This is a genomic window from Vibrio sp. 1180_3, from assembly GCF_029478545.1.
Lineage (GTDB): Bacteria > Pseudomonadota > Gammaproteobacteria > Enterobacterales > Vibrionaceae > Vibrio > Vibrio aestuarianus.
Genome location: NZ_SJFM01000001.1, coordinates 1 through 115,343, shown reverse-complemented (window position 1 = coordinate 115,343; position 115,343 = coordinate 1). Strand labels below are relative to the sequence as shown.

Annotated in this window: 110 protein-coding genes and 3 tRNA genes (1 of these 113 running past the window's edge); 86 read left to right on the top strand and 27 right to left on the bottom strand. The window is 42.6% G+C overall.

Translation table 11 applies throughout. The annotated features are described in order from the left end of the window. The 12 genes from EYW48_RS00565 to EYW48_RS00510 form a co-directional block, all read left to right on the top strand. On the top strand, window positions 1-98 hold the end of the coding sequence (locus EYW48_RS00565; protein ID WP_168786571.1) for a Na(+)-translocating NADH-quinone reductase subunit A. The gene continues 1,243 nt to the left of window position 1, outside the view; 98 of the gene's 1,341 nt are visible here — the last part of the coding sequence; its start codon lies off the left edge, out of view; its stop codon occupies window positions 96-98. A 5-nt stretch (window positions 99-103) separates the two neighbouring features. Next, window positions 104-1,348 (top strand): NADH:ubiquinone reductase (Na(+)-transporting) subunit B, encoded by a 1,245-nt coding sequence (locus EYW48_RS00560; protein ID WP_171979462.1) that lies wholly within the window; start codon window positions 104-106, stop codon window positions 1,346-1,348. After that, on the top strand, window positions 1,338-2,105 hold the full coding sequence (locus EYW48_RS00555; protein ID WP_053310890.1) for a Na(+)-translocating NADH-quinone reductase subunit C: 768 nt from the start codon (window positions 1,338-1,340) through the stop codon (window positions 2,103-2,105). The genes EYW48_RS00560 and EYW48_RS00555 overlap by 11 nt, the downstream gene beginning before the upstream one ends. Then, window positions 2,105-2,737, top strand: a complete 633-nt coding sequence (locus EYW48_RS00550; RefSeq protein WP_053310891.1) for an NADH:ubiquinone reductase (Na(+)-transporting) subunit D — start codon at window positions 2,105-2,107, stop codon at window positions 2,735-2,737. Before EYW48_RS00555 ends, EYW48_RS00550 begins: the two co-directional genes overlap by 1 nt. Before the next feature lie 7 nt (window positions 2,738-2,744). After that, window positions 2,745-3,341: an NADH:ubiquinone reductase (Na(+)-transporting) subunit E gene (gene nqrE / locus EYW48_RS00545; RefSeq protein ID WP_053310892.1), complete on the top strand. Its 597-nt coding sequence runs from the start codon at window positions 2,745-2,747 to the stop codon at window positions 3,339-3,341. Window positions 3,342-3,374: 33 nt separating this feature from the next. Beyond that, window positions 3,375-4,598: an NADH:ubiquinone reductase (Na(+)-transporting) subunit F gene (gene nqrF, locus EYW48_RS00540; protein ID WP_053310893.1), complete on the top strand. Its 1,224-nt coding sequence runs from the start codon at window positions 3,375-3,377 to the stop codon at window positions 4,596-4,598. A 192-nt stretch (window positions 4,599-4,790) separates the two neighbouring features. Then, window positions 4,791-5,801, top strand: a complete 1,011-nt coding sequence (locus tag EYW48_RS00535; RefSeq protein WP_277431742.1) for an FAD:protein FMN transferase — start codon at window positions 4,791-4,793, stop codon at window positions 5,799-5,801. Window positions 5,802-5,804: 3 nt separating this feature from the next. Continuing rightward, complete coding sequence (gene nqrM / locus EYW48_RS00530; RefSeq protein WP_053310895.1) at window positions 5,805-6,038, top strand: (Na+)-NQR maturation NqrM; 234 nt, start codon at window positions 5,805-5,807, stop codon at window positions 6,036-6,038. 129 nt (window positions 6,039-6,167) lie between these two features. Then, on the top strand, window positions 6,168-7,232 hold the full coding sequence (gene dinB, locus EYW48_RS00525; RefSeq protein ID WP_053310896.1) for a DNA polymerase IV: 1,065 nt from the start codon (window positions 6,168-6,170) through the stop codon (window positions 7,230-7,232). Window positions 7,233-7,388: 156 nt separating this feature from the next. Continuing rightward, the gene (locus EYW48_RS00520; RefSeq protein WP_261917437.1) at window positions 7,389-8,132 is read left to right on the top strand and encodes a YggN family protein; all 744 of its coding nucleotides are present in this window, start codon (window positions 7,389-7,391) and stop codon (window positions 8,130-8,132) included. Window positions 8,133-8,283: 151 nt separating this feature from the next. Next, window positions 8,284-9,744 (top strand): diguanylate cyclase, encoded by a 1,461-nt coding sequence (locus tag EYW48_RS00515; RefSeq protein WP_277431790.1) that lies wholly within the window; start codon window positions 8,284-8,286, stop codon window positions 9,742-9,744. A 126-nt stretch (window positions 9,745-9,870) separates the two neighbouring features. Then, window positions 9,871-11,226, top strand: a complete 1,356-nt coding sequence (locus tag EYW48_RS00510) for a sodium-dependent transporter (protein WP_171979459.1) — start codon at window positions 9,871-9,873, stop codon at window positions 11,224-11,226. A gap of 61 nt (window positions 11,227-11,287) precedes the next feature. Here EYW48_RS00510 and EYW48_RS00505 read toward each other — a convergent pair whose 3' ends face one another. The 4 genes from EYW48_RS00505 to EYW48_RS00490 form a co-directional block, all read right to left on the bottom strand. Continuing rightward, complete coding sequence (locus tag EYW48_RS00505) at window positions 11,288-12,385, bottom strand: succinylglutamate desuccinylase/aspartoacylase family protein (protein WP_172532027.1); 1,098 nt, start codon at window positions 12,383-12,385, stop codon at window positions 11,288-11,290. Next, window positions 12,345-13,250, bottom strand: a complete 906-nt coding sequence (rimK, locus tag EYW48_RS00500) for a 30S ribosomal protein S6--L-glutamate ligase (protein ID WP_053310899.1) — start codon at window positions 13,248-13,250, stop codon at window positions 12,345-12,347. The genes EYW48_RS00505 and rimK overlap by 41 nt, the downstream gene beginning before the upstream one ends. Continuing rightward, window positions 13,250-13,690 carry an ATP-dependent zinc protease gene (locus EYW48_RS00495; protein ID WP_277431741.1) on the bottom strand — a complete coding sequence of 147 codons (441 nt, stop codon included), beginning with the start codon at window positions 13,688-13,690 and terminating at the stop codon, window positions 13,250-13,252. The genes rimK and EYW48_RS00495 overlap by 1 nt, the downstream gene beginning before the upstream one ends. Window positions 13,691-13,935: 245 nt before the next feature. Next, window positions 13,936-15,408 carry an aminoacyl-histidine dipeptidase gene (locus EYW48_RS00490; RefSeq protein WP_171979457.1) on the bottom strand — a complete coding sequence of 491 codons (1,473 nt, stop codon included), beginning with the start codon at window positions 15,406-15,408 and terminating at the stop codon, window positions 13,936-13,938. Between the two features lie 891 nt (window positions 15,409-16,299). On the opposite strand from EYW48_RS00490, the gene EYW48_RS00485 reads away from it, so the two are divergent. From EYW48_RS00485 to pgpA, 14 genes are all read left to right on the top strand, one after another. Continuing rightward, window positions 16,300-17,592, top strand: coding sequence for an NCS2 family permease (locus EYW48_RS00485; RefSeq protein WP_053310902.1), 1,293 nt, complete (start codon window positions 16,300-16,302; stop codon window positions 17,590-17,592). A 52-nt stretch (window positions 17,593-17,644) separates the two neighbouring features. Then, window positions 17,645-18,109: an oxytetracycline resistance phosphoribosyltransferase domain-containing protein Tet(34) gene (tet(34), locus tag EYW48_RS00480; RefSeq protein ID WP_053310903.1), complete on the top strand. Its 465-nt coding sequence runs from the start codon at window positions 17,645-17,647 to the stop codon at window positions 18,107-18,109. A gap of 86 nt (window positions 18,110-18,195) precedes the next feature. Beyond that, complete coding sequence (gene frsA / locus EYW48_RS00475; RefSeq protein WP_261915204.1) at window positions 18,196-19,443, top strand: esterase FrsA; 1,248 nt, start codon at window positions 18,196-18,198, stop codon at window positions 19,441-19,443. A 100-nt stretch (window positions 19,444-19,543) separates the two neighbouring features. Beyond that, the gene (gene crl / locus EYW48_RS00470; RefSeq protein ID WP_176312827.1) at window positions 19,544-19,933 is read left to right on the top strand and encodes a sigma factor-binding protein Crl; all 390 of its coding nucleotides are present in this window, start codon (window positions 19,544-19,546) and stop codon (window positions 19,931-19,933) included. A gap of 122 nt (window positions 19,934-20,055) precedes the next feature. After that, on the top strand, window positions 20,056-21,195 hold the full coding sequence (gene proB / locus EYW48_RS00465; protein WP_176312828.1) for a glutamate 5-kinase: 1,140 nt from the start codon (window positions 20,056-20,058) through the stop codon (window positions 21,193-21,195). Window positions 21,196-21,210: 15 nt separating this feature from the next. Then, complete coding sequence (locus EYW48_RS00460; RefSeq protein ID WP_053310907.1) at window positions 21,211-22,461, top strand: glutamate-5-semialdehyde dehydrogenase; 1,251 nt, start codon at window positions 21,211-21,213, stop codon at window positions 22,459-22,461. A gap of 125 nt (window positions 22,462-22,586) precedes the next feature. Continuing rightward, complete coding sequence (nrdR, locus tag EYW48_RS00455) at window positions 22,587-23,036, top strand: transcriptional regulator NrdR (RefSeq protein WP_053310908.1); 450 nt, start codon at window positions 22,587-22,589, stop codon at window positions 23,034-23,036. Between the two features lie 5 nt (window positions 23,037-23,041). Beyond that, on the top strand, window positions 23,042-24,136 hold the full coding sequence (gene ribD / locus EYW48_RS00450) for a bifunctional diaminohydroxyphosphoribosylaminopyrimidine deaminase/5-amino-6-(5-phosphoribosylamino)uracil reductase RibD (protein WP_176312829.1): 1,095 nt from the start codon (window positions 23,042-23,044) through the stop codon (window positions 24,134-24,136). Between the two features lies 1 nt (window position 24,137). Beyond that, window positions 24,138-24,794 carry a riboflavin synthase gene (locus EYW48_RS00445; RefSeq protein WP_171979453.1) on the top strand — a complete coding sequence of 219 codons (657 nt, stop codon included), beginning with the start codon at window positions 24,138-24,140 and terminating at the stop codon, window positions 24,792-24,794. A gap of 67 nt (window positions 24,795-24,861) precedes the next feature. Continuing rightward, window positions 24,862-25,971: a bifunctional 3,4-dihydroxy-2-butanone-4-phosphate synthase/GTP cyclohydrolase II gene (gene ribBA, locus EYW48_RS00440; RefSeq protein ID WP_053310911.1), complete on the top strand. Its 1,110-nt coding sequence runs from the start codon at window positions 24,862-24,864 to the stop codon at window positions 25,969-25,971. 203 nt (window positions 25,972-26,174) lie between these two features. Next, window positions 26,175-26,645, top strand: a complete 471-nt coding sequence (gene ribE, locus EYW48_RS00435; protein WP_005440184.1) for a 6,7-dimethyl-8-ribityllumazine synthase — start codon at window positions 26,175-26,177, stop codon at window positions 26,643-26,645. Then, a complete protein-coding gene (nusB, locus tag EYW48_RS00430) occupies window positions 26,645-27,112 on the top strand; it encodes a transcription antitermination factor NusB (protein ID WP_053310912.1) in 468 nt (155 codons plus the stop codon). Before ribE ends, nusB begins: the two co-directional genes overlap by 1 nt. Before the next feature lie 246 nt (window positions 27,113-27,358). Then, complete coding sequence (gene thiL / locus EYW48_RS00425) at window positions 27,359-28,333, top strand: thiamine-phosphate kinase (RefSeq protein ID WP_171979452.1); 975 nt, start codon at window positions 27,359-27,361, stop codon at window positions 28,331-28,333. Beyond that, complete coding sequence (gene pgpA / locus EYW48_RS00420; protein WP_168521297.1) at window positions 28,330-28,833, top strand: phosphatidylglycerophosphatase A; 504 nt, start codon at window positions 28,330-28,332, stop codon at window positions 28,831-28,833. The genes thiL and pgpA overlap by 4 nt, the downstream gene beginning before the upstream one ends. Before the next feature lie 45 nt (window positions 28,834-28,878). Here pgpA and EYW48_RS00415 read toward each other — a convergent pair whose 3' ends face one another. The 3 genes from EYW48_RS00415 to map form a co-directional block, all read right to left on the bottom strand. After that, the gene (locus EYW48_RS00415; RefSeq protein ID WP_176312830.1) at window positions 28,879-29,262 is read right to left on the bottom strand and encodes a DUF3461 family protein; all 384 of its coding nucleotides are present in this window, start codon (window positions 29,260-29,262) and stop codon (window positions 28,879-28,881) included. Window positions 29,263-29,390: 128 nt separating this feature from the next. Then, window positions 29,391-32,015, bottom strand: a complete 2,625-nt coding sequence (gene glnD, locus EYW48_RS00410; protein ID WP_261917447.1) for a bifunctional uridylyltransferase/uridylyl-removing protein GlnD — start codon at window positions 32,013-32,015, stop codon at window positions 29,391-29,393. 104 nt (window positions 32,016-32,119) lie between these two features. Next, window positions 32,120-32,962 (bottom strand): type I methionyl aminopeptidase, encoded by an 843-nt coding sequence (gene map / locus EYW48_RS00405; RefSeq protein WP_053310917.1) that lies wholly within the window; start codon window positions 32,960-32,962, stop codon window positions 32,120-32,122. 379 nt (window positions 32,963-33,341) lie between these two features. On the opposite strand from map, the gene rpsB reads away from it, so the two are divergent. From rpsB to EYW48_RS00250, 31 genes are all read left to right on the top strand, one after another. After that, the gene (gene rpsB, locus EYW48_RS00400; protein WP_053310918.1) at window positions 33,342-34,073 is read left to right on the top strand and encodes a 30S ribosomal protein S2; all 732 of its coding nucleotides are present in this window, start codon (window positions 33,342-33,344) and stop codon (window positions 34,071-34,073) included. Window positions 34,074-34,203: 130 nt separating this feature from the next. Then, window positions 34,204-35,049 (top strand): translation elongation factor Ts, encoded by an 846-nt coding sequence (gene tsf, locus EYW48_RS00395; RefSeq protein WP_171979448.1) that lies wholly within the window; start codon window positions 34,204-34,206, stop codon window positions 35,047-35,049. A 151-nt stretch (window positions 35,050-35,200) separates the two neighbouring features. Then, on the top strand, window positions 35,201-35,932 hold the full coding sequence (pyrH, locus tag EYW48_RS00390; RefSeq protein WP_053310920.1) for a UMP kinase: 732 nt from the start codon (window positions 35,201-35,203) through the stop codon (window positions 35,930-35,932). Between the two features lie 33 nt (window positions 35,933-35,965). Continuing rightward, window positions 35,966-36,523 carry a ribosome recycling factor gene (gene frr, locus EYW48_RS00385; protein ID WP_053310921.1) on the top strand — a complete coding sequence of 186 codons (558 nt, stop codon included), beginning with the start codon at window positions 35,966-35,968 and terminating at the stop codon, window positions 36,521-36,523. 91 nt (window positions 36,524-36,614) lie between these two features. Beyond that, window positions 36,615-37,370, top strand: coding sequence for an isoprenyl transferase (locus EYW48_RS00380; protein WP_176246221.1), 756 nt, complete (start codon window positions 36,615-36,617; stop codon window positions 37,368-37,370). Window positions 37,371-37,383: 13 nt separating this feature from the next. Beyond that, on the top strand, window positions 37,384-38,226 hold the full coding sequence (locus EYW48_RS00375) for a phosphatidate cytidylyltransferase (RefSeq protein WP_176246222.1): 843 nt from the start codon (window positions 37,384-37,386) through the stop codon (window positions 38,224-38,226). Window positions 38,227-38,274: 48 nt separating this feature from the next. Continuing rightward, window positions 38,275-39,483 (top strand): 1-deoxy-D-xylulose-5-phosphate reductoisomerase, encoded by a 1,209-nt coding sequence (gene ispC / locus EYW48_RS00370; RefSeq protein ID WP_168521307.1) that lies wholly within the window; start codon window positions 38,275-38,277, stop codon window positions 39,481-39,483. Further along, window positions 39,480-40,838 carry a sigma E protease regulator RseP gene (gene rseP, locus EYW48_RS00365; protein WP_261927289.1) on the top strand — a complete coding sequence of 453 codons (1,359 nt, stop codon included), beginning with the start codon at window positions 39,480-39,482 and terminating at the stop codon, window positions 40,836-40,838. Before ispC ends, rseP begins: the two co-directional genes overlap by 4 nt. Before the next feature lie 48 nt (window positions 40,839-40,886). Next, window positions 40,887-43,319, top strand: coding sequence for an outer membrane protein assembly factor BamA (bamA, locus tag EYW48_RS00360; protein WP_171979443.1), 2,433 nt, complete (start codon window positions 40,887-40,889; stop codon window positions 43,317-43,319). 14 nt (window positions 43,320-43,333) lie between these two features. Beyond that, on the top strand, window positions 43,334-43,843 hold the full coding sequence (locus tag EYW48_RS00355; RefSeq protein ID WP_171979442.1) for an OmpH family outer membrane protein: 510 nt from the start codon (window positions 43,334-43,336) through the stop codon (window positions 43,841-43,843). 7 nt (window positions 43,844-43,850) lie between these two features. Further along, window positions 43,851-44,882 (top strand): UDP-3-O-(3-hydroxymyristoyl)glucosamine N-acyltransferase, encoded by a 1,032-nt coding sequence (gene lpxD, locus EYW48_RS00350; RefSeq protein WP_277431740.1) that lies wholly within the window; start codon window positions 43,851-43,853, stop codon window positions 44,880-44,882. 115 nt (window positions 44,883-44,997) lie between these two features. Continuing rightward, window positions 44,998-45,429, top strand: coding sequence for a 3-hydroxyacyl-ACP dehydratase FabZ (gene fabZ / locus EYW48_RS00345; RefSeq protein ID WP_171375422.1), 432 nt, complete (start codon window positions 44,998-45,000; stop codon window positions 45,427-45,429). A gap of 1 nt (window position 45,430) precedes the next feature. Further along, the gene (gene lpxA, locus EYW48_RS00340) at window positions 45,431-46,219 is read left to right on the top strand and encodes an acyl-ACP--UDP-N-acetylglucosamine O-acyltransferase (protein WP_053310929.1); all 789 of its coding nucleotides are present in this window, start codon (window positions 45,431-45,433) and stop codon (window positions 46,217-46,219) included. A gap of 121 nt (window positions 46,220-46,340) precedes the next feature. After that, the gene (gene lpxB, locus EYW48_RS00335; RefSeq protein WP_277431739.1) at window positions 46,341-47,492 is read left to right on the top strand and encodes a lipid-A-disaccharide synthase; all 1,152 of its coding nucleotides are present in this window, start codon (window positions 46,341-46,343) and stop codon (window positions 47,490-47,492) included. A gap of 2 nt (window positions 47,493-47,494) precedes the next feature. Then, window positions 47,495-48,106, top strand: coding sequence for a ribonuclease HII (rnhB, locus tag EYW48_RS00330; RefSeq protein ID WP_053310931.1), 612 nt, complete (start codon window positions 47,495-47,497; stop codon window positions 48,104-48,106). Between the two features lie 75 nt (window positions 48,107-48,181). Next, entirely contained in the window at window positions 48,182-51,661 is a 3,480-nt protein-coding gene (dnaE, locus tag EYW48_RS00325; protein WP_277431738.1) for a DNA polymerase III subunit alpha, read from the top strand. A gap of 45 nt (window positions 51,662-51,706) precedes the next feature. Further along, window positions 51,707-52,666 carry an acetyl-CoA carboxylase carboxyl transferase subunit alpha gene (accA, locus tag EYW48_RS00320; RefSeq protein WP_053310933.1) on the top strand — a complete coding sequence of 320 codons (960 nt, stop codon included), beginning with the start codon at window positions 51,707-51,709 and terminating at the stop codon, window positions 52,664-52,666. Between the two features lie 430 nt (window positions 52,667-53,096). Continuing rightward, window positions 53,097-53,711: a prepilin-type N-terminal cleavage/methylation domain-containing protein gene (locus tag EYW48_RS00315; protein WP_277431737.1), complete on the top strand. Its 615-nt coding sequence runs from the start codon at window positions 53,097-53,099 to the stop codon at window positions 53,709-53,711. Window positions 53,712-53,779: 68 nt separating this feature from the next. Beyond that, on the top strand, window positions 53,780-55,204 hold the full coding sequence (locus EYW48_RS00310) for a hypothetical protein (RefSeq protein ID WP_277431736.1): 1,425 nt from the start codon (window positions 53,780-53,782) through the stop codon (window positions 55,202-55,204). Between the two features lie 27 nt (window positions 55,205-55,231). Further along, window positions 55,232-55,606, top strand: coding sequence for a TcpQ domain-containing protein (locus EYW48_RS00305; RefSeq protein WP_277431735.1), 375 nt, complete (start codon window positions 55,232-55,234; stop codon window positions 55,604-55,606). After that, entirely contained in the window at window positions 55,593-57,002 is a 1,410-nt protein-coding gene (locus tag EYW48_RS00300) for a hypothetical protein (RefSeq protein WP_274681496.1), read from the top strand. Before EYW48_RS00305 ends, EYW48_RS00300 begins: the two co-directional genes overlap by 14 nt. Before the next feature lie 8 nt (window positions 57,003-57,010). Continuing rightward, on the top strand, window positions 57,011-57,505 hold the full coding sequence (locus EYW48_RS00295; protein WP_176313767.1) for a hypothetical protein: 495 nt from the start codon (window positions 57,011-57,013) through the stop codon (window positions 57,503-57,505). 3 nt (window positions 57,506-57,508) lie between these two features. Continuing rightward, entirely contained in the window at window positions 57,509-58,321 is an 813-nt protein-coding gene (locus tag EYW48_RS00290; RefSeq protein WP_277431734.1) for a hypothetical protein, read from the top strand. After that, the gene (locus tag EYW48_RS00285; protein WP_053310940.1) at window positions 58,318-58,800 is read left to right on the top strand and encodes a hypothetical protein; all 483 of its coding nucleotides are present in this window, start codon (window positions 58,318-58,320) and stop codon (window positions 58,798-58,800) included. The genes EYW48_RS00290 and EYW48_RS00285 overlap by 4 nt, the downstream gene beginning before the upstream one ends. Before the next feature lie 5 nt (window positions 58,801-58,805). Further along, window positions 58,806-60,362, top strand: coding sequence for an ATPase, T2SS/T4P/T4SS family (locus EYW48_RS00280; protein WP_080996363.1), 1,557 nt, complete (start codon window positions 58,806-58,808; stop codon window positions 60,360-60,362). Further along, window positions 60,340-61,359 carry a type II secretion system F family protein gene (locus EYW48_RS00275; protein WP_176313770.1) on the top strand — a complete coding sequence of 340 codons (1,020 nt, stop codon included), beginning with the start codon at window positions 60,340-60,342 and terminating at the stop codon, window positions 61,357-61,359. The genes EYW48_RS00280 and EYW48_RS00275 overlap by 23 nt, the downstream gene beginning before the upstream one ends. Window positions 61,360-61,674: 315 nt before the next feature. Beyond that, the gene (locus EYW48_RS00270; protein ID WP_171980852.1) at window positions 61,675-62,190 is read left to right on the top strand and encodes a hypothetical protein; all 516 of its coding nucleotides are present in this window, start codon (window positions 61,675-61,677) and stop codon (window positions 62,188-62,190) included. A gap of 462 nt (window positions 62,191-62,652) precedes the next feature. Further along, entirely contained in the window at window positions 62,653-63,969 is a 1,317-nt protein-coding gene (tilS, locus tag EYW48_RS00265) for a tRNA lysidine(34) synthetase TilS (RefSeq protein WP_277431733.1), read from the top strand. A gap of 60 nt (window positions 63,970-64,029) precedes the next feature. Next, entirely contained in the window at window positions 64,030-64,341 is a 312-nt protein-coding gene (locus EYW48_RS00260; protein ID WP_053310945.1) for a cytochrome c, read from the top strand. A 108-nt stretch (window positions 64,342-64,449) separates the two neighbouring features. Further along, window positions 64,450-64,788: a nitrogen regulatory protein P-II gene (gene glnB, locus EYW48_RS00255; RefSeq protein ID WP_168521350.1), complete on the top strand. Its 339-nt coding sequence runs from the start codon at window positions 64,450-64,452 to the stop codon at window positions 64,786-64,788. Window positions 64,789-64,868: 80 nt separating this feature from the next. Next, the gene (locus tag EYW48_RS00250) at window positions 64,869-65,711 is read left to right on the top strand and encodes an endonuclease/exonuclease/phosphatase family protein (RefSeq protein ID WP_171980850.1); all 843 of its coding nucleotides are present in this window, start codon (window positions 64,869-64,871) and stop codon (window positions 65,709-65,711) included. Here EYW48_RS00250 and EYW48_RS00245 read toward each other — a convergent pair. The 3 genes from EYW48_RS00245 to gloB all read right to left on the bottom strand — a co-directional run bounded on the left by EYW48_RS00245 (window position 65,701) and on the right by gloB (window position 68,789). Then, the gene (locus tag EYW48_RS00245; RefSeq protein WP_053310948.1) at window positions 65,701-66,387 is read right to left on the bottom strand and encodes a YIP1 family protein; all 687 of its coding nucleotides are present in this window, start codon (window positions 66,385-66,387) and stop codon (window positions 65,701-65,703) included. The two genes, EYW48_RS00250 and EYW48_RS00245, sit on opposite strands and share 11 nt — an antisense overlap. Next, window positions 66,384-67,958 carry a LysM peptidoglycan-binding domain-containing protein gene (locus EYW48_RS00240; protein WP_171980856.1) on the bottom strand — a complete coding sequence of 525 codons (1,575 nt, stop codon included), beginning with the start codon at window positions 67,956-67,958 and terminating at the stop codon, window positions 66,384-66,386. Before EYW48_RS00240 ends, EYW48_RS00245 begins: the two co-directional genes overlap by 4 nt. 72 nt (window positions 67,959-68,030) lie before the next feature. After that, window positions 68,031-68,789: a hydroxyacylglutathione hydrolase gene (gene gloB, locus EYW48_RS00235; RefSeq protein WP_053310949.1), complete on the bottom strand. Its 759-nt coding sequence runs from the start codon at window positions 68,787-68,789 to the stop codon at window positions 68,031-68,033. Window positions 68,790-68,825: 36 nt separating this feature from the next. Between gloB and EYW48_RS00230 the strand changes: the two genes are divergently transcribed. Next, on the top strand, window positions 68,826-69,569 hold the full coding sequence (locus tag EYW48_RS00230) for a class I SAM-dependent methyltransferase (protein WP_053310950.1): 744 nt from the start codon (window positions 68,826-68,828) through the stop codon (window positions 69,567-69,569). A gap of 6 nt (window positions 69,570-69,575) precedes the next feature. On the opposite strand, the gene rnhA is transcribed toward EYW48_RS00230, so the two are convergent. Then, window positions 69,576-70,043 (bottom strand): ribonuclease HI, encoded by a 468-nt coding sequence (gene rnhA, locus EYW48_RS00225; protein ID WP_053310951.1) that lies wholly within the window; start codon window positions 70,041-70,043, stop codon window positions 69,576-69,578. 56 nt (window positions 70,044-70,099) lie between these two features. On the opposite strand from rnhA, the gene dnaQ reads away from it, so the two are divergent. Next, window positions 70,100-70,843 carry a DNA polymerase III subunit epsilon gene (dnaQ, locus tag EYW48_RS00220; protein WP_053310952.1) on the top strand — a complete coding sequence of 248 codons (744 nt, stop codon included), beginning with the start codon at window positions 70,100-70,102 and terminating at the stop codon, window positions 70,841-70,843. A gap of 8 nt (window positions 70,844-70,851) precedes the next feature. After that, window positions 70,852-72,102 (top strand): TIGR03503 family protein, encoded by a 1,251-nt coding sequence (locus tag EYW48_RS00215; RefSeq protein ID WP_277431732.1) that lies wholly within the window; start codon window positions 70,852-70,854, stop codon window positions 72,100-72,102. Window positions 72,103-72,196: 94 nt separating this feature from the next. Here EYW48_RS00215 and fadE read toward each other — a convergent pair whose 3' ends face one another. Continuing rightward, window positions 72,197-74,641 (bottom strand): acyl-CoA dehydrogenase FadE, encoded by a 2,445-nt coding sequence (gene fadE, locus EYW48_RS00210; RefSeq protein ID WP_277431731.1) that lies wholly within the window; start codon window positions 74,639-74,641, stop codon window positions 72,197-72,199. 310 nt (window positions 74,642-74,951) lie between these two features. Between fadE and lpcA the strand changes: the two genes are divergently transcribed. Both lpcA and EYW48_RS00200 read left to right on the top strand, forming a co-directional pair. Further along, window positions 74,952-75,527: a D-sedoheptulose 7-phosphate isomerase gene (gene lpcA, locus EYW48_RS00205; RefSeq protein WP_171980845.1), complete on the top strand. Its 576-nt coding sequence runs from the start codon at window positions 74,952-74,954 to the stop codon at window positions 75,525-75,527. A gap of 55 nt (window positions 75,528-75,582) precedes the next feature. Then, on the top strand, window positions 75,583-76,428 hold the full coding sequence (locus EYW48_RS00200; protein ID WP_277431730.1) for a class II glutamine amidotransferase: 846 nt from the start codon (window positions 75,583-75,585) through the stop codon (window positions 76,426-76,428). A gap of 74 nt (window positions 76,429-76,502) precedes the next feature. Here EYW48_RS00200 and purN read toward each other — a convergent pair whose 3' ends face one another. Together purN and purM are read right to left on the bottom strand one after the other, a co-directional pair. Next, window positions 76,503-77,141, bottom strand: coding sequence for a phosphoribosylglycinamide formyltransferase (purN, locus tag EYW48_RS00195; RefSeq protein ID WP_053310957.1), 639 nt, complete (start codon window positions 77,139-77,141; stop codon window positions 76,503-76,505). 3 nt (window positions 77,142-77,144) lie between these two features. Further along, window positions 77,145-78,185, bottom strand: a complete 1,041-nt coding sequence (purM, locus tag EYW48_RS00190) for a phosphoribosylformylglycinamidine cyclo-ligase (RefSeq protein ID WP_261915232.1) — start codon at window positions 78,183-78,185, stop codon at window positions 77,145-77,147. A gap of 166 nt (window positions 78,186-78,351) precedes the next feature. On the opposite strand from purM, the gene upp reads away from it, so the two are divergent. Further along, on the top strand, window positions 78,352-78,978 hold the full coding sequence (upp, locus tag EYW48_RS00185; protein ID WP_053310959.1) for a uracil phosphoribosyltransferase: 627 nt from the start codon (window positions 78,352-78,354) through the stop codon (window positions 78,976-78,978). A gap of 64 nt (window positions 78,979-79,042) precedes the next feature. On the opposite strand, the gene rluF is transcribed toward upp, so the two are convergent. The 3 genes from rluF to EYW48_RS00170 all read right to left on the bottom strand — a co-directional run bounded on the left by rluF (window position 79,043) and on the right by EYW48_RS00170 (window position 81,017). Continuing rightward, entirely contained in the window at window positions 79,043-80,059 is a 1,017-nt protein-coding gene (gene rluF / locus EYW48_RS00180; protein WP_277431729.1) for a 23S rRNA pseudouridine(2604) synthase RluF, read from the bottom strand. Between the two features lie 93 nt (window positions 80,060-80,152). Next, entirely contained in the window at window positions 80,153-80,731 is a 579-nt protein-coding gene (smrA, locus tag EYW48_RS00175; RefSeq protein ID WP_277431728.1) for a DNA endonuclease SmrA, read from the bottom strand. A 145-nt stretch (window positions 80,732-80,876) separates the two neighbouring features. Continuing rightward, complete coding sequence (locus EYW48_RS00170) at window positions 80,877-81,017, bottom strand: DUF3149 domain-containing protein (protein WP_010319399.1); 141 nt, start codon at window positions 81,015-81,017, stop codon at window positions 80,877-80,879. Between the two features lie 254 nt (window positions 81,018-81,271). Between EYW48_RS00170 and EYW48_RS00165 the strand changes: the two genes are divergently transcribed. Next, window positions 81,272-81,348 (top strand) — tRNA-Pro (locus EYW48_RS00165). Between the two features lie 173 nt (window positions 81,349-81,521). On the opposite strand, the gene EYW48_RS00160 is transcribed toward EYW48_RS00165, so the two are convergent. Next, entirely contained in the window at window positions 81,522-82,382 is an 861-nt protein-coding gene (locus tag EYW48_RS00160) for a TraB/GumN family protein (protein ID WP_277431727.1), read from the bottom strand. A gap of 438 nt (window positions 82,383-82,820) precedes the next feature. Between EYW48_RS00160 and EYW48_RS00155 the strand changes: the two genes are divergently transcribed. Continuing rightward, window positions 82,821-85,472: a beta-N-acetylhexosaminidase gene (locus EYW48_RS00155; protein ID WP_277431726.1), complete on the top strand. Its 2,652-nt coding sequence runs from the start codon at window positions 82,821-82,823 to the stop codon at window positions 85,470-85,472. 67 nt (window positions 85,473-85,539) lie between these two features. On the opposite strand, the gene EYW48_RS00150 is transcribed toward EYW48_RS00155, so the two are convergent. Together EYW48_RS00150 and EYW48_RS00145 are read right to left on the bottom strand one after the other, a co-directional pair. Beyond that, window positions 85,540-85,995 carry a DUF411 domain-containing protein gene (locus EYW48_RS00150; RefSeq protein ID WP_274682368.1) on the bottom strand — a complete coding sequence of 152 codons (456 nt, stop codon included), beginning with the start codon at window positions 85,993-85,995 and terminating at the stop codon, window positions 85,540-85,542. 2 nt (window positions 85,996-85,997) lie between these two features. Continuing rightward, the gene (locus EYW48_RS00145) at window positions 85,998-88,715 is read right to left on the bottom strand and encodes a heavy metal translocating P-type ATPase (protein WP_277431725.1); all 2,718 of its coding nucleotides are present in this window, start codon (window positions 88,713-88,715) and stop codon (window positions 85,998-86,000) included. Window positions 88,716-89,215: 500 nt separating this feature from the next. Between EYW48_RS00145 and EYW48_RS00140 the strand changes: the two genes are divergently transcribed. The 4 genes from EYW48_RS00140 to EYW48_RS00125 all read left to right on the top strand — a co-directional run bounded on the left by EYW48_RS00140 (window position 89,216) and on the right by EYW48_RS00125 (window position 93,798). Continuing rightward, window positions 89,216-90,367 (top strand): porin, encoded by a 1,152-nt coding sequence (locus EYW48_RS00140; protein ID WP_261915236.1) that lies wholly within the window; start codon window positions 89,216-89,218, stop codon window positions 90,365-90,367. Between the two features lie 74 nt (window positions 90,368-90,441). Further along, a complete protein-coding gene (locus EYW48_RS00135; RefSeq protein ID WP_176245960.1) occupies window positions 90,442-91,044 on the top strand; it encodes a DUF2057 family protein in 603 nt (200 codons plus the stop codon). A 106-nt stretch (window positions 91,045-91,150) separates the two neighbouring features. Beyond that, window positions 91,151-92,578, top strand: a complete 1,428-nt coding sequence (gltX, locus tag EYW48_RS00130) for a glutamate--tRNA ligase (protein ID WP_277431724.1) — start codon at window positions 91,151-91,153, stop codon at window positions 92,576-92,578. A 242-nt stretch (window positions 92,579-92,820) separates the two neighbouring features. Further along, on the top strand, window positions 92,821-93,798 hold the full coding sequence (locus EYW48_RS00125; protein ID WP_053310969.1) for an OmpA family protein: 978 nt from the start codon (window positions 92,821-92,823) through the stop codon (window positions 93,796-93,798). Between the two features lie 222 nt (window positions 93,799-94,020). Here EYW48_RS00125 and EYW48_RS00120 read toward each other — a convergent pair whose 3' ends face one another. The 3 genes from EYW48_RS00120 to EYW48_RS00110 all read right to left on the bottom strand — a co-directional run bounded on the left by EYW48_RS00120 (window position 94,021) and on the right by EYW48_RS00110 (window position 95,994). Further along, the gene (locus EYW48_RS00120; RefSeq protein ID WP_053311008.1) at window positions 94,021-94,527 is read right to left on the bottom strand and encodes a Fe3+-citrate ABC transporter substrate-binding protein; all 507 of its coding nucleotides are present in this window, start codon (window positions 94,525-94,527) and stop codon (window positions 94,021-94,023) included. Window positions 94,528-94,729: 202 nt separating this feature from the next. Continuing rightward, a tRNA-Arg gene (locus tag EYW48_RS00115) sits at window positions 94,730-94,806 on the bottom strand. A gap of 54 nt (window positions 94,807-94,860) precedes the next feature. Continuing rightward, entirely contained in the window at window positions 94,861-95,994 is a 1,134-nt protein-coding gene (locus tag EYW48_RS00110) for a flagellar assembly protein FlgT (RefSeq protein ID WP_277431723.1), read from the bottom strand. Between the two features lie 161 nt (window positions 95,995-96,155). Here EYW48_RS00110 and EYW48_RS00105 point away from each other — a divergent pair, with 161 nt between their 5' ends. Together EYW48_RS00105 and flgP are read left to right on the top strand one after the other, a co-directional pair. Continuing rightward, entirely contained in the window at window positions 96,156-96,791 is a 636-nt protein-coding gene (locus EYW48_RS00105; protein WP_053310971.1) for a FlgO family outer membrane protein, read from the top strand. Window positions 96,792-96,800: 9 nt separating this feature from the next. Beyond that, window positions 96,801-97,232 carry a flagellar assembly lipoprotein FlgP gene (gene flgP, locus EYW48_RS00100; RefSeq protein ID WP_053310972.1) on the top strand — a complete coding sequence of 144 codons (432 nt, stop codon included), beginning with the start codon at window positions 96,801-96,803 and terminating at the stop codon, window positions 97,230-97,232. Window positions 97,233-97,301: 69 nt separating this feature from the next. On the opposite strand, the gene flgN is transcribed toward flgP, so the two are convergent. The 3 genes from flgN to flgA form a co-directional block, all read right to left on the bottom strand. After that, window positions 97,302-97,727 (bottom strand): flagellar export chaperone FlgN, encoded by a 426-nt coding sequence (gene flgN / locus EYW48_RS00095; protein WP_053310973.1) that lies wholly within the window; start codon window positions 97,725-97,727, stop codon window positions 97,302-97,304. Window positions 97,728-97,759: 32 nt separating this feature from the next. Continuing rightward, a complete protein-coding gene (flgM, locus tag EYW48_RS00090; RefSeq protein WP_053310974.1) occupies window positions 97,760-98,080 on the bottom strand; it encodes a flagellar biosynthesis anti-sigma factor FlgM in 321 nt (106 codons plus the stop codon). Between the two features lie 127 nt (window positions 98,081-98,207). After that, the gene (gene flgA, locus EYW48_RS00085; protein ID WP_080996365.1) at window positions 98,208-98,951 is read right to left on the bottom strand and encodes a flagellar basal body P-ring formation chaperone FlgA; all 744 of its coding nucleotides are present in this window, start codon (window positions 98,949-98,951) and stop codon (window positions 98,208-98,210) included. Between the two features lie 80 nt (window positions 98,952-99,031). Here flgA and EYW48_RS00080 point away from each other — a divergent pair, with 80 nt between their 5' ends. From EYW48_RS00080 to EYW48_RS00010, 15 genes are all read left to right on the top strand, one after another. Further along, entirely contained in the window at window positions 99,032-99,958 is a 927-nt protein-coding gene (locus tag EYW48_RS00080) for a chemotaxis protein CheV (RefSeq protein WP_053310976.1), read from the top strand. 10 nt (window positions 99,959-99,968) lie between these two features. After that, window positions 99,969-100,796 (top strand): protein-glutamate O-methyltransferase, encoded by an 828-nt coding sequence (locus EYW48_RS00075; protein WP_277431722.1) that lies wholly within the window; start codon window positions 99,969-99,971, stop codon window positions 100,794-100,796. 271 nt (window positions 100,797-101,067) lie between these two features. Continuing rightward, window positions 101,068-101,463, top strand: coding sequence for a flagellar basal body rod protein FlgB (gene flgB, locus EYW48_RS00070; RefSeq protein ID WP_053310978.1), 396 nt, complete (start codon window positions 101,068-101,070; stop codon window positions 101,461-101,463). Window positions 101,464-101,467: 4 nt separating this feature from the next. Continuing rightward, window positions 101,468-101,884, top strand: coding sequence for a flagellar basal body rod protein FlgC (gene flgC / locus EYW48_RS00065; protein WP_053310979.1), 417 nt, complete (start codon window positions 101,468-101,470; stop codon window positions 101,882-101,884). 17 nt (window positions 101,885-101,901) lie between these two features. Next, entirely contained in the window at window positions 101,902-102,609 is a 708-nt protein-coding gene (flgD, locus tag EYW48_RS00060; RefSeq protein WP_053310980.1) for a flagellar hook assembly protein FlgD, read from the top strand. A 29-nt stretch (window positions 102,610-102,638) separates the two neighbouring features. Next, entirely contained in the window at window positions 102,639-103,943 is a 1,305-nt protein-coding gene (flgE, locus tag EYW48_RS00055; RefSeq protein ID WP_053310981.1) for a flagellar hook protein FlgE, read from the top strand. 196 nt (window positions 103,944-104,139) lie between these two features. Then, a complete protein-coding gene (gene flgF, locus EYW48_RS00050) occupies window positions 104,140-104,889 on the top strand; it encodes a flagellar basal-body rod protein FlgF (protein WP_171981319.1) in 750 nt (249 codons plus the stop codon). Window positions 104,890-104,910: 21 nt separating this feature from the next. After that, window positions 104,911-105,699, top strand: a complete 789-nt coding sequence (gene flgG / locus EYW48_RS00045; protein ID WP_053310983.1) for a flagellar basal-body rod protein FlgG — start codon at window positions 104,911-104,913, stop codon at window positions 105,697-105,699. Between the two features lie 23 nt (window positions 105,700-105,722). Then, window positions 105,723-106,502 carry a flagellar basal body L-ring protein FlgH gene (gene flgH / locus EYW48_RS00040; RefSeq protein ID WP_274671652.1) on the top strand — a complete coding sequence of 260 codons (780 nt, stop codon included), beginning with the start codon at window positions 105,723-105,725 and terminating at the stop codon, window positions 106,500-106,502. A 47-nt stretch (window positions 106,503-106,549) separates the two neighbouring features. Continuing rightward, on the top strand, window positions 106,550-107,641 hold the full coding sequence (locus tag EYW48_RS00035; protein ID WP_277431721.1) for a flagellar basal body P-ring protein FlgI: 1,092 nt from the start codon (window positions 106,550-106,552) through the stop codon (window positions 107,639-107,641). Window positions 107,642-107,651: 10 nt separating this feature from the next. Further along, window positions 107,652-108,557: a flagellar assembly peptidoglycan hydrolase FlgJ gene (gene flgJ, locus EYW48_RS00030; RefSeq protein ID WP_053310986.1), complete on the top strand. Its 906-nt coding sequence runs from the start codon at window positions 107,652-107,654 to the stop codon at window positions 108,555-108,557. 138 nt (window positions 108,558-108,695) lie between these two features. Beyond that, window positions 108,696-110,570 (top strand): flagellar hook-associated protein FlgK, encoded by a 1,875-nt coding sequence (gene flgK / locus EYW48_RS00025; protein ID WP_053310987.1) that lies wholly within the window; start codon window positions 108,696-108,698, stop codon window positions 110,568-110,570. 10 nt (window positions 110,571-110,580) lie between these two features. Further along, window positions 110,581-111,774 carry a flagellar hook-associated protein FlgL gene (gene flgL, locus EYW48_RS00020; protein ID WP_277431720.1) on the top strand — a complete coding sequence of 398 codons (1,194 nt, stop codon included), beginning with the start codon at window positions 110,581-110,583 and terminating at the stop codon, window positions 111,772-111,774. A 397-nt stretch (window positions 111,775-112,171) separates the two neighbouring features. Beyond that, a complete protein-coding gene (locus tag EYW48_RS00015; RefSeq protein WP_168521389.1) occupies window positions 112,172-113,311 on the top strand; it encodes a flagellin in 1,140 nt (379 codons plus the stop codon). A 633-nt stretch (window positions 113,312-113,944) separates the two neighbouring features. Next, on the top strand, window positions 113,945-115,087 hold the full coding sequence (locus EYW48_RS00010; RefSeq protein ID WP_261915242.1) for a flagellin: 1,143 nt from the start codon (window positions 113,945-113,947) through the stop codon (window positions 115,085-115,087). A 134-nt stretch (window positions 115,088-115,221) separates the two neighbouring features. Here EYW48_RS00010 and EYW48_RS00005 read toward each other — a convergent pair. Next, window positions 115,222-115,306: transfer RNA gene (locus EYW48_RS00005), tRNA-Leu, on the bottom strand. Window positions 115,307-115,343: the final 37 nt, after the last annotated feature.

Sequence of the window (115,343 nt, the reverse complement as noted above, 5' to 3'; positions counted from 1 at the left end):
AAGAAGATCTCGCATTGTGTACCTTTGTATGTCCTGGCAAATACGAATATGGTCAACTACTTCGTGAGTGCCTAGATAAGATTGAGAAGGAAGGGTAATTTTCATGGGCCTTAAAAAGTTTCTTGAAGACATCGAGCATCATTTTGAGCCTGGTGGTAAACATGAAAAATGGTTTGCCTTGTATGAAGCAGCGGCAACGCTTTTCTACACGCCTGGTTTAGTAACAAAAAGAAGCTCGCACGTTCGTGATAGCGTTGACTTAAAACGTATCATGATCATGGTTTGGCTAGCGGTGTTCCCAGCAATGTTCTGGGGCATGTATAACGTTGGTCATCAAGCTATTACTGCTCTAAACCACTTATATACTGGCGCTGAACTGGCTGGTGTTATCAGTGGAAACTGGCACTACTGGTTAACCGAAATGCTTGGTGGCACATTAAGTGCCGAAGCCGGTTGGGGCAGTATGATGTTACTTGGGGCAACGTACTTCTTACCAATCTACGCAACGGTATTCCTTGTCGGCGGTTTCTGGGAAGTCTTGTTCTGTATGGTGCGTAAGCACGAAGTAAATGAAGGCTTCTTCGTTACTTCTATCCTTTTCGCCTTGATTGTTCCGCCAACATTGCCTTTATGGCAAGCCGCTTTGGGTATTACCTTTGGTGTAGTTGTAGCGAAAGAGATCTTCGGTGGTACAGGTCGTAACTTCTTAAACCCTGCACTTGCGGGACGTGCGTTCTTGTTCTTTGCCTACCCTGCTCAAATCTCAGGAGATGTCGTTTGGACTGCTGCTGATGGTTTCTCTGGTGCAACTGCTCTTAGCCAATGGGCTCAAGGCGGTAATGGCGCACTAATGAACAAAGTAACCGGTGAAGCGATCACGTGGATGGATGCTTTTGTTGGTAACATCCCTGGCTCTATTGGTGAAGTTTCAACACTAGCTCTTGCGATTGGTGCGGCGTTTATTGTGTACATGGGCATTGCTTCATGGCGCATTATCGCTGGTGTTATGATCGGTATGATTGCTATCTCAACAGTGTTTAATGTCGTTGGTTCAGACACTAATGCAATGTTCAACATGCCATGGCATTGGCACCTAGTGTTAGGTGGTTTTGCGTTCGGTATGTTCTTCATGGCAACAGACCCTGTATCCGCTTCATTTACCAATAAAGGTAAGTGGGCATACGGCATTCTGATTGGTGCAATGTGTGTAATGATTCGTGTGGTTAACCCTGCATACCCAGAAGGTATGATGCTGGCGATTCTATTTGCGAACCTATTTGCACCTCTGTTCGACCACGTGGTTATTGAGAAGAACATCAAGCGGAGACTAGCGCGCTATGGCAAGTAATAACGATAGCATTAAAAAGACGCTGTTTGTTGTTATCGCATTGAGCTTAGTGTGCTCAATCATCGTATCGACAGCGGCGGTTGGCCTGCGTGATAAGCAAAAAGCAAACGCAGTGCTTGATAAGCAAAGCAAAATTGTTGAAATGGCAGGTCTTCAAGCCGAAGGTACTGTGCCTGAGCTATTTGCTCAGTACATTGAACCTCGTCTTGTTGACTTTGATAGCGGTGATTTTGTTGAAGGTGATGCAGCTAATTACGACCAACGTAAAGCTGCAAAAGTACCAGCAGAGTCTATCAAGCTAACAGCTGAACAAGATAAAGCGAAAATTCTTCGTCGTGCTAACACGGGTGTTGTTTACCTAGTGAAGAATGGCGATGAGATTTCTAAAGTGATTATTCCTATTCATGGTAATGGTCTGTGGTCAATGATGTACGCATTTGTGGCTGTAGAAACCGATGGTAATACCGTGTCTGGTATTACTTACTATGAACAAGGTGAAACTCCGGGATTGGGTGGTGAAGTTGAAAACCCATCATGGCGTGCTCAATTCATTGGCAAGAAATTGTTTGATGAAAACCACCAGCCAGCAATTAAAATTGTTAAAGGTGGTGCTCCAGCGGGTTCTGAGCATGGTGTTGATGGTCTATCAGGCGCCACATTAACCAGCAACGGTGTTCAACACACATTTGACTTCTGGTTAGGTGATATGGGCTTTGGTCCATTCCTAGCAAAAGTTCGTGACGGAGGTCTGAACTAATGTCTAGCGCAAAAGATCTTAAAAAGAGCATTCTAGCGCCAGTATTGGATAACAACCCAATCGCGCTACAAGTTCTTGGGGTTTGTTCTGCTCTTGCGGTAACGACCAAACTCGAAACGGCATTTGTAATGACACTGGCGGTAACCTTTGTAACCGCATTGTCTAATTTCTTCGTTTCAAGCATCCGTAACCACATTCCTAACAGTGTGCGTATCATCGTTCAAATGGCGATCATCGCTTCGTTAGTTATCGTAGTAGACCAAATATTGAAAGCTTATCTTTATGATATATCTAAGCAGCTTTCAGTATTCGTTGGTTTGATCATTACTAACTGTATTGTTATGGGCCGTGCGGAAGCTTTCGCGATGAAATCTGCACCGATTCCGTCATTTATTGATGGTATCGGTAACGGTCTTGGTTACGGTTTTGTATTGATTACTGTTGGTTTCTTCCGTGAACTTCTAGGTTCAGGCAAGCTATTTGGTATGGAAGTGCTACCTCTAGTAAGCAACGGCGGTTGGTATCAACCCAACGGTTTAATGCTACTAGCCCCTTCGGCATTCTTCCTCATTGGTTTCATGATTTGGGCAATTCGTGTGTTCAAACCTGAACAAGTAGAAGCGAAGGAGTAAGGACGTCATGGAACATTATATTAGTTTGCTAGTGAAATCGATTTTCATCGAAAACATGGCGCTTTCTTTCTTTTTAGGTATGTGTACATTCCTTGCGGTATCTAAGAAAGTAAAGACCTCTTTTGGTTTAGGTGTAGCGGTTGTTGTGGTTCTGACTATTTCAGTACCAGTGAACAACTTAGTTTACAACCTAGTACTGAAAGAGAATGCTTTGGTTGAAGGCGTCGATCTGACATTCCTTAACTTCATTACCTTTATCGGTGTTATTGCGGCGTTAGTACAGATTCTAGAAATGATCTTGGATCGTTTCTTCCCGCCTTTGTACAACGCATTAGGTATTTTCCTACCGTTGATCACCGTAAACTGTGCCATCTTTGGTGGTGTATCCTTTATGGTTCAACGTGATTATAACTTCACAGAATCAGTAGTATATGGTTTCGGTTCGGGTGTAGGTTGGATGCTTGCAATTGTCGCTCTTGCCGGCATTCGTGAAAAAATGAAGTACTCAGACGTGCCTCCGGGTTTACGTGGTTTGGGTATCACCTTCATCACGGTAGGTTTGATGGCGTTAGGCTTTATGTCTTTCTCCGGTGTTCAACTGTAAGTCGGGTAAACCGCAACAATAAAGGAATAGTCAATGGACATTATTCTTGGTGTAGTGATGTTTACTCTGATTGTTCTAGCACTCGTATTAGTGATTTTATTCGCTAAATCGAAGCTAGTACCAACAGGTGACATTACAATCTCAATTAATGGCGATGCTGATAAAGCCATCGTAACCACGCCAGGTGGTAAGCTACTTAGCGCGCTAGCTGGTTCTGGTGTATTCGTATCATCTGCTTGTGGTGGTGGTGGCTCTTGTGGTCAGTGCCGCGTTAAAGTGAAATCTGGCGGTGGTGATATTCTACCTACCGAGCTTGACCACATTACTAAAGGCGAAGCTCGTGAGGGTGAGCGTTTAGCGTGTCAGGTTGCAGTTAAGACTGACATGGATATCGAACTTCCAGAAGAGATCTTTGGTGTTAAAAAATGGGAATGTACCGTTATCTCTAACGATAACAAGGCAACATTCATCAAAGAGCTTAAGCTGCAGATCCCTGATGGCGAATCCGTACCTTTCCGTGCGGGTGGCTATATTCAGATTGAAGCGCCAGCTCACCACATCAAATACTCAGACTTTGATGTACCTGAAGAGTATCGTGGCGACTGGGATAAGTTTAACTTGTTCCGCTACGAGTCTAAGGTAGATGAAGATATCATCCGTGCTTACTCAATGGCTAACTACCCAGAAGAGTTCGGTATTATTATGTTGAACGTGCGTATTGCTACGCCGCCACCAAATAATCCAGACGTACCACCAGGTCAAATGTCATCGTTTATTTGGTCACTAAAAGAAGGTGATAAGTGTACGATCTCTGGGCCATTTGGTGAGTTCTTCGCGAAAGACACTGATGCAGAGATGGTCTTTGTCGGTGGTGGTGCTGGTATGGCGCCGATGCGCTCTCATATCTTCGACCAACTGAAGCGTTTGAAGTCAACTCGTAAGATGTCTTACTGGTACGGTGCTCGTTCTAAACGTGAAATGTTCTACGTGGAAGATTTCGATGGCTTAGCGGCTGAGAATCCAAACTTCGTATGGCATTGTGCGCTTTCAGACCCAATGCCGGAAGATAACTGGGACGGATACACAGGTTTCATCCACAACGTATTATACGAAAACTATCTTAAGGATCATGAAGCTCCTGAAGATTGTGAATACTACATGTGTGGTCCACCAATGATGAACGCTGCGGTTATCGGCATGCTGAAAGATCTTGGTGTAGAAGATGAAAACATCCTTCTTGATGACTTCGGTGGTTAATTTACCTCGATAGTTAAGTGATGGCTGGCTCTTAGGGGTCAGCCATTTGTTTTTATTCTCATTGTAATTGAAGTTTGATAATTTTTTAAAAAGGTTCAAATTCTACAATCGATAATGGTTGATTGAGTTGATATAGCAAATAGGAATGCGACTTCTTTCCTATATCCACTTTTCATTGATAGGAGTAAACAAGTGAAAAAATGGCTTGTTGCGTTAGCTTCTCTACTTGTGTTGGCGGGTTGTGAAAAACCAGTCGAGCAAGTGCATCTTAGCGGCCCGACGATGGGTACCACATACAATATTAAATACATTAAAGCAGACGGCATTCCGAGCTCTGAAAGTGTACAAAAAGAAGTCGATCGTTTATTGGAACAAGTCAATGATCAAATGTCGACTTATCGTAAAGATTCAGAGTTAAGCCGCTTTAACCAGTTTCAGGAGACAACGCCTTTCACTGTATCGAGCCAAACGGCTATTGTTGTGAAAGAAGCAATCCGACTGAATCAACTGACTTTAGGTGCGCTAGATGTCACTGTTGGGCCTCTGGTTAATCTATGGGGGTTCGGCCCAGAAGCCAGACCTGATGTTGTGCCTACTGATGCCGAATTAGCAAACAGAATGGCAAACATCGGTATTGAACATTTATCGGCAACAAGTACTACACTGAGTAAAGATCTTCCTAATCTTTATGTCGATTTATCTACAATAGCGAAAGGCTGGGGAGTTGATGTGGTTGCTGACTACATTCAGTCGCAAGGTATTAAAAATTACATGGTTGAAGTCGGTGGTGAGATGCGCTTGAAAGGGTTAAACCGAGATGGCGTCCCTTGGCGAATTGCTATTGAAAAACCCACTATTGATGAGCGTACGATTCAAGAAATTATTGAACCTGGTGATTTGGCGATAGCAACATCTGGTGATTATCGTAATTACTTCGAACAGGATGGCATTCGTTATTCTCATATCATTAATCCTGAAACGGGTAAGCCGATTAATCATAAAGTCGTGTCGGTTACCGTGCTTGATGCTTCATCAATGACCGCTGATGGTTTAGCTACCGGGTTAATGGTACTTGGTGAAGTCAAGGGAATGGAAGTGGCTGAGCAACAGCAGATCCCAGTGTTTATGATTGTGAAAACAGACAACGGGTTTAAAGAGATTGCATCGACAGCTTTTAAGCCCTATTTAAATAAAAGTGAGTAAACCATGAGTACGTTTTTCATTACATTCGGTGTTTTTTTATGTGTGATTGCCGCGATGGCAGTTGGCTACGTATTTCAAAAGAAAGTAGTTAAAGGCAGTTGTGGTGGGCTTGGTGCTGTGGGGATTGATAAAGTATGTAACTGTCCAGAACCATGTGATGCACGTAAAAAGCGAGAAGCAAAAGCCGCCGCTAGGGCTGAGAAATTAGCCGCGTGGGAAAAAGATCGCATTGCGTAATTGGTGCAATCACTACATTTAAAAGCCTGCATTGTTGCAGGCTTTTGCTTTTTAAATAATCAAAAAATTCCAATCTATCAATAGTCATAATATACTGTCTATGCATACAGTTTTTGGCGGTTGTTAGAAGTGGAAGATAAAGTTAGAAAAATCATTCATATTGATATGGACTGCTTTTTTGCTGCGGTAGAAATGCGTGATAATCCAGCCTATCGACATCGCCCTTTGGCGGTTGGTGGGCATGAAAAGCAGCGCGGCGTATTAAGTACTTGCAATTATGAAGCGAGAAAATTTGGTGTGCGCTCTGCTATGCCTACCGCACACGCTTTGAAATTGTGTCCCAATTTGTTAGTGGTTCCTGGGCGAATGTCTGTTTACAAAGATATTTCTGTACAAATTAGACAAATTTTTCAGCGATATACCTCAGTCATAGAGCCACTATCTTTAGATGAGGCTTTCTTGGATGTGAGTGATTCATGCGACTGCCAAGGCAGTGCTACACTCATTGCACAAAAAATACGTGATGAAATTTGGAATGAACTACAGCTGACGGCATCTGCGGGTGTGGCTCCAATAAAGTTTCTAGCGAAAGTCGCCTCTGATATGAATAAGCCTAATGGACAATTTGTGATACCACCCGACAAGGTTCAGCAAGTAGTGGATGAATTGCCGTTAGAAAAAATCCCAGGAGTTGGTAAGGTCAGTCTAGAAAAGCTTCATCTGGCGGGGCTTTATAAATGTAAAGATATAAAGCAAAGTGATTATCGAGAATTATTGCGTCAGTTTGGACGACTAGGTGCTTCGTTGTGGAAAAAAAGCCACGGCATAGATCCAAGAGAGGTAGTGACTCAACGGGAGCGGAAATCGGTTGGTGTTGAACGAACATTCAGTGAGAATATTTCAACCTATAGTGAGTGTTGGCATGTAATTGAATCTAAACTTTATCCTGAATTAGAAGTGAGGCTTCGTAAAGTTAGCCCGGATAAGTCCATTATAAAGCAAGGTATAAAAGTTAAGTTTGCAGACTTTCAGCTCACCACTATCGAGCATCTACATTCCAGCTTAGAATTGGATGATTTTCGGCATTTATTAGAAAGTATTTTGCAGCGTCAGCATGGAAGAGAAATTCGATTATTAGGCTTAACAGTGATGTTAAAACCTGAAGAACTAAATAAGCAACTGAGTTTTTTCTAACTTTATTTGGTTAATAACAACCACACTTAGGTTATTTCTGGTTTAAATTGTATTGGCAACTATTGATGCAATGGTGTGATTTGCTGACAAGTTATTAACTCATTGAATGTTTGTTTTTGATATGTTTCCCCACAATGTTACTCATGAGATAGAACGATGAAAAAAATAATATTACTAGCGTCGATGCTGCTAAGTTCGCCGTTATGGGCCGCACAGTGTCGAGTGAATGTTGGTCATGAAGTTCATTTGAATGGCGAAAAAGTTGAGATCATTAAAACCTCTACCGATAAAGTGCTGATGGATGACCAGAATAACTTATACATTCATGGTGAGAGGGTCGAATTAGATGCTGAACAGCAATCAGCGTTGGAGAAATATCAAGAAGATATCAATACGGCATTGCCGAAAGCGAAGCAATTAGCCAGTGATGGTCTCGCTTTAGCTAATGATATTCTTGATGATGTTGCGGCCAGTATTGATTCACCAAACGCTTTCGATAAGGTTAAGCAGTCAATGACAGAGTTTTTTGCCGATATTGAAAGTCGTTATTACCAAGGTGATGATTTAGTGTTACCAGCTCAAACTTTTGAATCGATGAGTGAAACATGGGCTGAAGATTTTGAAAAGGCCAAGGCTTTGTTCAATCAAGAGTTCATCGCAAGCGCATTCGAGGCGCTATCGAGCAAAATGCAGCAAGAGGGTGGGTTAAATCTAACCGAACTGGCAAATACCATGGCTGAACTTAAAGACAAGATCGCAGTGCGAATTAATGAGCATTCCACTCAAATCCAAAAAGAGAGCGAAGATTTTTGTGAGTCTCTCGACAATATGGTTGAGCAAGAACAACAATTGCATCAAAAAATACCTGAACTAAAAGATTATCAGGTGTTTACCATCTAAACTTAGGGCGTGTCTTTTTCGTATCCTAACTTCGTTACAGTGATTGATGGTTTGAACATTGCTTAATAATTTTAGTCTAAAATGGTTAACAGCTTGGGTATCGGTAACAGTCGTTGTACTGTTCGTTTTATGCTACCTGCTTTTTAAGTATATGTGGTCTTATGACCGCGAGGTAGACCATGCTTTGTCTTTACAACAAGGTGAAGTCAAACGCGTTCAAACTGTTATTAATATGGCAAAAGCGGAGTTAGGAGCTTCATTAGCCGATTATGCTGCTTGGAATGAAATGGCAGACTTTATTCGCAATCCAACGGAGGAGTTTGTTCAAGATGATATTGGTATCCATGCTTTTGAATCTAACTCATTGAATGGTATTTTTATTTTTGATTCTAATGTGCAGCTGGTTTGGGGGTTAAGGTATAACTACGAAACGGGCAATGAAATCAACTATGATTCAATACGTTATCGTTTTGGTGATCTTCTTGCTGAGGCGATGAGAAAAGAGCAAAGTTTTGTCGACCCTATCATTCGTTTTATTGTTATTGATGATGCACCATTTATTATAGGAACTTCAAGGGTTTGTAACAGCGGTGGTTCTGAGTGTGATAAAGGCTATTTGATATTTTTAAAGCGTATTAATGACAAGTTTTTAAATGGAATTGAACAAGCGACAGGAATCAGCACTGATATACTGGTTAGGGCAATTAACCAAGATGTCCTGCTTCAGCCTATTGCTAACGTCAGTTATCTCGAAATGCTCGATTACCGTAATCACTCAACGGTATTAATTCAAGTCAATCATAGCGTTAAGATCCCTACTTTTATTCGTTGGCAAGAATTGTCGATGCTGGCTGTCTTTTCTGTCTTGATGTTTTTCTTCAACCTGACTGTTGTGAATAAACTGGTCAAACCGATAACAGATGCCAATAAAGTATTAGATCAATTTCAAAATTCAGGCGGAAAAATGCCGCATGAAGGCACATTTATATCCAAAGAGATGAAAGCTTTTTCACGGACGATCAACCAGATAGTGACGGAGTTAGAAACAAGCCGCACTGAGTTGAAATGGCAGTCAGAACATGACCCGCTGACGCGAATTGCCAATCGACGCCGCCTCGAAAAGGTTTTTAAAAGCTATATAACTCGGTATAAGTTTAGATACATCACACTATTTTTAATCGATATTGATCACTTTAAACTTTTTAATGACAACTATGGGCACTTAGACGGTGATAAAGCGTTGAAAGCGGTGGCTGAGTGTTTAGACAGTCTTGAGTTTGATGGTCGTGGGGAAAAACTTGTTGCTCGTTTTGGCGGCGAAGAGTTTTGTGTGGTACTGGCAAGTGATATGGAAATAGACAGTGAATCGTATGGCCAGAAGTTAGTCAATGCCGTTGAGTTACTGCATATTGTGCATCAATTTTCACCATCAAATAACGTTTTATCAATCAGTGTTGGTGGTGTTGAAATTGATACTCCTAAGCTCAATGATTATTTAGACTTTTATCACGCTGCTGATCGAACGTTATACTCTGCAAAAGCGCAGGGTAGGGGACGTTATCTAGTGCAAAAGTTTCAAGCAAACCCCAAAACACAACTCTCTGTTCAATAATATTTACATCCGACCATTATTCTAATTGTCGATTGTTTGCTTAATAAATAGGCAATCTAATTGCTCATTATCGCGCTTTGCATTAGTGTACTAGTCTGCTAGTTTATTGATATCTGTGTGAGTGGTATGACGCAATCTAATTCTCGTGAACTGTTTGGTTCTCGCCTTGGTTTTATTTTAGCAGCAGCGGGTGCAGCCGTTGGCCTTGGTAATATTTGGGGTTTTCCAACGCAAGCAGCCAGTAATGGCGGCGGTGCTTTTCTGTTGGTCTACTTAGTGATGATTATGGTTGTTGCCTTCCCTATGCTCGTTGTTGAAATGGCGATTGGTCGCTTTGGGCAAGCAAACCCTGTCGATAGTATGCGTTCACTCACTGCTAATCCAGTCGCCAAGGCTATCGGAGGCGTTGTTGGTTGGATAGGCTTGAGTGTTCCTAGCGCTGTGCTTGCTTTTTATAGCATTGTAGGTGGTTGGTTAATTTGCTTTCTCCTTGGCGCGGTCACAGATCTGCTCGGTATGGCTGAAATGACTGCTTGGTTTAAAGGCTTTAGCGTTGAGAGAAATCTATTCGGGACGCTTATTTTTTATGTTTTGACGATTCTCATTGTCCAAGGTGGAGTCAAACAAGGGATAGAAAAGTGGTCTACTCGCTTGATGCCCGCATTATTTATATTGTTTGGTGTTTTATTTATTTACATCATGACTCAATCGGGCGCAATGGAGGGGTTACAGCACTATTTGATCCCTGATTTCTCTAAAATTTGGGACAAGCAGTTATTATTAGCTGCAATGGGACAAGGATTCTTCTCTTTGACCATTGGGGGCTGTTCGATGCTGATTTACGGTTCGTATTTAAGTAAGAAAGAAAACTTACCTAAGATGGCATTTAACGTAACACTTGTTGATACCGCTGTTGCTTTTATCGCCGGTTTAGTGGTATTGCCAGCTATGTTTGTTGCCATGCATAAAGGTGTGCAGATCTATGCTGAAGACGGCTCATTGCTAAGTTCTGATACATTAGTTTTTACTGTGTTACCGCTGATGTTTGATAGTTTGGGATGGTTAGGGCAAGTATTTTCGATAGTGTTCTTTACCCTTTTGACAATTGCCGCATTAACTTCTTCTATTTCAATGTTGGAATGCCCCGTTGCTTTAGTGAGTGAGCGTTTTAATACAGCGCGAACACCAACAAGCTGGATTTTAGGTGGTGCGATTGCCAGCATCAGTGTGATTATTGTTTATAACTTTGCTGAGCTATTTGGGCTGGTCGCGATGTTAGCTACACAGTACTTGCAACCTATGGCTGCGCTTATGTTTTGTCTGTTTGGTGGCTGGGTATGGAATCGCCACAGCAAGGTCAAAGAACTTGAGCAAGGTTTCCCTGAATTCCAATTGGGTTGGTTTGGTAAAATTTGGCCGTGGTATGTGAAGTTTGTTTGCCCAGTTCTAGTGACTACGGTGATATGGGCATCGTTTAGCTAAATCGAAATAAAATGAGTGAAAAGCACGCCCTTATTGAAAAGGGCGTGCTTTTTATTTAGAGCTAGACCATTGAAGGTGGGGTAATGTGACCTGTAGTTAATGGTTCTAAATCGGTATCTGCGACTTCTTCAATGAAGTCTCCAACGACTTGTTCAACCATATCATCACTTTGTGAGAAGTATGCAAGGTGAAAAACCGCATCGCCCTCATTAACCAAAGGCAAAGTTTGCTGACCAATGACAATGCCACCTTTATTCGCTTTTAATTCAACCTCAACGTGGCCTAATGGTGAGTTGATATAAGCCAGAACTTGGCCTTTTTCTACTTTATCACCCAAGGTGACTACGGTTCTTAAAATGCCATCGCTTTCAGCTCGTAGCCAACTGGTTGATTTTGCAATGATCGACGTCGGGATCGATTTTCTGCTTTTTCTCATCATACCGATAGATTGCATGGTTCGTTTGACACCAACAATGCCTGCGTTGATAGCAAGAGGATCAAATTTTAAGGCTTCACCTGCTTCGTAGGTTAGTACCGTAATGCCTGATTTTTCAGCTTCACTTCTCAGTGAACCATTGCGCAGTGGCGAATCGATAATCACTGGCGTCGCAAAAGATTGAGCCACACGTAATGTTTCTGGGTTCGATAGGTCAGCGCGAATTTGTGGCAGATTGGTGCGGTGAATCGCCCCCGTGTGCAAGTCAATAATGTAGTCACAGCGCAGTGCGACTTGAGAAAAGAATGTGTGTGCCATACGAGAGGCTAAAGAGCCTGTTTCGCTACCGGGAAAGCAGCGATTGAGATCTCGTCTATCAGGTAAGTAACGTGATTTATGGATGAAACCGAATACGTTTACAATGGGTACAACGATCAGCGTTCCTTTAAGTTTCAAAGGATCAACTGAGTTAATCAACTGACGTACTATCTCAACACCATTGAGTTCATCACCATGAATAGCGGCATTGACCATGAGTGTTGGACCTGACGAAATTCCGTTTATGATTTCGATGGGAATGGATAAAGGGGAGTGTGTATAAAGCTTAGCGGCTTCTAGTTCGATAGCTTTCCGTGTTCCTGGGGGAATGACTCCCCCCAGAAATTCAAATTCCTTATTTTTTTTAACCTTTGCCACGCGTTTTTGTTCCTTTTGTTGCCGCATTTTTTTCGATAAATTCGACAATCATCCCTGCAATATCTTTACCAGTTGCGGCCTCAATACCTTCCAGACCAGGAGATGAGTTTACTTCCATGACAAGTGGGCCACGTTCTGATCTTAATAGATCAACACCAGCAACGTTAAGTCCCATTATTTTTGCAGCCTCGATAGCAGTGCGTCGTTCTTGAGGGGTAATCTTAATTAAAGAAGCTGTACCACCACGGTGAAGGTTTGAGCGGAATTCACCCTCAGCACCTTGACGTTTCATTGCTGCAATGACTTTATCACCAATCACAAAACAACGAATATCAGCGCCACCCGCTTCTTTGATATACTCTTGCACCATGATGTTGGCCTTAAGGCCCATGAATGCTTCAATGACACTTTCTGCTGCTTTGCGCGTTTCCGCTAACACTACACCGATGCCTTGTGTTCCTTCAAGTAATTTAATCACCACTGGAGCACCGCCAACCATTTCGAGTAAGTCTTTAACGTCATCGGGCTTGCTAGCAAAGCCAGTGATCGGCATACCAATACCTTTACGCGACAATAGTTGCATTGAACGTAGTTTGTCTCGAGAACGGCTGATCGCAACCGATTCATTGACAGGATAGACTCCCATCATCTCAAATTGACGTAAAACAGCAGTACCATAAAAAGTAACTGAAGCGCCGATACGAGGAATAACCGCATCAAACCCCGCCAACTCTTCACCTTTAAAGTGAATTTCTGGCTTGTCTGAATTGATATTCATATAGCAACGTAACGCGTCGATAACCTTGACTTGGTGACCACGATCTTTACACGCTTCAATCAAACGTTTGGTTGAATAAAGCGAAGAGTTACGTGACAGAATACCAATTTTCATTATTTGTGCTCCTCGAAAGCGATTAAAAAGGATTGTGTTGGGTCAACGACAATCTTATTGTGCATAGCGGTACGGCCTAACAGCATGCGAAAAGCCATGTTTTCACGGTTGGTTAAGGTGATCTCTATTGGCCATATTTGACCACCTAAACTGACTTCAGATTCAATCACGTAACGTGTTTCTTCATGGCCGCCTGAATCACGTACGGTACGTTCATCTACCACTTTTGCTTCACAAACGACGACTTTTTCATCATTCCGCTGTAAAGGGTGGATCCAAAAGCGAACCCAAGGCGCTTCTTTTTTAGTAAAGCTTTCTACTTTAAATGCGTGTAAGCAAGACGTACGAGCTCCGGTATCTATTTTTGCTTTGATTTTTTCAATACCTAACGCTGGAAGGCAAAGAGTTTCCCGCCATCCGACAATCATTTTTTCTTTCATCGCAGTTTCAATCTTTTTGAGAATTAAAGATAACGCTAAGGATTAAGCGCTATCATCGATACAACAACGTGCTGTAATCGCTAGAAGAGAGTGTGGTGAATAACTCTAGGAACTTCAAGGGGGCGAACTCTAACAGTGGCTTAAAGTGTGCGCTAATGAATAAATTTTTTCTTATCGATAAATTTTTTTGATAGAAATCAAGTGAAAACAAGATACCGGGCTAGATAGCCCGGTAAAGTCATTAATTATGCTTTGGTTGGGATGGCTTCCAGTAGAGCAACCATCTGATCCCAGAAAAGATCCACAGTGTCGATTTTTACCTTTTCATCTGGGGAGTGAGGGAATTTGATTGTAGGGCCAAATGAAACCATATCCATTTCAGGATAAGGTTTTTTGAACAGGCCGCATTCAAGTCCTGCGTGGATAACCATGATATTTGGTTTATGACCGTAGATACCTTCATACATATCACGGAAAATAGCCATGATTTCAGAATCTGCATCAGGCTTCCAGCCAGGATAGGCGCCAGAAAATTCAATCTGAGCACCAGCAAGTTCAGCGACAGAGGTCAGCATACCTTCAACTTGGCTGCGACCAGAGTCAATCAAAGAACGGATCAAACACAGGACTGTTACGCTATTTTCTGCCGTAGTAATCACGCCAACGTTCAGTGACGTTTCAACCACACCTTCAATTTCATCGCTCATGCGGATCACGCCATTTGGACATGCATTTAACGCCGCAATAAAACGCTGTTGGTCTGCGATAGTAAATACAGTTTTAGCATCATCTTGCACTTCATTGAAAGAAACGATACTGGTTTCAACACGTCCAAGTTCTTCTTTAAGAAGGTCTGTGTAGAAGCCAAATAGTTGATCCAGCTTTGCTTCATTTTCTTTAGGTAAGGCAACAGTGACAAAAGCTTCACGAGGAATCGCGTTACGCAAGCTACCACCACGAAACTCAACTAGGCGCAGTTCAAGTTGTTGTGCGTGGCCAGCTAAAAAGCGAGCAAGCAGTTTATTAGCATTACCGCGACCAGTATGGATGTCGCAACCTGAGTGGCCGCCTTTTAAGCCTTTCAATGTCAATTGACGAGTGACATAGTTACTTGGCGTGGCATCACGTTCAATACTAAATGTCATTGCGCCATCAATGCCGCCTGCGCAGCCCATGTATACTTCGCCTTCTTGCTCTGAGTCAGTGTTCAGAAGAATGTCGCCTTCTAGCCAACCTGCTTCTAGACCGAAAGCACCAGTCATCCCCGCTTCTTCATCGATTGTCAGCAGTACTTCAATAGGACCGTGTTTGATCTCATTAGAAGCCAAAACCGATAGACAAGCAGCCATACCAATGCCGTTGTCAGCACCCAAGGTTGTACCTTTAGCTGTTACCCACTCACCGTCGATGTAAGGCTGAATAGGATCTTTAGCAAAGTCATGTTGCGTATCTTCGTTTTTCTGCGGCACCATATCGATATGTGCTTGTAACACGACACCTTTTTTATGTTCCATTCCTGGAGTGGCTGGTTTTTTAATAAAAACGTTACCGGTTGGATCGCGGCGAACTTCTAAGCCTTGCTCTGTTGCCCACTGAATAATGTATTGAGCAAGCGCTTCTTCATGCTTAGAGGGATGTGCAATAGCACAGATTTTATCGAAAAATTGCCAGATAGGTGTAGATGATAACTTACTGATTTCAGGATAGAACTCAGACACGGAAGGCTCCTTTTATTTGAGTTTGCCAGATCAAGGTGAATAAGATGATTCTCTGGATAGAGATTGATTGATCATAGCGTGACTTTTGTTATTCACAGCATACCACTCTAGGCAATAGGCGAGTAGCCTGCTTTGAGAGGAATTATTTGAGTGAAATCATTGTTGGACCGTACATAGTGTACAAAGGAGATTACAAATAGGTGTTTAGGCTCTTATTAATAACGACTAGTACTTATGATTAAATTGACATTAATGTAATTTAATTACCAAAAATGAATGACACAGATCAATAAAAGAAAAATATGTGATTCAAATCACCAAAGTGGTTGTAATTTAATTTCTTGGTGGTATATTTGTAACCAACTTCGAAAGCGAAGAAAAAATGCTCAAAGGATGAGTCCGTTTTATCGCCTCCAGGGAACCGAGAAATCAAGTAATATTCAATTGATTTAATAAGGTGATAGTTATGAAAGGTTTACCATCTGCAATGTTCTGGCTAAACAAATCTGTTTATACAAGTAACTTTGCATACCCAACAAGCTTTGGTTACTAAGACTCAAAGCATGTTATCTGAACGTTATGTTCACCCCCTATATATTGGAATTTTTTGACAGTCAATTTGACTTAGATGATTCGCCGCCACCTCAATGAGGTGGCGTTTTTTTATCTGTAATTTGGCTTTATTACTTCAAATCACTGCGCTAACCATCCTAATAAATTGATGAATTTGCAATCAAAATCCCTTGTTTTTATGGGATTTAACTCATATTGACAGCCAAATTTCCTTCATATCAAAACAAATTGCGTCTGGAATTTGTGATCTGATGTCTCTATAATCCACAGCCAATCGATTACGCAACCGTTTACTTTTTACCTTTATAGGACTCGATCATGCTCGAAAGGCTATTCAAACTCAGTGAAAATGGCACCAACGTGCGCACTGAGGTTATCGCAGGGATTACCACCTTCCTTACGATGGCATACATTATTTTTGTTAACCCTGCGATCTTAGCGGATACAGGTATGGATCGCGGTGCCGTATTTGTTGCTACTTGTTTAGCGGCAGCTATTGGCTGTTTTATCATGGGCTTTGTTGCAAACTACCCAATCGCCCAAGCTCCAGGGATGGGGTTGAACGCATTCTTCACTTATGCGGTTGTGCTTGGCATGGGTTATACATGGCAAGTTGCTTTGGCGGCGGTGTTTGTTTCTGGGATCCTGTTTATATTCCTCAGCATATTTAAAATTCGTGAATGGATTATCGAATCTATTCCTATGTCATTGCGGACAGGCATCTCAGCGGGTATTGGCCTTTTCCTTGCTTTTATTGCATTGAAAAATGCAGGAATTGTGGTCGATAACCCGGCAACATTAGTGTCTGTTGGTGCGATTACTTCATTACCTGCGGTGTTAGGTGCCATTGGTTTCTTCTTAACTATTGCTTTGGTGCACCGTGGTCTGAAAGGTGCCGTTATGATCGCTATTCTAGCGGTAACTGGCCTTGGTTTAATATTTGGTGATGTGCAATGGCATGGTGTTATGTCGACACCACCAAGTATTGCTCCAACATTTTTACAGCTTGATTTCTCAGCCATTTTTGAAGTTGGTATGATTTCAGTGGTTTTTGCTTTTTTGTTTGTCGATTTATTTGATACTGCTGGTACCTTGGTTGGTGTGGCACAAAAAGCAGATTTAATTGGTAAAGATGGCAAAATTCCTCGCTTGAATAAGGCACTGCTTGCCGATTCAACCGCGACTTCTATTGGTGCGCTATTGGGAACGTCTAACACCACTTCTTACATTGAAAGTGTCGCTGGTGTTTCTGCGGGTGGTCGTACAGGTTTAACCGCCGTGGTCGTTGGCATTTTATTCTTACTTGCATTATTCTTCTCGCCATTAGCTGGAATGATCCCTGCGTATGCAACGTCAGGTGCATTGTTTTATGTGGCCATTTTGATGCTTTCTGGCCTAGTGAGTATTGATTGGCGCGATCTGACTGAAGCGGCTCCAGTCGTTGTCACTTGTTTACTGATGCCTTTGACATTCTCTATTGCAGAAGGTATTTCACTTGGTTTTATCGCCTATGCAGCCATTAAGCTGTTTAGTGGCAAAGGGCGCAGTGTATCGATGAGTGTGTGGGTTATGGCTGCTATCTTCATCTTCAAATACATCGCCTCTGCGTAATGGCAGGCAGATTATTTAAATTATTAGATTTATAACAATTAGGTTTATAACAATGAGCAATAAATTCGTTATCACTTGGGACAACATGCAGACTTACTGCCGTCAATTAGCAGAAAAGCAAATGCCTGCAGAACAATGGAAAGGTATTTGGGCTGTCAGTCGTGGTGGTTTAGTACCTGGTGCAATCTTGGCTCGTGAATTGGGAATTCGTCACGTTGATACCATCTGTATCTCTAGTTACGATCATGATCATCAGCGTGATATGACCGTCATTAAAGCACCAGAAGGTGATGGTGAAGGTTTCTTGATTGTTGAAGACTTAGTTGACAGTGGTGATACAGCTCGTAAATTACGTGAAATGTACCCTAAGGCTAAATTAATTGCGGTTTGTGCTAAACCTTCAGGTGTTGATTTATTGGATGACTATGTTGTCGATATTGCTCAAGACACTTGGATCGAACAGCCTTGGGATATGACGATTCAATACGCTGAACCTATCAATCGTAAACAAAAATAAATCTTTTTGTGTTTATTTGAAAAAGGCCCTTTATAGGGCCTTTTTTTTGATTACTATAACCTTATCGCTCTCAACAGAATCGGCTTATGTCTGAACCTAAAAGCAAAAATCTCTCTGAAACCTTATTCCAAAAGCATAAACAAGCGAAAGAAACCTCGGCACTCATTCGCTATATGCCAAGCAGCCAAGAAGTCTTGGACAATAAAAAGCAGCAGGAAGGGTATGCTTGGTATCGTAACCTAAGGCGTCTGCAGTGGATTTGGCAGGGGATCGATCCGGTAGAGCAAGAAGAAGTACTGGCAAAAATCGCTTCATCGAAGCACTCAAGAACACATGACGAGTGGTTGGATACGGTGATGGGATACCACGGGGGCAATTGGTCTTATGAGTGGACAAAGCTTGGTATGCGTCATCAAAAAAGGGCGAATAACAAGCAAAGTGAGGAGGCGGCAAATGAACTTTTTTCTGCGTCTTTGTGTTTTAGTATTGCCGGTTACCCTCATCTGAAAAATGATAACTTGTCCTTGCAGGCTCAAGTGCTAGCTAACAGCGCTTATAGTGAAGCATCAAAACTGACGAGTTACGTTATTAAGCAAATAGAAGTACCATACAAAAATAAAAAGATCATCGTTAACCTTCATTTACCTAATACCGATAGACCTCATCCCGTTATCATGGTGAGTGCTGGCTTAGACAGTTTGCAAACGGATATGTGGCGTCTATTCCGCGATTATTTAGCTCCACGCGATATTGCGATGATCACCATCGATATGCCTTCTGTTGGTCACAGTTCTCATTGGCCATTAACTGAAGATTCTTCATGCTTACACCAAGCGGTGTTGCACGAATTATCGCGTCTACCTTGGGTTGACCATCAAAAAGTCGGGCTTGTTGGTTTTCGATTTGGTGGTAATTCAATGATAAGACTTTCTTTTTTAGAACAGGATAAGATCAAAGCATGTGTCTCGTTAGGGGCTCCAGTGCATGATATTTTCACCTCTCCAACCAAGTTAAAGCAAATGCCTAAGATGTATCTAGATGTTTTGGCTTCACGCTTAGGGAAGGAGGCCGTTGATATTGATAGCCTCTCTAGGCAAATGATGGCTTGGTCACTGAAAGTCCAAGGGTTCTTATCGAGTCGTCGCACTAAAGTGCCTATTCTTGCGTTGGGCTTAGAGGGCGATCCAATTTCACCTTACTCAGATAACCAGCTTGTTGCGTTGTTTAGTGAATATGGCAAAGCTAAGCAGATAAAAAGCAAAACAATTTCACAAGGATATGAGCAATCCCTCGATTTAGCGATAAAGTGGTTAGAAGATGAGCTATTTAGGTGACTTTTCCTCTAATTTAGTTAAGCATGATGTAAGTATGCCTTAACAAGCATATGAACAATCAAAAATAATGATCATTCTTAACATTGAAATGGAGAGTCATATGTCAGAGATGACCCAAGCCCCGACTCATTATCGTTTGTTGGCCGCATTAAAGGCTATCGGTCCTTATCTACGTGAAGGGCAGTGCCGAGAGGAGCACTACTTGTTTGATTGTCTTTCTGCCTGTGTTAACGATAAAAAATCCCCAGAGAAAAGAGAATTTTGGGGATGGTGGTTGGAGCTGAGCAAAACAGAGTCTGGGTTTGACGCTAAGTATCATGCAGGACGCTATAACTTGGCTGGAACGTGGGATGCCGATACGATTCCCAAATCAGTACAATCAGAAGTAAAACGTACTCAAGAAGAGTTTCATGCAAAATTGGTTTCGACCTTGTATGAGCGATTTGAATTGTCGGTTGAGATTACTGAAGATTCTGCTGAATTCGCCTGATTTCCTTTCTCTTACCATTCTCGCGAGTAAAAAGGTGCTTTTTAGCACCTTTTCTACTTGTGAATTTTTGCTTTGATTGTTAAAACATCCTTTCTTATGTGTTTTCCATTTCAGAAGAAATCATGACAACGAATCAACAAAGCGGAAAAGCAATGCAACTTCAAACCGTCGTTGTGAAGCTAGGGACCAGTGTTCTAACCGGTGGTACGTTAGCGTTAGACAAAGCTCATATGGTTGAGCTTGTACGCCAATGTGCCGAACTGAAAAAACAAGGCCACTCAGTGGTGATTGTATCATCTGGTGCGATTGCCGCAGGTCGAGAGCACCTTGGTTACCCCGCACTGCCCAACGCAATGGCAAGTAAACAACTGCTTGCTGCGGTAGGGCAAAGCCAGTTGATTCAAGCTTGGGAGTCACTTTTTGCTATCTACGGTATCAAAATAGGCCAGATGCTTCTTACTCGCGCTGATCTTGAAGACCGTGAACGCTTTCTTAACGCTCGTGACACCGTCAATGCCTTAATCGATAATGACATCATCCCTGTGGTGAATGAAAACGATGCCGTGGCTACAAGTGAAATCAAAGTTGGCGATAACGACAATTTATCGGCATTGGTTGGTATTTTGTGTGGTGCGGACAAGCTGTTGTTGCTGACTGATCAAAAAGGTCTTTTTACGGCTGATCCACGCAAAGATCCAAACGCAGAGCTGATAAAAGAAGTTAAGACCATTGATGATACTTTACGCAAAATTGCTGGTGGCAGTGGCACTACATTAGGTACTGGTGGTATGGCGACCAAACTGCAAGCGGCAGATATTGCACGTCGTGCCGGTATTGAAGTGATTATCGCGGCCGGTCGTGCCCATAACGTGATTTTTGATTCATTGAGTGATAGGCCGCAAGGCACACGTTTTTTACCGTGTATTGAAGCGTTAGAAAACCGTAAACGTTGGATCCTAGCCGGCCCTGCTGCTTCGGGTGACATTGTGATCGATGATGGTGCTGTGAATGCTGTCGTAGGCAAAGGTAGCAGTTTGCTCGCCAAGGGTGTGCTTGAGGTACGAGGTAAATTTGCACGTGGAGAAGTAGCGCGTGTCACCGATCGTCGCGGTATGTTGATCGCCAAAGGGATCGCTGCTTATTCAAGTAAAGATCTAGCGAAAATAACCGGCAAACACAGTAAAGATATCGGTTTGATTTTGGGCCACGATTACGGTTCTGAAGTCATCCATCGCGACGATTTGGTCGTGATCCAAGAATAATTGAGGGAGAGACTCGTGGACTTAATCAACATGGGAAAAGCGGCCAAAGAGGCGGCTTTTCACCTTGCGACAGCATCAACGGCACAAAAAAATGCTGCGCTCGCCATCATAGCTGATGAGCTAGAAGCCAATCTTGAAACCATTCTTGCTGCAAATGCGAAGGATATTGAGCTTGGTCGTGACGCTGGTTTAAGCGATGCGCTGCTTGATCGACTGTTACTCAATGAATCTCGTCTTAAGGCGATTGCCAGCGATGTGCGTAATGTGATCGGCCTTAATGATCCTGTCGGTAGTGAAATTGACAGTAAAGTACTAGAAAATGGTATGTCATTATCGCGTCGCCGCGTACCGCTCGGTGTGGTTGGGGTTATTTACGAAGCGCGTCCTAATGTAACCATTGATATTGCGGCTTTATGTTTAAAAACAGGGAACGCCAGTATTTTACGTGGTGGTAAAGAAACCTTTTTCTCCAACATGGAGTTGGTCAAAGTTATTCAGCTTGCGCTTGAGAAAGCAAAGCTTCCTGCCGCTTCCGTGCAATACATTGAAAAGCCAGATCGTGAGCTTGTTTCACAGCTACTGAAGTTGGATGACTATGTCGATATGATCATTCCTCGCGGTGGGGCTGGCTTGCATAAAATGTGCAAAGAAAATAGCACAATACCGGTAATTATTGGTGGGTTTGGTATCAGTCATATTTTTGTCGACCAGTCGGCTGATTTAGACAAATCGGTGGATGTGATTGAAAACGCTAAAGTACAACGCCCTTCTGCGTGTAACGCGTTAGATACATTGCTCGTGCACCAATCGATTGCGAGTGAATTTTTGGCCAAACTGGTGCAGCGCTTAAGCGACAAAGTCGAATTTGTTGCAGAACCAAAAGCTAAAGCCTTGATGGGTGATGCTAAGCAATTGCGAGAGGCTGTTGATGGTGATTTCGATACCGAATGGCTAAGTTATACCTTGGGCGTGAAGGTGGTGAGTGATGTTCAGCAAGCTATCACTCATATGCGTGATCATAATGCGAGCCATTCTGACGCGATAATGACTAACGATTTGTTTAATGCCGAACTCTTCATTAATGCGGCTGGTTCTGCGGCAGTCTACGTTAATGCTTCGACTCGATTTACCGATGGGGCGCAGTTTGGACTCGGCGCTGAAGTGGCAGTATCAACACAGAAGCTGCATGCTCGTGGCCCCATGGGTTTAGAAGAGCTCACCAGCTATAAATGGGTTGGAAAAGCGAACTACTTATCTCGTCAATAAATGACTTCGGTGTCGCAGTTAACAAAACCTACTAAACATTGGTTGAAAAGGGGCTACGCGGCCCCTTTTGCTTTCAACTTCGCCACCAATTCCGTTACACTAATGCACATTGCTATGGAGGTGATATGCATTGTCCTTTTTGTTCAGAGAACGACACCAAAGTCATTGATTCGCGCCTAGTGGCAGATGGCCATCAAGTACGTCGTCGTCGCCAATGTCTAGCGTGTAATGAGCGTTTTACTACGTTTGAATCAGCTGAATTATTGATGCCGAAAGTCATTAAGTCGAACGGTAATCGTGAACCATTTAATGAAGATAAAATGGTCGGTGGTATCCAGCGCGCACTCGAAAAACGTCCTGTTAGTGCTGATGCGATTGAGCTTTCAATCAGCATGATTAAGTCTCAGTTACGCGCGACAGGAGAACGGGAAGTACCAAGTGAAATGATTGGTAACTTAGTGATGGATCAGCTAAAAGAACTCGATAAAGTCGCTTATATCCGTTTTGCTTCTGTATATCGCAGCTTTGAAGACATTCGTGAATTTGGCGAAGAAATCGCGAAGTTGGAAGACTAACTGCCATGTTTACTCCGTTTGATTATCAAATGATGGCGCAGGCGATTGCACTTGCGAAAGGTGGCCAGTTTACTACCGCTCCTAATCCCAATGTTGGATGTGTGATAACCCAAGGCGATGAAATTGTTGGCCAAGGCTTCCACTATCGAGCTGGAGAAGCACATGCTGAAGTTCACGCTTTGCGCATGGCTGGTGATCGTACTGAAGGCGCGACGGCATACGTAACTCTCGAACCATGTTCGCATTATGGTCGAACACCACCTTGTGCCGAGGGATTGATCAAAGCCAAAGTTGCTAAGGTGATTTGTGCAATGCAAGACCCTAACCCGCAAGTCGCTGGGCGTGGAATTCAAATGCTGCGAGATGCGGGGATTGAGGTCGAAGTTGGGTTGTTAGAAGCGGATGCTATCGCACTTAATCCCGCATTCATCAAACGTATGCAAACGGGCATACCGTTTGTACAGTTGAAAATGGCCGCAAGCTTAGATGGCCAAACCGCACTCAGTAATGGGCAAAGTCAGTGGATTACCTCGGTAGCGGCTCGGCGTGATGTGCAGCATTTTCGTGCTAAAAGTGGGGCCATTTTATCAACCAGTAAAACCGTTATCGAAGATAATGCTTCATTAACGGTTCGTTGGAATGAGTTACCAGAATCGATTCAAGATAGCTACAGCCACACTGAACTTCGTCAACCGATCCGCGTTATTTTAGATCGTCAGAAACAGCTGAATGCCTCACTCAACCTTTTCCATGAGCCAAGTGAAATCATCTCGCTAACGGCAGATCATCGAACGTTACTCAATCAAAATGATCAATTTGATTTGACGCGAACCTTTGAATATCTCGCTCAGCAACACAATATTAATCATTTGTGGGTTGAAGCCGGAGCAACGCTTGCTAAGTCATTACTGCAAGCAGATCTGGTGGATGAAATTATTCTCTATCTAGCCCCTAAAATAATGGGCAGCGATGGCCGAGGTTTATTTGGTACATTAGGGTTATCCTCTATGGCCGAGGCCTTAGAGTTAACAATTAAAGATGTACGACAAGTTGGGCCGGATATTCGGATCACAGCTGTACCGAAACTAAAAGATAAATAAGATGTTTACAGGAATTGTAGAAGCAGTGGGCACGCTCGCTGCCATAACACCAAAAGGTGAAGATATCAGTGTTACGGTTAACGTTGGCAACCTTGATATGGCTGATGTAAAGCTAGGTGACAGCATTGCTACCAATGGTGTGTGTTTGACAGTGGTTGATTTTGGCCCTCACTATTACAGCGCAGATCTATCCCTCGAAACACTAAATAAGACAGGTTTCACCGCTTACCAAGTTGGTGACAAACTTAATTTAGAAAAAGCGATGCTTCCTACCACACGCTTTGGTGGTCATATTGTTTCAGGACACGTCGATGGCGTTGGCGAAATCATTGAGCGTAACAGTGTTGGCCGAGCCATAGAATTATGGGTCGCAATGCCGAAGGAACTGAATAAGTACGTGGCGGAAAAAGGGTCAGTCACTGTCGATGGCATCAGTTTGACCGTTAATGAGTTAAGGAAAAACGCCTTCAAACTGACTATTGTTCCTCACACATCAGAAGAAACCACTATCAATGATTTTCATGTTGGACGTAAAGTGAATTTAGAGGTGGATGTTCTTGCGCGTTATATGGAGCGTTTACTTCAAGTTCAGCGCGGTGAAGATGCACCGGAATCTAAAATCACCATGGAATTTTTACAGCAAAATGGTTTTGCCTAAGCGGCAATATCATTACTGCCTTGATATGGGCAGGCAGCGGAAAGTAATCCAGTCATAGGAAGAGATTATGTCAATTAGTACGCCACAAGAAATTATTGAAGATATTCGTCTAGGTAAAATGGTCATCTTGATGGATGACGAAGATCGTGAAAATGAAGGCGATCTGATCATGGCCGCTGAACATGTTACCCCTGAAGCGATTAACTTTATGGCTAAATACGGTCGCGGTTTGATCTGTTTAACCATGACCAAAGAACGTTGCCAGCGTTTGGGCTTGCCACCAATGGTGCAAGATAATAACGCCCAGTACACAACCAATTTCACCGTCTCTATTGAGGCTGCTGAAGGGGTAACGACAGGTATCTCTGCGGCTGATCGTGCAGTGACAGTACAAGCTGCGGTCGCGAAAGATGCCAAAGCGTCTGATTTAGTGCAGCCGGGGCATATTTTCCCGCTAGCGGCACAAGAAGGTGGGGTATTAACTCGTGCGGGACATACTGAAGCCGGGTGTGACTTAGCGCGCCTTGCTGGGTTAGAACCCGCTTCTGTGATTGTGGAAATCCTTAACGAAGATGGCTCAATGGCGCGTCGTCCTGATTTGGAAGTTTTTGCACAGCAGCATGGCGTAAAGTTGGGCACTATTGCGGATTTAATCGAATATCGTAATAACACCGAAACGACCATTGAACGTGTCGCGCAATGCAAATTACCAACTGAATATGGTGAGTTCGAGCTCTTTACCTACCGTGACATCATTGATAATCAAATTCATTATGCATTGAAAAAAGAGACGCTAGCACAACAAGCACCATTAGTGCGTGTGCATTTACAAGATACGTTTACCGATTTACTACGCAGTGATCGTAATGCAGAGCGTAGTTGGACGTTAGACAAGGCAATGCAACGCATTGGTAGTGAAGGTGGTGTGTTGGTGATTTTGGGCAATGAAGAGTCAACCGATTTATTGATTCATCGTGTTAAAATGTTCGAGCAACAAGATAAGGGTGAAGCACCAACGCTAGCGAAAAAACAGGGCACATCACGCCGTGTCGGTGTCGGTTCGCAGATGTTGGCCGATTTAGGTGTAAGTGAAATGCGTCTGCTATCTTCGGCGAATAAAAAGTATCATGCTCTGGGTGGTTTTGGACTTAACGTTATCGAATACGTCTGTGAATAATTTTCTGAATCTAGCGCGTTTTTTCTAAATTGAATGTGATAGTGCAAGGTTCTGTTAGTCAAAGGAAGCGAAAGGCTTCCTTTGTTATTTTTAGAGTTTGGTGTTTGGTTTGAACGCTAAGCCGAATTTCCATTAGATATTGCTCACAAATTTGTGCTAGAATCCGGCGATTCTCACTTGTGAATATAGTTAAAGGAAAGCTTATGAAAGTGATCGAGGGTGGCTTCCCAGCGCCAAATGCAAAAATTGCTATCGTTATTTCTCGTTTCAACAGTTTTATTAACGAAAGTCTTCTTTCTGGTGCAATCGATACTTTAAAGCGTCACGGACAAGTTAGCGAAGACAACATTACCGTTGTTCGCTGCCCTGGTGCTGTAGAATTACCTCTTGTTGCTCAACGTGTTGCAAAAACAGGTAAATACGATGCAATCGTATCTCTCGGTACTGTTATCCGTGGTGGTACACCACACTTTGACTATGTATGCAGTGAATGTAATAAAGGTTTGGCACAAGTGTCATTGGAATACAGCCTTCCAGTCGCATTCGGTGTCCTAACTGTTGATACTATCGATCAAGCCATTGAACGCGCAGGAACCAAGGCTGGTAACAAAGGTGCAGAAGCTGCACTAAGCGCGCTTGAGATGATTAACGTTCTTTCTGAAATCGATTCCTAATGGGGGCCAGTGTGAAACCAGCCGCACGTCGTAATGCACGTCAATTTGCGCTACAAGCAATTTATTCTTGGCAAATTACAAAAGAAAATGTAGCCACTGTCGAAGAGCAATTCCTCTCGGGTGGTAAGTATGATGAAGAAGAGCATCATGCTGCAGAGCCTGCTTTAACGGCTCCAGAAACCGACGTTGCATATTTCCGTGATCTGCTCACGGGTGTAGTGCTAAGCCACACAGAGCTAGATAGCAAATTGCGTCCTTTCGTGTCTCGTCCTATGCAGGATTTGGACATGATGGAATTGGCGTTACTTCGTTTAGCCATGTACGAAATGACTCGTCGTGAAGATGTTCCTTATAAAGTGGTCATCAATGAAGCGATTGAGTTAGCTAAAGTATTTGCAGCTGAAGATAGCCATAAGTTTGTGAATGGTGTACTTGATAAAGCCGCACCTCACGTACGCAAAAAATAATTAGTCGTTTAAAAATAAAAAGGTCAGCATATGCTGACCTTTTTTATGACAATATTTCTCTGCTATATACCCAAACCACTTGAAGTTGCAGGTAGGTGGCAAGTGAGTTCATCCCCATCAGCATAGATAAGCTATGTGATTGGGGGGAGCGAACGTAGCCAACACCGCTGCAACTTCAGTCGAAAGGGTATAGCTCTAGCAACGAGGAATGCCACAATAATAAAAACTAAGGGCAGGAAACTTGGCATGTCCGGTGAATTTAATTTAATTAATCGCTATTTTTCTAACCGTCAACCGCAACGTAAAGACGTATTTCTCGCCTTAGGTGATGACTGCGCATTAGTTAAACCGCCTGAAAATGTTCGTATTGCGATCAGTACTGATACTTTGGTGGCGGGTACACATTTTTTGATAGATGCGAACCCTGCTTGGGTCGCACATAAAGCGCTAGCTTCTAATATCAGTGACCTTGCTGCAATGGGAGCAACACCCGCTTGGGTATCGTTTGCACTCACGATGCCAAATCCCGATGAGGCATGGCTAAAGCCATTTTGCGATGCTTTTTTTGAACTTGCCAATTACTACAATATCCAACTGATTGGTGGTGACACCACCAAAGGGCCATTAAGTTTAACGCTCACGGTGCAAGGTTTTGTTCCTCAAGAACAAGCGTTACTTCGCAGCGGTGCTAAAGTGGGCGATTGGGTATATGTCACCGGTGATCTTGGCGATAGCAAGGCGGGGTTGGATGTTATTCTTAACAATGCGTTACGTGCTAAACCATTTGCGCTTGAGTTAGAAAAGCGCCACTATCTTTCGACACCGAGGATACTGGCAGGTCAGGCATTGCTGAATTTGGCTTCAGCAGCCATTGATATTTCTGACGGTCTGATTTCAGACATCAAACATATACTCGAACGCTCTCAGGTTGGCGTCAGTCTTGATGTTGCAGCGTTACCTTTATCACAAGAGCTGTTGCAGTTTGTCGGCAATCTTGAAATAGCGCAGCAGTATGCTTTGACCAGTGGCGAAGAGTACGAACTGTGCTTTACCGTTCCAGAACAGAACAAAGGGTCCATTGAAAGTGCGCTCGCTCATTGTGGTTGTAAAGTGAGTTGTATTGGACAGATCCGTCCACAAGGTACATTTGAATTACATCATCAAGGTAAAGTGCTTAATTGGCAGCTCAATGGCTATGATCATTTTAAGGTGAATTTATGACCAATCCGCTATCTCGTCTTTCATTGAAAAATCCGTGGCACCTTTTAGCTACAGGGTTTGGCAGTGGTCTATCGCCTGTAGTACCCGGTACAATGGGAACATTGGCGAGTGTGCCTTTTTACTTACTGCTTGTGCAGTTACCTACCGTGTTATATGCCAGCGTCGTAGTGATAACCTGTTTGGTCGGCATTAAAATTTGCCAAGTGACCTCTGATGATATGCAGGTTCATGATCACGGTTCGATTGTTTGGGATGAATTTGCTGGTTTTTGGATAACCATGTTGGTGGTGCCACTGTTTAACTTATCCCCTTTTGATTGGAAGTGGCTGGTCACCGGTTTTATACTGTTTCGCTTTTTCGATATGGTGAAACCTTGGCCTATCGGTTGGTTAGATAAACGAGTTCATGGTGGGTTAGGGATCATGCTTGACGATATTGTTGCCGGGTTGATGTCGGCAATTGCACTGTATTGGGTGGGGCTCTATGCCGGGTGGCTTTAAAAAAGGTTCCCTATGGAACCTTTTTTCTTGGTTATAAATTGGGTGTTATTTAAGTTTCTGTAAATCGGCTTCAATCTCAGAAATTTTGCTGGAGACGACTTTTTCTAAATGACGCAGATCAGTGAGTATTTTTTGCTTAAGGTCTATCTCGGCCTGTGTTGCTGGTTTCGTTATCTTGTTCAGTTCATCAATCACTAACGTCAAGTTACGGTTGATTTCGGTAACTTCTTTATACTGATGACTACCACTGTCGACTAAGACATTTTTTACCTGTCGGGGGTACTTAAATTTTACGCTTTTAGCGAAAAGCTCACCTTTCTGCTTATGAAAGTAAATCTTCAACACATCTTTATGTGCTTCTTGACGAAGTGAATAGCGCTCAATTTGTTTAGGATCTTGAATACCTAAACCTATGAGGTATGGAAACATAAGCGACCTCTATTATTTTATGTGACACATCAACGACCTGTTTCAATGTAGCAGGCTAAATCATCGCTAGATAGTTCCTAACCCCACCAATACCTCAACTTGTGGGCAAGATCGCTTTCCGTCTCCTTTTAATTTGGCGCAAGTTCAGAGACATTTTTTATTAGCGTTTCGCGTAAACTTAATTCCTCTTCTTCGCTTAATTTTCCTCCTTGAGAGCTTGTTAGAATGAATAAATCTTCCGCTCTCTCGCCAATGGTGGTGATTTTTGCTCCATGCAAATGAATATCTAAATTGGTAAACGTGCGACCAACCGTTGCGAGTAACCCCGGTGTATCAAGTGCAACAAATTCCATTAAGGTGCGCTTATTGCTTTTTGTTGGTAAGAAATCGACTCTGGTCTTCACTTTAAAATGTTGTAAGTTGCGTGGTGTACGGCGTAATTTCAATTTATCTTGCCAACCTGCTTTCAGACCATTAAGCAGATTTTCTATAACAAAATCATGGTGATCTTCATCAATTGCTTCACCGTTGTGATCTAGAACCATAAATGTATCGAGTACATAGCCATCTTTACTCGACATGATTTGCGCATCGTGGACACTTAAATTGCGTCGGTCAAGTTCAGCGACTACGGTGGCGAACACGGCAGGTTGATCTTTGGTGTACACAAAAACTTCGGTGCCACCTCGAGTTGCTTTTTTGCTAAGCAGAATGAGTGGTTGGCTTGAGTCTTCATGACGCAGTAAGTGTGTACAGTGCCAGGCGATCTGCTTGTGGGTATGGCGTAAGAAGTAATCAGCTTTAAACCGTTGCCAGAGCACTTCGATTTCTCGCGCATTAAAACCTTCTTTGCGCAGTAATGCTGACGCCAGTTGTTGATTGTGTCTAATTCGGTCACGGACATCGACGGGGTTTTCTAAGCCACGGCGTAATGCGCGTTGAGTTGAATGGAAAAGTTCAGCCAATAACGTGCGCTTCCAACTGTTCCAGAGCTCTGGGTTTGTTGCGCAAATATCGGCTACGGTTAGGCACACTAAATGTTCTAGATACTCTTCATCACGGACCTTTTTGGCAAATTCTGTGATGACATCTGGGTCATAAATATCACGCCGTTGAGCGGTGACCGACATCAAAAGGTGATTTTGCACTAACCAAGCCACAAGTTTGGCTTCTGGTTTGGATAAACCATGTTCAATACAAAAATTGTACGCTTCGGTTGCACCAATTTCAGAATGGTCACCACCACGACCTTTACCAATATCGTGGAAAATCGCGGCGAGGATCAGTAGCTCTTTTTTCTGAAGGCGAGGGTAGACTTCACAGCAAATCGGATGCCTGTCATGATTTTGGGCATGGTTAAAAGTATTGATGTGCTTGAGCAAACGAATACTGTGTTCATCAACAGTATAAACATGAAAAAGGTCAAATTGCATTTGTCCTACAATCTGACTCCATTGTGGCAAATAAGCTGCGAGTACCCCTAATTTGTGCATCAAGCTAAATGCACGATGTAGTGCATTGGGATGGCGTACTAACGCCATGAAGGTTTCACGAGCTTCGGGAATAGTGTGTAGGAATTTGTTCAAGCGGCGACGAGCAGTACGCAATTGGCGCATCGTTGCAGGTGCAACACTCTCAATGGTCGAGTCATTGGCAATATGAATAAACATATCCAAAATTGTTTCTGGACGAGCTTGGAAAAGAGCTGGTTTACGCGCTTCAATCAAGTTGCCGCGACGTTGAAAATCGTCATCTAAAATGACGGCAGGTATCTCCTCACCGTTATTGAGGATGGCTTGAGCAAACAAACGCAGTAACATTTTGTTGAGTTCAGCAACGCGGCGCAGTGTGCGATAGAACTCTTTCATCATCATTTCTACACCGCGGTTGCCCTCACCAGTGAATCCTAAGTGCTCGGCTACTTGAGCTTGATGGGCAAAAGTGAGGCGGTTGTCATAGCGTTTTAACTCAATGTGTAGCGCAAATCGTACGCGCCATAGGAAATCTTGGCATTCCACCAATTCACGATATTCTGCGTCAGTTAAAAAACCAAAGCGGCTCATTTCCAATAATGAGGTAGCACCAAAATGGCGTCTCGCAACCCAGCTTAATGTATGAATATCTCTTAAACCGCCCGGAGTTGATTTGATATCAGGCTCAAGGTTGTAAGTTGTATCGTGATAGCGTGCGTGGCGGTCTCTCTGCTCTTGAATTTTGGCACGGTAAAAGGTTTCACTGGGCCAAAATGACTCGGAGTGGATTTGCATTTTTAAGTGATGAAAGGTGTCGTTGCTACCACATAACAAGCGAGCTTCTTGAAGGTTTGTCGCTACGGTCAAATCTTCACGCCCAATGTCTGCGCATTCTTTAACTGTGCGAACGGCATGACCTACTTCTAAGCGTAAGTCCCACAATAGCGTAATGAATTCGCTGATTTTAAGGCCAAGCTCTGCTGGCAAGGTTGTTGTTGAAACAACGAGAATATCAATATCAGAAAGTGGATGAAGTTCGCCACGGCCATAGCCACCAACCGCCACTAAGCTAATATCAACAAGTTGATTAAACTGAAAGTATTCCCATAAGCGATAAAGCAGTTGGTCCATGTACTCAGAGCGACCAAGCACTAAGTCGTTCACTGGATGGTGATTTAGAAATTCGCTTTTCTGGTAGTCGGTAAAATGTTCAAGCTGCTGTTTGAGTTCACTGATCGTGATCTGTGAATCGGAGAAGGTCAGTGGTGACTGAAAAGGCATAACGGCAATCCATGCTAGTGAAAATTCACAACGTGGAGAGACTGTATCAAATCGCTACCGATAAAAAAATATCCCTGCGAGCAGGGATATTCGTAACCGAGTGATTAGGCGTTATTCATTAAGCGAGGAATCGACTCTTCTGCACGCAGCGTAAGCACTTCACAGCCAGTTGCGGTCACTAAAATAGTGTGTTCCCATTGCGCTGAATTTTTGCCGTCAGCGGTATAAACTGTCCAGTTATCTTCTTCATCAAGGCGACAACCAAATTTACCTGCATTAATCATTGGTTCAATGGTGAAAATCATACCTTCACGTAATACGGTTCTGTCGCCATTTTTATAATGCACAACCTGTGGATCTTCGTGGAATTCAGAGCCGATACCGTGCCCACAGTAATCTTTAACAATAGAAAGCTTCAAGCGAGGATTGTTTTTATTGTTGGTTTTAATGTGCTTTTCTATCGCCGTACCAATTTCACCTAACTGAACGCCAGGTTTAACTTTTTTCATGCCAATGTAAAGACACTCTTGTGCCACAAGGCATAAGCGTTTGTCAGAAGGTGAAACTTCACCGACTAGAAACATTTTAGAGGTATCACCGTGGTAACCATCTTTGATAACGGTAATATCGATATTGACGATATCGCCATCTTTTAGAACCGCAGGGCGCTGTAGTTGACCGTACTGCTCGTCTTGAGAGGCTGGAATGCCATGACAGACAATATGATTAATAGAAGTACAAATTGATTTAGGAAAACCGTGATAGTCCAGTGGCGCAGGGATTGCTTGCTGAACTTCAGTAATGTACTTGTGGCAAATTTGGTCGAGTTCTTCTGTTGTCACACCGACTTTTACATGCGGTTCGATCATTTCTAGGACATCAGCAGCCAACTTACCCGCTACACGCATTTTCGCTATTTCTTCGGCATTTTTTATTTTTACAGACATCGGTTTTCTCTAATTCATTCTTTTGCACGGCGTGTGCTAATGGGCGTTATTCTAGCAGTGCGTCGGTGAATCGCAAGAAGTCCCTTTCTGTAAGTAAGACTTATTTTCATAAAATGAATAAAAGTAGTACAAGCGAAAAGGGATTTTTTTCTAGCCAGATAAGGCTTAAATATGGTATAAAGCGCGCCGGAATCGAAGTGTGTTTTCTCCATTTTTGGCGAAACCCATATTCATTCCACTCACATTATCTTTAAATCACACACATTCCGACACGTGTTCCGGGGTGCTCCAACAGTAAAACTATTTACATTAAGTGGATAGATGTTAGGGGTCGGATTCATGGGGGATGTGGAGGCCTAACCCCATAGAGGATTTTAAAATGGCAACTGTATCAATGCGCGACATGCTAAAAGCTGGTGTTCACTTCGGTCACCAGACTCGTTACTGGAACCCAAAAATGAAGCCATTCATTTTCGGTGCTCGTAGCCGTGTTCATATCATCAACCTAGAAAAAACTGTACCTATGTTCAACGAAGCTCTAGCTGAGCTACACAAAGTTGGCGAGAAAAAAGGTAAAGTTCTTTTCGTTGGTACTAAGCGCGCTGCATCTGAAGCTGTTAAAGAAGCTGCTATCGCAAGCAACCAATTCTACGTTAACAACCGCTGGTTGGGCGGCATGCTAACTAACTGGAAAACTGTTCGTCAGTCAATCAAGCGCCTAAAAGAGCTTGAAGCTCAATCTACAGACGGTACTTTTGATAAACTAACTAAGAAAGAAGCTCTAATGCGTACTCGCGAAATGGAGAAGCTAGAGAAATCTCTTGGTGGTATCAAAGACATGGGCGGTCTACCTGACGCACTGTTTGTAATCGATGCTGATCACGAGCACATTGCAGTTAAAGAAGCAAACAACCTAGGTATCCCAGTTTACGCTGTTGTTGATACTAACTCTAACCCAGACGGCGTTGACTACGTTATCCCAGGTAACGATGATGCAATCCGTGCAATTCAGCTTTACCTAAACGCTGTTGCAGAAACGGTTAACGAAGGTCGTAACAAAGATGCAGCTGCAATTGCTGCTGCAAAAGACGGTTTCGTAGAAGCTGAATAATAGCGGCTCTGAGTCACGCTTAGTCGTCTATGTGTCACACGATTGATGCATTGACTAAGTTATAGTTAGCATCAGGGGCCAAACAATCGGCCCCTGATTTTTACCACCAGAATCAACTGAGGAATAGAGAATGGCAACTGTAACTGCTGCTCTAGTAAAAGAACTGCGCGAGCGTACTGGCGCAGGTATGATGGAATGTAAAAAAGCACTTGTTGAAGCAAACGCTGACATCGAACTAGCGATTGAAAACATGCGTAAAAGCGGTGCGGCTAAAGCAGCTAAAAAAGCGGGTAACATCGCAGCTGAAGGCACAATCCTTATCAAAGAAGCTGACGGCGTTGCTGCGCTTCTAGAAGTAAACTGCCAAACTGACTTCGTAGCTAAAGATTCTAGCTTCCTAGCTTTTGCTAATGAAGTTCTAGAAGTTGCTCTTACTGAGCGTCTAGATATCGAAGCACTTCAAGCTAAGTTTGAAGAAGCACGTATCGCTCTAGTTGCTAAAATTGGTGAGAACATCACTATCCGTCGCGTTCAATTCATTGAAGGCGCTAAAGTGGGTTCATACCGTCACGGCGACCGTATCGGTGTTGTTGTTGCTGGCGATGCTGACGAAGAAACTATCAAGCACGTAGCAATGCACGTTGCTGCTGCTAAGCCTGAGTACGTTAATCCTGAAGATGTACCAGCTGACGTTGTTGCTAAAGAACGTGAAATTCAAATCGAAATCGCAATGCAATCTGGTAAGCCAGCTGCAATCGCTGAGAAAATGGTTGAAGGCCGCATGACTAAGTTCACTGGTGAAGTGTCTCTTACAGGTCAAGCGTTCATCATGGATCCTTCTCAAACTGTTGGCGCAATGCTGAAAGCTAAAGGCGCAACAGTAACTAACTTCGTTCGTCTAGAAGTTGGTGAAGGTATCGAGAAAGCTCAAGAACTAAGCTTCGCTGAAGAAGTTGCAATGGTTCAAAAAGGTTAATCCTAGCGATTTTGCCTAAAAAAAGACCGTAGCCAAGGCTGCGGTCTTTTTACGAATGGCAGCTTGAGATTAATTGTGATGATTTGGAATTCGATATTTAGTTTCAAACCATGACCGTTAATCGACAACTCTCTATTGGAAGGTAAGCTTCATGACTACGAACCCTAAACCAGCATATCAACGTATCCTGTTAAAACTTAGCGGTGAAGCGCTACAAGGCGAAGAAGGTTTTGGTATTGATCCTACGGTACTTGACCGTATGGCTCAGGAAGTAAAAGAACTGGTTGAACTGGGTGTTCAAGTTGGCGTTGTTATCGGTGGTGGTAACTTATTCCGTGGTGCTGGTCTAGCTGAAGCTGGCATGAACCGTGTTGTTGGCGACCATATGGGTATGCTTGCGACAGTTATGAACGGCTTAGCAATGCGTGATGCTCTGCACCGTGCTTACGTGAACGCTCGTGTGATGTCGGCTATTCCTCTTAAAGGCGTTTGTGATGATTACAACTGGGCCGATGCGATTAGTCAATTGCGTCAAGGTCGAGTGGTTATTTTCTCGGCAGGTACTGGAAACCCATTCTTCACCACTGATTCTGCTGCATGTTTGCGCGGTATTGAGATTGAAGCTGACGTAGTTCTAAAAGCGACAAAAGTAGATGGCGTATTTAGTGCAGACCCAGTGGCAAACCCTGACGCAGAGCTGTATGATAAGCTGTCTTATACAACTGTGCTTGAAAAAGAGCTAAAAGTTATGGACTTGGCAGCGTTCACACTTGCGCGTGACCATAAAATGCCAATCCGCGTATTTAATATGAACAAACCAGGCGCATTACGTCGTGTGGTAATGGGTGAAGCGGAAGGCACGCTAATTAGCACTGCTGAATAATCACTCCAAACAGATAAGAATTAAGGTGATATTGTGATTAACGAAATCAAGAAAGACGCTCAAGAGCGTATGGATAAGAGCGTAGAAGCCCTGAAAAACAACCTTTCTAAGGTACGTACTGGTCGCGCTCACCCAAGTTTACTCTCAGGTATTTCTGTCGATTATTATGGTTCAGCAACACCGTTGAATCAGGTAGGTAACGTGGTAGCAGAAGATGCACGTACGCTTGCTATTACTGTATTTGATAAAGAACTGACACAGAAAGTTGAAAAAGCAATTCTGATGTCTGACCTAGGTCTAAACCCTATGTCAGCAGGTACCGTTATTCGCGTTCCACTTCCACCATTGACGGAAGAGCGTCGTAAAGACCTAGTTAAGATTGTACGCGGTGAAGCTGAAGGCGGTCGTGTTGCTGTTCGTAACATTCGTCGTGATGCTAATGGTGATCTGAAAGGTCTGTTGAAAGACAAAGAAATTTCAGAGGATGAAGATCGCAAAGCGCAAGATGACATCCAGAAACTAACGGATGCAGCCATTAAGAAGATTGATGATGTTCTTGCCGCTAAAGAAAAAGAGTTAATGGAAGTTTAATAACTTTTATCCCTTCAAAAAACGCTGTACTCACAGTGCAGCGTTTTTTATGCTATTTTGCCCTTTCAGTTTGGTAATCAATTAATTTCTTATGCAAAATCCATCCCTCTGCTCCGATATATTACCTCAACATATTGCTATCATTATGGACGGAAACGGCCGTTGGGCGAAAGCTCAAGGTAAGCCGCGTGTTTTTGGTCATAAAAATGGTGTTGCAGCGGTCAGAAAAACCATTTCAACTTCGGCTAAGTTAGGTATCAAAGCGGTAACGTTGTTTGCATTTAGCAGTGAAAACTGGCGACGTCCGCAAGAGGAAGTGGGAGTGTTAATGGAGTTATTTATTTCTGTATTATCAACGGAAGTAAAAAAACTGCATAAAAATAATTTGCGTTTAAGAGTGATTGGCGACAAGACACGCTTTAGTTCACGTTTGCAGGCTAAAATAGCTCAAGCGGAAGCACTAACGGCGTCAAACAGTGGCATGGTGGTTAATATCGCTGCAAACTATGGCGGTAAATGGGATATTACTGAAGCTATGCGCAATATTGCCACCAGAGTGGCCAATGGAGAATTGACTGCGGAAGAGATTGACGAGAGCTTAATCACTCAGTCGTTAACCATGTCTGATCTGCCGGAGGTTGATCTGCTCATTCGTACCAGTGGTGAATGTCGCATCAGTAACTTTATGCTCTGGCAGTTAGCCTACGCCGAGATGTATTTTACTCCTATTTACTGGCCAGAATTTGGCGAAGAAAGTTTAATTGAAGCAGTGACTTGGTTTGTTAATCGTGAGCGCCGTTTTGGCTGTACCGGTGAGCAAATCAAGGCATTGATGGAACAGCAATAAAGGATCCATTAGTTTGAAGCAACGAATTATCACAGCGCTCATTTTAGCCCCACTGGTGATACTAGGGATTTTTAAACTGTCGCTTCCCCTGTTTATGGCCGCTTTGGCTGTCGTCGCGATAATTGGTGTATGGGAATGGACTCAGTTTGTCGATGCTAAATCGAGATACTTAGCGGCTATTCCGACCGTAGTCGCTGGCGCTGCCAGTTACGTACTCGTTTCTCCTGATGTAACCAGCTTAAACGATATGGCGAGCATCCATTATCTGATTCTTGGTATCGGCGCGGTTTGGTGGTTGTTTTCGAGCTTCTTAGCTATTACTTATCCGAAGTCTCGTTCGTGGTGGGAAAACTCCAAGACGTTAAGACATTTATTTGGTGTGCTGACCTTACTCCCTTTTTTCTGGAGCGTACTATTTCTACGCGCAGAATCCTTTTCAAGTGATCCTTACCACGGTGCAAAATTAGTGCTGTTCGTTTGCCTGATCGTTTGGGCCGCTGATAGTGGCGCTTACTTTGCTGGGAAAAGTTTTGGTAAGCGCAAAATGGCGCCAGCCGTCAGTCCAAATAAAACCATCGAAGGTTTGATCGGTGGGGTTATTACCGCTCTTATCGTCGCGTGGTTCACGGCAGATTGGTTTAATATTGAATTTTCAAGCCCAGTATCCATGGTGGTGATAACACTATTAACCGTGGTTATTTCAGTATTGGGCGATCTAGTTGAAAGCATGTTTAAACGTGTTTCTGGAATTAAAGACAGCAGCAATATTATTCCTGGGCACGGTGGTGTCTTGGATCGCATTGATAGCCTTACTGCTGCGTTCCCTATTTTTGCTCTTCTGTATTTTATTTTCTAATGCATGGGGCAAGTATGCTTGCCTTATGCTTACTTCACGGTCTTTGCTATGCGTAAGTTAACGATTCTCGGTGCAACAGGTTCAATTGGTGCGAGTACGCTAAAAGTTGTTGCTCAAAACCCTGAGCAATTCTCTGTCGTTGCGTTAGCGGCAGGAAGTAACGTCAATAAAATGCGTGAGTTATGTCAGCAGTGGCATCCCACTTACGCGGTTATGGCGACTCAAACTGCAGCAGACCAGTTATCGCTTCAGTTAAAATCACTCAATCTCAACACTCAAGTGTTATTTGGTGATGAGGCGATGTGTGATGTCGCAGCCCTAGATGAAATTGATACTGTCATGGCTGCGATTGTTGGTGCGGCAGGCTTATTACCGACTATGGCGGCAATAAAAGCCGGTAAGCGGGTTTTATTAGCGAATAAAGAAGCGTTGGTGATGTCTGGCCAACTGTTTATCGATGCCGTTGAACAATATGGCGCTGAATTATTGCCAGTGGACAGTGAACACAATGCGATTTTCCAATGTTTACCCTCTGAAATACAAACCAAACTTGGTCGTTGTGATTTGCAAGCACATGGTATTCAACACATATTGCTGACTGGCTCTGGTGGTCCTTTCCGATACAGTGATTTGAATGCATTAGCCGATGTCACCCCAGAGCAGGCTATCGCACACCCTAATTGGTCAATGGGGCCAAAAATTTCTGTCGATTCAGCAACCATGATGAACAAAGGCTTGGAGTACATCGAAGCTAAATGGCTCTTTAATGCATCACAGCAGCAGTTAAAAGTGCTGATCCACCCGCAATCGGTTATTCATTCAATGGTGCAATATCGCGATGGTTCAGTATTAGCTCAAATGGGAGAACCAGATATGGCTACCCCAATTGCGTTAACACTTGCTTATCCTCAGAGAATTAATGCCGGTGTGCCAGCACTTGATTTCACTCAGCTATCCGAGTTGAGTTTTATGGACGTCGATTACGACCGTTACCCATGCTTAGGCTTAGCCATCGATGCTTGTTATCAAGGTCAGCATGCGACCACATCGCTCAATGCTGCTAATGAAATTGCGGTTGACGCTTTTTTGAATAAGCAAATTCGATTTACCGATATAGCACGGGTTAATGAACGCGTATTGTCAAAAGTGTGTGCAACACATACCCAGTTACATTCCTATGACTTGGAAAGCTTGTTAGAGCTAGATAGAATGGCTCGCAATCTTGCCTACCAAACAATAAAAGAGCGTTTATCATGAGTGGCATTTTATGGAATTTTATATCCTTTATCATTGCATTAGGCATACTTGTCGCCGTTCATGAATTCGGTCATTTTTGGGTTGCGCGCCGCTGTGGGATCAAAGTTGAAAAGTTCTCTATTGGTTTTGGTAAATCGATCTGGAGCCGAGTCGCCCGTGACGGTACCGAATACAGCCTGTCAGTGATCCCTCTAGGTGGTTATGTCAAAATGCTCGATAGCCGAGTTGATGACGTAGCTCCAGAATTAAAACCTTTCGCTTTTGATCAAAAACCATTATGGAAAAGGGCAGCCGTCGTTGGCGCTGGACCTGCCTTTAATTTCTTCTTCGCCATTTTTGCTTACTGGCTTGTGTTCTTAATTGGCGTACCAGCCGTTAAACCTGTCATTGGTGATATCACTCCTCAATCAATTGCCGCACAAGTGGGCCTTGAATCAGGTATGCAGATTAAAGCGGTTTCTGGTGTTGAAACGTTAGATTGGGAATCTGTGAATATGGGCCTTATTGGCCACATTGGTGATGAGCAATTAACCCTGACAGTCAGTTCTAGCGATAGAATTGGTCTTGAAGAAATCAAAACTTTAGATCTGCACTCTTGGAACTTTAACCCAGAAACAGAGTCTGCTATGGGAGCATTAGGTTTTAAACCTTTTGTACCTGAGATTTCACATACCTTGACCAACGTGTCTCAAGGTGGGGCCGGTGAAAAAGCAGGGTTGCAAGTTGGTGATACGCTTATTCAAGCCAATGGTGTGAAAATAGAACAATGGCAACAGGTGGTAGAGTTAATTCAAAGCAATCCTAACCGGGCTATTAATCTGACGGTTGAGCGAGATGGTCAACCAGTTAAAGTTAAGCTAATACCGGATACTCGCGAGTTACCGCAAGGTAAAACGATTGGTTTTGCTGGAATCGCTCCTAAAGTCGCAGAATGGCCGGAAAGTTATCGATTTGAGCTGCAATATGGTGTATTTGAATCAGTCGGTAGAGCGGTTGAAAAAACAGAACAAGTGATCGGTTTGACCATCAGCATGTTGAAAAAATTGGTGGTGGGTGATGTGGGTCTGAACAATCTTAGTGGACCTATTTCGATAGCGAAAGGTGCAGGAGCAACAGCGGATTACGGTTTAGTTTACTTCTTAGGTTTTCTGGCGTTGATCAGCGTCAACTTAGGGATTATTAACCTTGTGCCTTTACCAATGCTAGATGGTGGGCATTTACTGTTTTTTGCAATTGAAGCGATTATTCGCCGTCCAGTCCCTGAAAAGGTTCAAGAGATGGGATACCGTATTGGTGGGGCGATCATCTTTTCTTTGATGGCTGTGGCAATATTTAATGATTTTACTCGCCTGTGATTGATAAGCACTAGGCAAAGGTAGTAGCAAGGAATAACAAGAATAAATATGGCAATGAAACAGATCCTTTTCGCGACATTATTAGCAACAAGTCTCTCCGCGAATAGTGCCGAGAACTTTGTAGTCCAAGATATACAAATTGAAGGTCTTCAGCGTGTTGCGCTCGGTGCTGCATTACTCAAAATGCCAGTTCGAATTGGTGATACGGTTGATGCACAAGATGTTGCGGATATTATCAAAGCGCTTTATGCCTCAGGTAACTTTGAAGACGTCCAAGTACTACGAGATAACAACGTTCTTATTGTCCAAGTAAAAGAACGCCCAACCATTGCCAGTGTCTCATTCTCTGGTAACAAAGCGATCAAGGAAGAGCAATTACAGCAAAACTTAGATGCTTCCAATATTCGAATTGGTGAGGCGTTAGACCGCACCACACTGAGCAATATCGAAAAAGGACTGGAAGATTTTTACTACAGCGTCGGTAAATACAACGCAACCGTTAAGGCGGTTATAACACCTTTACCGCGTAACCGTGCTGACCTCAAATTTGTTTTCACTGAAGGGGTTTCAGCGAAAATCCAACAAATCAACTTTATTGGTAATGAAGTTTTCACTGATAAAGAACTGCTCTCTCGCTTTAACTTAAATGTTGATATCGCATGGTGGAATTTCCTTGCTGATGACAAATATCAAAAGCAAGTGTTGGCCGCGGATATCGAAGCACTGCGCTCTTTTTACCTTGATCGTGGGTATTTAAAGTTTCAGGTTGATTCCACACAAGTGGCTATTTCGCCAGACAAGAAAGGTGTTTACATCACGCTGGGGATCAACGAAGGCAAAGCTTATCAAGTCAAAGACGTCAAGTTCCGTGGGGAATTAATAGGCAAAGAAGCTGAGTTTGAAGCGATGGTTCCGTTTGCCGCAGGTGAAACGTATAACGGGTCATTGGTGACGAGATTAGAAGAAGATGTTAAGCGCGCACTTGGAGAAGCGGGTTACGCTTACCCACAAGTGCGAAGTATTCCTGAATTCGATGATGAAACTCAAGAAGTATCTTTGGTTGTCAACGTTGAAGCTGGAAATCGTATTTATGTACGTGATATTCGTTTTGTGGGTAACAACTCAACCAAAGACGAAGTATTGCGCCGAGAAATGCGTCAAATGGAAGGAAGCTGGCTCAATTCAAAAGCGATTGATACGGGTAAAGGCCGCTTGAATCGTTTAGGTTTCTTTGAAACAGTTGATGTCCAAACGGTGCGTGTTCCTGGTAGTGAAGACCAAGTTGATTTAGTTTACAACGTTAAAGAGGCAAACTCAGGCAGTGTAAACTTTGGTATTGGTTACGGCACAGAGTCTGGTGTTAGTTTCCAGGTTGGTCTGCAACAAGATAACTTTATTGGTTCTGGTAATCGTGTTGGTATTAATGCCATGATGAATGATTATCAAAGGAACATTAGCCTAGATTATCGAGACCCATACTGGAACCTTGATGGTGTCAGTTTAGGCGGTAAGATTTTCTACAACCAATTTGAAGCATCAGAAGCTGGTATTGTTGACTATACCAACGAAAGTTACGGAGCAAACCTAACTTGGGGTTTCCCATTTGATGAACTCAATCGTTTTGAATTTGGTATTGGGTACACACATAACAACATCGGTAATATCGATGAATATGTTCAAGTGAGCCAATTCTTGCAGTCTCAAGCGAGCAATCGTAATGAGGACGGTAACCTAATTACCGATGACTTTGACCTCAATATTTCTTGGACTCGTAATAACTTGAACCGCGGTATTTTCCCAACGGCGGGTAATCATCAGCGTGCGTTCTATAAAATGACCGTACCAGGTTCAGACGTCAAGTATTTCAAAGTACAGTATGATATTCGTCAGTACTACCCATTGACGAAAAAGCATGAGTTTACTCTCTTACTAAGGGGGCGTTTAGGTTATGGTAACGGCTATGGTCAAACCGATGGCCAAGATAACCTCTTCCCGTTTTATGAAAACTACTACGCGGGCGGCTTCACTACCCTTAGAGGTTTTGGTTCAAACACGGCAGGTCCAAAGGCTGTTTATAATGACTCCACGGGTTGTAATGGTAATAATGGCGGTAACAACCGTTGTTATACGGCAACGGATGATTCCGTTGGTGGTAATGCTATTGCACTGGCAAGTATCGAGTTGATCGTGCCGACACCATTTGCTTCAGATGACTATCGCAGCCAAATTCGTACCAGTATTTTTTACGATATGGCCAGCGTTTGGGATACCGAATTTGATTACCAAAACACTAAATTAAGTTATGGTGACGAGTATTATTATGATTATTCTGATCCAATGAACTACCGTTCATCTTATGGTGTAGCATTACAGTGGATGTCACCGATGGGGCCTCTGGTTTTCTCTCTTGCTAAACCGATTAAATCTTATGAAGGTGACGACGAAGAATTCTTCACTTTCACTATTGGTAGAACCTTCTAACAAAGGAAAATATTTTGAATAAAATCATTAAAGCGGCTAGTGTAAGCCTTGTAGTACTAAGTTCTTCTTTCTTTGCACAAGCAGCTGAGGCAGCGCAAAAAGTTGGCTATATAAATACTGCGCAAGTTTTCCAAGCTCTACCTCAACGTGAAGTCGTTTTGCAAAAATTGCAGGAAGAGTTTAAAGATAAGGCGGCAGAGCTACAAACGATTCAAGTTGAAGCTCAGACTAAAATCGAAAAGTTGAAGCGTGATGGTGAACTACTAGGTCAAGATGAAGTTGAGAAGCTACGCATCGAGATCGGTCAACTTGATAGTAAGTACAAAATCAAAGCGCAAGCACTAGAAAAAGCATCAGCTCGTCGCGAAGCGGAAGAGAAACAAAAACTGTTTATGGTGATCCAAGAAGCCGTACAGAAAGTAGCTGAGAAAGAAGGTTACGATATCGTTGTTGATGTACAAGCCATGCAATATGGTAAAGCGGACTACAACTTGTCTGAGAAAGTAATTAAGCAACTAAAATAATACTATTATGGTAAAACTGACTTTAGCCGAATTGGCAACTATCACCGGCGGAGAAGCGTTTGGTGATGACTCTGCGACTGTTGTTGCAGTCGCACCAATGGACAAAGCGCAGCAAGGTCATGTGACTTTTCTGTCTAATCCAAAATACAGTAAGCACCTTGGTGAATGCAAAGCTAGCGTGATTATGGTGAAGGCTTCTGAGCGTGAGCTGTGCAAAACTAACGTTTTGGTTGTGAATGACCCATACGTTGCTTTTGCTAAAGTCGCACAAGCCTTGGATATCACACCTAAACCAGCGTATGAAATAGCAGCCTCAGCAATCATTGCCGATGATGTAAAGTTGGGTCACAACGTTTCGGTTGGGGCTAATGCCGTGATTGAGTCAGGTGTTGAGCTTGGTGATAACGTTTCAATTGGCGCAGGATGCTTCATTGGCAAAAATGCTAAAATTGGTAGCGACACCAAGTTGTGGGCTAACGTCAGTATTTACCATGAAGTTCAAATTGGTAGTGCGTGTTTAGTTCAGTCCGGTGCTGTTATTGGTTCTGACGGTTTTGGCTATGCTAATGAGAAAGGTGAGTGGATTAAAATTCCACAAATTGGTTCAGTTCGCATTGGCAACCGTGTTGAAATCGGTGCTTGTACCACCATCGACCGTGGTGCACTTGATGATACCGTTATTGAAGATAACGTGATTATCGATAACCAATTGCAGATCGCACACAATGTGCACATCGGATATGGTACTGCTATAGCTGGTGGTACCATCATTGCGGGGAGTACCAAAATTGGTAAATACTGCATTATCGGTGGTGGTGCGGTGATCAATGGTCATATTGAAGTGGTTGATGGCGTAACGATTACAGGCATGGGTATGGTGATGCGTAGTATCACAGAGAAAGGCATGTACTCCTCAGGCATACCATTGCAACCCAATAAAGAGTGGCGAAAAACAGCGACTCGCGTTCATCGTATTGATGATATGAATAAGCGCCTTAAAGCGCTAGAAAAGCAGCTAGAGCAAAAAGCGGAATCATAATTCCACTATTTCGAAAAAGGCTCGCCAATTGCGAGCCTTTTTCGTCTATAATGCTGAATAATTTTTTGAAGTTTTACTGTATAGGAATATGACTTTGACTACTGAAAAGAAAACGATGAACATCACTGAAATTCAGGAGCTACTTCCTCATCGCTACCCATTTTTGTTGATTGACCGAGTTATTGACTTTGATGAAGGTAAATACTTGGTGGGTCTAAAAAATGTTTCAGTGAATGAACCTCAATTTACTGGTCATTTCCCTAAGTTGCCTGTTTTTCCTGGAGTTTTGATTCTTGAGGCGATGGCTCAAGCAACTGGCTTATTAGCGTTTAAAACCTTCGGTGCACCAAAAGAAAATGAGTTGTATTATTTTGCCAGTATCGATAAAGCAAAATTCCGCAAGCCTGTTGGTCCTGGCGATCAACTGATTATTGAAGTTGAATTTTTAAAAGAACGTCGCGGTATTGCACTATTCAATGGTGTGGCGAAAGTTGATGGCGAAGTAGTCTGTTCTGCTGAGCTAAAATGTGCTCGTAGAGAGTTTTAATATGATTCACGAAACTGCACAAATCCACCCAAGTGCGGTGGTTGAAGACGGTGCCATCATCGGTGCGAATGTAACGGTTGGGCCTTTTACTTACATCACATCCGGCGTGAGTATTGGGCAAGGCACCGAGGTGATGTCACATGTCGTCATCAAAGGTAATACCGTTATTGGTGAAGACAATCGCATTTTTCCACATGCGGTGATCGGTGAAGAGAACCAAGATAAAAAATACGGTGGTGAAGATACCCGCGTAATTATCGGTGACCGCAATGTTATCCGCGAAGCGGTGCAAATTCATCGCGGTACGATGCAAGATAAAACGCAAACTGTTGTCGGTAATGATAACCTATTGTGTGTCAACGCCCATATCGCTCATGACGTTATTGTTGGTAACCATACTCACATTGGCAATAACTCCATTCTTGGCGGTCACGTGACAGTTGGTGATTATGCCGGAGTGATGGCTTTATCGGCGATTCATCCTTTTTGTACCGTTGGTGCATACGCTTACGTTGGTGGCTGCTCTGCAGTAGTGCAAGATATACCGGCGTATGTATTAGCTCAGGGTAACCATGCTTCACCATTTGGCCTTAATTTGGTTGGTTTGAAGCGTAATGGCTTTGAAAAAGCAGAAATTCGAGCGCTGCAAAAAGCATACAAAGAGATTTATCGTTCAGGAAAAACGCAAACTGAAGTGCTACCAGTGTTACTTGAGATGGCGCAAGAGTGGCCGTCAATCAAGCGTCTTAGCGATATGTTACAGCAGACAGAGCGTGGCATTATTCGTTAAGTCTACGTGTCTTAATTACTTGTCGAATCTCGATAACTATCTGAAGATCGCTACTTTTTAGCGATCTTTTGTCTTTTAGACGCACAACCGCTACGCTGAGCTCATCTTGTTAGGAAAGAATATGCATCCAATGGAAAAACCACTACGAATTGGTATTGTTGTCGGAGAATTATCCGGTGATACGTTAGGTGAAGGCTTTATTAAAGCAATAAAGCAGCAATACCCTAATGCGGAATTTGTTGGGATTGGCGGCCCTAAAATGATGGCGCAAGGCTGTGAATCTCTGTTTGAGATGGAAGAGCTAGCGGTAATGGGCTTGGTTGAAGTACTTGGTCGTTTACCGCGCTTGCTCAAAGTCAAAGCCCAACTGGTCAAGTATTTTAAAGACAACCCACCAGATGTCTTTGTTGGTATTGATGCCCCTGATTTTAATTTACGCTTAGAGCTTGATCTCAAAAAAGCGGGCATTAAAACCGTTCATTATGTCAGCCCCTCAGTATGGGCTTGGCGACCTAAGCGAATTTTTAAAATTGATGCCGCAACGGATTTAGTCTTAGCATTTTTGCCGTTTGAAAAAGCGTTTTACGACAAATATCAAGTAGCGTGTGAATTTGTCGGTCATACACTGGCCGATACAATTCCTCTTCAGCCTGACAAAATGGCAGCGCGTGAGTTATTACGGTTAGAAGCTGCTAAGCAGTGGTTAGCGGTATTACCAGGTAGCCGTGGTGGTGAAGTTGGGTTAATTGCTAAGCCTTTTATTGAAACCTGCCGTCAAATAAAACAGAAGTACCCAGATATTGGTTTTGTGGTTGCTGCGGTTAACTCAAAACGTAGACAGCAATTTGAAGAAATTTGGCAAGCCACCGCACCAGAGCTCGATTTTGTGATTGTTGAAGATACTGCACGCAATGTAATTACCGCAGCAGATGCGGTACTACTTGCCTCTGGAACCGTAGCATTAGAATGTATGTTACTGAAAAGACCGATGGTTGTTGGTTATAAAGTTAACCGCCTAACAGGGTGGTTAGTACAAAAATTAGCGATTACCGAATATGTTTCACTGCCAAACATTCTTGCCGGAGAAGAGCTGGTAAAAGAGTTTATTCTTGATCAATGCGAAGCAGAGTTTTTATACCCTGCAGTCGATAAAATCCTCAGTGGTGACAACAGCGTCTTGATAGAACGCTTTACTGAAATGCATCAATGGATCCGTAAAGATGCCGATAAACAGGCTGCAAAAGCTGTTTTGACTTTGATAGGAAAAGCATAACCATGGCAGAAAAAGAATTCCCACCCTTCGAATATCCTCAAGGGTATCATCTGATTGCCGGAGTTGATGAAGTAGGGCGAGGCCCATTGGTCGGTGATGTCGTCACCGCTGCGGTTATTCTTGATCCAAGCAACCCTATTGCAGGGTTAAATGATTCGAAAAAACTTTCTGAGAAAAAGCGTTTAGCTCTGTTCCCTGAAATTCAACAAAAGGCATTAGCGTGGTCAATTGGCCGCTGCTCACCGGCTGAAATTGATGAACTCAATATCCTGCAAGCGACAATGGTTGCGATGCAGCGTGCCATTGCTGGTTTACATGTACAGCCTGATTTAGCCTTGATTGATGGCAACAGAGTACCTAAGCTACCGATGGATGGTGTTGCAGTCGTAAAAGGCGATATGCGCGTAGCCGAAATCAGCGCGGCATCCATTATTGCTAAAGTGGTGCGAGATCAGGAGATGGAAGCGTTAGATAAGCAGCATCCACAGTTTGGTTTTGCCCAGCATAAAGGTTATCCAACCAAAGCGCATTTTGCCGCAATAGAGCAGTACGGTGTTATTGCCGAACATCGCAAAAGCTTTAAGCCAGTGAAACGAGTACTCGGCATTGATTGAGGTGTAAGCCGCAATCAGATTCGCGTAGAATAACCGCCAAATATCGAACCAAACCTAGCATCTAGGATAAGTTGAATGTCAGAACCCAAGTTTGTCCACCTTCGTGTCCACAGTGATTACTCTATGATCGATGGCTTGTCCAAAGTGCCACCGCTTGTAAAAAAAGTGGCCGAGATGGGCATGCCTGCGATGGCGTTGACCGATTTCACTAACTTATGTGGTTTGGTAAAGTTCTACGGCACGGCGCATAATTGTGGTGTTAAGCCAATCATCGGTGCCGATTTCATTATGCAATCGGAAGAGTTTGCTGATGAGTTGACCAAGCTAACAGTGCTTGCGACAAACAATGTCGGCTACAAAAACCTCACCCTTCTTATCTCCGAGGCTTATTTACGGGGTCACGTCCAGCACCAACCCGTGATTGATAAATCGTGGTTAATCAAATACGCCGAAGGGTTGATCATCCTCTCGGGGGCAAAAAACGGTGAAATTGGCAAAGCATTACTTAAAGGCAATCACGCATTAGTCGATAAATGCGTTGAGTTTTACCAAACTCATTTTGCGGATCGTTTTTACCTTGAGCTTATTCGAACCAACCGAGCTGACGAAGAAACCTATTTGCACTTTGCACTTGAATTGGCCGAAAACAAGCAGTTGCCAGTGGTTGCGACCAACGAAGTGGTATTCCTAACCGAAGAATTCTTCGAAGCCCATGAAATTCGTGTTGCTATCCACGATGGTTACACCATGGTCGATCCTCGTCGCCCCAAAAATTATAGCCCTCAGCAGTGCTTACGCAGTGAAGCTGAAATGTGCGAATTGTTTGCTGATATTCCAGAAGCTTTGGAAAACAGCGTTGAAATAGCCAAACGCTGTAATGTCACGGTTAGGTTAGGGGAATATTTTCTGCCCGCCTTCCCAACGGAAGGGATGGAAGAAACCGAATACTTGGTGATGAAATCAAAACAGGGCCTCGAAGAGCGCCTTGAATTTCTATTCCCCGATCCAGAAATTCGTGCTCAACGTCGTCCTGAATACGATGATCGGCTGCTGATAGAACTTGAAGTGATCAACAATATGGGCTTTCCCGGTTACTTCTTGATCGTGATGGAATTCATCCAGTGGTCGAAAGATAACGATATTCCTGTTGGGCCAGGGCGTGGTTCAGGCGCTGGTTCATTGGTAGCTTATGCGCTAAAAATTACAGACTTAGACCCATTGGAATACGATCTACTCTTCGAACGTTTCTTGAACCCCGAACGTGTTTCAATGCCCGATTTCGACGTCGATTTCTGTATGGATAAACGTGACCAAGTAATTGATCACGTTGCTGAAATGTATGGGCGTGATGCAGTATCACAGATCATCACCTTTGGTACTATGGCCGCTAAAGCCGTTATTCGCGATGTTGGCCGAGTCCTAGGGCATCCCTTTGGCTTTGTTGATCGCATTTCAAAACTGATCCCCGCCGATCCTGGCATGACGCTCGAAAAAGCGTTCAAAGCTGAACCTGCGCTACCTGAGCTGTATGAAAACGATGAAGAAGTCAAAGAACTCATCGATAAGTGCCGCATTTTAGAAGGTTGTACGCGTAATGCGGGTAAGCATGCTGGTGGTGTGGTTATCTCTCCAACCACTATTACCGACTTTGCCCCAATTTACGCTGATGCCGAAGGGCATTTCCCCGTTACGCAGTTTGATAAAAACGACGTTGAAACCGCGGGTCTGGTGAAGTTCGACTTCTTGGGCCTGCGCACCTTAACCATCATCGATTGGGCATTGGGGTTGATAAACCCGCGTTTGCAACGAGAAGGCAAAGAGCCAGTTCGTATCGAATCGATCCCTTTGGTTGATGCTGCCTCTTTTCGAGTGTTACAAAATTCAGAAACCACCGCGGTATTCCAGTTGGAATCACGTGGCATGAAAGACCTCATCAAACGCCTGCAACCAGACTGTTTTGAAGATATCATCGCATTAGTGGCGCTATTTCGTCCGGGGCCATTGCAATCAGGGATGGTGGATAACTTTATCGACCGTAAACATGGCCGAGAAGCGATCTCATACCCAGACGAAAAGTGGCAACACGAGTCACTTAAAGAAATTTTAGACCCGACTTACGGCATTATCTTGTATCAAGAACAGGTGATGCAAATCGCTCAGGTACTGGCTGGTTATACGTTAGGCGGTGCGGATATGCTGCGCCGTGCGATGGGTAAGAAAAAGCCCGAAGAAATGGCCAAACAGCGTGCGGTTTTCGAGCAGGGGTCGATAAAAAACGGTGTTGATGGTGAGTTGTCGATGAAAATCTTCGACTTGGTGGAAAAATTCGCCGGTTATGGCTTTAACAAATCGCACTCTGCTGCTTATGCCTTAGTCTCTTATCAAACGCTGTGGTTGAAAACCCATTATCCAGCCGAGTTTATGGCCGCAGTAATGACGGCAGATATGGATAACACCGAGAAAGTCGTTGGCTTGGTCGATGAATGTTTCCGTATGAACCTAAAAGTATTACCTCCGGACATAAATGCTGGTTTGTACCGCTTTAATGTCGATGAAACCGGTGCCATCGTTTACGGTATTGGTGCGATCAAAGGGGTGGGCGAAGGGCCGATTGAAGCGATTTTAGAAGCACGTAATGCGGGGGGCTATTTTAAAGACCTGTTTGATTTTTGCGCCCGCATTGACCTAAAAAAAGTCAATAAACGGGTCATTGAAAAATTGATTTATGCTGGTGCATTAGACCGTTTAGGCCCACACCGTGCGGCAATGATGGCATCATTAAATGACGCGGTAAAAGCGGCTAGCCAATATCACCAAGCTGAAGCATTTGGCCAGGTGGATATGTTTGGTGTGCTAACCGATGCACCAGAAGAAGTGGAACATAAATACACCCAAGTCGCTAAATGGCCAGAGAAAGTGTGGTTAGAGGGAGAGCGTGATACATTAGGCCTTTATTTGACCGGTCACCCAATAAATGCCCATATTAAGGAACTGGCTAAGTACACCAGTTGTCGATTAAAAGATGCAACTCCCACTCGACGCGATCAGTCGGTTACCTTAGCGGGTTTAGTGATTGCCGCAAAAGTGATGACCACCAAGCGCGGCACGCGGATTGGTATCATGACGTTAGACGATCGTTCAGGGCGAATGGAGGTAATGTTATTCTCCGATGCATTAGAACGGTATGCAGAACTGCTAGAAAAAGATAAAATTTTAGTGATTTCTGGACAGGTCAGCTTTGATGACTTCAATGGTGGCCTTAAAATGTCGGCGCGCGAAGTCATGGACTTGGGCAGCGCGCGTGAAAAATATGCCCGTGGTCTGTCGGTATCGATTGAACAATCGCAAATAGATGACCAGTTTTTTGAGCGCTTTAGTCAGATCTTAGAGCCTCACCGAGCAGGGACCATACCTGTCAATGTATACTATCAGCGCTTAGAGGCGAGAGCGCGTCTAACGCTCGGTACGCAATGGCGTGTTACGCCAAGTGATACATTGTTAGACGAATTGAAACAGCTACTTGGGAACGACCAGGTAGAACTCGAATTTAACTAAATTCAGCGTCATTGAGTTGAACGCTGAGTCAAAAAGGATCGGTAGATGAGCCTAAATTTTCTAGAATTTGAAAAACCAATCGCTGAACTTGAAGCAAAAATTCAGGCGCTACGTGACGTATCTCGCCATGGTGGTGATAAGTCCGTTGATCTAGATAAAGAGATCGAACTGTTAGAAAAGAAAAGCTTAGAACTGAAAAAGAAAATTTTCGGTGATTTAGGTGCCTGGCAAGTGGCGCAACTTGCTCGTCATCCACAACGCCCATACACCTTAGATTATATCAACCATGTCTTCACCGAATTTGATGAACTGGCAGGTGATCGCGCTTTTGCTGACGATAAAGCTATTGTTGGTGGTATTGCCCGTTTAGAAGGCCAACCGGTTATGGTCATTGGTCACCAAAAAGGGCGTGAAACCAAAGAAAAAGTAAGACGCAACTTCGGCATGCCAAAACCGGAAGGTTACCGTAAAGCGCTGCGTTTAATGCAAATGGCTGAACGCTTTAAAATGCCGATCATCACCTTCATTGATACCGCTGGTGCATACCCTGGTGTGGGCGCTGAAGAGCGCGGTCAATCAGAAGCCATCGCTAAAAACTTAAAAGTAATGTCTGGTTTAACAGTACCGGTTATTTGTAATGTAGTTGGTGAAGGTGGGTCTGGTGGCGCACTGGCTATCGGCGTGGGTGACTACGTGAACATGTTGCAATATTCAACCTATTCGGTAATTTCGCCGGAAGGCTGTGCTTCTATTTTATGGCGTGACTCAGATAAAGCACCACAAGCTGCGGAAGCGATGGGCTTAGTTGCTCCGCGCTTAAAAGAGCTAGAGCTGATTGATGAGATCATTGAAGAACCATTAGGTGGCGCGCATCGCGATCCAATTCAAATGGCGGCGAATATGAAAGCCACACTGCTAAAACAGTTAGCTGATTTACAACCACTAAATGAAGAAGCGCTGTTAGAGCGTCGCTACCAGCGCTTAATGAATTACGGTTATTGCTAATATAAAGAGTCATTACCAATATATAAAAAGGGTTGAACTAAGGTTCAGCCTTTTTTTCGTCTATTAATTAATGGCTAGCTGGAGTTTTCCCTACTTAAGTAGCCACAGTACTATTTGCTAATAATGTCATTTATTTTAAACTAATGAGTGATATATCATTATTGGGTGTGTTTAAGGTTTAGAAATTAGTCAACGATAATTAGTGGTGTAATGGTCTGTTTAATATGCATTTATTATCCAGATTTAATATTATTTACCTTATTTTAGGCCATTATATAATGCTGCTGGTATTGGTTTCATTATTTTTCATTATTAAATCATCTTTTATCAGGATTAATGCTTGGTAAATAATTTATAGTATCATCTACAAATAATTAACCAGTCCAACAATTAACATTAACATCCATTTGATAAAAAGTAGGTTTTTAAAATGAAAAGTATAAAAACAAGGAACTCTCGTAGCAGTAATAAAAAGATACGGGGTTTAGCGCTCTTAGAAATCCTTATTGCCATCGGTATTCTAGGTATAATCTCTGCTGGGGTTGCAACTTTAGCGTCTCGTACATTTGAAGAACAAAATGCTAGTTTAGTTAATAAGTCAGTTGCTGATTTGTCGATCTCAATAAAGAAAGCTTTCAGTCGTTCTGGTGGGTATAGTAATGTAACTAATGTGCTCGACACATTGGTTGCCGCAGGGGCTGTAGCGGCTGAGTCAGCAAGGAACCCAATGTCGAATAGTAATTATGGGTATGCTGCAATACAGAAATTGCCGTCTGCGGCCAGTGGTAGTGCCTTTGTTATCACAATCGAAGGATTACCTGATACATTGTGCAGAAAGATTGCAACTGGTCCTTTATTGCAAGATGCAGCTTATCTTGAAGTTGCAGCCGCAAACGCTACGGGTCCTACTGACTTAGATGCAACTCTTAATTTCCCGTTGGTACTTAAATCATTAAAGGGTACTGACTCAAAGACAAATGACCCATTAGGATATGGTGCGCTATGTACCAATGGCGACAATACAATTTTCTATGGTGCGTACTAAATACTAAATATAGCGCTTTATCGCTGTTGGTAAAGCGCTGGTAAAACTTTATTTTGGGTTAAAAGCTAGTGAAAATACAACGTGGTATAGCGTTACTTGAAGTGCTGATTGCTGTTTCAATCGTTGGGTTCATCATGCTCTATATGGCTCAATTACAACGTGGTCAAGTAGATGCACAGTCTCGGACATTAAATGCTGCTAAAATAGCGAAAATATATCAGCTGACGACTCAGGTTATGTTTGAGCCTTTAGTCGAAGTACGAAGTACAAATTCAAGTGATATAGAAACTTTTAAAATTAATAATACTATTAAAAATTTAAAAAACTCACTAAGCGGTTTTGGATATATTTATTTACCCGCAAGCGGTGTTAGTGCTGCTAGCTCTATAGACACTGCGAACTTTTTTAATGGTGTAAATGGTTCTATTCATGGTTGTGGAGGCTCTGATCCGGTTAAAAATGAACGAGTAAATTGCACACTAGGGCTTGAAGATGAGTTTAATTTGGGGTCTTCCTATAAGGTGAGAGGGATAAAAATTGATGGAGAAGCTCGTTCTTTTTTCTCTATTAATCACACCGGTCTAAGTGATATTCGTGGTGTGAAACCAACATCAGTCACGATTTTTATTGATGGACTTGAAGGCCTATCAGGACTTAACGACATTTATACTTTAGCTGAAGTGGCAAGCCAACAGGTTTCACAAATTGATGACATGGACAATAGTGCTTACGCGAAGATTCGTATTGCTAATTTTAACGCAGCCACTGTTGATCATTACGATACCGGGGTTGATGCGCACGAAGTGCAGGCAGATCATACGATCTTGCCTGGTGGCATAAGGACCAATATGGGCTTAGCTATTGTTTTTGACTTAGAGGGCACACAAGCGTTAAGAAGTGACGGTATGGTCGCTATTCAGAGCGATAGAGCTTTATGTTGGAACGTAGTCGCAGGCACACCTGCTGATGACTATATTTGTCAGTCAGCCATGATTTCAGATGTCAGTGATGGCGGGGGAGATGCTGTCAAGTATCTGCGCACTGATGGAAATTTAGTCTATCAAACGTCGGATCAAGAAAGCAGTGATAAATATTACCGTACACCCGTTGAAGTTGTAGTAAAAGCATTTGATAGAAGTTGTAATAGTGATGGTAATAATTGTCAGCCGATTAAAATAAATAAGCCTGTCTGCCCTAACATTGCAGGAAATGGTTTAGCGACACATTTATCTATTGTTGGGAGTTCTTATTCAAATAGTGGTTATGGTGCTTTTCCTGACGTTAATGATAACTCTTATGGACAGAACAGTATTTCCAGCCAAAATTCTAGGGCAGAAATTGTTTCTGGGATGCTTTTTCGATGGACGGATAAAGGTCATTATTGGGATGTGACGGGAATTATAGGATCACCCAATGACGTTAACGGTGATGAAGGCAGAAATCCTAGGTCATTACAAATTGTTGCATTACGTTGGTGTGAAGCGAAGCAGTAAACCTATGAAATAGAAAAGAAGTAAAAAATGAACATGATGAAATTAATGTTAATACCTATTATTAGTATAGGTTTTCTACCTGCATCTGGTTTTGCAAGTAGCGAATTAAGTGTAGAGCAAGGTAATCAATTAATAACAAGTAATGAAGATAAAAATATAGAGCTGGTGATAGAAGAAGGAGCCAGTTTTAAATACACATTGATTGAGTTTTTAAATGATTATGACTATAAAATGAAATGGGATACAGAAGATTTTATTTCAAGCTACCGGGTGAAATATCAAGCAAAAGACCCCATGTTCCTTGTAAAGAAGGTTGTGAGTGATATTCGTGATAATGGAAAAAAAATTAAAGCGACGGTTTATAGAAATAAAATATTGGTTATAACAAATGAAAATGACTAAATGCTTTACCATTATAATGGTAATACTTTCATCTGCCTGTGCAGATTTATCATCAATTAACCGTGATGCGGAAGATATTGAATCTAATAAATTAAAGTTGGAAGAGGATTTTTCGTCTTTTACGGTGTCTGATTCTAATTATATGGATCTAAAAAATAATAGCTCTTACCCTGATGGTTATTGGTCGCTGCATATAAAAACGACACATTTTAGTCCAGTTAGTATTGATATTTTACTTAGTGATTTAGCAAAAAGAATGAATGTCTCATTTTTTGATAAAGGTAGCGATGGCAATATTAAAAGATCTATTAAATTTGAAGGTAGTGTCGAAGACTACATTAAATATTTGACGGATGCTTATGATGTTTTTATTGATATCGATAAAAATAAAATCGTAAAAAGAAGTAGTAAGACTCAAATATATAAGCTTTACAATTCTCGTTATTTGAAAAATGAGTCACAGTATGCTTTTGGTTCGCAAGTGGCTGGTGGCGGCGGCAGTGGTTTTTCTGGTTCAATTGCTATCGGAGGAACAGTCGATTTGTGGAGTGAGGTAAAAAGTTACCTAGATTCTATCGCTGACGGTAGTGAGTCATTTAAATATTCTATTTTCCAGGAATTTTCTCAACTGTCCGCGACGGGATCAAAAAATGAGCTAGACAGTGTGAGGGAATTTGTCAATAGTTACAATAAGCTAGCCTCTACAGAGGTTAAAATATCGTATAAAATTGTGACAATTGACCAAAAAACATTGCAAGTTTTAGGCGCTGATATTCAAGGTGGAAATTCAACGGTTGGCATAAATGGCTCGGCAAGTAATGGTTTTGGTGGTAACGATGTAAGCTCAGTGTTATTTGGTTATGCTATTGATAAAGACCATGGTATTGGTGGATCGTTAACGGCCGAATTACTTCGCAGTGGTGCTAAAATTGTGAGTGAAGGTGTTGCGGTTAGTTTAAATGGCAAACCCGTTCCTGTTAATGCAGTAAACGAAGTCGGTTATGTTAGCAGTATTACCCGAGTACCTGGCGATGACGGCAATGAGGCCGCACAAACAGTATCAACAGATACTCTAGAAACAGGGATGTCATTTATGATCGTTCCTGAAGTTCTCACTGATGGTAGAATTAATATCACCATGGGGTATTCAAGGAAACGATTGAATAAAATAGCTTCATTTGGTGATGATGCTGACTCTGTTCAGTTGCCGGATATTTCACGAAACGAGAATATAAACAACCTAATTATAGAAGAAGGCAAAGAAATGGTTGCCGCAATATTTACAGAAGAACAGCAAAATCGAGGTGATTTTACAGGGCTAGTGGGTAAATCTATGCATGACTCAGACTCAAAAAACATTGTTGCTTTGATTGTCAGGGTAGATACGAAAAAATGAAAATCATAATGGATTCAATATGGCAATATAGCCACCCTGAAAAGCTTGAATTTCTAGATAAGAGAAAAAATATATATAATCTTATATTCTCTGGTGGTGAGTCTGATGATTCAGGAAAGATTAATTTTTGTATCAATACTAAATTGCAAAAAAAAGATGAAGCACAGAATATTCCGCTATCCAAGTTTCTTATAGATAATAACCACATTGTAAATGATGGTCATTATTATATAATTTTGGGTGAAAAGAAGAGATACAGTGTTTTCTATAAAGATGGAGTTATTTTGCCATTTTCAGATAGAATATGCAGTGAAAGTTTTGTTGATTCTTTGAAAGATATATTTAACATTAGTGGTACAGAAGTCATCGAATTGACTAAGCATGACCTAAATATGACTAATAAGAATGAAATATCTATTCGTTTGAGTACTGCATTGAAAATTTTATTTGGATTTTTTACTGTATCTTGCTTGTTATCATTAACATACTTTTATATGTGGTAATTTATGCAAATTTCACTTAGCAAAACTAAAATTTATGCTCTATCTACAGTTGCATTATCTATTGTTATGGGGTGTGGCTTAGGTGCTTATATTTTTAAAGAGAAACAAGAAGAAAGAGATAGAATTGAAGCTGCACAAAAAAAGGAACTTGAAAATATAAAATCGGCGAAACAAGGCTACTTAAAGTTAATTGAAATGGTTGAGGAGAAATTATCCTTTTCCATACCAGATTATAAGCGAGTGGAAAATGAATTTTCTAATTTAAACCTGCTTGGTTGGAAACCTGTCGAATTCAAATGTCAGGCTGGAAATTGTGAGTTTAAGTTAAGCACAGACAATAAGAATTATGTAGGTATCCCTAAAATAGCTCTGGGATATGAAAACATTAAAACTATTATGTCTGGTGATCAGTTGATTTTCCAAGAAATACGTTTAACTGGAATGAAGCGAGTGTTAAACGACAAAGAATATTACGATTTTCCTAGTTGTAATGACTCGTTATTCGATATGAGAAAGTTTATAGATATTAGTGGTTTTTCACTGGGTAATGGAGTAGGTAAAGCCTCTTTCAATTTCCAGCAGCCACGTTCTTTAGTTCAAAGTAAAGAGTATTTATCTAAAGGAAATTCTAGCTATTTAGATATATATGGAATTGACTGGAATGTACAAGATTTTGATTGGATGAAAATTAGTTATTTGTCTCGTTATATTTTAACTCGAGATAATGTTGGTGTGTCAGCTATACGAAAAAGTTTTTCTGATAAAGAAAGTATTTATAGCGCGAGTGGAACGGTTTATTGCAGGGGGAACGAATGAAAAATAAATTATTTTATATATTAACATTAGTGGTTTCATTTAACTCTTACGCTGCTGATGAAAGCGATATTAACAGTGATAAAAATTATCTTTATCAACAAGATGTGTTGCAAACAGCAAAGCTAATGGATGATATTAACTTATTAAAACTGAAGCTTGAGAAAGAAAAGATAGAAAAATCACTTAATGAGGAATTGCTAAGTAATATCGAAGTGAAAAAGCAGATTGATAAGCAATTAAACCGCAGCAGTGGTAAAGCTAAAGTATATGACCCAGCTGACGGCCCATTCAATTCGAATGGCATTAGGTTATTGTCTGTGACATCGCTACAAAATAGCCAGAAAATGGCAGTATTTAGTTTTTATGGTAGAAAATTCAATCTAGCACAAGGCGATAAATTTAAAAATTCAACCATAGATATTGATGATAGTAATGTAGTGTTTAACTACAATGGCAAAAAATTTAAGTACAGTTATTGATTATTATGGATGAAATAATAAAAACTGAATTTAATAACATAGATGTCACTAAGAGTGTTTCTATCCCAGGAAGAAATGGTCTAATGATTTGTTGGTTAAACAATGAAAATGACTATTATTTAGTGGATGATAATGGTGGTAAACAAGCGGTTTCTGACTACTTGATATTAGAATGTTTTAGTAATGATTTTGGTGATTTGCCCAAAGCTAAGTCTGTGGCAATTATCTCAAATACGGATTTTTACAAAGTATTTACTGCTATTGATTCTCAATCTGGTAGAGCTTCAAAACATAATACGGATATTGTTGATACGATAGATTCTCTGTTGGAAAGTGCTGTTGTGGCTGGGGCAAGTGATATTCATTTTGAACGAAATGATCAAGTTGCCATTATACATTTGAGAGTAAATGGGCTACTCAATAAGGTCAAAACAATATCAGCTGAAAGTTGTGATGAGATGATGTTTGTTTCTTACAACATTCTTGCTACAACCAAAGAGTCAACATGGAATCGTAATATTCCACAAGATGCCAACATACTTAGGGAATTACCTTCAGGCTCGTATCGTTTTAGATATGCTCATATGCCAATATTTGGTAAGTCTGGTGGTTGTTATCATGCGGTATTAAGGATAATCAAAGCTGAAACGATACAAGTATTCGATGCTATTGATAGTGATAAAAATCCTTTAGAAATCCTGCAGTTAACTCCTGATGAAGATAAGGATCTGCAAGCCATCATGCAGGCTCCACATGGTCTGTTATTAATAACTGGTGTGACTGGCTCGGGAAAATCGACGACCATTAAAAATGTACTTGAGTGGATGTATTCGAAAAAGTACAGCGGAAATGCTTGTTTCGTTACGGTTGAAGACCCGGTTGAATATAAGATTCAAGGTGCAATACAGAGTTCAGTGGTTAGACTGAAAGATGGCGCTAATGCTTTTTTACCAGCTTTAAAATCGGCGATGCGCCGCGACCCTGATGTATTAATGATTGGTGAGACTCGTGATGATCAGACCGCTACCGCATTGACTGGTGCGATTGAAAGTGGGCACTACGCTGTAACCACTGTTCATGCTGGGTCTGTAACTACGGCGATTCAACGTTTGGAAAGTCTAGGAGTGAAGCGTGATCGCTTGGCCTCTCCTGGATTTATCGCAGGGATTATAACCCAATCTCTTGTTCCTTTACTTTGTGAGTATTGCAAGGTTCCGCATAGCATTAATGATTTGGGTCATAAGCTTTTTCAAAAAAGTGAACAAGGGTGTGAACGGTGTAATCAAACAGGCGCATCTGGACGAAGGCCTGTGTTTGAAATGTTGGTACCTGATCTAAATATTTTGCAAGAGATCGCCAGTGGAAACCCAACCAAGGTTTATAAATGCTGGCGTGATAAGCACAATAAAAGGGGCAACCTGAATCAAGGTTACCTAATGAAAGAAAAAATATTTCTACTAGTGATGCAAGGGATCGTTGATTATCAATGGTTTATTAATTTCTATGGAGAAATTGAAGACAGCATGTTGAGAGAAATGGATGAAAAAATTAGCAACCAGTGATCGTGTTCAACTCTACAGAATGTTATCGGACTTAATGAAAGATGGTTTGCCATTATTCGAGTCATTAGGCTTAATCAACAAAGCAGGGAAGAGTGTTTATAAAAAATCTTTCCTCAAAAAGGTGGATTATATTTCAGAGCGTCTTCAAGATTCTTCATCGATATCTAGTGCGTTTTCAGGGGTTATTCCAGATGAAGAGCAATCTATTTTGGCATCGTCAGAGGTTGCAGGGGACTTAGTTGAAGGTTTCGAATCAGTTATTAGTTCTGTTAAAGTAAAACAACAAATATTTGCAAAGCTAACCAAGGCATTAACAGTACCTATCATATTAATTGCTGCCTGTGCTCTAGTTTTAATTATGTATAGTATTAAAGTTTTTCCAGCCTTTGAAGCGGTAATTCCGTTAGAAAAATGGCCTGGTCTATCCTACAACGTGTACAGCATTGGTTTATGGTTTATGCAACCAGGTTTCCTTTTCTTGCTTGCAGGTCTGGTTGTTTTTTTCTTCACTGTGTCAAAGTCATTGTCATTGTTGACAGGTAGTTTCAGAAATAATGTTTTGGACAAGATCCAGCCTTACAAAACATATAAAAAGCTGCAATCTTCACAGTTTTTAATGGATATATCGATACTGATTAAATCAGGTGTACCAATTGCGGATGCAATAGAGAAGAAGGCAGAAATGTCCAAAGGTTGGACGAAATATCATTATGATTTAATGTATAAAAACTTATCTATGGGGTTGTCTTACAAAGAATCACTCGATACCGGTTTTTTTTCCAGAGAAGATATATTTATTATTACTATTTACAGTTCATTAAATGGCTTTGTTGAAATGTTGACGGAAATTTCAAATAAATCTAACGAATCAACGCTAAAAAGTATTGATGATTTATCGGGAGTGTTAAATATTGTTTCGCTATTAATATTTGCCAGTGTTGTTTTGGCTATATTTGGTTCAACATTCATGCTTAGTAGTTCAATCTCCGGTGCGTAATGATATTCTATATTTCGTTTGCTCTAATTACTGCTATGTTAAGCAGTTGTTTGGTCAGTTTTTATCAACTCTGTGTTTTTAGATATAAACTTGGTTTTGATTGGAAGCGTATACTTTTGGAACCTTCATATTGTGAATCTTGTGGTTGTAAAATTAAGTATTATTATTTGATTCCAATCTTTGGTTTTGTGTTATCTAAAGGGAAGTGTGTGTCTTGCAATAAAAAAATACCAGTGAGGTATTTTTTTTCGGAAACAATTACTTTCTGTATCTCAATGTCTGTAGCGTTACTTTTAATATTGGAGTTTTTATGAAATGAATATTTTTAAAATTATATTTTTAGCAAGTGTTATTAGTTTTTCGTCGCTATCTTTTTCTGCCGGTGAGAACAAGATATATTCTTCCAGTTTTCTTCAGGGAAGTATGAAAGCATTTTATATTAACTTTACTATTCGTGTGAAAGATACTGATAATGGTCCAGGAGGACAAGAGCTTTACGGTAAAATTGTAATTGAGGAAATGAATGGTCAAGAGGTAAATTTACAGGTTTGGAAGAGAGCATCTAATAACCCAACAAATTCAACTTTAAATTTGAAAGTTGAACCTAGTCATCCTTTTATGACATCTGATAGTAGAGATAGCTACATAACTCTTTCTGGCGAAATCTGGGATGAGGATATGGCGGGACAACAGAATGATCGTCTTTGTAACTTAAAAGAGGGTGTGAGATTATACCAAAGTCAAGTGGGTGAACGCATTCATAATGTTTTCGAGAGGGGGCTGGGGCATTGTGATTATTTAGAGATTACTAAGTTTGAGTTAGCAAAGTGATTAGATATAATATTTTTTATTGCTAGTGGTTTTTCATTTTTATCATTATACCAATCACAGTAAATAAGTGATCAGAAATAGCGCAGGAAAAGGCTTGAGAACAAGGCAGGGTTTTTCGATAAGTAGTTATTCTACAATCAAAAATTCTAACGAAGTTATCGAGCATTTTAACCAGCGAGGATGAACAGTTACTTACTACGATTGGTATTATTTCGGTGGTTGGTGATGAACAACTCACACTGTATCTATAGTTTTCGCAAGTTTTTTCGCTGATAACGGTATGCAGATATCAAGAGTATCTATTCCAAAGGTGACTGGCTACGTTCTGTTGCTCCTGTCTTACATCTTTAGCTGAAAAGCCATTTCAAGACTGACGCTTTCAAGGTAAACTCGAGCTTGCAGCACCCGTTTTATTTCCCATATATGGCTAATTCACCTGACTTTTTTCGAGCATAAAGCCCTATGACAGAGCTCTATTCTATTTTTTCGCAAACCATTAAGCGTTATTACCAACCGACAGGTAAGTTGGTACTCGGCTTTAGCGGTGGTGTTGACTCGCGTGTTCTGCTGGAGTTACTTGCCCAGTATAAAGAAAGTCATGACTGTGAATGTTGCGCCGTTTATGTGCACCATGGTTTGAGCGAGAATGCGGATCGATGGGCGGTGCAGTGTCAGTTGTGGGCGCAAACGCAGGCAATCCCATTTTTTATCGAAACCGTGCAATTAGATCGAAACAGTGGAAAGAGCATTGAATCTTTGGCGCGAGTGGCGCGCTATCAAGCATTAGCGAAATACATTACACAGAATGATCTACTGTTAACGGGTCAGCATGCTGACGATCAAATCGAAACATTTTTGCTCGCGCTTAAACGTGGTAGTGGGCCGAAAGGCTTGTCTTCTATGGCGCAACGCATGCCGTTTGGTGATGGGTATATCGTTCGTCCGCTGCTTAGTACAACTCGTGCGCAAATAGAAGCTTATGCGCAGCTTAAACAGTTAGAGTGGGTGGAAGATGAGAGCAACCAAGATACCCGCTTTGATCGCAATTTTATTCGCCATCAGGTGACACCGGTTCTTAGCCAGCGCTGGTCTCATTTTCATCAAGCGGTGGCTCGCAGTGCTGAATTGTGCGCGCAACAACAATTGTTGCTAGAAGAGCTTCTGCAAGAGGCGCTGCACAGCGCGAAAATGGCAGATGGGAGCTTATCAATTCATCACCTTTCTCAACATAGTGAGCTAGCCCGAAGTCAATTATTGCGAATGTGGCTAGCCGCGTTAGGTGAGCTTATGCCGAGTAAAGAGCATTTGCTGATGATCTGGAACCAAGTCGCGTTAGCTCGCCTTGATGCTAACCCATGTCTGAAACTCGGTGATAGTGAAATTCGTCGCTTTGATCAAAAGCTATATTGTGTCCAAACTCAGCAAGATGTTTCGCAGTGGCAAGCGCCTATAGGGCTTAATCAAGCTGTTGAGTTGCCAGATGGCTTGGGCGTACTGCACTTAAAAGCTTTGGAGCAAGATAATCAAGGTGGGATTGCGCTTGCAGGCAAGTCACAAGAGTTATGGATAAGCTTTGATCCACAAGGGCTTAGTGCTTGCCCTGTGGGTCGCGTTGGTCGTCGTAAATTGAAAAAACTGTTTCAGGAATATGGAGTGCCAAGCTGGTTGCGCCGTAGAACTCCGATACTGATGTATCGTGATCAAGTTGTTGCGGTTGCAAATTTGTTTATTGATCGTGATTTCAGTGGGCAAGATTGTGAACTTAGCTGGGACAAGTGAACGCTTTTGATGCAAAATTCGTATAAAACGCATAACTAATATGGACATAAAGGTGGAGCAATGAAAAAAATCGCAATGGGAGTGGTTATCGGCTTAGGTCTTCTTAGCGGTAATGCTATCGCGGGTGATGCCGCAGCAGGTCAAGCCAAAGCAGCGGTATGCGCAGCGTGTCATGGTGCTGACGGTATTGCTGTTATCCCCGGCTATCCAAATCTTAAAGGACAAAATGAGCAATATCTTGTCTCCTCTATTAAAGCGTATAAAAACAAAGAGCGCACAGGCGGGTTAGCGATGGTAATGCAAGCACAAGCGTCCATGCTCAGTGATGCTGATATTGATAACCTCGCGGCTTACTTCGCAAGTTTAAAATAATCTCAATACATTTATTCAATCTGCCCAAGCATTGCTTGGGCTTTTTATTGATTGTTTTTTTTTGCTAGCAGATAATGCCAGTCGTTGAAGACAGTTTAAGGGATGAACATGAAAAAAATTGAAGCCATAATTAAACCATTTAAACTCGATGATGTACGCGAAGCGCTTGCTGAAGTTGGTATCACAGGGATGACGGTTTCTGAAGTGAAAGGTTTTGGTCGTCAGAAAGGACATACCGAGTTGTACCGTGGTGCTGAATACATGGTGGATTTCTTGCCAAAAGTGAAGCTTGAAATTGTGGTTAGTGATGATGTAGCAGACCATTGTGTCGAGACCATTATTGAAACGGCGCAAACGGGTAAAATTGGTGATGGTAAAATCTTCATTACTAGTGTTGAGCGTGTTGTGAGAATTCGTACCGGTGAAGAAGACGAAGACGCTATTTAATTTATCTAGAAAAGGAGCGATTCGCTCCTTTTTTCTCCTATTACTCCCTTGTTTCTGGTTCACATCGCGTGGCTAAATTCATGAAGAAAAAATACCTCATTGCCTTACCTGTGTTTGTTATTTTTATTGCCGTGGTGAGTTTTTTCTTTATCTTCACCATCCCTAGCCAGCCGCAAATACTGACAATCAATCATCAAAATAGTGCATCACCTTTAGTGTGCTACGACAACCCCAATGCTCAGGTTATTGATGCTAACGGGCAGCTAGAGTTACTGGTTTGGAATATCTATAAGCAAAATAGAGTTAACTGGCACAGTGAGCTAGATAAATTCAGCCAATCATCTCAACTGCTGTTACTCCAAGAAGCAAGTATGACGGAAGCATTGAAATCTTGGATTGTCGAACGTCAATGGGGAGGAAACCAAGCCGCTGCTTTTCGGGTATTCGGTGAGTCTGCTGGGGTGCTGAATTTGTCAAAACAGATGCCTAGTTACGCCTGTGCTTATACGGAAGTTGAACCTTGGTTGCGTTTACCTAAATCGGCCATTTATGCGCTGTATCGTTTAAGTGACGGGCAATCATTAGCAGCCGTGAACTTGCATGCGGTTAATTTTACTTATGGCACAGATGAATACGCTAACCAGTTATCCACCTTGATAAGCAAGTTAGATGAGCACAAGGGGCCGGTGATTGTGGCGGGAGACTTCAATAGTTGGAGTGAGCAGCGCATGGCGGCGATGAAAACGGCGTTACAAGGCGCAGGGATGCAAGAGGTAATATTTAGCCCTGATAACCGCATCCAGTTTGTCACCGGTTTAGTTCTTGATCATGTCTTTTATCGTGGGCTCACTGTGATAAACGCAAAAGCGCCGCAAACCGACGCTTCTGATCATAACCCTATGTTGGTGCACTTTAGCTTATAACAATGTAGAGCGCCCAAATTACATAGTAACCGACCCAAGGCAGTGCAGAGATAGCCAAAGCTTGCCCACGTTCCAGTTCAGTCCAAGCGCCCACTGCGGCATACCCTAGCACAATATACCAAGGTAAAAGCAGAGGAAAAGAGCTGGCAAACTGAGACCAATCGTTTGTCAGAGGTAGCTTGAGTAAACCATTCAAACTGTTTAAGTCTGCGGCGTAAGTCATCACTTGGCCATGCTTTAGCAGTAGGCTAGCGTAGCTGGCTAAGTCACCCAACACGGCAGGGAAAGTGATGACAGCACCTGCGGCAAACCAACGCCAAAAGCCATGCTGGTGCTGACTTTGTTTGGTGGCTAAATGGAACCAGAAAGCCAGCATGAAAATCGTGACTGTACGACCAATCATATCACTGATGATTTCACTGGCCATTAGGGTATTTGCATCCAACATCTCTAGTTGAACTGGGTTTACCACCGCCAGTTGTGGTGCAAGTGCTGCTTTGAGCCATTCGAAGTTGACGATATCAAAATAAGCACCCCAGAATAGAAATGGGCTCAGAATTAAAAAGATATAAGGCTGCCAGCCCCACATTCCTCGTTGATAAATGGCAAGGAAACAAGAGGTTGGTGAACGGAATATATCCACCAACATGGTTAAAGGGTTGCTAGACGGGTTCATACACTGACCTTAGTAACGTCGACATAGAGTTTAAGTTTTTGACCTGGTTTTAGGTACTTTTGATTCGCAAGATCATTCCAGTTAACGATGTCATGACTTTTCACTTTAAATTTATTCGCGATACCACTTAGCGTATCGCCAGAGCGAACTTGGTAAAAGACGGTACGGATAATCGCGCCATCACTGCTATTTTTCCAAATAACCAGTTTTTGGCCGATTTTTAATGTGTCTCGTGGCCCCATGCCATTCCATTTTGCCAATGACTGGTGAGAAATGTTGTGTTGCTTTGCAATACTCCAAAGGCTGTCACCACTGGTAACGGTATGCGAGAGTTTGTATTTGCCTCGCGCCATCGACTGAGTTTTGGCTAGGCGGTTGCTGGCACTCAGCGCGTAAGCTTTTTCATCTTTCACCGAAGTGGGGATCATCAAATATTGTCCAGCACGGATACTATTGCTGGTGAGGTTGTTTGCTGTTTGAATCACTTTAGTGGTGGTGCTGTGCTGCTGAGCAATCACACTCAAGCTATCTCCCGATTTAACCTTATAGCGCACCAGTTTCATTCCCTTGCCACGGTTTTGTTGCACTGTTTGCATGAAAGCATCCGCTTTATCAACCGGGATCAGTAATTGGTACGGGCCTGTTGGGGAAGTCGCCCACTGATTATAGGCTGGGTTATAGCTTTGCAGCTCTTTCACTGTCATGCCGGCATAGTTAGCGGCAATGGCAAGATCAAGCTGCTCTTGTGGGTCGACTAATTCCAGTACCGGTTTGTTTGCGATTGCTGGAATGGTAATACCGTATTTTTCTTGATTGGCGATGATGTCTGCAACAGCAAGCAGTTTCGGCACGTAGCCTGTGGTTTCAGTTGGCAGATCTAAGGAAAAGAAATCGGTAGCTTTACCCGCTTTTTGATTTTTACGAATTGCGCTTGAGATACGACCACCACCGCTATTATAGGCGGCAATCGCGTGGTTCCAGTTACCGTCAAAACGCTTATTAAGATAAGTCAGGTAATCTAAAGCGGCATCGGTGGCGGCATCGACATCTCGGCGGCCGTCATACCAAAAGTTTTGCTCTAAACCGTACATTTCCCCTGTACCTGGTACAAATTGCCACAAGCCAGCTGCGCTGCCGTGCGAGTATGCAAAGGCATCAAATGAACTTTCGACTATCGGTAGTAAGGCTAGCTCTAGCGGTAATCCGCGCTGTTCAATTTTCTCTGTAATCAAATAAAGGAAAGGTTCAGCACGCTTAGAAACCGTTTTGAGATGGTTAGGATGCTTAAGATACCAAGTACGGTAGTAACTGATGGATTTGTGATCGGGGATATCCATCGAGAGCTGCATCGCAATACGTTGCCATACGTCTTTTTGTTGTTGTGGGGTAACGACCTTTGGGAGCACTTTTGCAGGTTGCACCGGTTTATTCGCATGAGTACGGTTGGTGGATGTTTGAACTTGAGGGCTATTGGCCTCTTCGGAGTTTGGTGAGGTAGTTTGATCTACTGGCTGGGTGATTTGGCATCCGGCTAATAACAGCACTACCACCCAGCTAAATTGAACTCGCATGTATAACAGCCCTTTGACTAAATGGCTGCTGATAATACTTGTCATTTTATGGCGATGACAAGCAGCAAATCGTTAAAATTCGTTCTTCCACTCACGTAATGCGGTAAAGATTGATTGAGGATCGGTTTGTAGGGTGCGATTGGCGACCGATTTCATCACACTTTCTTGTTGCGTACGTAAAAAAGGGTTGATTAATTTCTCTTGGCGAATGGTGGTTGGCACTGTTGATTGTTGCTGAGCTCTAAGACGATTAACTTGGTCACGATACTGATGTAAGTGGTCGTTATCAGGTTCGACTGCAAGTGCAAATGCCACATTACTGGCTGTGTATTCATGGGCGCAATACACTTCAGTTTCCTCAGGCAATGCGGCTAGTTTATTCAGTGAAGTGAACATTTGTTCCATGGTGCCTTCAAATACGCGACCACAACCCGCGGAAAAGAGTACGTCGCCACTGAATAGTTTTGCATCCCCCACGTAACCAATGTGTCCATTTGTATGTCCTTCGAGGCCTAGCACCATAAATACTTCATCAAATAGTTCTATTTGGTCCCCGGCTTCAACTGGGTGAGTTAAGGTCGGAATCGGTTCATTCACTGGGCCCACGACATTTATATTGGGGTGCTGGCGAACCAATTCAGGTACACCACCAATGTGGTCATGGTGATGGTGGGTAATCAGAATTGCTTCAAGGGTCAATTGATGTTCGGTGAGGTATTGCAACACCGGAGCAGCATCGCCCGGGTCGACAACTGCACAACGCTGATCGCTATTTTGGATCAGCCAGATGTAATTATCATTAAATGCGGGTATGCTTTTGATCTGTAACATGAGTATCTCCAGTCACCGAGGTGAAATAGGTTATCGATGAAGCCAGCACGTAGCGAAAAGAAGTTAGATAAACCTCACTCTTGGTCTCAGCTTAAAAATGGCCAGTGGGTCAGTGATTCTATTCAAACTCGGCTTGATGAGTGGTGCCCAAAATTGTTTGGCTACCATATGCTTAAGCTCGGTGGTCTTAGTTGTGAGCTTGCCAGTTGCAACTGCAATATTCAACACCAAGTTAATCTTGATATAAAAAATCCGTTACATAACGTCATTGCGGATAGCTATGAACTTCCATTTCTAGAAAAGAGTTTCGATGTGGTGATGTTGGCGCATCAGCTCGATTACTGTGATGACCCGCATCGCGTTTTACGAGAAGTCGATAGAGTTATGATTGACGATGGTTACATCATTATTACCGGCTTTAATCCGATAAGTTTTACTGGTATAGCTAGTTTTATGCCATGGCGTAAACGCAACCTTCCTTGGAGCGGGAGAATGTTTACGGCAAGCCGCATCAAAGATTGGCTGAGTATTTTGAATTATCAAGTGATCGCGTGTGATCAATACGCGTTGTTTCCTATGCAAAAATATCAACCGATGTGGACATGGCTCGAAAACAGTATCGGAGACTGGGCGTCTCCATTTGGTAGTTTGTACTTTATTGTTGCTCGTAAACGGACTTATCCGCTTAAACCGATTAAGCCGCATTGGCGTTTGAAGCGACGCCTCTCTCCAGTTGGGGTGAACTATCGTTTAAAGAGCCAAAATCAAAATAAAGCGTAATATGGTTTATTCGTTGGGCTGATAACCCGTATCTTCTTCGGTAGGATTTTCGGCAGCCGCGCGTGCTAATTCATCGCATATTTCATTTTCGCGATGACCTGCGTGACCTTTGACCCATCGCCAATCAATCTCGTGGCGGGCGCTTTCTTTGTCTAACAATTGCCATAAATCTGCGTTTTTGACTGGCTTTTTATCTGCCGTTTTCCAACCGCGTTTTTTCCAGTTGTGGATCCACTGGGTTATTCCTTGACGTACGTATTGGCTATCGGTCGTTAGAATGACATGACACGGCTCTTTAAGTGACTGCAACGCAACCACCGCAGCTAACATCTCCATTCGGTTGTTGGTTGTCAGTGTATAGCCTTTGGCTAAGGTCTTTTCGGTCTGCTTATAACGCAGGACAATGCCATAGCCACCGGGGCCGGGATTACCCAAGCAAGATCCATCAGTGAAAATTTCCACTTGTTTTGTCATGATTTGGTACTATTAGGTTACGCACATTATCGGCATAGTCTGACATAGATATCCTTATGAATACTAGTAGCAATTCAGAATCTCAACGTATCGTTGTTCTCGATACGGAAACCACGGGTATGAACCGTGAAGGCGGTCCTCATTACGAAGGACACCGAATCATTGAAATTGGTGCTGTGGAAATTATTGACCGGAAACTGACTGGTCGTCATTTTCACGTCTACCTAAAACCGGATCGTGAAATTCAGTCAGAAGCGGTGGAGGTTCATGGTATTACCGATGAATTCTTGGTTGATAAACCACTATACCGAGAGGTGCACCAAGAGTTTTTAGATTTCATCAAAGGGGCTGAATTGGTTGCTCACAACGCGCCCTTTGACGTTGGCTTCATGGATTATGAATTTAGCAAACTTGACCCACGTATCGGTAAGACTGAGCAATATTGTAAAGTGACCGATACCTTGGCAATGGCCAAGCGTATTTTCCCCGGTAAGCGCAATAACTTAGATATTTTGTGTGACCGCTACGGTATTGATAACTCACACCGTACCTTGCACGGCGCTTTGCTCGATGCCGAGATCTTAGCCGACGTCTACCTGTTAATGACGGGGGGGCAAACCTCATTGCAATTTAGTGCAGGAACTCAAAGTGATGGCAGTATGGGAGGAGAGTCAATAAAACGTGTCGCTGCTGGGCGGAAAAAGCTAAAGGTTTTGCACGCGTGTGCCGATGAATTACAAGCACACCAAGAAAGATTAGATCTGGTAGAGAAGAGCGGAAGCTGCCTCTGGCGTCAGTAGGAGAAAATATGTTGAGGATAATGGCGGCTTGTTTAGGGCTGATATGGAGTATTGGTGTTTTTGCTGAGAGTGCATCCTCAATGTCGTTGCTCGATAACCGTTTTCGGGTTGATCCGACCATTACGCAAATTACTTTTGTGATTTATCGCGAACCCGCTTCTCAGCCTGTGGTGTTGGTGCGTCCGGACGGTAAAAAGTATTATGCGGGGCGACATGAAGACAATATGCGTTGGTATCAAGAACCTAGCATGGATATTATTTCTATCGATACACCTATGCCGGGGCCTTGGCAGGCGATAGGTAAAGTGTCGCCTAAAAATAACATCAAGTTAATTTCTCATCTCCAACTCAATACCGATGTGTTTCCAAATCGTCTTTATCTCGGTGAGGAGATCAAGTTTACTGCTCGCTTGAGCTCTGATGGCCAGCAGCTTAAGTTGCGAGACTTTTTAGACAGAGTTAACTTGAAGGTCACGTTTACCAAATATGTCGAAAATGAAGACGAGTTGGTGAAAGAAGCACGCCCCATTCCCGAAGTGATAGGTGAGTTTAGCGATGATGGCCGTGGTTTAGATGAATACCCCGGCGATGGTGTATTCACCGTTGCGTTACCAATTACTCCTCAACCTGGCAAATACCGTGTGCGAATTACATCTGGCAATGGTGTGTTCTTACGTGCGCAAGAACAAGAAGTCTTGGTTTATCCAACACCGATATTAACCACTTTTATTCAATCTCGAGTTGATGGAGAGCCGCACCAGGTCGTTTTTTCCGGCGAGCAAGGGATGATTGAGCCTGGCTCAATTGCGGCACATATTGAGCATTCGGATATCTATGATGAGCGGTTTGTTGCTGAAAGTCAGTCCGCTGAAGATGAATTAAAACTGAGCCTAGATATACCCAATGAAGGTGATAATGGGAATTATCGTTGGTCAGGTAAATTGTATGCTACCGATCTCTCGAATAAGCGACCGCTGTATTTTCCAATAGCTGAGCGAACTTACAGTGTGGTTGATGAGGTGAATATTGCTGAAACGCGGCGTTTACAACTCGAAGAAGAAGCAAAACAGCGTCAGATAGAGCAAGAAAAGCTGATCATTCAAATGCGTGAAGAGGCGACGAGTCGTAGCATTATGATCATCGCTATTGGCAACGTGGTGGCAATCCTTTTAGGGCTATTGATATGGTTTATCATACGCAAACTGAAAGCAAGGAAAGCACTGCAACCTGAGTTGCAATTGAATATGCCCAAGAAATAGCACAGTCGGAGTCGGTATAAATTAGAAATCGGTTGTTTTAGTTACAAAATAAGGGGCGCTTAGAAAGCGCCCATTGTCTTTTATCAAACATGAATTAGGCAACTTCACCCATCGCTGGGTATTGTGACTTTGCGGCGAGTTCCTCTGACGCAAAATCATCCACATTAATGGTGTATAAACGATGAGCTTCCGCCTCAGTTAATAGCTGTGCTTCTTGCTCGGTGAGAATTTTCTGTTGCAAACCAATGGCGGCGACTTCATCTAAACGCAAGAATGGGCGACGTTGATTGGTTACCGAGCATACTTTATCGAACAACGGCTCTGCACGTAAAATAACCTCTAGTGCTTGTTCAATCTTACCTGCTGCATTATGTGCAGTTGGGGCAAGGTATTGATTGCGGCCAATGCGGGAGCGAGTTTCACTCGGTGTTTGTAGAATCTGTGCTACTTTGCTGTCTAGCTTGTCGTTTGGCGCTTTACGGACGCGACCAATCGGCATCAGCAACACGCGCAGTACTTTTCCAATCACCTTGTTCGGAAAGTTAGCTAAGAACTCGTCGATGGCGACTTCAGTTTGCTTCAAGCTGTCTTGTAGCCCCCAATGTACTAAAGGCAAATCTTCAACTGGACGACCATCATTTTCAAAGCGTTTTAGTGTTGCTGAGCTTAAGTAAAGCTGGCTTAAAATATCGCCAAGGCGTGCCGATAAACGTTCTTTACGTTTGAGTGAGCCACCAAGTACTGCCATTGAAATATCAGACAGTAACGCTAAGTTTGCGCTGTAACGGTTCAATTGTTGGTAGTAACGCTTGGTTGCATCACTGGTTGGAGCTGATGAGCCTAACCCATCGGTGATACCAAACCAAATGCTGCGTACTAGGTTACTCATAGTAAAGCTAACGTGCCCTGCGAGAGCTGCATCAAATTTTTCAATTGCGTCAGAATCTTGCGAATAAGCGGCATTCATCTCTTCCAAAACATAAGGGTGACAGCGGATAGCACCTTGACCAAAGATGATCATCGAACGAGTCAGAATATTTGCCCCTTCGACTGTTACAGCAATCGGTGCGCCTTGGTAGCTACGTGCTAAAAAGTTTGAAGGACCAATACATATGCCTTTACCACCGACAATGTCCATCGCATCGATGATGCTGCGTTGGCCGCGATGGGTACAGTGGTATTTAACAATGGCCGAAATAACCGATGGTTTTTCACCTAAATCAATACCAGCAACAGTTAGGTTACTTGCTGCATCCATTACATAGGCATTACCACCAAGGCGGGCTAATGGCTCTTCAACTCCTTCCATGTGGCCAATAGGCTGTTTAAATTGGCGACGGATACGTGCATACGCGCCCGTTGCTAATGCTGCGGTTTTAATACCACCAGTTGAGTTTGATGGTAGGGTAATACCACGTCCGACAGAAAGACATTCCACCAACATACGCCAGCCTTGGCCAGCCATGCTTGGGCCACCGATAATGAAATCAAGCGGTACGAAAAGATCATTTGCGCGCGTGGGGCCATTTTGGAAAGGTACATTAAGTGGAAAATGGCGATTACCAATTTCAACCCCTTTCAAGTGGGTTGGGATTAACGCACAAGTAATACCTAGCTCTTGGGTTTCCCCCAATAGGCCGTCTGGGTCGCGCAATTTGAAAGCCAATCCCAATACGGTAGCAACAGGAGCTAGGGTGATATAGCGTTTGTTCCAAGTTAAGCGCATGCCCAGCACTTCTTTTCCTTCCCATTTGCCTTTGCAAACCACGCCAAAATCAGGAATGGAGCCTGCATCTGAACCCGCTTCTGGACTCGTTAACGCAAAACATGGGATCTCTTTACCTTCAGCAAGTCGAGGTAAGTAATGGTTTTTTTGCTCTTCAGTACCATAGTGTTGCAGCAGTTCACCTGGGCCTAACGAGTTTGGTACACCAACGGTGGATGAAAGTACTCCCGATACACCTGTTAGTTTTTGCAGTACGAGCGATTGAGCATAGGCTGAAAATTCTAAGCCACCATATTGCTTCTTAATGATCATGGCGAAGAACTTGTTATCTTTTAAATATTGCCAAACTTCAGGAGGAAGGTCTGCCAGTTCATGAGTGACTTGATAGTCACTGACCATGGCACACACTTCATTCACCGGACCATCAAGAAAGGCTTGTTCTTCTGTGCTTAGTTTTGGCGCGGCAATCTTATGCAGTTTGTCCCAGTTTGGTTTTCCTTTGAACAGATCCGCTTCCCACCAAACAGTACCGGCGTCTAAGGCTTCTTTTTCTGTCTGTGACATGGCAGGAAGAACTTTTTTAAATAGTTTCAACGCTTTTTTGCTGATCAGACTTTGGCGAATAGAAGAGACAGCAAAGACTGCGATAGCGGCGAGGTAAAGTACCCAGCCGATAAACCCAGCGTAGTCAAAAACCGTTAACGCAATCATAGTAACGGTTAATGCCGTTAAGGCAGTAAAGAGTGAGGTTCTGTGGTAGAGGCAAATACCGAGTACAGCGATAAAGCCAAGTGTAGAGAGCAAGATGTCCATAATATGTTTCCCTTTAAGACGGAATGTATTTTGTTATACGTCTTGGTTTTTAAAGTGGTCTAACCAGTGTCAATTGTAATCAGAATATTAATGAAATGTAAAACCTTATATTGTTCAAAAAGTGATCCATGTAGAGCAAAAAATCTAAATAATCCAATGTATCCGTGACTTTCTACGTATGGAATGAACAGAAAAGGACAATTCTTGAAGTGGAACTCTCGACAGAGCAAATGGTTTGGGTAAACTCAAGTTTGTTACTGGCTCTAAAACAAGAGTTCATCTGTAAGCAGATTAAAAAGAGAATATACCTATGTACCAGGATTTGATTAAAAGTGAATTGACGGAAGCTGCTGACGTTCTGAATAAGTTTCTCAGTGATGACCATAATATTGCTCAAATTGGAGCGGCGGCAAAACTGATTGCTGATTCATTCAAACAAGGTGGCAAAGTTCTATCTTGTGGTAATGGCGGGTCACATTGTGATGCGATGCATTTTGCTGAAGAGTTAACGGGGCGTTATCGTGAAAATCGTCCTGGTTACCCTGGCATCGCTATTTCTGATCCAAGCCATTTATCATGTGTGAGTAATGACTTTGGTTATGATTTTGTATTTTCTCGTTATGTTGAAGCGGTAGGTGCAAAGGGGGATGTATTATTTGGTCTGTCTACTTCAGGTAACTCTGGTAATATTTTGAAAGCCATTGAGGCGGCGAAAGCGAAAGGCATGAAAACCATTGCTCTAACCGGTAAAGATGGTGGCAAAATGGCGGGCTTGGCGGATGTTGAAATTCGTGTCCCTCATTTTGGTTATGCTGACCGTATTCAAGAAATCCATATTAAAATTATCCATATCATTATCCAATTAATCGAAAAAGAAATGGCGTAATTATCTGAATTATTCAGGTGCAGCCTCAGGTTTAAAGAAGGGAGTGCGTTAAACCATGTGTGAATTGCTCGGTATGAGTGCCAATGTGCCGACGGATATTTGCTTTAGTTTTACTGGGCTGATTCAGCGTGGAGGCAATACAGGTCCACACCGTGATGGCTGGGGAATTACTTTTTATGAAGGAAAGGGGTTTCGGACGTTTAAAGACCCAAACCCCAGCTTCCAGTCCAAAATTGCAGAGCTGGTCCAGAGTTACCCGATAAAAAGCCGTGCGGTCGTTAGCCATATTCGTCAAGCGAATCGTGGGGGCGTAAATTTGGAAAATACTCATCCCTTCACGCGGGAGTTGTGGGGGAAATATTGGACATTTGCTCATAATGGACAATTGGCTGATCACCAACAGTTAGAAACTGGGCGCTATCGCCCCGTTGGTGAAACAGACAGTGAACAGGCTTTTTGTTGGTTATTAAAGCAATTGGAAGCGCGTTATCCAGAACCACCACAGGATATGGTTGGGATGTTTCGTTTTGTTGCGCAATGTTGTGACCAATTAAAAGAAAGAGGCGTATTTAACATGCTGCTTTCGGATGGGGAATACGTGATGACGTATTGTACGAATCACCTTTATTGGATCACCCGTCGTGCGCCATTTGGTAAAGCCAGCTTGCTTGATGAAGATGTTGAAATCAACTTTCAAGAAGAAACAACACCAAACGACGTGGTTTCTGTGATTGCGACACAACCTTTGACGGGTAATGAAATGTGGCAGCGAATGAAACCCAGTGAGTATGCGATTTTTCACTATGGTGAGTGTATTGATAATAATGCCTCAGCGTTAGTTGATGTGCCGTTTGCAGCGGCTAAACCTGGGTGTCAGGCACCGCTTGAATCTCTGAATTAAATGGTATTCTCATTGCTCAACAAAAAAGGGTTGCTGTTATGCAACCCTTTTTACTTTCCAATTTGTTGTTTAACTTAATCGAACGCGTAGCCATGCATACCAAGTTGTTTTCCATCGAGGTAAGCTTTACCTTCACGCATTTCTAAACGTTCTTCAACAAACCATTGTGCCACTAAAGGGTAAATTCGATACTCTTGGGTTTGCACTCTATCTGTCAGTGTTTCAACCGTATCTTCATCAAAAATAGGTACCTTTGCTTGTAGAATAACAGGCCCGCCATCAAGCTGCTCTGTGACAAAGTGAACACTGGTTCCATGTTCTTCATCACCAGCATGAATCGCGCGTTGGTAGGTATTGAGACCAGGATATTTCGGTAGCAGCGATGGGTGTATATTGAGCATTCTTCCTAAGTAGTGACGAACAAATTCACTACTCAGAATGCGCATATAACCAGCTAGAATGATTAAATCAGGTGCGTATTGGTCTATTTGTTCCATCAATGCGAGATCAAACGCGTCACGCGTATCAAAAGCATTAGGGTCAATATGTACCGCTGCTGCACCTGCTTTTTTAGCTCGTTCTAAGCCATAAGCAGTTGCTTTGTTTGAAAAAACGGCCGTAACCTTGCCATCTTTAATCTTCGTTTCACACGCGTCGAGGATAGCCTGTAAGTTGGTACCATTTCCTGAAACTAAAACAACAATACTTTTCATAGGTTATTTGATCTCTACTTGCTCTTCACCAGATTGAGCTTCAGCAATATGACCGATAACCCATGCGTTTTCACCTTCTGCTTGCAGTAATTTAACCGCAGCATCGGCTTGTTCAGTTGGTAGTGCAACGATAAGACCGACACCACAGTTGAAAGTGCGGTACATCTCGTGAGTTGTCACATTACCCTTTTCTTGAAGCCATTGGAAAATGATTGGCCATTGCCAACTGCTTCCATCAATAACGGCTTTGGTTCCTGCTGGTAAAACTCGAGGAATGTTCTCCCAAAAGCCACCACCAGTAATGTGTGAAATTGCGTGAATGTCGTGTTCTGCGATCATCTTAAGCGCTGATTTGATGTAAATCTTGGTTGGTGTCAGTAAGTGCTCACCAATGCTTTTTCCTGCTAACTCTTCATTTTTATCTGCGCCAGAGACTTCTAAGATCTTACGCACTAACGAGTATCCATTTGAGTGGGGACCGCTTGAACCTACCGCAATCAATGCATCACCAGCCGCCACTTTTGAGCCGTCGATGATGTCTTCTTTTTCCACCACACCGACACAAAAACCAGCGACATCGTAATCTTCGCCTTCATACATACCTGGCATTTCTGCGGTTTCACCACCAATTAACGCACAGCCAGCTTGTACACAACCATCGGCGATACCAGATACCACGTCCGCTGCGGTATCTACATCTAATTTGCCGGTTGCGTAGTAATCTAAGAAGAAGAGTGGCTCTGCACCTTGGACGATTAAATCGTTCACACACATTGCTACGAGATCAACGCCAATCGTGTCGTGCTTTTTCATATCCAAAGCGAGACGCAATTTAGTGCCCACACCATCAGTGCCGGAAACCAAAACAGGGTGTTTATATTTTGTTGGCAGCTCACAAAGCGCACCAAAACCACCAATGCCACCCATTACTTCAGGGCGACGAGTGCGTTTTACGGCACCTTTAATGCGTTCAACTAGTGCATTGCCTGCATCGATATCTACGCCTGCATCTTTGTAGCTCAGAGATGTGTTATTACCGCTCACGGGGAAGTCCTCGTTTAAGTTGGATATGAAAACGGCGCTATTCTAACAGGGCTTAAAACAAAAAGGAAAACGTTTGCGTCAGTTTTTTTGTTTATAATTGGCACTGAAACCAATACAAAATGTGTGTATAATCCGCAGGTTTATTTAAATATTGCCGGAGATGGAAATGAAAGTTGTTGAAGTGAAGCACCCTCTAGTTAAACACAAACTTGGGTTAATGAGAGAAGGGGAAATCAGCACTAAGCGTTTTCGTGAGCTAGCGACAGAAGTCGGTAGCCTGCTTACTTATGAAGCGACATCTGATTTTGAAACAGAAAAAGTGACCATTGAAGGTTGGAACGGCCCTGTTGAAGTCGATCAAATTAAAGGCAAGAAGGTTACGGTTGTGCCAATTTTGCGTGCAGGCCTTGGCATGATGGATGGTGTTCTCGAGCACATTCCTAGTGCACGCATCAGTGTGGTAGGTGTTTACCGTGATGAAGAAACATTAGAACCAGTGCCTTATTTCAATAAGTTAGTTTCTAACATTGAAGAGCGTATCGCGTTAGTCGTTGACCCAATGCTGGCGACTGGTGGTTCGATGATCGCCACGATCGATCTTCTGAAAGAGCAAGGCTGTAATCAGTTTAAAATCCTAGTATTGGTGGCGGCACCTGAAGGTATTGCAGCTCTTGAAAAAGCTCACCCAGATGTAGAACTATACACAGCTGCGATTGATGAAAAACTAAATGACAAAGGTTACATCGTTCCTGGTTTAGGCGATGCTGGTGATAAGATTTTTGGTACCAAGTAATTGAATGACAAAGGGGAGCATATCGATGCTCCCCTTTGTTTTACTTAATTCTAAAAATTAATGATTACTTTTTAAGACCGAGCGTACCCGTTGTACGTTTAGCGGGTGCTTTATCATTGTTACTGCCTTGTCTTGCATCATTATTCCATGACTTATTGCTAGCCGATGTAGTGCGAGAGCCTTTGCCTTTTTTAGAATTTGGCGCATGGCGATATTCATCAGCATTATGACCTTTAAAGGTTCGCGTTTTTTGGTTACGACGTGCTGTTGAGGTTTGATTCTCTTCGCGGCTATCGTACAGCTTAGCATCGGTTGCTCTGCGAATGCGTTTTCCTTGCGCGTCTAATTTTGATGCGTCTTCAGTGCCACTTGAACCTTCACACATCGCCAGAATTTCAGCCACTTCATTATCAGACAGGTAACGCCATTTGCCATTTGGAATACCATCTAAACTGATGTTCATAATTCTAACACGGCGCAATTTAAACACCTCATAACCTAGTGCTTCACACATACGACGAATTTGACGGTTCAAACCTTGAGTTAACACGATACGAAATGAGAACTTAGTTTCTTGCGTCACTTTACAGGGCAAAGTAACGGTATCGAGAATTTCAACACCGGAAGCCATTTTCTTTAGAAACTCATTGGTGATCGGCTTGTCTACACGTACCACGTACTCTTTTTCGTGGTTATTTCCTGCGCGTAGAATCTTATTCACAATATCACCGTCATTGGTGAGAAAAATTAAGCCATCAGAAGGTTTGTCTAGGCGGCCGATAGGAAAAATACGCTGGCGGTGACCGATGAAGTCAACAATGTTTCCCGGAATATCTCGTTCAGTCGTACAGGTAATGCCGGTCGGTTTGTTTAATGCGATATAGATAGGTTTTTCTTTTGATTTTAGTGGCTTATCGTCAATGCAAACGTCATCATCTGGCTGCACTTTTGTGCCCATCTCTGGCAGTTTACCATTGATAGTTACCCGGCCTTGCTCAATCAATTTATCGGCTTCACGACGCGAGCAGTAGCCTGTTTCACTGATGAATTTATTCAGGCGTTTTTCAGTTTGTTGTGGCATGTTGTTCTCCTAACGTTTCCCAACGGCGGTTAAAAAAGAAAGCAACACAGAAGTGTTGCTTTGGATGGCGTTTATTTTAGCAGTTATAGTTAATTAACCAAGCCGTTTTTGATGACGTTCTCGGTTTTCTATTTTCTTTTCGGAGCTCTTACGCAACATCACATAAACTGCTCCTGAACCACCATGAAAAGTTTGAGCACTATGCACGCATTGCACATCTTTTATCTGCATCAACCAGTTAGCAACGAAGCTTTTCATTAGCGCTGGTGGGTTTGACTTCTCCCCACGGCCATGCACTATGGTGACAGTTCGAATATCCCAATCCATGCATTGTTTTAGAAAGCTAACCACTTCATCTCGCGCTTCTTTCAGTGTTTTACGATGAAGGTCTAAGCGAGCTTGAATAGGGTATATTCCTAAGCGCAGTTTTCGATAAACCCCTTCTTGAACACCGTCACGCTTGTATTCGATAATGTCATTAGGTTTGAGCATTGGGGCATTATCGATCGAAAGATAATCAGGATCACCTTCACTTATCGTCATGGCCGATTCTCTTTTAGCTAGCTGAGAATCAGTGACAGTATGTGATTTTTTAAGCTCGGCGGTATCGTGAGTAATTGGCTTTACGTCGCCCATCATTTGTTGGAATAAATCGAAATCATTCTGAGACATGGGGGCTTCTCGAATCGATAGTGGAATAGTCAATTATACCCAGTGATCCTTGAATCAGATCAAGCAGAAAATAAAAAACCGGAGCAGATAAGTAGTCGGCTCCGGTGCATAGCGTCATTCTATTTTTCAATAGCGGCTAAGCGATCTAGTGAGGAGATTTGTCGTTCATCACCTTGTAAATGAAGAAACCGCCGTAAAATAGCATCAGACCAAAAGCGCCAAAGATTACTATCATTGAAGATAGCCCCACTGCATTACCAAATAGGAGATCAAGCCAAAAGTCCATGTTTCCTCCAAAGTTTCGAAGACAAGTCCACGTTAAAGGCTCATGATTGTGGTGACACTGATCTGGATCAATTGTGTTGCATAGGTTAAAAGAATGTTTATTATTGTGTGTAATCGATCACATTCCTTGATTGTGCTGGCGATGTTTTGAGCGAATGGTTCTTTTTTAATGGAAAAATCATTAAATGGCTTGCGTCTGTGAATGAGATCCGTAATATACGCATCCGTTCTAGGACATAAATTTTAGAACAATCTCGGTGAATAGCGCAGCTTGGTAGCGCATCTGGTTTGGGACCAGAGGGTCGGGGGTTCGAATCCCTCTTCACCGACCACATTAAAGGCCTCGCAGCAATGCGGGGCTTTGTCGTATCTGGGGTGTGGAAATAGTAAGCTCAGAAAAGGGTCGGGGGTTCGGCTCTTTCAAACTCTGGCTCTTCACCGACCACATTAAAGGCCTCGCAGTAATGCGGGGCTTTGTTGTATCTGGAGTGTAGCAATGGTGTACTCAGAAATCACAGCTGGCGGTTTGGCTTGTTGAAAGCCGTTGAACGGCGAACCCCTTTGCTGTGAGTAAATCAATTAAGTTGTGCTTGCCGACTAAATGCAGAGTACCAACGACAACTAAATAGTTACCATCTTTATTAGGTAAAAAATAATCGGAGCTGAGCTTATCTGCCCATGCGTTATTTCTTTGAGTAATGAACGTTTCCACCATCTCCTCTGACATCTGTTCTAATTCTGCAAACTGAATGAGTTTGTGTTGATCACCTGCAGTCCAACTTTCAATTAAACAGTGTAGAACTTGCTCATTATTGTCCCACTCATCCAATATTGAGGTTAACAACTCTTTACCATCTTCTGGTTGATTGGTCAGTAAGTCTATCTGAAATTGCAGTTCTTCTAGGCTGAAAATAGGCTTGTTATTGATCGTTGCTTTGTACATCAGACGCATATCGACACCATCATCCGGTACATAACCTAATAGGGACCATTGTGCTTGCTGTAATTGTAAAGCGGTTACCCAAGGCGGAGAGTCTTTGAGGTTTTCGGCGTTTAGTCCTAACTGTTTAGCAACCGTAACTAATTGCGACAGTTGCTGTGTATTGAGCACATCTTTAGATAAATGTTGCGTGGGAGGATAGGTAATGCCTTCGATTTTTCTCACGTCAGTTTCTACAACTAGCCCATCACTACTTTCAAAAAACTGTGTTACTGCTTGAGGAAGTGGATACATCGATTCATCACCCACATGGATCGATCCAACAATTAATAGGGTTTGATTTCCTTTCTTAGCTTGCCAGTAGAGTGGTTCGGCATTGATTACTATTGAGAAAAGCAAAGAGAAAACTAACAGAAAATATTTCACAGTTATTCGTCACGAAGGTTGCGTCAAAAACGTTACTTTAAAGTATTTTAACGGTTTTTACTGCGCTAAGAGTTGAGGTTTCGATCACATTTCTAGTCCATTATCCATTTTTATAAAATAGGTAGCAGAATGTGGTTGTGAACAGGATCACGAGACATTGGTCATATAAAGCTCTATTTCAGTCACTTTATACACAAAAAACACGTCAAAAATGAACTTGTAATTTTAACGTGTTTATTAATGTATTGATTTATTTGATTTTATATTTTTTTGAAAATTATAAAATTTGAAGCGGATCACCGGATATAGTTAATTATTTTACGCTTAGAAATAACTACTAGTATGTTGTTGACATTGTGTAGAGCAGCCATTGGCTGACGTTTTTTTAAGTCCCTTATTTGGACTTTATTCCAGTCTATTAAGTGTAAGGTTAGTCATATGATTAAACGTAATTTGATCGCCGTTTCAGTCCTTGCCACCCTATCTGGGTGTTCAGTGTATCAATCTTCAGAGCAACAAGTCATCGATTCATTAGCCAATAACATCGATATTAAATATACCGTGTTAACCAACCATGGTGCTGATGAAGGTCTAGCCTGCCAAGATCTTGGTGCGGAATGGGCATCTTGTAATAAGGTGAATATGACACTGACTAATCATGGCGAGGCTGTAGATTCAAAAGACTGGGCTATCTATTTCCATAGTATCCGCCTTATTCTGGATGTCGAAAATGAGCAGTTTAAAATTACTCGTTTAACGGGTGATTTACATAAACTGGAACCGACAGACAAATTTGATGGGTTTGCCGCTGGAGAGGAAGTGGAACTTCCTTTAATTAGTGAATATTGGCAGTTGTTCGAAACTGACTTTATGCCTGGCGCTTTTGTAAGTGGCCTTAATGCTGAGCCTAAGTTAATTACCTCGCTCAATACCGAAGATACCGCTTCGTTTGTACGAGGTTTAGAAGGAAGCAATATTAAGCGAACTGCTGGTGATAACAATGTTTTTGCAACGGCAATCACTCGCTTTGAAAAAAATAATGATGTTCATAGCAAAGATGTGTCCACTACGCTTATTCCGACACCCCTGCATACCGTTGTGGGACAAGGCTCGGTTGATTTAAGCCAAGGTTTGAAGGTTGTCGAAGAAGGCTTTGACTCTGCACAATACGCAGCATTAGTTTCTCGAGCGGATTTACTCGGTGTAAGTCTAAATGGGGAATTGCCAGTTAGCGTTAAAGTTGATGCGGCAGCATTTTCTGGGGATATGGCTAAATCGGGTGCGTATTCTTTAGATATTCAAAAGGATGGTATCGGCATTGAGGCTTTTGACCAAGCTGGTGCTTTCTATGCCGTTCAATCGATCTTTGGCTTGATTGATAGCCAAAATGAAAAGTCTTTGCCGGTGATAAGCATTCAAGATGCTCCACGGTTCGAGTACCGTGGCGTAATGGTTGATGTCGCTCGTAACTTCCATTCTAAGCAAGCTATTTTAGCTACACTGGAGCAAATGGCAGCTTACAAAATGAATAAGCTACACCTGCATTTGACTGATGATGAAGGTTGGCGTTTAGAAATTCCAGGGTTACCAGAGCTGACTGATATTGGTGCGAATCGTTGTTTTGACCTACAAGAGAAAAGCTGCTTACTTCCTCAACTTGGCTCAGGGCCAACATCGGATAACTTTGGCTCGGGTTACTTTAGCAAAGCTGATTACATTGAAATTTTGAAATATGCGAAAGATCGTAATATTGAAGTAATTCCTGAAATCGATATGCCAGCACACGCACGTTCGGCGGTAGTGTCGATGGAAGCACGCTTTGATCGCCTTATGGAGCAAGGTAATGAAGAGGCGGCAAACGAATATCGTTTGATGGACCCGCAAGACACTTCCAACGTGACAACGGTTCAGTTTTACGACAAGAAAAGTTTTATCAACCCGTGCTTAGATTCTTCAAAGCGTTTTGTTGATAAAGTAATTACTGAAGTGGCGGCAATGCACCAAGAGGCGGGCATGCCATTATCCACTTGGCACTTTGGTGCTGATGAAGCGAAAAACATTAAATTAGGTGCTGGATTTCAAGATATCAATGCCGAAGAGAAAGTAAGTTGGAAAGGTAATATTGATTTGTCAGCGCAGGACAAGCCATTTGCTCAATCACCACAATGCCAAGCATTAGTGAAACAAGGCACAGTCAGTGACTTTGCTCATCTGCCGAGTCATTTCGCTGAAGAGGTCTCTAAGATTGCGGCAGAGAAAGGGATAGCAAACTTCCAGGCTTGGCAAGATGGTCTGAAATACAGTGAAGGGCCTAGTGCGTTTGCTTCACAGAAAACCCGTATTAACTTCTGGGATGTGTTGTACTGGGGAGGTTCGTCGTCTGTCTATGAGTGGGCAGATAAAGGTTATGATGTAATTGTATCTAACCCTGACTATGTTTATATGGATATGCCATACGAAGTCGACCCTAAAGAGCGAGGCTATTACTGGGCAACACGTGCCACGGATACGCGTAAGATGTTTGGTTTTGCGCCAGAAAACATGCCACAAAATGCTGAAACGTCGTTAGATCGTGATGGCAATGGTTTTAGTGGTAAAGGTGAAGTTGAAGCGAAACCTTTCTATGGCTTGTCGGCACAATTGTGGTCTGAAACGGTACGTAACGACGAACAGTATGAATACATGGTATTCCCGCGTGTGCTCGCTGCTGCTGAACGTGCGTGGCATAAGGCTGAGTGGGAAAATGACTACAAAGTTGGCGTTGAATATTCACAGCAGACTAATTTGGTCAATAAAACGCAACTTAACCAAGATTGGGTTCGTTTTGCCAATATCATTGGTCAACGTGAGTTAGCTAAGTTAGATAAAGCGGGTATTGAATACCGTCTTCCGGTCCCTGGTGCCAAAATTGAAGCGGGTCAGTTGGCGATGAATGTTCAATTCCCAGGTGTCGAATTGCAATACTCTGTTGATGGTGAAAGCTGGCTAGATTACGATGATTCAGCAAAACCTAAGGTCAACGGCGAGGTGTGGATTCGTTCGGTATCTACTAACGGTGAGCGTGCTAGCCGAGTCACCAGCATCAAATAGCGGCCCCATTTAAATGAAAGCCTCCGATCTCCGGAGGCTTTTTCGTTGATAGCTCTAAGATATAGGGCTAGTTGCCAGCGTGGTGGGAAAACTCAAACGCTTGCCCTTGTTCGTTGAACGCGTAAACCGAGTAAGCATCTTTTTTATTACCATACTCCATACCTGGAGAGCCGATCGGCATTCCAGGAACGGCTAAACCTTTTGCATTTTGGGGCGGGTTAGCAAGAAACGCTTTAATATCATCGGCTGGGACATGGCCTTCAAAAACATAGCCATCAATAACGGCGGTGTGGCAAGAGGCTAGCTCTTGTGTAATGCCAAACTTTTGTTTGATGGGATTCATATTTTCATGTAGCTCTTCCTTGACGATAAAGCCTTGCTGTTCCATATGTTTACTCCAATCACCGCAACAACCACAGTAAGGTGACTTATAATTGGTGACAGTTGCTGATGCGATAGCTTGAGCCGATAAGCTTGCCATCGCGAGTGTTAGCATCGTCATGGATAGTGTTTTTAGTTTCATAATCACCTCTGTGAAATAAAGGGCGTTTTAAATAGTCGTAAGCGATTGGCATTACTGACTACCGTAATTGAAGAAAGTGCCATGGCCGCGCCTGCAACCACTGGGCTGAGTAAAAAGCCAAAAGCAGGGTAGAGAATGCCCGCTGCAATCGGGATGCCTAGCGAGTTATAGACAAAGGCTCCCAATAGATTCTGCTTCATATTTTTAATGGTGGCTTTGGATAGAGCGATAGCATTAACCACAGCCAGTGGTGAAGAGTTCAACAGTGTCATTTGCGCGCTCTCAATCGCAACATCACTGCCGCTGCCCATTGCTATACCTATGTCGGCTTTGGCAAGTGCTGGCGCATCGTTAATACCATCACCGACCATCGCTACCACTTGACCTTGTTTTTGTAGCTTATTGATATGTTGTGCTTTTTGTGCGGGCAGCACCTGAGCGATCACTTGTTTTATCCCTAATTGTTTTGCGATGGCATTAGCTACACTTTGAGTATCACCGGTAAGCATGACAGTGTGAATGCCCAGTTTCGTCAAAGCGGAGATAGCTTGAGCCGCCTCTTCTTTTATCGGGTCAGCAATGGCGATCATTCCTTTGATTTGATCATTAATGGTAATGACCATCGGAGTCCATGCCTTTGCAGCATAGCGTTTAATCGTTTCGTCAACGGGGGCGAGTGAAATCCCCAGCGACTGGATATGAGCAATGGAGGCGATGGTAATGCGCTCTCCTTGAATATTTGCACTTAACCCTTTGCCTCTTAGGTTGGCAAATTGTTCAATCGACAGTGGTTGAATCGCGTGTTGCTGTGCGAACTGGCAAACCGCTTTCGCCAACGGGTGATCAGAATGTTGTTCAATAGAATAGGCGATAGAGAGTAAGCGTTGCTTGTCGATTTCAAAAGTATCCACACTTTGAACGCTTGGCTTGCCTTGAGTTAGGGTACCGGTTTTGTCAAAGACAACGGTGGTTATTTTACTGGCTGACTGCAAGACATCGGCATCGCGAATTAATATGCCCATTTCAGCGGCTTTGCCGACTCCCACTGTAACCGACAGAGGTGTTGCTAACCCCAAAGCGCAAGGACAAGCGATAATTAACACCGTGGTTGCTACAACCAGCATATAACTTGCCTTGGGGTCAGGGCCAAACAGATACCAGGTAAAGGCTGAAAATAGGGCGATTAACACCACGATGGGGACAAATATGGCTGAAATTTGGTCTGCCAGTTTGGCAATGGCGGGTTTACTACTTTGTGCCTGGCGAACCATTTGGATAATTCGCGCCAGCATGGTTTGTGCACCAATGCCTGTTGCTTCAATGATTAAACTGCCGTCATTATTGATGGTGCCAGCGGATATGCCGTCTCCTTTGGTTTTTAGTACTGGAATTGGCTCTCCTGTGAGCATTGATTCATCAAGGTAGGACTCTCCTGCGAGCACTTTGCCATCAATAGGAGCCTTTTCTCCAGGCTTGATACGTAATTTCATGCCTAACTGAATAGTGCCAACGTCGATGGTTTTATCCCCTTGCTCTGTTATTAATGTCGCCTGTTGAGGTTGAAGGTTGATCAGTGCTTGCAAAGATTGGGTGGTTTTGGCTTTGGCTCTGGCTTCAATATAGTGTCCGAGAGAAATTAAACCAATGATCATCGCACTAGCTTCAAAGTACACATGGCGAGAAGCAAGCGGAAACCAGTTGGGGACGATAATGACCAGCATCGAATAAATCCACGCAGCGCCAGTACCTAGTGCAACTAAGGTATCCATTGTGGCTCGGCGATGAGTTAGGGCCAGCCAAGCATTGCTGAAAAATTGGCGACCTGCGGTTGCCAACAACCCCAAGCAGAGTAAACCAATCACTCCCCATAACCATTGATCAAGTGTCGATAGGATCATCATGTTACCGCCAGCAACACCCCAGCCCATGAGCGGAATACCGAGCATCAAACCAAGCCAAGCACTGCGTTGGTGGTGCTTCAGTGTTTCTTGTAAGTGTTGTTGCTGCTTTTGCTGTTGTAATGCCGGGTCATCCATTTTTTCTGCGCGGTATCCGGCTTCTTTTACATTTTTAAGTAACTGTTGCACCAAGGCTTCATTTTGCGAAGAGGTGGCAACCAATGCGCTTTGTTCGGCTAAATTTATTTGAGCTCGTTTGACACCTTTTACGGCTAATAAGGCTTTCTCTACGGAAGAGACGCAGCTAGCACAGGTCATGCCTTGGATCTGTAAGTGAATGCTTACTGTTGAAAAGTTTTCCAACATATCAGGTTGTTTAGGTAGATTGGTGTTATCAACTGCTGTTGGTGCGCTTTGTTGTTCAGCTTCACGATTTTCTTCTTCTATAAGCGCTTGATAACCGAGAGATGCTACTTGTTGTTGGATACTGGCAGCAGGTAGGGTCGTCACTAAAGACAATTGTGTTTTAGTGACCAACAGGCGAGTGATTTGATCGGATGCTTTAAGCAGTGAAGTAAGTTTGTTCACACAACCACCGCAATTCAAACCTTGTAATTCAAATTCAAGATGATTACCGGCTTGATAGCCTAATGACTCGATTTCATCAATAAGTTCATCTAACGATGCGGACGTCGTCAATTCAATCAATGTGGTGGTAAGCTGGTGGATATCTACATTGGCTTGCTGCTTTAACTGACGTTCTATTTTTTTAGCGCAGCCCATACATTTAAGACCGGCTAGCGGTATGCTGAAATGTTTCATTGATAGATCCCCGAGTCATTCTATTACCGAGTAGCATAAACCTTCCCTTAAGGGGAAGGTCAAGCACTAACGTTATCCCGACAAAATCGTCAAATTGTGACTTTTTTATTCAATATGACGGCGAGTTTGTTGCGACTGACTTCAAAGATATTTATAGATGTAAATAAAGTTCCGTAAATTTTGATCAATACGATGTTGATTGACTCACAAAACTGTCCTTAAAAACATAAATCACTATTACTACATCTTATAAAAAGTTAATTTTAACGTTTTTTTGTTTTTATTGTTGTTTTAACTGCTTGTTTTTAATGGTTTTATATTTATTTGCTTTTGGTTATTTTGAAGTTTGTCAGAGAAATGTCTGCCCTATTTTTTGGAGAAAAAAAAGTTTGTCATATTGGCCCCGTCCATAAATGGTTCTCCAGATGATTCATATTCCTGTCCTGTATGAATTTGAATGGGGATAAAAAACTTAAAAATAATATATAGGGGTTTATCTTATGTCTCATTTCAAAAAAACGTTATTAGGTGCAGTGGTTTCTAGTTTAATGATGAGTGGTGCGGCTTTTGCCGAAGGAGCAAATGGCGATGCTGCTGAAAAATTCTTAACCAAGGATTCATTTGCCTATGAAGTTTACGGCATTATCGCGATGCAGGCCGCGTATCGTGATTATGACAGCGGTGATAGTGTTAAAGATGATAATTTGGGTGGAATGCAGTTCAATAATGAATCACGCATTGGTTTCCGTGGTAAAAAACAATTTGCAAATTTTGGTCCAACTTTCCTTTGGCAAATTGAAGGGGGGTATGTAGACCCTAGTTTTGGTGGTGAAGGTGCTGGTCTGGGAGAGCGTGATACCTTCGTAGGCTTTGAAAGCGAAAATATGGGGCAAATTCGTGTCGGTCGTGTGTTGACGCCATTATATGAACTTGTTGACTGGCCAGCATCGAACCCAGGTTTAGGTGATGTGTTCGACTGGGGTGGTTCTATTGGTGGCGCGAAATATCAAGATCGCCAATCAAATACTGTTCGCTGGGACTCCCCAATGTATGGCAATGCTTTCTCGTTAGATGTTGCGGCGGGCGCGGGTGATAAGGCTGGTTTAGGTGAAGGTGATGACTATTGGGCAGGTCTCGCGGCTCATTATAAAATTGGTCCTGTACAAATTGATGCTGCCTACGAAGGAAACCGTGATATTGCCACTGAAGGTACCAAATGGGATAACAATACTTACCTAATCGGTTTACAAGGTTGGTTTGACAACGGCATCTCTTTCTTTGCTCAATACAAAATGATGGATGCTAAATCCACTGCTGGTGATGATGAAAAGCAAAATGCAATGTCAGCAGGTTTGATGTACACCACGGGTGACTGGCAATATAAGCTCGGCTATGCAGCAAACTTTGAGTTAGAGCGCAATGGTAAAACGCTAGACAATACAGATGACGATGTTCTTTCTGCTCAAGTGATGTATTTTGTCGACCCATCTGCGGTGCTGTATGTGCGTGCGCGTACACTCGATTTTGGTGATAAAGCGTCTTATGCCAATGGTTATCAAGATAAAGATGCTGACGGAAAAGTGACTGGTACTGAGCGTTGGAAATCTGATGATTACGTAGAATTTTCTGTGGGCGTTGAATACTATTTTTAATCAGCCACAAGGCTAAATATCCTAAAGGGCGGTTTCCGCCCTTTTACTGCTTATAAAAATAATGAGGTCCGAAGATGTTATTAAAAAAACGATTTATTATTGCAGGGCTATCTACCCTATTTTCTTTGCAAGCATTCGCCGCTTCCATTCAACTTCAATCTGAAATTGTACCGCAAGTGTTAAATGGTAAAGCGGTACAAGCAGATGATTTTATACAGCCGCAACAGTTAGAACTAAAAGATGGTGCCAATCAGTTGGTGGTCACTATTGGGCAAATTGTTTTTCAAGATGGAAAACGAAGAAAATTTGATTCTCAACCTATGATTATTGAGTTTTCAACAGGTAGTGATGAGTTACTAACACTAAACTATCCCAACCTGAGAACGATCGAAGATGCTAAATCTTTCGAAAAAAAACCGACGTTTTCATTTACCAATCAAGATAAGCAGACGAAAGAATATTCATTAGTGGTAATGAATAAAAATGGTCTACAAGGATTTCGAAATTACGAACGAGAAGTTGCTGATTTTAATCATCAAAATGAAAATGCAACCGTTACTACTGATAGTTCAAAAAGCGCTGCAAGTGGAACAACCGACCTGAAAAATGAGTTTTCAAGCCTCTCAAAAGAGCAACAACAAGAATTTATGCAGTGGGCATTGAGAAACTTGAAGTAATCGAGGATTGTAGATTTACTTGTCAGTGGTAAAATGTCGTCACTTTTTATCCTTGTATTCGCAGCGGAACTATTCTCCGCTGTATTTTTATCCCTAAGGAAATCAAATGACGGTTAAAACTCGTTTTGCTCCTAGCCCAACAGGCTATCTTCACGTAGGTGGTGCGCGTACTGCACTTTACTCTTGGCTTTATGCAAAAAACCAAGGTGGTGAGTTCGTTTTACGTATTGAAGATACGGACCTAGAACGTTCTACCCAAGAAGCAGTAGATGCGATTCTTGAAGGTATGACTTGGCTAGGTTTGGAGTGGGATGAGGGCCCATATTTCCAAACTAAACATTTTGATCGTTACAACGAAATGGTTGATAAACTGCTGGCGGAAGATAAAGCATACAAATGCTACGCATCTAAAGAATTGCTAGATGAAATTCGCGCTGAGCAAGAAGCGAATAAAGAGATGCCCCGTTACGATGCAGATCACCCTAAAATCAAAGCGGTCAATGATGCGGCGAAAGAGGGTGACCCATGCGTTATTCGTTTCCGTAACCCGAAAGAAGGCAGTGTTGTTTTCAATGACCAAATTCGTGGCCGTATCGAGATTTCCAACAGCCAAATGGATGATTTAATCATCCGTCGTACTGACGGTTCTCCAACTTACAACTTCTGTGTGGTTGTTGATGACTGGGATATGGGTATTACTCATGTTGTACGTGGTGAAGATCATATCAACAACACGCCTCGTCAAATCAATATCTATGAAGCTCTAGGCGCACCAGTGCCAGTGTTTGCACACTGCGCGATGATTCTAGGTGACGATGGTGCGAAACTTTCAAAACGCCACGGCGCGGTGTCAGTAATGCAATATCGTGATGAAGGTTACTTACCTGAAGCATTGAATAACTACCTTGTTCGCCTAGGTTGGTCTCACGGCGATCAAGAAATTTTCTCCCGTGAAGAGATGATTGAATTCTTTAGCTTAAATGCGATCAGTAAATCGGCTTCAGCATTCAATACTGACAAACTATTGTGGTTAAATAACCATTACATTAAAACCTCTGATCCACAATATGTTGCCAAGCACTTAGAGTGGCATTTTGAGCATCAAGGTATTAATCGAGATAACGGCCCTGCATTGGCAGAGATCGTTAAATTGGTCGGCGAGCGTTGCAACACATTGGTTGAGCTTGCTGAGCAGTCGCGTTATTTCTTTGAAGATTTCTCTGAGTTTGATGAAAACGCCGCGAAAAAGCACTTACGTGGTGTAGCAAAAGAGCCATTGACATTAGCTTTGAATAAAATTGAAGCTTTGACTGAGTGGACAACAGAAAACTTACATAACGTCATTGCTGAAGTGTGTGAAGAGCTTGAGATCGGTATGGGTAAAATTGGTATGCCTTTACGTGTTGCCGTTACTGGTGGTGGTCAATCACCATCTGTGGATGCTGTTATGCAGCTTATTGGTAAAGAGCGCGTTGTTGCTCGTATCAAGATGGCTATCGACTTTATTACTCAACGTGAAGCCAACATGCAGTAATATCTCATTTAACATGTAAAAAAAACGCAGCCTTCGCTGCGTTTTTTTTACATGTTAAATTATTTGAAATACTGGGTGGTGAGTTTTTACAAAACGGTGACAAAGAATAAACTAATTCACTATTTATCCTTTCTTTTCATAGACTATAGTAATGGCTGTGATACAAAGTTTACCTGAGATCGAAACGATTTTTTCTCTTAGGTAAATTCATCATAATAACTATAAAGTTGGAAGGAATTTATATGAAAAAGTTAGCAGCAGTTATTTCGGCATCACTTATTTTTGCATCTTCAGCCACAATGGCTGAGGTGTATCTTGGAGGCAAGGTCGGTAAATCATGGTTAGATGATGCTTGCCGCTCAGTGGATACGTGTGATGATGATTCGTCTACCGTTGGTGTGTTCTTGGGTTACCAAGCACTTGATTGGCTCTCTATAGAAGCAGGTTATGATTATCTTGGTGAGTTCAGTGGTGCAGGCCTTAATGATGATAAAGTTAATGTTATTACTTTAGCACCTAAATTTAGTGTTCCGTTGGGTTATGGGGTCGAGCTTTATGCCAAAGTTGGTGGCGCTTATGTTGATTACGGCAGTGAAGATGATTACTCATACCTAGGTGCTGCCGGTTTCGAATTTAATACCGATAATAATTTAACATTCCGTGTGGAATACCAAGCGATTACAGACATCAATAATGATCTGGTACGCGCGCAAGGAAACTCTGCAACTTTAGGGGTCGCTTATAAATTTGGTGGTAGTAAGTCAGAGCCAGAACCGATGATGGTTGAAGAGGTTATTATTGAAGAAGTGGTTGAGGAACCTGTTGTAGTTGTTGAAACGACAACCGTAATTAAAAGTGTGCCATTCCAAAGCTTAGACGGCAGTAGCTTTGAGCATGATAGCTCAACATTAACTCAACAAAGTGAAGAAACTCTCGATAAGCTCGTCACTTACTTGAACACTTACCCTCAGTCACGCGTTGAAATTACAGGTCATACTGACTCCACAGGATCTGCGGCTTATAACCAAAAACTATCGGAAAAACGCGCTCAAGCGGTTGCTGATGCCGTTATAGCTAAAGGCATTGAAGCAAGTCGTATCACAGCGAAAGGTGAAGGAGAGAGTAAGCCAATTGCGTCAAATGATACAGTGGAAGGGCGCAAGCTAAATCGCCGAGTCGATATTGTTATTCCTGAGTTTGAATACGAAGTGACAAACTAACTTTATTTGTGATCAATAATGCTAAAGCCCGCGACAAAGCGGGCTTTATTATCGGAATGTTAAGTCATGCCAATTGTAGTAAACACTGGTCATCCTAGCTTGTTAAAATACTCGGTAATGGTGTTAGAATTTTTGATTGTAGAATAACTACTTATCAAAAAATCCCGCCTTGTCTTCAAGTATTTTTCCTATGCTATTTCTGATTACTTGCCGTGATTAGTATCATTTCAAATCTATGCTGTTTAATCGGCCCATGTAAACCAGGATATCAAGATAATCTTTGTAGGCTTCCAGCAATGCTTTTTTGGTTTTGGTATAAGCGCCAAGTTTGCCGTGTTTGTTGATAGAACAAACGACACTCTGGAACTCACAATTACCTTTATCATCATAGTGGCGCCAAGCTGCGATATAGCAAGGATCTCGAGCATCAGGGTTCTCCTGAGTCGGCCTTGGTTTATTGATAATCTTTGGCTCCAAACTATGAGGAAGGCGAGTCATCAGATAAGGATCTTTTAACAAACGGCGCCAATGTTTGCCCCACATTTCCATTCCTAACTCATTTCTTAACTTAATCGCCTTTTTCAACCCCTTTTTTTCACCAATACGAATGTAACCGACAGAGCGGTGCAAGACCGTATCATCAGGGGTATGGATGTGAATTTTATAGGCTGTTTTCGCCTTAGAGATAAAGCGGTGACCAGTATTTGTTATCAGGTTACTCTTTTTCATCATCTTTATATCGATAGTTCTATTATTATTTATTTTAGATTATTTGAAGTGGAACGTGTAGTGCGCACTATATATGAATAATAGTCGCTTGAATCAAGGTTGGGTGAGTTTTGAGTCAGAATAGCAGAGCCGTTAGCTGTATTTTGGATGCAAGAGATGAAACAAAGGCTAGCTGGGTTAACTGGCTAGCCTTTATTTTATATGGCGCTCCCGACAGGAGTCGAACCTGTGGCCTGCCCCTTAGGAGGGGGCCGCTCTATCCTACTGAGCTACGGGAGCTGAGGTGGGTAGTTTACTCAACATTTCCATAAAGTTAACCACCTAACTTAAAAATTAAAGCTGTTTGTGCATAACATCGCCAATTTGGATACTGGCGGCAAGGTTTTGTTGGTCAACGCTGAGCTCTGCTTCATTTTCATACACTCTTGTGACTGTCAGTGTGATATCACTTTGCGTCACTTTATTGCGAGGTAACCCTTTTTGGTCGATGAAAGAGCCGGTGTGCCACAACTGTAATTTATCCCCTGTTTTTACGCCGTGTACTCTTCCTAAATCAATGGTAATGGTATTACCAAACTTTGCGACCACTTCTGGTAAGGTAATTTTGCATGAAAGCTCAGATTCTAAATCCAACATAATATTTCGACTAACACGAAGCATCATGCTGCCATAGGTTGATGCCCAGAAGCGTGCGCTTTTCGTATCGACTTGGCTCGTTTTAGCAAAAGGCCACTTGGCCACTTCACGATAATTACGAGTGAGAACCTCTTGACCCGTTTTTCCATCAAAGACCTGTATCTGTATGGCAAACTGACGGTTAATCACATCATCAAGTAGCAGTTTTTGATCAATCGTTGCCGTTAAATCGGTAATGACACCGCCAAGAATATATTGTGCTCCTGTATCCTCTGCGATCATGGTTAATCGTTCTGAGTGTTGTTTGTCAATGGAATAGTCAGTGGTGCCAACGGAGACAAAGCTACGAGACTCTTGATCCAACTGACGCTTAATGACTTGAGCAAAGTCATCGCCCACATTATATATTTGCCCCATAACGGCTTGTTGTGGGGAAGCAAGGTCAATATTGCCCACTAAGAACGTCTTTTTATACTGACTTACGTGGCAACCTGTTGCCGAGGGATAAATATCAATTCGTGCTTTGACATACATGACACCTTGGCGTGTTTTATGTTCTTCAACCAATACATAGCGCACTTCGTGGTTAGTAAATTGATATTCATTACGTGAGGATTCTAGTAGTGGTCTTAGGTTACTAATACTACCAATGTCGGCCCCGGCAAAGTTTACCGCCTTATAAATGGCGTCTTCTAGTGCATTCAGGCGAGCGACTTCCTCAGAAGAGACAATTGCTGATGTGCCAGTCACTTCATACCATGCGGCATTTGCCGTTTGAGTAAAGCTTGTTATGTATAGTATTGAAAATAAAACAGAAATAATTTTTTTCATTGTTATTTACCAGTTAGGTATAAATTTTGCTTTTAGAATCTTAGCTGATGTAGGCAATGCATTTTGAAATAGTGACTAATTTTAAAAAGCAAAGAGTGTTCCAGTTTTTATTTTATAAAGTTTGGAGCGAAAGTTGCCTCAGTATATCTGGAGATAAGAGAATGAAAAAATGGCTTTCCATTGTGCCCGTAGTTTTTCTAACTGCCTGCGCTTACGCCCCGATTTATAACGGAAAAGAGCCATACAGTGGTTCACAGTTTATGTTAATGGAGAGTCCACGTCACACGTTGGATTTCTTTGTTGAGAGTATGACCGAAGATCTGATGGTTTCAAACACCAGTGTGTCTGCGCGTACGCCCATTGCTGTGACATCATTTGTGGATTTACAAAGTATGGATTCAACTAACTGGCTAGGTAATTCGGTGTCTGAAGGTTTTATCCATCAGTTCCAGCGTCGTGGTTTTAAAGTCGTAGATTTTAAAACGACAGGTTCAATCCAAGTGACTCAACAAGGTGATTTCGCCTTTAGCCGTGATTGGAAAGACCTAGCACAAGAGCAAGAGATACAATACATCTTGACCGGGACAATGCTGCGACAAGACGGTGGTGTTTTGGTGAATGCTCGTGTGGTTGGAATGCAATCGCGAGTAGTAGTTGCTACAGCGCAAGGCTTTTTGCCTGCAGATCGGATAGGACGAGATTTGGATACTCTGAACAGTATCCGAACGCAAGATGGTGTGTTAATTCGTTCAGATCCAACTATCACGCAACCTTACACGGTCATTCTGCGTCCATAGGAGATAACAATGAAAAAGTTGCTATTGCTTCTGGTTGCAGTGGTTATGGTTGGGTGTCAGCCACTGCAAACAATGAGGGCTGATGATTGGCTTACTGCCGTTGGTTATGCCAGCATTAGTGAGCAAACAGGGCGCAGTGAAGAGGAAAAGCAAGTACGTGCGATGCGTGCTTCTAAAATTGATGCGTATCGTGAGTTGGCCGAGCAGGTCTACGGCATGCGAGTTAGCGGTCGAGCTGAGTTGCAAAATCAACGTTTGGGCACTGAGCTGACATCTGGAGCGGTTGATGGGGTGATTCGTGGTGCTGAAGTGGTACGAAGCTATAAAGTTGGTGACAGTTACGTTACTGAATTACGTCTTGATATTCGTAAAATGGATAAATTACGTGATTATGGCGAGGTTCAACAAGTTCCTGAAAAACGTCAGCAGACACTCTTTTAACTTCACACTCTCTCCAGATCAAAAAAAGCGGCAAATATTGTCGCTTTTCTATTTTTTAACGCATTAAATTTATGCTTTTATGTTCGTACCTAATGTTGATACGGTATGCGTCTTACCGCCTGCATTGTATGTCATGCCTATTTTGCCATGACTTTGCTGCATCAAATTATTCAACTTATTAAAGCTCAATTGAGCACGTTGTAGTGCTTCACCGTTAACCAAGTTTGCTTGTTGGCAGTCATGGACAATCGAACGAATTTGATCAACGAGTTGTGACAGGTTTTCATCTTCAGTCAGGCTCTCGATATGAGGATGTTTAGCAATTCGCTGATCGGTCAGTTGCAGTTGTCCAATTAAGGTCATCTTTTGTTTAGCAATGGCTTCGATTTCTGTGGCGGCACGGCCAGTAATGGCTACTTTTTCTTTTTCAAGTAACTGAGAGAGTTCAAGTGCGTTTTTCAATTGAAAATCGACTAAGTCTTTCAATACAGCCATTATATTTTGCCTTAATTAGTCAAAAACTTGGATTACTCGAAGCCACCCAATTCTTTCTCAAATTTAATCATATTGTCTGCAAGTTTTTCAGGGTCAACCTTATATGAACCATTTGCAATCGCTTCTTTGATCGCTGCTACTTTTGCATTATCAAAACTGGGTTGCGACACCATTTTATTATGCATCTCACCGATTGCTTTTCCCTGAGAACTCAGTGACACCGCATCTTGATTTTGCGAAGAGCGGGAAACTGCATCGGATGATGATGAAGACGAATTTGATTCGGAACGAGCGGGGTTACGACTTGTCGTCGTTAATGTCTGCCCCGAACGTATGTTATCAATACCTGCCATATGTGAGCCTTATTAATGAAATGGAAACCTGTACAGTCAATATCGACAGTGTATTTAATTACTTTAGCACTTTTTTCTGCTTCACTTCGTTAACAATTTCCACACACTCACTGTCAAACTGAAGGTATTAAAATTGTACCGTTACTTCCGCAATTCCTGTCACTTGTGCATCTATTATACGGTTTGATTTGTCATTTTTCACTTTTATCTGCTCCCCCAAGATACCATCACTGAGAGCTGTTCCTTTAGTTGTGATGCTCATACCTTGTTTTACCGCCTGAATGACAACGCTTTCATTTCGACATACCACACAGATATCATTTTGTTCAATCACATCACCAAGGCGCACATTTCTTTTTACCTTTGCTCCGACTATTCTGTCGGTATCAGAAAAACCTTGTCGACGAAAGCGGTGTAAGTCTACCATGGTCATGGTGACATCTTGTTGAGTGATGATCTGGCCGCGAGACATAGGGGCGGCTGCAGTAACTAACGGTAAAGAAATCATCAGCCTGACAGGTACATAGACTTTCCAATTATCCTCTGTACACTCAACAAGAACGGTAATGTTACTCGCGGTACCATTATTTGATGAGGATGATGTAATTAAAGGCGAGGGGCAGTTGGTGGCGTAAATGCGCTCATCAATATTGGCAGCTTGTGCGTTTAACTCTCCACCGATAGGCCATTCAACCGTATCTAAAATATGCTGTTGTGCTGCTTGTTGAATTGATTCAATTTGCTCTAAAGTGGCAGAATGCACAGAAAGATTAAAGAAAAACAATAAAAAGCCGATAGATGTGTAAAATTTTCTATAGAAAGCTCTACACTTAGTTATGGAAAGTAGATGTAAGCATATTTGTGGATGCATCGTGCCTTTTCTCTGGTTTCTTCATAGCCTGTAGTAGACTACCACTTTTTAGCACAAAAGTTTGAGATGGAGATGAGCTTATGACGGGTATTCTTGATTCTGTGAATCAGCGTACGCAACTCGTCGGTCAAAACCGATTGGAACTCCTAACGTTTCGCCTGATGGGACGCCAACGTTATGGTATCAACGTATTTAAAGTAAAAGAGGTACTCCAGTGCCCTAAATTGACTTTAATGCCGAATTTACATCGCTTAGTAAAAGGTATTGCTCATATTCGAGGCCAAACTGTTTCTGTTATTGATTTAAGTTTGGCAGTTGGCGGACGTCCAACGACTGATCTTGATAAATGCTTTGTTGTTATTGCTGAGTTTAACCGAACAATCCAAGCATTCTTGGTCAGTTCAGTTGATCGAATTGTGAATATGCACTGGGAAGCGATCCTTCCACCGCCTGATGGTTCTGGTCGAGCAAACTACTTAACGGCTGTCACTAATATAGACAATGAGCTGGTTGAAATTCTTGATGTAGAGAAAATTCTGGCAGAAATTTCTCCTGTCGACGAAACTATGGATTCATCAATTGGTGAGTCTATTGCTCAAGTTGAAACAGAAAAAGAAATTGTGCGCCGTATTTTGATTGCTGATGACTCAACGGTCGCGCGTAAACAGGTACAAAGAGCTATCGAATCAATTGGTTTTGAAGTCGTTTCAGTGAAAGATGGCAAAGAAGCCTATGAGAAACTGGTTGAAATGGCTGCTGAAGGGCCTATTTACGATCAGATTTCATTGATTATCTCAGATATTGAGATGCCAGAAATGGATGGCTATACCTTAACTGCTGAAATTCGACGTAACTCAGATTTAAAAGATTTGTATGTAATTCTTCACTCTTCATTGAGTGGGGTCTTTAACCAAGCCATGGTTGAGCGAGTTGGCGCAAATTCATTTATTGCTAAATTCAACCCGGATGAGCTTGGGAATGCGGTGAAAGCTGCACTAGTTAACTAAAGAGAAATTAATGACAGCTATAACTATAAGCGATCAAGAATATCGCGACTTCAGCCGTTTTTTGGAATCTCAGTGCGGAATTGTACTTGGAGACAGCAAGCAGTACTTAGTGAGAAGTCGCTTAAGTCCTTTGGTTGCTAAATTCAAGTTAACCTCTCTTTCTGATTTGTTGCGTGATGTAGTGACAGGGAGAAATCGTGAACTACGTGTTGCTGCCGTTGATGCGATGACGACCAATGAAACATTATGGTTCCGTGACTCTTACCCCTTTACCGTTTTAGCGGAACGTCTGTTGCCGGAAGTGGCGGCAAAAAAACGTCCTATAAAAATTTGGTCAGCGGCAAGTTCATCAGGTCAAGAACCGTATTCTATGGCAATGACGGTATTAGAAACCCAACAGCGTAAACCAGGGATGTTGCCTAGTGTTTCGATTACCGCTACCGATATCTCCGCCAGTATGTTGGATATGTGCAAGGCAGGGATTTATGACAACCTTGCTTTAGGTAGAGGTCTTTCACCAGAGCGTCGTAAAACCTTCTTTGAAGATGCTGGCGATGGGCGTATGAAAATCAAAGATAACGTCAAATGCCTCGTTAACTTTAGACCTCAAAACCTGATGGAAAGTTATGCTTTACTGGGTAAATTCGATATTATTTTTTGTCGTAACGTATTGATTTACTTCTCACCAGACATGAAATCAAAAGTGCTTAATCAAATGGCGAACAACTTAAACCCAGGTGGTTATTTGTTGCTTGGGGCGTCGGAGTCTCTTACGGGGTTAACGGATAAGTTTGATATGGTCCGCTGTAATCCAGGTATCATATATAAATTAAAATAGTTGTTATTCATCTCAGACTTGCCCAGCTTTTGCTGGGCTTTTTTGTTTGGATTTTCGTTCATGTTGAGTTCTGTTTTGAGCGCCTGACTGTTGATGAGCTCTAAAGCGAGGTGTTTTCCGCTGTTCAAGTATCATTACGCCTCTTTTAGATAAAAGCGGCTTATATTTTGCAAAGGTAGCTAAGATTAAATTCAATTCACCATTTTAAAAGTTGGTACAGTAATTGCTTTAATCTAAGTGATAACGGTCAGTTCTTATTGTAGAGGTAAACATGGCTATTTCTTTTGACAATGCATTAGGTATTCACCAATACACTGTTGGTGTCCGTGAGCGCAATGCTGAGGTGATTTCCACCAATATCGCACAAGCAAACACGCCTGGCTTTAAAGCAAAAGGAATGGACTTCAGTAGAGCGTTGCAGGCGGCAAGTTCGGGGGCAAGCATTGGGCTTAACCGTACGGATGGTCGGCATATTTCTGCCTCTACCAATGTGACTGGGGAAAGTCTATATCGAACTCCTACCCAGCCGGATACGGGGGATGGTAATACGGTGGATGTGGATTTAGAGCGTAACTTGTTTATGCAAAATCAAATCAGACACCAAGCATCACTCGACTTCTTAGGAAGTAAATTCAAGAACTTAACGAAAGCAATCAAAGGGGAATAATTAGATGAGCCTATTTAATGTGTTCAATGTGACTGGTTCTGCAATGAGTGCTGAATCTGTTCGTCTAAATACAACCTCAAGTAACCTTGCAAATGCGGACAGTGTGAGTAGTTCTGCTAAAGATACTTACAAAGCACGTCATGCTGTGTTTGGTGCTGAGTTAAGTAAAGCACGTTATAACCGAGACCATAATGTGCCAGTGAAAGTATTAGGTATTGTAGAAAGCGATAAGCCGCTGAATGCGGAGTACAACCCAGATCACCCATTAGCGAACGATGAGGGTTATATCTATAAGCCAAACGTTAACGTAATGGAAGAAATGGCTAACATGATTTCTGCCTCTCGTTCGTACCAAACGAACATACAAGTGGCAGATGCAAGTAAACAAATGCTGCTGCGTACGCTGCAGATGGGTCAATAAGGATAAGGAGGTAGCGTATGGCCGGAATTAATAACGTTGGTCAAAGCGGCTTGTCCTATGTTGACCAGCTTAAAAGTCTTCAAGACCAAAAGAAGCCTGAAGATACAACGGGTAAGCAAGACCTCAAACAAGAGGATTTCTTATCGTTGCTCACCAAGCAACTTGCTCAACAAGACCCTTTTAAGCCGGTTAGCAATGACCAGATGATTGCGCAAATGGCTTCATTTGCAACCGTCGATGGTATTGGCAAGATGAACACTCAATTTGAGAGTCTCAACTCGTCAATGACATCAAACCAAGCTCTGCAAGCATCATCATTGGTCGGTCGTGATGTATTAGTACCAGGTGCGGCAGGGATTAAACAAGATGGTCAAGGTATGGCAGCAATGGTTAAGCTTCCTCAAAGTTTGGATAACTTGTTTGTCCGAATTGAGAACGAAGCTGGGCAATTGGTTCGTACCTTTGATGTCGGTGCAAAATCTGCCGGTGACAATCGTGTTGAATGGGACGGTAAAGACCAAAACGGTAATCCATTGCCGGGCGGCAAATACCAAGTGAAAGCTTCGGGTTTGTTGGATGGAGAAAGTAAAGAGTTTGCGGTATCGACCTATGCAAACGTCAATAGTGTTCTCCTTGGTAAAGGTGATGGTAACGTACTGCTCAATCTGGCTGGATTTACATCGCCAGTTAAACTTGCTGAAGTACTAGAAGTTGGCAAAGCGTAGTAAACGCTAGCTAGATAGGAGATTTTGGAATGTCATATATATCTTTAAGCGGTTTATCCGCAGCTCAGTTAGATCTGAACACAACCAGTAATAACATTGCAAACGCAAACACATTTGGCTTTAAAGAGTCTCGTGCAGAGTTTGGTGATGTATATTCAAACTCTTTGTTTACCAATGCCAAGACCACTCCTGGTGGCGGTGTTCAAGCAAACAAAGTGGCACAGCAATTTCATGAAGGTTCCAGTATTTATACCAACAACCCGATGGACTTGCGTATTTCTGGTACAGGCTTTTTTGCGGTCGCGAAAGAGCGTCTCATCCCACAACAAAATGAGTTGACGCGTAATGGTGCTTTCCACCTGAACAAAGACAACTACATGGTAACGTCGAACGATGAGTTTCTACTTGGCTATCAGGTAAACCCAGATACGGGTGATGTGCTTTCTTATGAGCCTCAACCACTGAACATTCCTGCTGAATTTGGTAAACCAAAACAGACCGCGAATATTGACGTTGGTGTTAACTTGCCTGCGAATGGTGAACTGAAAGATCCGACGTTATTTGATTTTAATGACCCGGAAACTTACAACCGTTCAACATCTTCGACTATTTATGACTCTATGGGTCAGTCGTATAAACTCACCACGTATTATTTGAAAGATCAAACTCAAGAGAATACATGGCAAACGTACTATACGGTGTCGGATAAAGCAGGCGAGAAGCCAGTGAATATCGTGGGTGGTGATGCGTCTACACCAACGGGTCATGTTGGTCATACGATGAAGTTTAATAATGATGGTACGCTGGCAAGTCTAAATAACGGCCAAAATATCGTTTCTGAACCGTTAGGCACAGGGGCTAACCCTATCGACCTAAACGGTGCCGATCCAAACCAAACTTTATCATTTAGCCTAGACTCAGCAACGCAGTTTGCCGCTCCATTTCAATTAACGAAATTTGATGAAGATGGTGCAACCACAGGTTTTTTAACCAAAATTGATTTTGATGAAAACGGTAGTGTATTAGGTACTTATTCAAACGGTGAAAACATTATGCTGGGTCGTGTTGGCTTAGTACGTGTACCGAATGAGCAAGGGCTAGATAAGAAAGGCGGTACACAGTGGGATTCTACGCAGTACTCCGGTGATAAAATCTGGGGGGAATCTAACAAAGGATCGTTTGGTACTATCAATAACGGTACGCTTGAGCAATCAAACATCGATATGACGCAAGAGCTGGTGGATTTAATTTCAGCTCAGCGTAACTTCCAAGCGAACTCTCGTTCTCTAGAAGTACATAATCAGCTACAGCAAAATATCCTACAGATTCGTTAATACCGTAACGGTCATTATCTGGAATACCAAGTTAGCGGCAACGTTAACTTGGTATTGTTGCCATTAGCAATGATAATCGGCAGTTTTCTCCCATATCTTCCTCTCTGTTTTTATTTAACCTATTGACTTTTAAGTGAAATAAAAGTTGGCACGTCAATTGCTTTTAATAATCGAACGATGATTATTGGAGCACATTATGGACCGCGCACTGTTTCTCGCCATGAGTGGCGCAAAACAAAACATGCAGGCAATGCAATTAAGAGCGAACAATCTAGCAAACGTCAGTACCACGGGGTTCCGTGCTGATTTGGCGCAAGCCCGCTCAATGCAAGCTTACGGTGATGGGTTACCGAGCCGAGTGTTTAGCATGACAGAGCGCCCGGGTCATCGTTTCGATCAAGGCAGTGTTATTACCACAGGTCGAGATCTCGATGTCACCGTCCAAGGTGATGGGTGGATTTCAGTGATGGATAAAACTGGCAGTGAAGGCCTAACTCGTAGCGGCAATCTTAATATCGATCAAAATGGTCTGTTGATGAACGGTAGTGGTCATCTAGTGTTAGGTGAAACGGGTGCTCCGATCACATTGCCGATTCCATTGAGCAAAGTCGAAATTGCCAATGACGGCACCATTTCTGTTCTTCCACAAGGTGCGCCTGCTGATGCAATGGAAATTGTTGATCGTATCAAACTGGTTCGCCCTAATAATCAAACGTTATACAAAGATACCAATGGTCTATTCCGAGCGAAGGACCCAAATGTGGCATTCGAAGCAGATGCCAATGTAAAACTGCTAAAGGGAGCTTTAGAAGGCAGTAATGTCAACGCGGTGAGCGAAATGACGAGCCTGATAGATCTTCAACGTCAGTTTGAAATGCAAGTCAAAATGATGAGTACAGCAGAAGACATGGACAAAGCGTCCGATTCACTGCTTCGCATGAGCTAATAAGCGCAAAAGGAGATTATTATGCAACCTGCATTATGGGTAAGTAAAACCGGGCTTGATGCTCAACAAACCAACATCGCGACGATCTCGAACAACCTAGCGAACGCCTCGACCATCGGTTATAAAAAAGGCCGCGCTGTATTTGAAGATCTATTCTATCAAAACATCAACCAGCCAGGCGGCCAGTCATCGCAAAATACCGAGTTACCAAGTGGTTTAATGCTAGGTGCCGGTTCGAAAGTGGTTGCCACGCAAAAAGTGCACACCAATGGTAATGCACAAACCACCACCAATAGCCTTGATATGATGATCGAAGGTGATGGCTTTTTTCAAATTTTGATGCCAGACGGTAATATTGCCTATAGCCGAAATGGTCAATTTACCTTGAACGATGAAGGCGCAATTGTTACTTCAGGAGCGGGCTATAATTTAGAGCCTGAAATTGTCATTCCGCCAGATGCTATCTCAATTACGGTAGGTAATGACGGGGAAGTTTCGGTTCGAGTGCGTGGCCAACAAGATAATCAAGTTGTTGGACAAATTACCACCGTTGATTTTATCAACCCCGGTGGTCTAGAACCTATTGGTCAAAACCTGTATTTACCAACGGGTGCCAGTGGTGACCCTCAAGAAGGGGTTCCAGGCCTTGATGGTCTGGGCGATGTTCGCCAATCGATGCTTGAAACTTCAAACGTGAACGTGACTGAAGAATTGGTCAACATGATTGAAGCCCAACGTGTCTATGAGATGAATTCAAAAGTTATCTCTGCGGTTGATAAAATGATGAGTTTCGTTAACCAACAGCTTTAATATTTAACTAAGAGAATGCCACGATGAAACGTTTATTGAGCCTAGCTTTTATCACTGTGATGTCTGGTTGTAGCATGTTGCAGCCACCGATAGAGACTCCTGAAACTGTACAGGGAACAACGGTTGTTGATGCCGTTGAAGGGGACAAAGCATCAGAAGAAAGTTCAGGTTTGGTTGATACATTACGTAATCGTACTGATCCGCTTGCTGGAGATCCAGCTTGGGCGCCCATCCATCCAAAGCAGAAACCCGAACATTATGCGGCTGAAACGGGATCGTTGTTTAATCTTCAGCACATCAACAGTCTATACGATGATTCTAAACCGCGTGGTATTGGCGATATCATTACTGTAAATCTTGATGAGAGCACTAAAGCGGCAAAAAGTGCCGATGCTGATTTATCAAAATCTAACGATTCCTCCATGGATCCATTAGCGGTTGGCGGTAAAGATCTCACTATCGGGGATTATAATTTTTCCTATGCGCTAAAGAATGATAATAATTTTAATGGCAGTGCTGAGGCAAACCAAAGTAACAGTATTTCCGGTTCTATTACAGTTGAAGTGATTGAAGTTCTTGCCAATGGTAATTTAGTGATTCGCGGTGAAAAATGGCTAACTCTCAATACGGGAGATGAGTATATCCGCTTAAGTGGTACCATTCGTCCAGATGATATCGACTTTGATAACACCATTGCTTCAACTCGTATTTCCAACGCTAGAATTCAATATGCGGGCACTGGCACTAATCAAGATATGCAAGAACCTGGATTCTTGGCACGATTCTTTAATGTCTCTCTTTAACGCCGAAGTTTTGGCGTAAAGAAAATAGAAATTAAGGTAACCAAACCATGAAAAAATTCACACTGTTTGTTTTGAGCCTGCTGTTGATTGCTACTCAAACACATGCTGCTCGTATCAAAGATGTATCTCAAGTCGCAGGCGTACGTAGCAACCAATTAGTGGGCTATGGTTTGGTGACAGGTTTACCAGGTACTGGTGAATCGACGCCTTTTACTGATCAAAGCTTCAATGCCATGCTGCAAAACTTCGGCATTCAGTTGCCACCCGGTACGAAGCCTAAAACCAAAAACGTTGCCGCGGTTATTGTTACCGCTGAATTGCCGGCATTCTCTAAGCAAGGTCAGGCGGTTGATGTAACGGTATCTTCCATTGGTTCGGCAAAGAGTTTACGCGGTGGCACGTTAATGCAAACTTTTCTCAAAGGTTTGGATGGACAAGTCTACGCTGTAGCACAAGGTAACTTAGTCGTGAGCGGGTTTAGTGCCAGCGGTGCTGATGGGTCAAAAATTGTTGGCAACAACCCAACTGTGGGGCTAATTTCAAGTGGGGCAATTGTTGAACGTGAAGTTCCTAGCCCCTTTAGCCGTGGCGATTTCATCACCTTTAACCTCATTGAATCTGATTTTACAACGGCTCAGCGCATGGCTGATGCGGTGAATAATTTCCTTGGTCCACAAATGGCAACAGCCGTTGATGCGACTTCAGTGCGTATTCGAGCACCACGAGATGTCGGCCAACGTGTGGCCTTTCTTTCTGCCATAGAAAATATCGAGTTTGATCTTGCGGATGGTTCGGCAAAAATTATTGTTAACTCACGTACCGGTACCATTGTTGTTGGTAAACACGTGCGCTTAAAAACCGCGGCAGTGACTCACGGTGGTATGACGGTTGCAATTAAAGAGAACCTGAATGTGAGCCAACCTAATGCTTTCTCAGGTGGTCAAACAGCGATCGTTCCTGATAGTGAAATTACGGTCACGGAAGCACAGGGTAAAATGTTCAAGTTTGAACCGGGTTTAACCTTAGATGATTTAGTCAGAGCAGTGAATGAAGTGGGTGCTGCACCATCTGACTTAATGGCGATTTTACAAGCTTTAAAGCAGGCTGGTGCAATTGAAGGCCAGTTGATCATTATCTAAGGAGATGAACATGATTAATAATCCGAATGATATTGGTTTTATTCACGATATCGCCAGCTTAGATAAGCTACGTCAGCAAGCCACGAATGGTGATAAAGACAGCGAGAATGCCGCATTAACGGCTGCAGCTAAACAGTTTGAAGCTATTTTTACCTCTATGCTGTTCAAGTCAATGCGCGATGCAAATGCTGATTTTAAATCGGAAATGTTTAATAGCCAAAATGAAGACTTTTATCGCCAAATGCTCGATGAGCAAATGTCGAGTGAGCTTAGTGCTTCAGGGTCGTTAGGCCTTGCAGATATGATTGTCGCTCAGCTGAGTCAAGGTAAGACTGAGCAACCAATGGATAAGCCGACCAGCGATGGTTTCCAAGAAGCGATGCGTCGTATTGAGCGTAGTAAAGCTTCAAAAGAGACGATGGAAGCAGAGAGAGTAACCGCTGAGCCAAGTCAATTCGATTCTCCACAAGCGTTTGTAACCTCAATGAAACCTTATGCGGAAAAAGCAGCAAGAGCGCTAGGTGTCGACTCTTCACTACTGTTAGCACAAGCGGCATTAGAAACAGGGTGGGGGCAAAAAGTGGTACAGAATGCACGTGGTAGCAGTAATAACCTCTTTAATATTAAAGCGGATCGCAGTTGGTCAGGCGATAAAGTTGCCACTCAAACGCTAGAGTATCACGACAATACACCTGTGATGGAGAAGGCTGCATTCCGCTCATACGATAGTTATCAAGACAGTTTTAATGATTATGTTCGCTTCTTAAATGATAATCCTCGTTACAAAACCGCGCTAAGTCATGGCGGAAATGATGAATCATTTATTCGTGGTATTCACGATGCTGGATATGCCACAGACCCTCAATATGCAGAGAAAGTATTAAGGGTTAAATCTCAAATAAACTCAATGGAATAACCATTTAACAGCCAGTATTACTGGCTGTTTTTATATCCTATCTTCAATTCTTTTAATTCCATTTATCTGGCATACATATTGCAAATACTAATTTAGATATTCAGTAACTACTGATTTGATTAGGTTTTCGGGGGCAGTATGGCGTCGGATCTTCTGAATTTAGGTACCCAAAGTGTACTTACCGCTCAGAGACAACTTAGCACGACAGGTCATAACATTTCTAATGTTAATACAGATGGTTACAGCCGTCAGTCTGTGATCCAAGGGACCAATGCGCCTCGTCAATACGGTGGTGAAACCTACGGCATGGGCGTGCATGTGGAAAAAGTTCGCCGCTCATGGGATCAATTTGCCGTTAATGAACTGAACCTTTCGACCACCAGTTTTTCTTTCAAAAAAGATGTGGAAGAAAATTTAGACATGTTGTCGAAAATGCTTTCCTCGGTCGCATCGAAAAAAATACCTGAAAACTTAAATGAATGGTTTGATGCCATTAAAACCCTTGCCGATAGCCCAAACGATGTTGGTGCGCGTAAAGTTGTGCTAGAGAAAGCTGACTTGCTCACTCAAAACATGAATGATTTCCATGAAACCATTCGCCGCCAATCAGATGTGGCCAATAAGGGGTTGGATCTGGGTATCGAGCGTATTAACCAATTAGCACTTGAATTACGAGATTTGCAACGTTTAATGATGCGCACCCCTGGCCCACATAACGACTTGATGGACCAACATGAAAAGCTCGTAGCTGAACTTTCTGAATACACCAAAGTTACCGTGACGCCAAGAAAAAATGCGGAAGGTTTTAATATCCATATTGGTAATGGCCACACTTTAGTATCTGGTACGGAAGCCAGCCAATTAAAAATGATTGATGGGTATCCTGATGTTCACCAACGACGTTTGGCGATGGTTGAAGGTCAAGGCATTAAACCGATCACTTCCAAAGACATTGATGGGAAAATTGGTGCTTTGCTTGATATGCGTGACAAACATATTCCATATTTAATGGATGAACTAGGGCGTATGGCTAACTCATTTTCTTATGAAGTGAATAAGTTGCAATCCCAAGGTTTGGATTTACGTGGCAATGTAGGGCGAGCCATTTTTACTGATGTAAACTCTGATTTAGTGGCACGTTCACGTGTGGTGACATCCAGTAATTCGCAAGCTGATTTAGCGGTCTTCATCGAAGATATATCACTATTGAAAGGCGGAGAGTACTCTCTGCAATTCAACGGCAGTAACTATGTTGCCACTAAACCCAGCGGTGAGCAGGTTAATGTTCCGGTTGTGCGTGACAGTATTTTCTTAGATGGAATGCGAATAGATATTCGCAATGCGCCAGAAACAGGGGAGCGAGTTTTACTGCGTCCAACTCGCAACGGTGCGGCAATCATGAAGATGGCAACCAATGACCCAACGGCAATTGCCGCTCAAAGTTTTGAAGCTTCCACTACGTTTGCTCAAGGTACGGCCAAATTTAACATACTTGCGGCGGGGGATGTGCGTGAGTTTGAAGTTGTCGTGTCACCCCAAGGCGATCAGTTTGCAGTAACGGACACTAAGGGCAATATATTGCTCGCGCCACAAGCGTATCCACCATCAAGTCCAGTCACAGTGTTAGGTACTACTTTTGAGTTAACACCTGGCGCGTTGCCCAATGATAAATTTACGGCAAACCTTGTCCCCTCTGAAGGTGATAACGGCAACTTGCGCAAAATGCAGAACATTCAAACCGACAAGAAACTCAATGATAACGAATCAACAGTGCTAGATATTTATCATAACCTTAACACTGATGTTGGTTTGCAATTAGCCACGGCTTCCCGTTTGACCGATGTGTCTAGGCTTGAGAAAGAAGCAGCGCAAGAACGAATCGCTTCTATCTCTGGGGTAAACCTCGATGAAGAAGCCGCCAACATGATGAAATTCCAACAAGCGTATATGGCTTCATCGCGGATTATGCAAGCGGCCAATGAAACGTTTAACACGATTTTGCAACTTAGATAGGGGGCGATAAATGTTAACTAGAATATCCAGCTTCCATAATTACCAGTCAGTGCAAAACGATATTCGTCGCCAAGAGTCTAAAGTTCACCATAACCAAGCTCAATTGGCGTCGGGAAAGAAACTATTATCGGCCAGTGATAATCCACTGGCGACTCATTACATTCAAAATGTGGGTCAGCAAGAAGAGCAACTACGCCAGTATTTGGATTCGATTGTTTTAGTCAGAAACCGTCTAGAGCATCAAGAAGTGATTATTGCCAATACGGAAAGTTTCGCAGACCAAGCGAAACGAACGGTAATGGAAATGATTAATGGCTCGTTATCGCCGGAAGATAGAGAAGCGATGGCGCGTGAGTTACAAGAAGTCTCAAATAATGTGCTCAACTTAGCGAATGTTCAGGATGAGTCTGGTAACTATATCTTTGGCGGAACAAAGCCCAAGAACCAACCGTTCTTTAGAGATAACGCTGGTAACGTAACATATTCCGGCGATGACTATCAGCGAAAGATGAAAATCTCCAATAGTTTAGAAGTCCCTTTTAATAATCCAGGAAGTAAAGTCTTTATGGAGATTGATAATCCTTTTGGCGACTATGAGCCAGACTATCAATTAAAAGAGGGGTCTGAATTACTGCTTGAGCGAGCGACAAACTTAAACCCTGACGACCAATCTAGCTACAAAGTTACTTTTGTCGATATGCCTAACGGTAAATATGGCTATCAATTAGAACAAGATGGCAGTGTCGTCTCTGCGGATGAGTTTGATCCGCAAAAAGGCATTCAATATCAAGATATAACGATTCATGTGAAAGGACAAATCTCGAAAGGTGATGTTGTCTCTTTGGAACCTCGTTCTACATATAGTCTTTTTGATAGTTACAAAGAGGCTATCGCGTTGTCCCAAAGTTCGGTTTCTGATGCGTCATCAACGGCGAAATTACATCAGATAACCGAAGAGTTTCATGCTGCATTTATCCACTTAAATAAAGTGCGTACTGATATTGGTGCACGTTTAAGTACTTTAGATATTCAAGAAGAACAGCATGAAGATTTTAAAATAAGTTTGGCGAAATCGAAGAGTAATTTTGAAGATCTCGATTATGCCGAGGCTGTGATCGAATTTAATGAAAACTCCCGCGCATTGCAGGCTTCGCAACAAGCTTTTGGTAAAACGAAAGATTTAACCCTGTTCAACTATATCTAAACTTCATTGCCTTATGTGCTTAGCCATATGTGCGAAGAATAGAATGTGTTGAAAAATTGGCCTGAAAATTGCCTATATACAATCGAAAGGCAAAGTGGCAACAGAGCGGCAAACGAAAGTGGCAACTCAGTTGTTAAGTAGAAAAGGTTAGATGCATAGTCACAAAGATAGGATGGAAATATTCTTATAAGTGATTAAAAAACAAAGAGTATTGATTTTAATATCAGATGTTTTCAAAGTTGGCATACTAATTGAATTGTTTATATCAGAGTTGATACAACAAGTTTTTAAATCGGCAAATAGCGGATTTAGCAAGTTATTCACGGTCAGTGCTTCCAAATGAGAGTAAAGCTGGCCGCTTCGCAAAAAGCTTGCGAACTCACTAGGAGAGCAAATTATGACCATTACAGTAAATACTAACGTTTCGGCGATGACCGCTCAGCGTTACCTAAATAAAGCATCTAATGAACTGAATACTTCGATGGAACGTTTATCATCAGGTAATAAAATTAACAGTGCAAAAGATGATGCAGCAGGTCTACAAATTTCTAACCGCCTAACTGCACAATCACGTGGTTTGGATGTGGCAATGCGTAACGCCAACGATGGTATTTCGATTGCCCAGACAGCGGAAGGGGCAATGAATGAGTCAACAAGCATCTTACAACGCATGCGTGACCTTTCTTTGCAATCGGCCAATGGTACGAACTCAGCATCAGAGCGTCAGGCGTTGAATGAAGAAGTGAGTGCATTGCAAGATGAGCTAAACCGTATTGCAGAAACCACATCATTTGGTGGTCGTAAGCTACTTAACGGTTCATTTGGTGAAGCTTCCTTCCAAATCGGTGCGAGTTCAGGTGAAGCCATTATCATGGGGCTAACCAGTGTACGAGCCGATGATTTCCGGATGGGGGGCCAATCATTCGTGGCTGACCAAGGGAAAACCAAAGATTGGGGTGTACCGCCCACAGCTCGCGACTTAAAGTTTGAATTCACGACTAAAAGTGGCGAGGCAATTACACTGGACGTTATTGCTAAAGATGGCGATGACATCGAAGAACTTGCTACCTACATCAATGGTCAAACCGACAAGTTAACCGCATCGGTTGATGAAGAAGGTAAGCTGCAAATTTTTGCCGCAGAGCCTAATTTACAAGGTGATTTAACCATATCTGGTGGTCTAGCTACCGAGCTTGGTTTAAATGGCGGACCTGGCCTGAATTCAACGGTTCAAGATATCGATGTTAGGTCAGTCGGTGGTTCACAAAATGCGGTTGGTATTTTGGATGCGGCGTTGAAATATGTTGATTCACAACGAGCTGACTTAGGTGCGAAACAAAACCGATTAAGTCACAGTATCAACAACTTGGCCAATATCCAAGAAAACGTTGAAGCATCAAACAGCCGTATTAAAGATACTGATTTTGCGAAAGAAACAACGCAAATGACAAAAGCACAAATTCTGCAACAGGCAGGGACATCAATTCTTGCTCAAGCAAAACAGTTGCCAAATTCTGCAATGTCACTATTGCAGTAATGTTAGGATCCTTCATTAATCGACTCAGACGTGGGTATGTTATGAAGGAATCCTTGGCAAAGCATGATTATTGTTGGATATAAAGCTCTCTCAAGATTTACCCTGCTTTATATTTCATGTGATAACCATGCGCCCCGGTCAGTCGGTAATGTGTTCATTTCTCTGATCTCCACATTGGCTCTGACTACCAACTAGCCCCAGTTCTCTCAAAGGAAAAGGGGCTTTTCTTTGTCTAAAATACCTTCCGAACTCTTCATTTTCCTACTCTATCCCCTTCCTACATGAAGCTGCAGCGGTGTTGGTTCCCCAATCACATAGTTTATCTATGCTCATGGGAATGAACTCACTTGCCGCTTACCTGCAATTTCAAGTTGTTTGAGTATGTTGCCATTATTCCTACCGACGGATATCGACAAAGCTTTAGCTCTATTTTTATGATTTCTTAAGTTTTTGCCATTGAAGTCCCGTTTTTTATTCAACTTGCTTATTTTTTAATAAATATGCATTTCGCGGCTAAAGGAATCGTCATAGCAGTCGCTAATACTAGTAACTTTGAGAGAACTACCTGGTTATCCGAGACGTCGGAAACCGTTCCAAGTTACGCTACGTCGGATAATCATTAGGAGAACCACTATGGCGGTTAATGTAAATACAAACGTTTCAGCAATGACAGCACAGCGCTACTTAAACAGTGCAAGCAATGCGCAACAGTCATCAATGGAACGTCTATCATCAGGCTTCAAAATCAACAGTGCGAAAGACGATGCAGCGGGTCTACAGATCTCTAACCGTTTAAACGTACAAAGTCGCGGTCTAGATGTTGCGGTACGCAACGCGAATGATGGTGTTTCAATTGCACAAACAGCGGAAGGTGCAATGAATGAAACTACGAACATTCTACAACGTATGCGTGATCTTTCTTTACAATCTTCAAACGGTTCAAATTCTAAGTCTGAGCGTGTTGCGATTCAAGAAGAAGTCACCGCACTTAATGATGAGTTAAACCGTATTGCGGAAACTACATCATTCGGTGGTAATAAACTGCTTAACGGTACCTTTGCAACCAAGTCGTTCCAAATCGGTGCTGATAATGGTGAAGCGGTAATGTTAACGCTGAACAATATGCGCAGCGATGACAGTGCAATGGGCGGAACAAGTTTTGTTGCGACTAATGGTCAGGATAAAGATTGGGCCATTGGCGCGACTGGTAATGACTTGAGTATCGCTTTGACTGATTCTGACGGAAATGCTCAAACTATCGCTATCACGGCAAAAGAAGGCGATGATATTGAGCAGCTAGCAACCTATATCAATGGTCAGACTGATATGGTTAAAGCATCGGTAGATGAAGACGGTAAACTGCAAGTTTTTGCCGATGGTAATGATATCGACACTAGCTCTGTAGCGTTTACGGGTTCTCTTGCGACTGAACTAGGGCTTGATACACCAACTACTAAGGATGTTACAGTTAACAATATTGACGTAAGAACTGTTGGTGGATCACAAGAGTCGGTTGCCATTCTTGATGCCGCGCTAAAAAATGTGGATAGCCACCGTGCAGAGTTGGGTGCATTCCAAAACCGTTTTGGCCATGCGATTAACAACTTAGATAACATTAACGAAAATGTGAATGCTTCTAAGAGCCGCATTAAAGATACAGATTTTGCCAAAGAAACGACTGCACTGACTAAAGCTCAGATCCTTTCTCAAGCATCAAGTTCAGTATTGGCTCAAGCGAAACAAGCACCAAATGCTGCTCTTGGTCTACTTGGCTAAGGCTAGTACTAATGAAGAATCCAGCTACGGCTGGATTTTTTTGGCTTGGATAATGTTGAAATGGAAGATGTGGGCGACAGGAATATCACATCTAGTGAAAAAGAAAAAACCCAGCAAAGCTGGGTTTCTAATAATGGTGCGGAAGGAGAGACTTGAACTCTCACACCTTGCGGCGCCAGAACCTAAATCTGGTGCGTCTACCAATTTCGCCACTTCCGCAACTTATTCTGTAGATTAACTGGAAATTGGAGATCCA

Bases quoted from the DNA above. Each gene is read 5' to 3' on its own strand.
- EYW48_RS00505 (WP_172532027.1), bottom strand. From the start codon at position 12,385: ATGCGGCAACAAAAGGAACAAAAACGCGTGGCAAAGGTTAAAAAAAAT.
- thiL (WP_171979452.1), top strand. From the start codon at position 27,359: ATGTCCGGTGAATTTAATTTAATTAATCGCTATTTTTCTAACCGTCAA.
- nqrM (WP_053310895.1), top strand. From the start codon at position 5,805: ATGAGTACGTTTTTCATTACATTCGGTGTTTTTTTATGTGTGATTGCC.
- EYW48_RS00250 (WP_171980850.1), top strand. From the start codon at position 64,869: ATGAAGAAAAAATACCTCATTGCCTTACCTGTGTTTGTTATTTTTATT.
- ispC (WP_168521307.1), top strand. From the start codon at position 38,275: ATGCGTAAGTTAACGATTCTCGGTGCAACAGGTTCAATTGGTGCGAGT.
- EYW48_RS00510 (WP_171979459.1), top strand. From the start codon at position 9,871: ATGACGCAATCTAATTCTCGTGAACTGTTTGGTTCTCGCCTTGGTTTT.
- crl (WP_176312827.1), top strand. From the start codon at position 19,544: ATGTCAGAGATGACCCAAGCCCCGACTCATTATCGTTTGTTGGCCGCA.
- EYW48_RS00275 (WP_176313770.1), top strand. From the start codon at position 60,340: ATGAAAAAATTAGCAACCAGTGATCGTGTTCAACTCTACAGAATGTTA.
- ribE (WP_005440184.1), top strand. From the start codon at position 26,175: ATGAAAGTGATCGAGGGTGGCTTCCCAGCGCCAAATGCAAAAATTGCT.
- EYW48_RS00080 (WP_053310976.1), top strand. From the start codon at position 99,032: ATGACGGGTATTCTTGATTCTGTGAATCAGCGTACGCAACTCGTCGGT.
- rnhB (WP_053310931.1), top strand. From the start codon at position 47,495: ATGGCAGAAAAAGAATTCCCACCCTTCGAATATCCTCAAGGGTATCAT.
- flgP (WP_053310972.1), top strand. From the start codon at position 96,801: ATGAAAAAGTTGCTATTGCTTCTGGTTGCAGTGGTTATGGTTGGGTGT.
- flgG (WP_053310983.1), top strand. From the start codon at position 104,911: ATGCAACCTGCATTATGGGTAAGTAAAACCGGGCTTGATGCTCAACAA.
- EYW48_RS00240 (WP_171980856.1), bottom strand. From the start codon at position 67,958: ATGCGAGTTCAATTTAGCTGGGTGGTAGTGCTGTTATTAGCCGGATGC.
- flgN (WP_053310973.1), bottom strand. From the start codon at position 97,727: ATGGCTGTATTGAAAGACTTAGTCGATTTTCAATTGAAAAACGCACTT.
- EYW48_RS00550 (WP_053310891.1), top strand. From the start codon at position 2,105: ATGTCTAGCGCAAAAGATCTTAAAAAGAGCATTCTAGCGCCAGTATTG.
- tsf (WP_171979448.1), top strand. From the start codon at position 34,204: ATGGCAACTGTAACTGCTGCTCTAGTAAAAGAACTGCGCGAGCGTACT.
- nrdR (WP_053310908.1), top strand. From the start codon at position 22,587: ATGCATTGTCCTTTTTGTTCAGAGAACGACACCAAAGTCATTGATTCG.
- dnaQ (WP_053310952.1), top strand. From the start codon at position 70,100: ATGAATACTAGTAGCAATTCAGAATCTCAACGTATCGTTGTTCTCGAT.
- EYW48_RS00035 (WP_277431721.1), top strand. From the start codon at position 106,550: ATGAAAAAATTCACACTGTTTGTTTTGAGCCTGCTGTTGATTGCTACT.
- map (WP_053310917.1), bottom strand. From the start codon at position 32,962: ATGTCTGTAAAAATAAAAAATGCCGAAGAAATAGCGAAAATGCGTGTA.
- EYW48_RS00245 (WP_053310948.1), bottom strand. From the start codon at position 66,387: ATGAACCCGTCTAGCAACCCTTTAACCATGTTGGTGGATATATTCCGT.
- accA (WP_053310933.1), top strand. From the start codon at position 51,707: ATGAGCCTAAATTTTCTAGAATTTGAAAAACCAATCGCTGAACTTGAA.
- EYW48_RS00295 (WP_176313767.1), top strand. From the start codon at position 57,011: ATGGATTCAATATGGCAATATAGCCACCCTGAAAAGCTTGAATTTCTA.
- flgA (WP_080996365.1), bottom strand. From the start codon at position 98,951: ATGCATCCACAAATATGCTTACATCTACTTTCCATAACTAAGTGTAGA.
- glnD (WP_261917447.1), bottom strand. From the start codon at position 32,015: ATGCCTTTTCAGTCACCACTGACCTTCTCCGATTCACAGATCACGATC.
- lpxD (WP_277431740.1), top strand. From the start codon at position 43,851: ATGGTAAAACTGACTTTAGCCGAATTGGCAACTATCACCGGCGGAGAA.
- EYW48_RS00415 (WP_176312830.1), bottom strand. From the start codon at position 29,262: ATGTTTCCATACCTCATAGGTTTAGGTATTCAAGATCCTAAACAAATT.
- flgM (WP_053310974.1), bottom strand. From the start codon at position 98,080: ATGGCAGGTATTGATAACATACGTTCGGGGCAGACATTAACGACGACA.
- flgL (WP_277431720.1), top strand. From the start codon at position 110,581: ATGTTAACTAGAATATCCAGCTTCCATAATTACCAGTCAGTGCAAAAC.
- lpcA (WP_171980845.1), top strand. From the start codon at position 74,952: ATGTACCAGGATTTGATTAAAAGTGAATTGACGGAAGCTGCTGACGTT.
- nqrF (WP_053310893.1), top strand. From the start codon at position 3,375: ATGGACATTATTCTTGGTGTAGTGATGTTTACTCTGATTGTTCTAGCA.
- EYW48_RS00485 (WP_053310902.1), top strand. From the start codon at position 16,300: ATGCTCGAAAGGCTATTCAAACTCAGTGAAAATGGCACCAACGTGCGC.
- EYW48_RS00270 (WP_171980852.1), top strand. From the start codon at position 61,675: ATGAATATTTTTAAAATTATATTTTTAGCAAGTGTTATTAGTTTTTCG.
- bamA (WP_171979443.1), top strand. From the start codon at position 40,887: ATGGCAATGAAACAGATCCTTTTCGCGACATTATTAGCAACAAGTCTC.
- flgB (WP_053310978.1), top strand. From the start codon at position 101,068: ATGGCTATTTCTTTTGACAATGCATTAGGTATTCACCAATACACTGTT.
- ribD (WP_176312829.1), top strand. From the start codon at position 23,042: ATGTTTACTCCGTTTGATTATCAAATGATGGCGCAGGCGATTGCACTT.
- EYW48_RS00560 (WP_171979462.1), top strand. From the start codon at position 104: ATGGGCCTTAAAAAGTTTCTTGAAGACATCGAGCATCATTTTGAGCCT.
- smrA (WP_277431728.1), bottom strand. From the start codon at position 80,731: ATGTCTCAGAATGATTTCGATTTATTCCAACAAATGATGGGCGACGTA.
- EYW48_RS00105 (WP_053310971.1), top strand. From the start codon at position 96,156: ATGAAAAAATGGCTTTCCATTGTGCCCGTAGTTTTTCTAACTGCCTGC.
- EYW48_RS00155 (WP_277431726.1), top strand. From the start codon at position 82,821: ATGATTAAACGTAATTTGATCGCCGTTTCAGTCCTTGCCACCCTATCT.
- EYW48_RS00280 (WP_080996363.1), top strand. From the start codon at position 58,806: ATGGATGAAATAATAAAAACTGAATTTAATAACATAGATGTCACTAAG.
- EYW48_RS00150 (WP_274682368.1), bottom strand. From the start codon at position 85,995: ATGAAACTAAAAACACTATCCATGACGATGCTAACACTCGCGATGGCA.
- lpxB (WP_277431739.1), top strand. From the start codon at position 46,341: ATGCATCCAATGGAAAAACCACTACGAATTGGTATTGTTGTCGGAGAA.
- EYW48_RS00110 (WP_277431723.1), bottom strand. From the start codon at position 95,994: ATGAAAAAAATTATTTCTGTTTTATTTTCAATACTATACATAACAAGC.
- flgH (WP_274671652.1), top strand. From the start codon at position 105,723: ATGAAACGTTTATTGAGCCTAGCTTTTATCACTGTGATGTCTGGTTGT.
- gloB (WP_053310949.1), bottom strand. From the start codon at position 68,789: ATGTTACAGATCAAAAGCATACCCGCATTTAATGATAATTACATCTGG.
- EYW48_RS00135 (WP_176245960.1), top strand. From the start codon at position 90,442: ATGTTATTAAAAAAACGATTTATTATTGCAGGGCTATCTACCCTATTT.
- EYW48_RS00300 (WP_274681496.1), top strand. From the start codon at position 55,593: ATGAAAATGACTAAATGCTTTACCATTATAATGGTAATACTTTCATCT.
- nusB (WP_053310912.1), top strand. From the start codon at position 26,645: ATGGGGGCCAGTGTGAAACCAGCCGCACGTCGTAATGCACGTCAATTT.
- pyrH (WP_053310920.1), top strand. From the start codon at position 35,201: ATGACTACGAACCCTAAACCAGCATATCAACGTATCCTGTTAAAACTT.
- tilS (WP_277431733.1), top strand. From the start codon at position 62,653: ATGACAGAGCTCTATTCTATTTTTTCGCAAACCATTAAGCGTTATTAC.
- pgpA (WP_168521297.1), top strand. From the start codon at position 28,330: ATGACCAATCCGCTATCTCGTCTTTCATTGAAAAATCCGTGGCACCTT.
- EYW48_RS00515 (WP_277431790.1), top strand. From the start codon at position 8,284: ATGTGGTCTTATGACCGCGAGGTAGACCATGCTTTGTCTTTACAACAA.
- rnhA (WP_053310951.1), bottom strand. From the start codon at position 70,043: ATGACAAAACAAGTGGAAATTTTCACTGATGGATCTTGCTTGGGTAAT.
- EYW48_RS00290 (WP_277431734.1), top strand. From the start codon at position 57,509: ATGCAAATTTCACTTAGCAAAACTAAAATTTATGCTCTATCTACAGTT.
- EYW48_RS00520 (WP_261917437.1), top strand. From the start codon at position 7,389: ATGAAAAAAATAATATTACTAGCGTCGATGCTGCTAAGTTCGCCGTTA.
- flgD (WP_053310980.1), top strand. From the start codon at position 101,902: ATGGCCGGAATTAATAACGTTGGTCAAAGCGGCTTGTCCTATGTTGAC.
- upp (WP_053310959.1), top strand. From the start codon at position 78,352: ATGAAAGTTGTTGAAGTGAAGCACCCTCTAGTTAAACACAAACTTGGG.
- flgJ (WP_053310986.1), top strand. From the start codon at position 107,652: ATGATTAATAATCCGAATGATATTGGTTTTATTCACGATATCGCCAGC.
- EYW48_RS00145 (WP_277431725.1), bottom strand. From the start codon at position 88,715: ATGAAACATTTCAGCATACCGCTAGCCGGTCTTAAATGTATGGGCTGC.
- EYW48_RS00260 (WP_053310945.1), top strand. From the start codon at position 64,030: ATGAAAAAAATCGCAATGGGAGTGGTTATCGGCTTAGGTCTTCTTAGC.
- gltX (WP_277431724.1), top strand. From the start codon at position 91,151: ATGACGGTTAAAACTCGTTTTGCTCCTAGCCCAACAGGCTATCTTCAC.
- lpxA (WP_053310929.1), top strand. From the start codon at position 45,431: ATGATTCACGAAACTGCACAAATCCACCCAAGTGCGGTGGTTGAAGAC.
- rimK (WP_053310899.1), bottom strand. From the start codon at position 13,250: ATGAAAATTGGTATTCTGTCACGTAACTCTTCGCTTTATTCAACCAAA.
- rpsB (WP_053310918.1), top strand. From the start codon at position 33,342: ATGGCAACTGTATCAATGCGCGACATGCTAAAAGCTGGTGTTCACTTC.
- fabZ (WP_171375422.1), top strand. From the start codon at position 44,998: ATGAACATCACTGAAATTCAGGAGCTACTTCCTCATCGCTACCCATTT.
- EYW48_RS00215 (WP_277431732.1), top strand. From the start codon at position 70,852: ATGTTGAGGATAATGGCGGCTTGTTTAGGGCTGATATGGAGTATTGGT.
- rluF (WP_277431729.1), bottom strand. From the start codon at position 80,059: ATGCCACAACAAACTGAAAAACGCCTGAATAAATTCATCAGTGAAACA.
- ribBA (WP_053310911.1), top strand. From the start codon at position 24,862: ATGTCAATTAGTACGCCACAAGAAATTATTGAAGATATTCGTCTAGGT.
- EYW48_RS00230 (WP_053310950.1), top strand. From the start codon at position 68,826: ATGAAGCCAGCACGTAGCGAAAAGAAGTTAGATAAACCTCACTCTTGG.
- EYW48_RS00285 (WP_053310940.1), top strand. From the start codon at position 58,318: ATGAAAAATAAATTATTTTATATATTAACATTAGTGGTTTCATTTAAC.
- EYW48_RS00075 (WP_277431722.1), top strand. From the start codon at position 99,969: ATGACAGCTATAACTATAAGCGATCAAGAATATCGCGACTTCAGCCGT.
- EYW48_RS00140 (WP_261915236.1), top strand. From the start codon at position 89,216: ATGTCTCATTTCAAAAAAACGTTATTAGGTGCAGTGGTTTCTAGTTTA.
- EYW48_RS00015 (WP_168521389.1), top strand. From the start codon at position 112,172: ATGACCATTACAGTAAATACTAACGTTTCGGCGATGACCGCTCAGCGT.
- flgK (WP_053310987.1), top strand. From the start codon at position 108,696: ATGGCGTCGGATCTTCTGAATTTAGGTACCCAAAGTGTACTTACCGCT.
- frsA (WP_261915204.1), top strand. From the start codon at position 18,196: ATGTCTGAACCTAAAAGCAAAAATCTCTCTGAAACCTTATTCCAAAAG.
- purN (WP_053310957.1), bottom strand. From the start codon at position 77,141: ATGAAAAGTATTGTTGTTTTAGTTTCAGGAAATGGTACCAACTTACAG.
- EYW48_RS00200 (WP_277431730.1), top strand. From the start codon at position 75,583: ATGTGTGAATTGCTCGGTATGAGTGCCAATGTGCCGACGGATATTTGC.
- EYW48_RS00445 (WP_171979453.1), top strand. From the start codon at position 24,138: ATGTTTACAGGAATTGTAGAAGCAGTGGGCACGCTCGCTGCCATAACA.
- EYW48_RS00555 (WP_053310890.1), top strand. From the start codon at position 1,338: ATGGCAAGTAATAACGATAGCATTAAAAAGACGCTGTTTGTTGTTATC.
- dnaE (WP_277431738.1), top strand. From the start codon at position 48,182: ATGTCAGAACCCAAGTTTGTCCACCTTCGTGTCCACAGTGATTACTCT.
- EYW48_RS00495 (WP_277431741.1), bottom strand. From the start codon at position 13,690: ATGAAAGAAAAAATGATTGTCGGATGGCGGGAAACTCTTTGCCTTCCA.
- flgF (WP_171981319.1), top strand. From the start codon at position 104,140: ATGGACCGCGCACTGTTTCTCGCCATGAGTGGCGCAAAACAAAACATG.
- nqrE (WP_053310892.1), top strand. From the start codon at position 2,745: ATGGAACATTATATTAGTTTGCTAGTGAAATCGATTTTCATCGAAAAC.
- flgC (WP_053310979.1), top strand. From the start codon at position 101,468: ATGAGCCTATTTAATGTGTTCAATGTGACTGGTTCTGCAATGAGTGCT.
- EYW48_RS00305 (WP_277431735.1), top strand. From the start codon at position 55,232: ATGAACATGATGAAATTAATGTTAATACCTATTATTAGTATAGGTTTT.
- glnB (WP_168521350.1), top strand. From the start codon at position 64,450: ATGAAAAAAATTGAAGCCATAATTAAACCATTTAAACTCGATGATGTA.
- EYW48_RS00125 (WP_053310969.1), top strand. From the start codon at position 92,821: ATGAAAAAGTTAGCAGCAGTTATTTCGGCATCACTTATTTTTGCATCT.
- EYW48_RS00010 (WP_261915242.1), top strand. From the start codon at position 113,945: ATGGCGGTTAATGTAAATACAAACGTTTCAGCAATGACAGCACAGCGC.
- EYW48_RS00315 (WP_277431737.1), top strand. From the start codon at position 53,097: ATGAAAAGTATAAAAACAAGGAACTCTCGTAGCAGTAATAAAAAGATA.
- EYW48_RS00380 (WP_176246221.1), top strand. From the start codon at position 36,615: ATGCAAAATCCATCCCTCTGCTCCGATATATTACCTCAACATATTGCT.
- fadE (WP_277431731.1), bottom strand. From the start codon at position 74,641: ATGGACATCTTGCTCTCTACACTTGGCTTTATCGCTGTACTCGGTATT.
- proB (WP_176312828.1), top strand. From the start codon at position 20,056: ATGACAACGAATCAACAAAGCGGAAAAGCAATGCAACTTCAAACCGTC.
- EYW48_RS00120 (WP_053311008.1), bottom strand. From the start codon at position 94,527: ATGAAAAAGAGTAACCTGATAACAAATACTGGTCACCGCTTTATCTCT.
- EYW48_RS00170 (WP_010319399.1), bottom strand. From the start codon at position 81,017: ATGGACTTTTGGCTTGATCTCCTATTTGGTAATGCAGTGGGGCTATCT.
- flgE (WP_053310981.1), top strand. From the start codon at position 102,639: ATGTCATATATATCTTTAAGCGGTTTATCCGCAGCTCAGTTAGATCTG.
- rseP (WP_261927289.1), top strand. From the start codon at position 39,480: ATGAGTGGCATTTTATGGAATTTTATATCCTTTATCATTGCATTAGGC.